At 61.7% G+C, this 115,038-nt stretch carries 106 protein-coding genes (2 of these 106 cut by a window edge); 40 read left to right on the top strand and 66 right to left on the bottom strand.

The genetic code is table 11. The annotated features are described in order from the left end of the window. Positions 1–263: the final stretch of a trimeric intracellular cation channel family protein gene (locus tag QRN42_RS16550; protein ID WP_284980225.1), read on the top strand. The gene continues 409 nt to the left of window position 1, outside the view; 263 of the gene's 672 nt are visible here — the last part of the coding sequence; the start codon falls outside the window, past its left edge; it ends in the stop codon at positions 261–263. Between the two features lie 13 nt (positions 264–276). Continuing rightward, entirely contained in the window at positions 277–699 is a 423-nt protein-coding gene (locus tag QRN42_RS16545; RefSeq protein WP_284975455.1) for a hypothetical protein, read from the top strand. A 179-nt stretch (positions 700–878) separates the two neighbouring features. Here the strand turns inward: QRN42_RS16545 and QRN42_RS16540 are convergent, their stop codons facing one another. The 4 genes from QRN42_RS16540 to QRN42_RS16525 all read right to left on the bottom strand — a co-directional run bounded on the left by QRN42_RS16540 (position 879) and on the right by QRN42_RS16525 (position 5,503). Next, on the bottom strand, positions 879–1,748 hold the full coding sequence (locus tag QRN42_RS16540; RefSeq protein WP_284980224.1) for a type IV toxin-antitoxin system AbiEi family antitoxin domain-containing protein: 870 nt from the start codon (positions 1,746–1,748) through the stop codon (positions 879–881). Between the two features lie 508 nt (positions 1,749–2,256). Then, complete coding sequence (locus tag QRN42_RS16535) at positions 2,257–3,360, bottom strand: polyprenyl synthetase family protein (RefSeq protein WP_284975457.1); 1,104 nt, start codon at positions 3,358–3,360, stop codon at positions 2,257–2,259. 9 nt (positions 3,361–3,369) lie between these two features. Further along, complete coding sequence (locus tag QRN42_RS16530; RefSeq protein WP_284980223.1) at positions 3,370–4,713, bottom strand: geranylgeranyl reductase family protein; 1,344 nt, start codon at positions 4,711–4,713, stop codon at positions 3,370–3,372. 28 nt (positions 4,714–4,741) lie between these two features. Then, positions 4,742–5,503 carry a demethylmenaquinone methyltransferase gene (locus QRN42_RS16525; protein ID WP_284975459.1) on the bottom strand — a complete coding sequence of 254 codons (762 nt, stop codon included), beginning with the start codon at positions 5,501–5,503 and terminating at the stop codon, positions 4,742–4,744. A 91-nt stretch (positions 5,504–5,594) separates the two neighbouring features. On the opposite strand from QRN42_RS16525, the gene QRN42_RS16520 reads away from it, so the two are divergent. The 4 genes from QRN42_RS16520 to QRN42_RS16505 all read left to right on the top strand — a co-directional run bounded on the left by QRN42_RS16520 (position 5,595) and on the right by QRN42_RS16505 (position 9,859). Beyond that, positions 5,595–6,932 carry an isochorismate synthase gene (locus QRN42_RS16520; RefSeq protein WP_284980222.1) on the top strand — a complete coding sequence of 446 codons (1,338 nt, stop codon included), beginning with the start codon at positions 5,595–5,597 and terminating at the stop codon, positions 6,930–6,932. A 196-nt stretch (positions 6,933–7,128) separates the two neighbouring features. Beyond that, positions 7,129–8,082 (top strand): ABC transporter substrate-binding protein, encoded by a 954-nt coding sequence (locus tag QRN42_RS16515; protein WP_284980221.1) that lies wholly within the window; start codon positions 7,129–7,131, stop codon positions 8,080–8,082. Positions 8,083–8,117: 35 nt separating this feature from the next. Continuing rightward, on the top strand, positions 8,118–9,086 hold the full coding sequence (locus tag QRN42_RS16510) for an amino acid ABC transporter permease (protein WP_284980220.1): 969 nt from the start codon (positions 8,118–8,120) through the stop codon (positions 9,084–9,086). Next, positions 9,083–9,859, top strand: a complete 777-nt coding sequence (locus tag QRN42_RS16505; RefSeq protein WP_284975463.1) for an amino acid ABC transporter ATP-binding protein — start codon at positions 9,083–9,085, stop codon at positions 9,857–9,859. The genes QRN42_RS16510 and QRN42_RS16505 overlap by 4 nt, the downstream gene beginning before the upstream one ends. Before the next feature lie 13 nt (positions 9,860–9,872). Here the strand turns inward: QRN42_RS16505 and menD are convergent, their stop codons facing one another. From menD to QRN42_RS16490, 3 genes are read right to left on the bottom strand one after another with little or no spacing between them, the layout of a single operon-like run. Continuing rightward, positions 9,873–11,582, bottom strand: a complete 1,710-nt coding sequence (gene menD / locus QRN42_RS16500) for a 2-succinyl-5-enolpyruvyl-6-hydroxy-3-cyclohexene-1-carboxylic-acid synthase (protein ID WP_284980219.1) — start codon at positions 11,580–11,582, stop codon at positions 9,873–9,875. A gap of 21 nt (positions 11,583–11,603) precedes the next feature. Continuing rightward, positions 11,604–12,626, bottom strand: a complete 1,023-nt coding sequence (locus QRN42_RS16495; protein WP_284980218.1) for an o-succinylbenzoate synthase — start codon at positions 12,624–12,626, stop codon at positions 11,604–11,606. 56 nt (positions 12,627–12,682) lie between these two features. Beyond that, complete coding sequence (locus tag QRN42_RS16490; RefSeq protein WP_284980217.1) at positions 12,683–13,288, bottom strand: hypothetical protein; 606 nt, start codon at positions 13,286–13,288, stop codon at positions 12,683–12,685. A gap of 103 nt (positions 13,289–13,391) precedes the next feature. Between QRN42_RS16490 and QRN42_RS16485 the strand changes: the two genes are divergently transcribed. Together QRN42_RS16485 and QRN42_RS16480 are read left to right on the top strand one after the other, a co-directional pair. Next, entirely contained in the window at positions 13,392–14,123 is a 732-nt protein-coding gene (locus tag QRN42_RS16485) for a DUF2510 domain-containing protein (protein WP_284980216.1), read from the top strand. 50 nt (positions 14,124–14,173) lie between these two features. Then, the gene (locus QRN42_RS16480) at positions 14,174–15,085 is read left to right on the top strand and encodes a phosphatase PAP2 family protein (protein WP_284980215.1); all 912 of its coding nucleotides are present in this window, start codon (positions 14,174–14,176) and stop codon (positions 15,083–15,085) included. Positions 15,086–15,133: 48 nt separating this feature from the next. On the opposite strand, the gene QRN42_RS16475 is transcribed toward QRN42_RS16480, so the two are convergent. The 3 genes from QRN42_RS16475 to QRN42_RS16465 form a co-directional block, all read right to left on the bottom strand. Next, the gene (locus QRN42_RS16475) at positions 15,134–17,929 is read right to left on the bottom strand and encodes a S8 family serine peptidase (RefSeq protein ID WP_284980214.1); all 2,796 of its coding nucleotides are present in this window, start codon (positions 17,927–17,929) and stop codon (positions 15,134–15,136) included. Positions 17,930–18,073: 144 nt separating this feature from the next. Then, positions 18,074–19,291: an MFS transporter gene (locus QRN42_RS16470; RefSeq protein WP_284980213.1), complete on the bottom strand. Its 1,218-nt coding sequence runs from the start codon at positions 19,289–19,291 to the stop codon at positions 18,074–18,076. A gap of 97 nt (positions 19,292–19,388) precedes the next feature. Continuing rightward, positions 19,389–20,048 carry a hypothetical protein gene (locus QRN42_RS16465; protein ID WP_284980212.1) on the bottom strand — a complete coding sequence of 220 codons (660 nt, stop codon included), beginning with the start codon at positions 20,046–20,048 and terminating at the stop codon, positions 19,389–19,391. Between QRN42_RS16465 and QRN42_RS16460 the strand changes: the two genes are divergently transcribed. Next, positions 20,029–21,075, top strand: coding sequence for a hypothetical protein (locus QRN42_RS16460; RefSeq protein ID WP_284980211.1), 1,047 nt, complete (start codon positions 20,029–20,031; stop codon positions 21,073–21,075). The two genes, QRN42_RS16465 and QRN42_RS16460, sit on opposite strands and share 20 nt — an antisense overlap. Positions 21,076–21,156: 81 nt before the next feature. Here QRN42_RS16460 and QRN42_RS16455 read toward each other — a convergent pair whose 3' ends face one another. The 3 genes from QRN42_RS16455 to QRN42_RS16445 all read right to left on the bottom strand — a co-directional run bounded on the left by QRN42_RS16455 (position 21,157) and on the right by QRN42_RS16445 (position 24,832). After that, positions 21,157–22,239, bottom strand: coding sequence for a hypothetical protein (locus tag QRN42_RS16455; RefSeq protein ID WP_284980210.1), 1,083 nt, complete (start codon positions 22,237–22,239; stop codon positions 21,157–21,159). A 111-nt stretch (positions 22,240–22,350) separates the two neighbouring features. Beyond that, the gene (locus tag QRN42_RS16450; RefSeq protein WP_284975474.1) at positions 22,351–23,226 is read right to left on the bottom strand and encodes an MBL fold metallo-hydrolase; all 876 of its coding nucleotides are present in this window, start codon (positions 23,224–23,226) and stop codon (positions 22,351–22,353) included. Between the two features lie 112 nt (positions 23,227–23,338). Beyond that, on the bottom strand, positions 23,339–24,832 hold the full coding sequence (locus QRN42_RS16445) for a polysaccharide pyruvyl transferase family protein (RefSeq protein ID WP_284980209.1): 1,494 nt from the start codon (positions 24,830–24,832) through the stop codon (positions 23,339–23,341). 141 nt (positions 24,833–24,973) lie between these two features. On the opposite strand from QRN42_RS16445, the gene QRN42_RS16440 reads away from it, so the two are divergent. The 3 genes from QRN42_RS16440 to QRN42_RS16430 all read left to right on the top strand — a co-directional run bounded on the left by QRN42_RS16440 (position 24,974) and on the right by QRN42_RS16430 (position 27,172). Further along, positions 24,974–25,567, top strand: coding sequence for a copper resistance CopC family protein (locus tag QRN42_RS16440; protein ID WP_284980208.1), 594 nt, complete (start codon positions 24,974–24,976; stop codon positions 25,565–25,567). A gap of 85 nt (positions 25,568–25,652) precedes the next feature. Further along, positions 25,653–26,270, top strand: a complete 618-nt coding sequence (locus QRN42_RS16435) for a hypothetical protein (protein WP_284980207.1) — start codon at positions 25,653–25,655, stop codon at positions 26,268–26,270. A 110-nt stretch (positions 26,271–26,380) separates the two neighbouring features. After that, entirely contained in the window at positions 26,381–27,172 is a 792-nt protein-coding gene (locus QRN42_RS16430) for a YcnI family copper-binding membrane protein (RefSeq protein ID WP_284980206.1), read from the top strand. Positions 27,173–27,261: 89 nt separating this feature from the next. Here the strand turns inward: QRN42_RS16430 and QRN42_RS16425 are convergent, their stop codons facing one another. From QRN42_RS16425 to pdhA, 3 genes are read right to left on the bottom strand one after another with little or no spacing between them, the layout of a single operon-like run. Then, complete coding sequence (locus QRN42_RS16425) at positions 27,262–28,716, bottom strand: dihydrolipoamide acetyltransferase family protein (RefSeq protein WP_284980205.1); 1,455 nt, start codon at positions 28,714–28,716, stop codon at positions 27,262–27,264. 2 nt (positions 28,717–28,718) lie between these two features. Next, positions 28,719–29,819: an alpha-ketoacid dehydrogenase subunit beta gene (locus QRN42_RS16420; protein WP_284980204.1), complete on the bottom strand. Its 1,101-nt coding sequence runs from the start codon at positions 29,817–29,819 to the stop codon at positions 28,719–28,721. Continuing rightward, on the bottom strand, positions 29,816–31,042 hold the full coding sequence (gene pdhA, locus QRN42_RS16415; RefSeq protein WP_284980203.1) for a pyruvate dehydrogenase (acetyl-transferring) E1 component subunit alpha: 1,227 nt from the start codon (positions 31,040–31,042) through the stop codon (positions 29,816–29,818). Before pdhA ends, QRN42_RS16420 begins: the two co-directional genes overlap by 4 nt. Before the next feature lie 172 nt (positions 31,043–31,214). On the opposite strand from pdhA, the gene QRN42_RS16410 reads away from it, so the two are divergent. From QRN42_RS16410 to QRN42_RS16395, 4 genes are all read left to right on the top strand, one after another. After that, positions 31,215–31,679: an Lrp/AsnC family transcriptional regulator gene (locus QRN42_RS16410; protein ID WP_284975482.1), complete on the top strand. Its 465-nt coding sequence runs from the start codon at positions 31,215–31,217 to the stop codon at positions 31,677–31,679. 61 nt (positions 31,680–31,740) lie between these two features. Beyond that, entirely contained in the window at positions 31,741–32,313 is a 573-nt protein-coding gene (locus QRN42_RS16405) for a YdcF family protein (RefSeq protein WP_284980202.1), read from the top strand. A gap of 429 nt (positions 32,314–32,742) precedes the next feature. Then, positions 32,743–33,903: a non-hydrolyzing UDP-N-acetylglucosamine 2-epimerase gene (gene wecB, locus QRN42_RS16400; protein ID WP_284980201.1), complete on the top strand. Its 1,161-nt coding sequence runs from the start codon at positions 32,743–32,745 to the stop codon at positions 33,901–33,903. 155 nt (positions 33,904–34,058) lie between these two features. Then, positions 34,059–35,711 (top strand): hypothetical protein, encoded by a 1,653-nt coding sequence (locus QRN42_RS16395; RefSeq protein ID WP_284980200.1) that lies wholly within the window; start codon positions 34,059–34,061, stop codon positions 35,709–35,711. 58 nt (positions 35,712–35,769) lie between these two features. On the opposite strand, the gene QRN42_RS16390 is transcribed toward QRN42_RS16395, so the two are convergent. The 11 genes from QRN42_RS16390 to QRN42_RS16340 all read right to left on the bottom strand — a co-directional run bounded on the left by QRN42_RS16390 (position 35,770) and on the right by QRN42_RS16340 (position 50,239). Then, positions 35,770–38,322, bottom strand: a complete 2,553-nt coding sequence (locus QRN42_RS16390; protein ID WP_284980199.1) for a CgeB family protein — start codon at positions 38,320–38,322, stop codon at positions 35,770–35,772. Between the two features lie 9 nt (positions 38,323–38,331). Further along, positions 38,332–39,987 carry a CgeB family protein gene (locus QRN42_RS16385; protein WP_284980198.1) on the bottom strand — a complete coding sequence of 552 codons (1,656 nt, stop codon included), beginning with the start codon at positions 39,985–39,987 and terminating at the stop codon, positions 38,332–38,334. 5 nt (positions 39,988–39,992) lie between these two features. Continuing rightward, on the bottom strand, positions 39,993–40,883 hold the full coding sequence (locus tag QRN42_RS16380; protein WP_284980197.1) for a hypothetical protein: 891 nt from the start codon (positions 40,881–40,883) through the stop codon (positions 39,993–39,995). 220 nt (positions 40,884–41,103) lie between these two features. Then, positions 41,104–41,802: a hypothetical protein gene (locus QRN42_RS16375; protein WP_284980196.1), complete on the bottom strand. Its 699-nt coding sequence runs from the start codon at positions 41,800–41,802 to the stop codon at positions 41,104–41,106. Between the two features lie 262 nt (positions 41,803–42,064). After that, a complete protein-coding gene (wecC, locus tag QRN42_RS16370) occupies positions 42,065–43,345 on the bottom strand; it encodes a UDP-N-acetyl-D-mannosamine dehydrogenase (RefSeq protein ID WP_284980195.1) in 1,281 nt (426 codons plus the stop codon). 32 nt (positions 43,346–43,377) lie between these two features. Then, positions 43,378–44,862 (bottom strand): glycosyltransferase family protein, encoded by a 1,485-nt coding sequence (locus QRN42_RS16365; protein WP_284980194.1) that lies wholly within the window; start codon positions 44,860–44,862, stop codon positions 43,378–43,380. Between the two features lie 410 nt (positions 44,863–45,272). Next, positions 45,273–46,163, bottom strand: a complete 891-nt coding sequence (locus tag QRN42_RS16360) for an ABC transporter ATP-binding protein (protein ID WP_284980193.1) — start codon at positions 46,161–46,163, stop codon at positions 45,273–45,275. Further along, positions 46,150–47,037, bottom strand: coding sequence for an ABC transporter permease (locus QRN42_RS16355; RefSeq protein WP_284980192.1), 888 nt, complete (start codon positions 47,035–47,037; stop codon positions 46,150–46,152). Before QRN42_RS16355 ends, QRN42_RS16360 begins: the two co-directional genes overlap by 14 nt. A gap of 13 nt (positions 47,038–47,050) precedes the next feature. Next, the gene (locus tag QRN42_RS16350) at positions 47,051–48,772 is read right to left on the bottom strand and encodes a glycosyltransferase family 4 protein (protein WP_284980307.1); all 1,722 of its coding nucleotides are present in this window, start codon (positions 48,770–48,772) and stop codon (positions 47,051–47,053) included. Positions 48,773–48,789: 17 nt separating this feature from the next. Next, positions 48,790–49,950 (bottom strand): glycosyltransferase family 4 protein, encoded by a 1,161-nt coding sequence (locus tag QRN42_RS16345; RefSeq protein WP_284980191.1) that lies wholly within the window; start codon positions 49,948–49,950, stop codon positions 48,790–48,792. A gap of 118 nt (positions 49,951–50,068) precedes the next feature. Then, the gene (locus QRN42_RS16340) at positions 50,069–50,239 is read right to left on the bottom strand and encodes a hypothetical protein (protein WP_284980190.1); all 171 of its coding nucleotides are present in this window, start codon (positions 50,237–50,239) and stop codon (positions 50,069–50,071) included. Between the two features lie 679 nt (positions 50,240–50,918). Between QRN42_RS16340 and QRN42_RS16335 the strand changes: the two genes are divergently transcribed. From QRN42_RS16335 to QRN42_RS16320, 4 genes are all read left to right on the top strand, one after another. Further along, the gene (locus QRN42_RS16335; protein ID WP_284980189.1) at positions 50,919–52,610 is read left to right on the top strand and encodes a hypothetical protein; all 1,692 of its coding nucleotides are present in this window, start codon (positions 50,919–50,921) and stop codon (positions 52,608–52,610) included. Between the two features lie 89 nt (positions 52,611–52,699). Continuing rightward, positions 52,700–53,776 carry an LCP family protein gene (locus QRN42_RS16330; RefSeq protein ID WP_284980188.1) on the top strand — a complete coding sequence of 359 codons (1,077 nt, stop codon included), beginning with the start codon at positions 52,700–52,702 and terminating at the stop codon, positions 53,774–53,776. Positions 53,777–53,813: 37 nt separating this feature from the next. Next, the gene (locus QRN42_RS16325) at positions 53,814–54,515 is read left to right on the top strand and encodes a DUF6270 domain-containing protein (protein WP_284980187.1); all 702 of its coding nucleotides are present in this window, start codon (positions 53,814–53,816) and stop codon (positions 54,513–54,515) included. 113 nt (positions 54,516–54,628) lie between these two features. Beyond that, on the top strand, positions 54,629–56,149 hold the full coding sequence (locus QRN42_RS16320; RefSeq protein ID WP_284980186.1) for an S-layer homology domain-containing protein: 1,521 nt from the start codon (positions 54,629–54,631) through the stop codon (positions 56,147–56,149). 76 nt (positions 56,150–56,225) lie between these two features. Here the strand turns inward: QRN42_RS16320 and QRN42_RS16315 are convergent, their stop codons facing one another. From QRN42_RS16315 to QRN42_RS16265, 11 genes are all read right to left on the bottom strand, one after another. Then, positions 56,226–57,005 carry an enoyl-CoA hydratase/isomerase family protein gene (locus QRN42_RS16315; protein WP_284980185.1) on the bottom strand — a complete coding sequence of 260 codons (780 nt, stop codon included), beginning with the start codon at positions 57,003–57,005 and terminating at the stop codon, positions 56,226–56,228. 8 nt (positions 57,006–57,013) lie between these two features. Next, entirely contained in the window at positions 57,014–58,219 is a 1,206-nt protein-coding gene (gene paaE / locus QRN42_RS16310) for a 1,2-phenylacetyl-CoA epoxidase subunit PaaE (protein WP_284980184.1), read from the bottom strand. A 10-nt stretch (positions 58,220–58,229) separates the two neighbouring features. Then, positions 58,230–58,790: a 1,2-phenylacetyl-CoA epoxidase subunit PaaD gene (gene paaD, locus QRN42_RS16305; protein WP_284980183.1), complete on the bottom strand. Its 561-nt coding sequence runs from the start codon at positions 58,788–58,790 to the stop codon at positions 58,230–58,232. Then, the gene (gene paaC / locus QRN42_RS16300; protein WP_284980182.1) at positions 58,787–59,704 is read right to left on the bottom strand and encodes a 1,2-phenylacetyl-CoA epoxidase subunit PaaC; all 918 of its coding nucleotides are present in this window, start codon (positions 59,702–59,704) and stop codon (positions 58,787–58,789) included. The genes paaD and paaC overlap by 4 nt, the downstream gene beginning before the upstream one ends. Next, positions 59,701–60,078: a 1,2-phenylacetyl-CoA epoxidase subunit PaaB gene (gene paaB / locus QRN42_RS16295; protein WP_284975500.1), complete on the bottom strand. Its 378-nt coding sequence runs from the start codon at positions 60,076–60,078 to the stop codon at positions 59,701–59,703. Before paaB ends, paaC begins: the two co-directional genes overlap by 4 nt. Continuing rightward, the gene (gene paaA / locus QRN42_RS16290; RefSeq protein WP_284975501.1) at positions 60,078–61,073 is read right to left on the bottom strand and encodes a 1,2-phenylacetyl-CoA epoxidase subunit PaaA; all 996 of its coding nucleotides are present in this window, start codon (positions 61,071–61,073) and stop codon (positions 60,078–60,080) included. Before paaA ends, paaB begins: the two co-directional genes overlap by 1 nt. Positions 61,074–61,150: 77 nt before the next feature. After that, positions 61,151–61,945: a PIG-L deacetylase family protein gene (locus QRN42_RS16285; protein WP_284980181.1), complete on the bottom strand. Its 795-nt coding sequence runs from the start codon at positions 61,943–61,945 to the stop codon at positions 61,151–61,153. Beyond that, the gene (locus QRN42_RS16280) at positions 61,946–63,091 is read right to left on the bottom strand and encodes a glycosyltransferase family 4 protein (protein WP_284980180.1); all 1,146 of its coding nucleotides are present in this window, start codon (positions 63,089–63,091) and stop codon (positions 61,946–61,948) included. Positions 63,092–63,093: 2 nt separating this feature from the next. Beyond that, a complete protein-coding gene (locus QRN42_RS16275; protein ID WP_284980179.1) occupies positions 63,094–66,120 on the bottom strand; it encodes a polysaccharide biosynthesis protein in 3,027 nt (1,008 codons plus the stop codon). A 34-nt stretch (positions 66,121–66,154) separates the two neighbouring features. After that, positions 66,155–67,597: a glycosyltransferase family 4 protein gene (locus QRN42_RS16270; protein ID WP_284980178.1), complete on the bottom strand. Its 1,443-nt coding sequence runs from the start codon at positions 67,595–67,597 to the stop codon at positions 66,155–66,157. Continuing rightward, on the bottom strand, positions 67,594–68,391 hold the full coding sequence (locus tag QRN42_RS16265) for a glycosyltransferase (protein ID WP_284980177.1): 798 nt from the start codon (positions 68,389–68,391) through the stop codon (positions 67,594–67,596). The genes QRN42_RS16270 and QRN42_RS16265 overlap by 4 nt, the downstream gene beginning before the upstream one ends. Positions 68,392–68,587: 196 nt before the next feature. Here QRN42_RS16265 and QRN42_RS16260 point away from each other — a divergent pair, with 196 nt between their 5' ends. Next, positions 68,588–70,807, top strand: coding sequence for a S9 family peptidase (locus QRN42_RS16260; RefSeq protein WP_284980176.1), 2,220 nt, complete (start codon positions 68,588–68,590; stop codon positions 70,805–70,807). Between the two features lie 18 nt (positions 70,808–70,825). Here the strand turns inward: QRN42_RS16260 and QRN42_RS16255 are convergent, their stop codons facing one another. Next, on the bottom strand, positions 70,826–71,635 hold the full coding sequence (locus QRN42_RS16255) for a class I SAM-dependent methyltransferase (protein ID WP_284980175.1): 810 nt from the start codon (positions 71,633–71,635) through the stop codon (positions 70,826–70,828). A 19-nt stretch (positions 71,636–71,654) separates the two neighbouring features. Further along, positions 71,655–72,035 carry a DUF7793 family protein gene (locus QRN42_RS16250; protein WP_284980174.1) on the bottom strand — a complete coding sequence of 127 codons (381 nt, stop codon included), beginning with the start codon at positions 72,033–72,035 and terminating at the stop codon, positions 71,655–71,657. Positions 72,036–72,254: 219 nt separating this feature from the next. Here QRN42_RS16250 and QRN42_RS16245 point away from each other — a divergent pair, with 219 nt between their 5' ends. Continuing rightward, positions 72,255–73,850 (top strand): ATP-binding protein, encoded by a 1,596-nt coding sequence (locus tag QRN42_RS16245; RefSeq protein WP_284980173.1) that lies wholly within the window; start codon positions 72,255–72,257, stop codon positions 73,848–73,850. A 118-nt stretch (positions 73,851–73,968) separates the two neighbouring features. On the opposite strand, the gene QRN42_RS16240 is transcribed toward QRN42_RS16245, so the two are convergent. Beyond that, on the bottom strand, positions 73,969–74,145 hold the full coding sequence (locus QRN42_RS16240; RefSeq protein ID WP_284980172.1) for a hypothetical protein: 177 nt from the start codon (positions 74,143–74,145) through the stop codon (positions 73,969–73,971). 107 nt (positions 74,146–74,252) lie between these two features. Between QRN42_RS16240 and QRN42_RS16235 the strand changes: the two genes are divergently transcribed. Together QRN42_RS16235 and QRN42_RS16230 are read left to right on the top strand one after the other, a co-directional pair. After that, a complete protein-coding gene (locus tag QRN42_RS16235) occupies positions 74,253–75,305 on the top strand; it encodes a hypothetical protein (RefSeq protein ID WP_284980171.1) in 1,053 nt (350 codons plus the stop codon). 2 nt (positions 75,306–75,307) lie between these two features. Beyond that, a complete protein-coding gene (locus tag QRN42_RS16230; protein ID WP_284980170.1) occupies positions 75,308–76,864 on the top strand; it encodes a putative bifunctional diguanylate cyclase/phosphodiesterase in 1,557 nt (518 codons plus the stop codon). Here the strand turns inward: QRN42_RS16230 and QRN42_RS16225 are convergent. Beyond that, on the bottom strand, positions 76,844–77,419 hold the full coding sequence (locus QRN42_RS16225; protein ID WP_284980169.1) for a GNAT family N-acetyltransferase: 576 nt from the start codon (positions 77,417–77,419) through the stop codon (positions 76,844–76,846). The two genes, QRN42_RS16230 and QRN42_RS16225, sit on opposite strands and share 21 nt — an antisense overlap. A 108-nt stretch (positions 77,420–77,527) precedes the next feature. Here QRN42_RS16225 and QRN42_RS16220 point away from each other — a divergent pair, with 108 nt between their 5' ends. From QRN42_RS16220 to QRN42_RS16205, 4 genes are all read left to right on the top strand, one after another. Next, a complete protein-coding gene (locus tag QRN42_RS16220; RefSeq protein WP_284980168.1) occupies positions 77,528–77,986 on the top strand; it encodes a hotdog fold thioesterase in 459 nt (152 codons plus the stop codon). An 8-nt stretch (positions 77,987–77,994) separates the two neighbouring features. Next, a complete protein-coding gene (paaK, locus tag QRN42_RS16215) occupies positions 77,995–79,356 on the top strand; it encodes a phenylacetate--CoA ligase PaaK (protein ID WP_284980167.1) in 1,362 nt (453 codons plus the stop codon). A 38-nt stretch (positions 79,357–79,394) separates the two neighbouring features. Continuing rightward, a complete protein-coding gene (locus QRN42_RS16210; RefSeq protein WP_284980166.1) occupies positions 79,395–79,997 on the top strand; it encodes a TetR/AcrR family transcriptional regulator in 603 nt (200 codons plus the stop codon). 76 nt (positions 79,998–80,073) lie between these two features. Further along, positions 80,074–81,063, top strand: coding sequence for an alpha/beta hydrolase family protein (locus QRN42_RS16205; RefSeq protein WP_284980165.1), 990 nt, complete (start codon positions 80,074–80,076; stop codon positions 81,061–81,063). Positions 81,064–81,189: 126 nt separating this feature from the next. Here the strand turns inward: QRN42_RS16205 and paaZ are convergent, their stop codons facing one another. The 11 genes from paaZ to QRN42_RS16150 form a co-directional block, all read right to left on the bottom strand. After that, positions 81,190–83,289 (bottom strand): phenylacetic acid degradation bifunctional protein PaaZ, encoded by a 2,100-nt coding sequence (paaZ, locus tag QRN42_RS16200; protein ID WP_284980164.1) that lies wholly within the window; start codon positions 83,287–83,289, stop codon positions 81,190–81,192. Positions 83,290–83,479: 190 nt separating this feature from the next. Then, complete coding sequence (locus QRN42_RS16195) at positions 83,480–84,472, bottom strand: glycosyltransferase family 2 protein (RefSeq protein WP_284980163.1); 993 nt, start codon at positions 84,470–84,472, stop codon at positions 83,480–83,482. Between the two features lie 27 nt (positions 84,473–84,499). Continuing rightward, positions 84,500–85,231: a tyrosine-protein phosphatase gene (locus tag QRN42_RS16190; protein WP_284980306.1), complete on the bottom strand. Its 732-nt coding sequence runs from the start codon at positions 85,229–85,231 to the stop codon at positions 84,500–84,502. A gap of 74 nt (positions 85,232–85,305) precedes the next feature. Next, positions 85,306–85,917 (bottom strand): GNAT family N-acetyltransferase, encoded by a 612-nt coding sequence (locus QRN42_RS16185; protein ID WP_284980162.1) that lies wholly within the window; start codon positions 85,915–85,917, stop codon positions 85,306–85,308. 25 nt (positions 85,918–85,942) lie between these two features. Further along, a complete protein-coding gene (locus tag QRN42_RS16180) occupies positions 85,943–86,806 on the bottom strand; it encodes a 3-hydroxyacyl-CoA dehydrogenase family protein (protein ID WP_284980161.1) in 864 nt (287 codons plus the stop codon). Further along, the gene (locus tag QRN42_RS16175; protein WP_284980160.1) at positions 86,803–87,639 is read right to left on the bottom strand and encodes an enoyl-CoA hydratase/isomerase family protein; all 837 of its coding nucleotides are present in this window, start codon (positions 87,637–87,639) and stop codon (positions 86,803–86,805) included. The genes QRN42_RS16180 and QRN42_RS16175 overlap by 4 nt, the downstream gene beginning before the upstream one ends. Continuing rightward, the gene (locus tag QRN42_RS16170) at positions 87,639–88,865 is read right to left on the bottom strand and encodes a thiolase family protein (protein WP_284980159.1); all 1,227 of its coding nucleotides are present in this window, start codon (positions 88,863–88,865) and stop codon (positions 87,639–87,641) included. The genes QRN42_RS16175 and QRN42_RS16170 overlap by 1 nt, the downstream gene beginning before the upstream one ends. Before the next feature lie 132 nt (positions 88,866–88,997). After that, on the bottom strand, positions 88,998–91,472 hold the full coding sequence (locus QRN42_RS16165) for a hypothetical protein (protein WP_284980158.1): 2,475 nt from the start codon (positions 91,470–91,472) through the stop codon (positions 88,998–89,000). Positions 91,473–91,479: 7 nt separating this feature from the next. Beyond that, entirely contained in the window at positions 91,480–92,238 is a 759-nt protein-coding gene (locus tag QRN42_RS16160; protein WP_284980157.1) for a peptidoglycan-binding protein, read from the bottom strand. A 180-nt stretch (positions 92,239–92,418) separates the two neighbouring features. Next, complete coding sequence (locus QRN42_RS16155; protein WP_284980156.1) at positions 92,419–93,075, bottom strand: pentapeptide repeat-containing protein; 657 nt, start codon at positions 93,073–93,075, stop codon at positions 92,419–92,421. 109 nt (positions 93,076–93,184) lie between these two features. Beyond that, positions 93,185–94,648 (bottom strand): amino acid permease, encoded by a 1,464-nt coding sequence (locus QRN42_RS16150; protein WP_284980155.1) that lies wholly within the window; start codon positions 94,646–94,648, stop codon positions 93,185–93,187. Between the two features lie 239 nt (positions 94,649–94,887). Between QRN42_RS16150 and QRN42_RS16145 the strand changes: the two genes are divergently transcribed. The 5 genes from QRN42_RS16145 to QRN42_RS16125 all read left to right on the top strand — a co-directional run bounded on the left by QRN42_RS16145 (position 94,888) and on the right by QRN42_RS16125 (position 99,193). Next, positions 94,888–95,631, top strand: coding sequence for a CPBP family intramembrane glutamic endopeptidase (locus tag QRN42_RS16145; protein ID WP_284980154.1), 744 nt, complete (start codon positions 94,888–94,890; stop codon positions 95,629–95,631). Positions 95,632–95,679: 48 nt separating this feature from the next. Further along, on the top strand, positions 95,680–96,117 hold the full coding sequence (locus QRN42_RS16140; RefSeq protein ID WP_284980153.1) for a VOC family protein: 438 nt from the start codon (positions 95,680–95,682) through the stop codon (positions 96,115–96,117). A gap of 21 nt (positions 96,118–96,138) precedes the next feature. Then, on the top strand, positions 96,139–97,104 hold the full coding sequence (locus QRN42_RS16135) for a 1,4-dihydroxy-2-naphthoyl-CoA synthase (protein ID WP_284980152.1): 966 nt from the start codon (positions 96,139–96,141) through the stop codon (positions 97,102–97,104). 8 nt (positions 97,105–97,112) lie between these two features. Further along, positions 97,113–98,249 carry an AMP-binding protein gene (locus QRN42_RS16130; RefSeq protein WP_284980151.1) on the top strand — a complete coding sequence of 379 codons (1,137 nt, stop codon included), beginning with the start codon at positions 97,113–97,115 and terminating at the stop codon, positions 98,247–98,249. A 62-nt stretch (positions 98,250–98,311) separates the two neighbouring features. After that, positions 98,312–99,193: a 1,4-dihydroxy-2-naphthoate polyprenyltransferase gene (locus QRN42_RS16125; protein WP_284980150.1), complete on the top strand. Its 882-nt coding sequence runs from the start codon at positions 98,312–98,314 to the stop codon at positions 99,191–99,193. Between the two features lie 25 nt (positions 99,194–99,218). Here the strand turns inward: QRN42_RS16125 and QRN42_RS16120 are convergent, their stop codons facing one another. After that, positions 99,219–99,527: a DUF4229 domain-containing protein gene (locus tag QRN42_RS16120; protein ID WP_284980149.1), complete on the bottom strand. Its 309-nt coding sequence runs from the start codon at positions 99,525–99,527 to the stop codon at positions 99,219–99,221. An 88-nt stretch (positions 99,528–99,615) separates the two neighbouring features. Here QRN42_RS16120 and QRN42_RS16115 point away from each other — a divergent pair, with 88 nt between their 5' ends. After that, positions 99,616–99,984, top strand: coding sequence for a PLD nuclease N-terminal domain-containing protein (locus QRN42_RS16115; RefSeq protein ID WP_284980148.1), 369 nt, complete (start codon positions 99,616–99,618; stop codon positions 99,982–99,984). Between the two features lie 29 nt (positions 99,985–100,013). Here QRN42_RS16115 and ccsB read toward each other — a convergent pair whose 3' ends face one another. Genes ccsB through QRN42_RS16090 form a run of 5 tightly spaced genes read right to left on the bottom strand, consistent with a single transcriptional unit; the run spans position 100,014 to position 104,847 of the window. Next, positions 100,014–101,075: a c-type cytochrome biogenesis protein CcsB gene (ccsB, locus tag QRN42_RS16110; protein ID WP_284980147.1), complete on the bottom strand. Its 1,062-nt coding sequence runs from the start codon at positions 101,073–101,075 to the stop codon at positions 100,014–100,016. Continuing rightward, the gene (gene resB, locus QRN42_RS16105; RefSeq protein WP_284980146.1) at positions 101,075–102,814 is read right to left on the bottom strand and encodes a cytochrome c biogenesis protein ResB; all 1,740 of its coding nucleotides are present in this window, start codon (positions 102,812–102,814) and stop codon (positions 101,075–101,077) included. Before resB ends, ccsB begins: the two co-directional genes overlap by 1 nt. Then, the gene (locus QRN42_RS16100; protein WP_284980145.1) at positions 102,814–103,569 is read right to left on the bottom strand and encodes a cytochrome c biogenesis CcdA family protein; all 756 of its coding nucleotides are present in this window, start codon (positions 103,567–103,569) and stop codon (positions 102,814–102,816) included. The genes resB and QRN42_RS16100 overlap by 1 nt, the downstream gene beginning before the upstream one ends. 4 nt (positions 103,570–103,573) lie before the next feature. After that, on the bottom strand, positions 103,574–104,179 hold the full coding sequence (locus QRN42_RS16095) for a TlpA family protein disulfide reductase (RefSeq protein ID WP_284980144.1): 606 nt from the start codon (positions 104,177–104,179) through the stop codon (positions 103,574–103,576). A gap of 2 nt (positions 104,180–104,181) precedes the next feature. Then, positions 104,182–104,847, bottom strand: a complete 666-nt coding sequence (locus QRN42_RS16090) for a histidine phosphatase family protein (protein ID WP_284980143.1) — start codon at positions 104,845–104,847, stop codon at positions 104,182–104,184. 213 nt (positions 104,848–105,060) lie between these two features. On the opposite strand from QRN42_RS16090, the gene QRN42_RS16085 reads away from it, so the two are divergent. From QRN42_RS16085 to QRN42_RS16075, 3 genes are all read left to right on the top strand, one after another. After that, positions 105,061–105,612: a YceI family protein gene (locus tag QRN42_RS16085; protein ID WP_284980305.1), complete on the top strand. Its 552-nt coding sequence runs from the start codon at positions 105,061–105,063 to the stop codon at positions 105,610–105,612. Between the two features lie 166 nt (positions 105,613–105,778). Further along, the gene (locus tag QRN42_RS16080; RefSeq protein ID WP_284980142.1) at positions 105,779–106,519 is read left to right on the top strand and encodes a hypothetical protein; all 741 of its coding nucleotides are present in this window, start codon (positions 105,779–105,781) and stop codon (positions 106,517–106,519) included. Between the two features lie 250 nt (positions 106,520–106,769). Beyond that, positions 106,770–107,552 (top strand): hypothetical protein, encoded by a 783-nt coding sequence (locus tag QRN42_RS16075; RefSeq protein ID WP_284980141.1) that lies wholly within the window; start codon positions 106,770–106,772, stop codon positions 107,550–107,552. Positions 107,553–107,612: 60 nt separating this feature from the next. Here the strand turns inward: QRN42_RS16075 and QRN42_RS16070 are convergent, their stop codons facing one another. Further along, positions 107,613–108,320 (bottom strand): redox-sensing transcriptional repressor Rex, encoded by a 708-nt coding sequence (locus tag QRN42_RS16070; protein WP_502869521.1) that lies wholly within the window; start codon positions 108,318–108,320, stop codon positions 107,613–107,615. A 75-nt stretch (positions 108,321–108,395) separates the two neighbouring features. After that, positions 108,396–108,650, bottom strand: coding sequence for a glutaredoxin family protein (locus QRN42_RS16065; protein WP_284980139.1), 255 nt, complete (start codon positions 108,648–108,650; stop codon positions 108,396–108,398). Between the two features lie 106 nt (positions 108,651–108,756). On the opposite strand from QRN42_RS16065, the gene QRN42_RS16060 reads away from it, so the two are divergent. After that, entirely contained in the window at positions 108,757–109,575 is an 819-nt protein-coding gene (locus tag QRN42_RS16060) for an HAD family hydrolase (protein WP_284980138.1), read from the top strand. An 80-nt stretch (positions 109,576–109,655) separates the two neighbouring features. Here the strand turns inward: QRN42_RS16060 and QRN42_RS16055 are convergent, their stop codons facing one another. The 4 genes from QRN42_RS16055 to QRN42_RS16040 form a co-directional block, all read right to left on the bottom strand. After that, the gene (locus QRN42_RS16055) at positions 109,656–109,754 is read right to left on the bottom strand and encodes a 30S ribosomal protein bS22 (protein WP_003792170.1); all 99 of its coding nucleotides are present in this window, start codon (positions 109,752–109,754) and stop codon (positions 109,656–109,658) included. Positions 109,755–109,927: 173 nt separating this feature from the next. After that, positions 109,928–110,140, bottom strand: coding sequence for a helix-turn-helix domain-containing protein (locus QRN42_RS16050; RefSeq protein ID WP_017199160.1), 213 nt, complete (start codon positions 110,138–110,140; stop codon positions 109,928–109,930). A 253-nt stretch (positions 110,141–110,393) separates the two neighbouring features. After that, positions 110,394–111,542: a 3-deoxy-7-phosphoheptulonate synthase gene (locus QRN42_RS16045; RefSeq protein WP_284980137.1), complete on the bottom strand. Its 1,149-nt coding sequence runs from the start codon at positions 111,540–111,542 to the stop codon at positions 110,394–110,396. Positions 111,543–111,759: 217 nt separating this feature from the next. After that, positions 111,760–112,779, bottom strand: coding sequence for an acetylxylan esterase (locus QRN42_RS16040; protein ID WP_284980136.1), 1,020 nt, complete (start codon positions 112,777–112,779; stop codon positions 111,760–111,762). A gap of 204 nt (positions 112,780–112,983) precedes the next feature. Between QRN42_RS16040 and QRN42_RS16035 the strand changes: the two genes are divergently transcribed. Next, positions 112,984–114,024 carry a LacI family DNA-binding transcriptional regulator gene (locus tag QRN42_RS16035; protein WP_284980135.1) on the top strand — a complete coding sequence of 347 codons (1,041 nt, stop codon included), beginning with the start codon at positions 112,984–112,986 and terminating at the stop codon, positions 114,022–114,024. On the opposite strand, the gene QRN42_RS16030 is transcribed toward QRN42_RS16035, so the two are convergent. Beyond that, positions 114,009–114,707: a FadR/GntR family transcriptional regulator gene (locus QRN42_RS16030; protein WP_284980134.1), complete on the bottom strand. Its 699-nt coding sequence runs from the start codon at positions 114,705–114,707 to the stop codon at positions 114,009–114,011. The two genes, QRN42_RS16035 and QRN42_RS16030, sit on opposite strands and share 16 nt — an antisense overlap. Positions 114,708–114,784: 77 nt before the next feature. Between QRN42_RS16030 and QRN42_RS16025 the strand changes: the two genes are divergently transcribed. Further along, a protein-coding gene (locus QRN42_RS16025) for an alpha-hydroxy acid oxidase (RefSeq protein WP_284980133.1) crosses the window boundary here: on the top strand, positions 114,785–115,038 show its 5' portion. It continues 1,078 nt past the right edge of the window; the window shows 254 of its 1,332 coding nt (coding positions 1–254); the start codon lies at positions 114,785–114,787; its stop codon lies off the right edge, out of view.

Below are 115,038 nucleotides of genomic sequence, written 5' to 3'. Positions count from 1 at the left end.
TGCGCGACATCACGGCCAACGAGATTCCTACCTTGTTCAACAACCGGGATATCTACGCGTTGCCTGCCTTTGTGGGGGCCGGCCTGACCACGTTGTTGTGGCATCTGGGCTTCTTCAGCGGAGTGACCGCTTGCGCCGTGGCCGCCGTCGTCTTCGCTTTCCGCGTCACGGCCTGGCGACGCAGTTGGTATGTGCCGTTGGCTGTCCGCGGATGGCACCGCACCGGCAGCGGTCCCAGCGCAATTTCGGGTGCCCGGGATTAGCTAGGATAAGAGCATGACTGACATGTTCCTCGAGAAGTTCCGCGCGCTGGTCCCAAAGTATCTCGAGGATGAATGGCAGGAAGAGGACGGCCTGACGCCGGACGAACTCGATGACGCCCTCGCCGAACACTCCTTCACCATCCCCCTGGTTTTGCGCGAGTTTTACCAGGCATTGGGTGGCTGCGAGGATCTCATGGAGGCTTACCACTACTTCTGGGACCCCGAAGAGCTCGAGGTGGACGACGAAGGCTTCCTGATGTTCCTCGAGGACGAGGACGAGCAATTCACCTGGGGCTTCCGCACCGCCGATCTCAGCATCCCGGACCCCATCGTTTGGCGCCGTAACAACGCCCGTGGCCAGTGGAAGAGCGAAGAAGGAACGTTCTCGGAATTCGTGTTCGACATGTTCGAGTGGGCGTTCAACGACGAAGACTAAGTTTCACTTTTCAGCAGCCCCTGCGCGCCCTTTACCGGGTTGCCGGGGGCTGTTTTGCTGGGGGACTCGTACGGCCACCACCCACTTTCATTTCGACCCGGCCCCGACACGCGGTTCAGGGTGCGTGTCGCCAGCAGTTTATGGCCAAAGTTGGTGGTGGCGGTACGGAAGCAAGGGATTTACGACGGCGGAACCCACCCGGGCGCGTATCTCGCCGGCGCGTAGCGTCCACCCTCCCTGTTGCGAAGAACTGCGAGGACCTCGGCAACCATCCGCTCAGGATGATGAACGACGTCGGCGTAGTAGTACCGGAGGGTCAGCAGGCCGCCGCGTAGGCCCGCGTTATTCCTGTACTGGTCCTTCTTGACCTGTTTCCCCTCAAGGTGCGTGCCGCCGTCGAGTTCAACCACCAGGCATTCGTTGACCAAGCAGTCCACCTCCCCCACCCCGGCCAATGGCACGTGCATGCGCACTCGCAAGCCCGCCCTTGCAAAGTGGGCGTGGGCCAGCACTTCCAAGAGGGAGTCGGCCCGGGGCAGGACCAAGTCCAGGGTTTTTCGGATCCTGCCATTCCTGTTGCCGGGCAGCTTCGACTTCAGGAATTCCGTCGACAGGAGTGCCCGGCTGATTGCGCTCTGCACCATCACGAGCGATTCCAGCTCCGGAAGGCACCTGAGGGCGTGCAGCAAGACATCGGCCACCCCGGCGACGGGCATGTATGGGTGGCGCGGGTGTAGGCATGCTCCATGATGGATCACGTGCCGCCGCTTCTTGCCGGTGCTGCAGCTGAGGTGCAGATCTTCGTCCCCGTGCAAGGTCCACAGTCCGTAAAAGCGTGCCGCGGAAAGGCATGTGATCAAGCCGTCCGCCCTAAAAGCAGCAACGACGTCGGGCGCTGCGCCTTCAACTACGTAGACGCCGCGATGCAGCCTAAGAATTGAACCTGCCTCCAACGCGGCTGCCACGGTCCGACGAGTGAATCCCGCTTTTCGCAGCGAGTCCATGGTGGCAGCGCCGTGCCGAGTACGCAGGAATTGTGTGATGTCCATATGCCAAGGCTTGGGTCCTGAGCAGCCAGACGGGGACGAGAATAGTCGTATGTGGACAACCGCCGTGTACTTCCACCACCAACTTTGAAGGCCAACCTGGCTGCGACACACCCTTGGCGCGGCGTGTCCTTGGCACTCGAAATTCAAAGTTGGTGGAGGGGGATTTGCGTCTTCAGTAAACCCCCTGCGGCAGCGAAAGAATTGTTGACCCAGTGAGTTGCATATGTGACAGGACTGTCATAAGCTTTTCACGGATCCACTAAATGCCTCCGGTGGTTCTGATGCGAACGGAGATTGTGGTCCCGGTTCGGTGCAGCGTATGACTCGTAACGTTGCAGCGACCCGGGGCCATTCCGTTTAAGCGCCATCAAAAGAAGCGCCACGAAAAGATAGGTCCAGCTCAAAGGACCCAGGATCCTTGCACACAGAAAAACAGGCGCCCGGCCCATGGATGGGTCCGAACGCCTGCCGCGTCAAAGTTTGCGGGAAATCCGCGTGAAAAATGGGACTAGCTGCTGCGGTCCACCACTGCGTGCGCAAAGTTGGTCAACGACGCTTTGACAACGCCCTCCGGCAACGGCGCCAAAGCGGCGACGGCCTCGGCGGACCACTGGCGGGCGATCTTCCAGGACTCCTGGGTGACTGGGTGCTCGCGTAAACCGGCCACAGCTTCGGCCAGGGCCTCATCGGAGGAGAGGTCGCCATCGATCAGTCCCAAGAGCGCAGTTGCCGAGGCATCTCCAGCGGCGGCGTCGCGACGCAGCAGCAGCACGGGCAAGGTTGGCACTCCCTCGCGAAGGTCGGTGCCCGGGGATTTACCGGACTTGACCTTCACACCGGTGACGTCGATGACGTCGTCGGCGAGTTGGAAGGCCACGCCTACCTTTTCCCCGTACTCCACCAGCAGGTCTTCGAAGTCAGGATCGGCCCCGGCGAAGATCGCACCCAGCTGTCCCGAGGCAGCGACCAGCGAACCAGTCTTGTCTGCGATGACGGACAGGTAGTGGTCCACGGGATCTTCGTCTTCACGCGGGCCAACGGTTTCATGCAGTTGGCCCAGGCAGAGCCGCTCGAAGGTCCGGGCCTGAATGCCGAGCGCGCGGGATCCGAGCTCGGACACCAGAATGGAGGCGCGGGCAAAGATGAGGTCGCCGGTGAGGATGGCCACCGAGTTGCCCCACACTTCATGGGCTGTGGGAGCGCCGCGACGGAACGGCGCGGAGTCCATCACGTCGTCGTGGTACAGCGTGGCCAGATGGGTCAGTTCAACCACGACGGCGGCCTGGACTACCTCGGGACGCGAGGCATCGCCGAGGTGTGCGCAGAGCAAGGTCAGCAGTGGACGGATGCGTTTGCCGCCGGCTTCCACCAGGTGACGCGACGTTGCATCAGCCAGGGGGTCGGAGTTGGAGATGGCTTCGCGGAGCTTCTTTTCCACCCGTGCAAGGTTGGTGGTGATAGCCGGACCGAGCTCGGCATCCCCGGCGATGGCGGCAAAACCCGCGGGTAGCTGGAGGCCCGTGGCAATCGCAGTGGTGTTGAGGGAAGGCTCATTGGACTCGGGCAGGCCGTGCCCGGCATGCGTCCAGCTGTGTTCGGCAGAATTCGTCACGGCTTAACCCTAACTAGTTGTTGCGGAAACCGCGGTGTCGGAGCCGGCTGCCTGAAAAGAGCGGGCTGAAGAGGTATTGGAGGTGGGCGGCACCAGTAGCTCAAGAACCCTGATGACCCGGTCTTCGAAGCCCTTTGCGGAAGGGTCCGTGAGGTTGGCGAGCATGCGCACCACAAAGCGCATCAACACAGGAATGGGCATGCCTGTGCGCAGCGCAAGCTTCATCACCGCGGGCTTACCAATGAGTGAGGCGAAGAGCCGGCCCAACGTGAAGTGCGATCCCCACTGGTCCCGCACATAGTCCGCGTACCGCGCAAGGTGCGCATCGGCGTCGTGCGTGGTCCAGCCGGCCGACACCGAGCGGGAGGAAGCGTCAATGATGAACTCTGCCGCGAACCGGGCCGATTCCATCGCGTAGGAGATGCCCTCGCCATTGAACGGTGACACCATGCCGCCGGCATCGCCCAGCAGCAGCAGCCCGGGCGAGTAATGCGGCGTGCGGTTGAAGCCCATGGGCAGCGCAGCGCCGCGGATCTCCCCCACTTGGTTCGCGGGCGTGAAGCCCCATTCAGGGGGCATTCCGGCGGTCCATTCGCGGAGGACCTGTTTGTAGTCGAGCTTGCCGAATTCCTTGGAGGAGTTCAGGATGCCGAGTCCCACATTGGACGTGCCATCGCCCACCCCGAACACCCAGCCGTAACCGGGCAGCGGTTTCCCGGACTTTCCAGGAAGCTCAAGCCACCCTTCCATCCAGTCGTCGTCATGCCGGGGCGAGGTGAAGTAGGTGCGGACGGCCACGCCCAGCGGGCGGTCGTCGCGTTTTTGCATCCCGAGCGACACTGCGGTCCGGGTTGAGTTTCCGTCTGCGGCGAGTACGACGTCGGCATGGAAGTCCCGCGTTTGCCCCGTCTTACGTCCGGACTCATCGAGGATTGCGGCACGGGCACCGATCACCCTGCCGTCTTCATCCTGCAAGGCCGTGGTCACGCTGTGGTGTTCAAGCACGACGGCGCCCGCGGCCTGGGCGTGGCGGGCCAGTGACTCGTCGAAACCGAGACGGGTGCGGATCAGGCCATACGTGGGAAAGTCGGCGACTTCCGGCCACGGCAGTTCGATGGTGCGGCCGCCGGCAATCAGGCGCAGGCCCTTGTTCCGGCGCCACCCCTGCTCCGCAGCGTGGGGCAGCCCGAGCTTTTGGATCTCGCGGACCGCGCGCGGCGTGAGTCCGTCTCCGCAGACCTTTTCACGGGGAAAAGCGGTCTTCTCCAGCACGGTGACATCTATGCCGGCCGTCGCGAGGTAATACGCAGCGGTGGACCCGGCTGGCCCGGCGCCAACAATCAGTACTTTCACGTCGTCCTAAATCAGCAGGCGAAAAAAGTCATCCGGCCTGGTGGCGCGGCTTGATGTGGCGGCGCAACTTGGCCACCGGAACGCTTTCACGATGCTCGGCAGGCTTCTGCGCCCGGTGCACGGCAACGATTCCGCCACTGAGGTTGCGGTACGTAATGTCCGTCCAGCCGGCATCACTGAGCCATTGGGCGAGGTTGTCCTGGTCCGGCCAAGCGCGGATGGATTCGGCAAGGTACACGTAGGCGTCCGGGTTGGAGGACACTTTGGTTGCGATGGCCGGCAGCGCACGCATCAGGTATTCGGTGTACAGGTTGCGCCAGAGCGGAACCACGGGATGGGAGAACTCGGCGATGACCAGCCGGCCGCCGGGCTTGGTGACGCGCAGCATCTCTTCCAAGGCCTTGCGGGGCTCCACGACATTGCGCAAACCGAAGGAGATGGTGGAGGCATCGAAACTGTTGTCAGCGAACGGCAGGTTCGTCGCGTCCCCGGCGATGAAGTCGATGTCCGGCCGACGGCGTTTACCCACCTTAAGCATTCCGAGGGAAAAGTCACACGCCACTACGTCTACGCCGGCGTCCGCATAGGGTTCGCTGGACGTGCCCGTTCCGGCAGCAAGGTCCAGGACCTTTTGGCCCACCTTGACATCCATGGCGTCCACAACGATGCGGCGCCAACGCCGTGTCTGCCCCATGGACAGGACATCATTGACGACATCGTATTTTGGGGCGACATCATCAAACATCGTCGCAACTTCGTCCGGACGCTTTTCCAAGGATGCTCGGTTCACCCTGCAATTGTCTCAGACATTCAGCGGACTTTGCTGCGCTGTAGAAGAAGGGTCAAGTTCTTCCTGAACCCGGGAGTAGTGTAGTTCCATCATGACGAGCACGCTCCGCACTTTGACAGTCCCCCTCGATGTTGATTCATCCTCCGGGGGGCTGCCGTCGTTTCTGGTCCGGGACGACGTCCTGTGCTGGTCCAGGCGGGAGAACGGACTGGTGGGATTCGGTGAGCTGGCGCGGTTCACAGCCTCCGGTCCTGACCGTTTCCTTGAGGCCGATATCTGGTGGCGCCACCTCGTGATCGAGGCCGACGTCACCGATGCCGTGGAACTGCCCGGCACCGGCCCGGTGGCCTTCGGCTCCTTTGCCTTCTCCAAGACGTCAGCGTTCGAATCGGGCCTTGTCCTTCCTGAAATCGTGGTCGGGATCCGGGACGGGAAGTCGTGGCTCACGCAGCTAACCCTCGACGACGTCGAACTCACCGAAGCGGGAGCCCTCGCCGCTTTGGCTGGCTGGCTTCGCACGCACCAGGACGACGACGACGACGCGTCACCATTCGTGGACCTGTCACCTGTAACTGCGGACGGAACCGCCACCTTGGCGAGCGGTTCGCTCAGCGAAGCGGACTGGAAGCAGGCGGTCGCCGACGGTGTGGCGCAGATTCGCACCGGCAAGCTGGAAAAGCTGGTGCTGGCGCGCGACGTCGTGGCAACCCTGCCTCACGGTGTCAAAGCCGCCAAGGTCCTGCAGCAATTAGCCAGCCGATACCGCGAATGCTGGACGTACGGTGTGGACGGCCTCGTGGGTGCTACTCCGGAAATGCTCATCCAGGTGGAGGGCCGGACCGCACAAGCACGCGTCCTGGCCGGAACGTTGGATCGGCGCGACGCTGAAGGCATCGACGGCTCACCCATGGAATACGCGGAACGCGTCTTGGCAGGGTCGGAGAAACAACGCCACGAGCATGAGATTGCGATCCAATCACTGACCACACAGCTTGCCCCTTTCTCTGAGGCGATGAACGCGCACAGCGAACCGTTCATTCTGGAACTGCCCAACGTGTGGCATCTGGCCTCAGACGTCAAGGCCGAACTGGCCGACGTCGAAGGGCATGTCCCCACGTGCCTGGCACTGATTAACGCCCTTCATCCCACAGCCGCAGTGTGTGGAACACCCACGCTGGTGGCAGGTGAACTGATCCGCGAACTGGAACACATGGACCGCGGCCCGTACGCGGGGCCGGTAGGTTGGCTCGATGCCGCGGGCAACGGCGAATGGGGAATTGCCCTGCGCGGTGCCATCATCGAAAGCCCCACCAGCGTCCGGCTGTATGCGGGATGCGGAATCGTTGAAGGCTCAGTTCCCGAGGCCGAACTCGCCGAGACGTGGGCCAAATTCCGTCCGATGCTCGAATCGCTGGGCATCAACAGCTGAATTACGCCCCACCGGAGCCTGCCTCCGGCCTGCGGAACTGTCTGGAATGCGAGACAATAGCCTCGTCGTGGGTCTTGATTTTTCACTAAGCTAGTTATCCAATAGTAAAACTTAGTTTTCTGTGACGCACATCTCACGTTCGGCGTTACACTATGAACCGATTAGTTTCGCATCCGCTGCAACAAAAGGTAAGAAAATGCAGAAATCCCGTTCGCTTCCGGTCACTTCGACGCTCAAGGCTGCTGCAGTCATTGCAATCGGTGCTCTGGCACTGACCGGCTGCACCAATGCCTCGCAAGCTGGCCCTTCGAGTGCCGCTTCGGCTTCCGGGGGCGCCAACGCAAGCTTCGACCCCACCACCATTACCAAGGACGATGCTTTGGCAGCCATGGTCCCTGCGGCCTTGAAGTCCAAGGGAACCCTGACCGTTGGTTCGGATACCTCTTACGCTCCGGCGGAGTTCCTCGGTGCCGATGGACAGACTCCGGTGGGTTACGACGTCGACATCGCCAAGGCGATCGGTGCCACCTTGGGCCTCAAGGTTCAGGTGCAGACCGCAGAGTTCACCGGCATCCTTCCGGCCCTTGGCCCTAAGTACGATCTCGGCATTTCTTCCTTCACGATCAACCCTGAGCGCCTCGGGGCCGTCAACATGGTGAGTTACTTCAACGCCGGCACCGCCTGGGCTGTGCAGAAGGGCAACCCGAAGAAGTTCTCCCTCGATGACGTCTGCGGCAAGTCCATCGGCGTCCAGACCGGCACCGTCCAGGAAGACCCTGACCTGTCGGGCCGCAACAAGAAGTGCGCAGCTGACGGCAAGCCTGCCATCAACATCGTCACCCTCAAGAACCAGACCGACGTCACCACGCGCCTGGTGAACGGCAGCATCGACGCCATGGCAGCGGACTCCCCCATCATCGGCTACGCCTTGGCCCAGACCAACGGCCAGCTCGAAAAGCTCGGGGATGTCTACGACGCCGCTCCCCAGGGTATTGCCGTGGCAAAGTCCGACACCGCCCTCGCCGCCCTCATCCAGAAGACGCTGACCAAGCTCATGGCTGACGGTTCCTACAAGAAGATCCTCACCGGCTGGGGCAACGCCGAAGGCGCCATCACCACCTCCGAGGTAAACCCGGCGGTCAAGTCTTGAGTATTCCCGCCACCGATCACAAATCAGGTGCACACATGGACCACCATGGAGGCAACAAAGCCCCGGTACTGAACGATTCAGTCCCGGTCAGGCACCCGGGGCGGTGGATCAGCGCACTGGTCATCCTTGGCCTGCTGGCCTTGATGATCCAGAGCGTGGTCACCAACACCAACTTCCGTTGGGATGTTGTGGGCACGTACATCCTGGACACCAAGGTGGTACAGGGCGTCGGCTGGACGCTCCTGCTCACCGTGGCCTCCATGGTCATCGCAATCGTCCTCGCCATCCTGCTGGCCGTCATGCGCCAGTCCGACAACCCGGTCCTGCGGTACACCGCATGGCTCTGGGTCTGGTTCTTCCGCGGAACCCCTGTGTACACGCAGTTGGTGTTCTGGGGCCTGGTGGCCGTTCTCTACCCGAAGATCAGTGCCGGGGTGCCGTTCGGTCCCGAACTGTTCAGCGTTGACACCAACACCGTCATCACCGCCCTCGTGGCTGCGATCCTGGGCTTGGGCCTGAACGAATCGGCGTACCTGGCGGAGATTTTCCGTGCCGGCCTGAAATCCGTGGACAAGGGACAGACCGAAGCCGCCGAAGCCCTGGGCATGAGCAATGCCAAGATCATGTGGCGGATCATCCTGCCCCAGGCCATGCGCATCATCGTCCCCCCGACGGGCAACGAGACCATCGGCATGCTCAAGACCACCTCCCTGGTTCTGGCCGTGCCGTTCACCCTGGACCTGACGTTCGCCACCAACGCATTGGCCAACCGGATCTACCTTCCGGTGCCGCTGCTGATCGTGGCCGCTATCTGGTATCTGGTCATCACCAGCCTGCTCATGGTGGGTCAGCACTACATCGAGGCCTACTACGGCAAGGGTGTAGACAACCTGGCCCCTGCAGTCATCAACCCTGCAGCAGCAAAGGCTTCAGCCGCGATGGCACCCAGCGCCGCAGCAGAACCGTCTTTGATGATGGACGACCCCGAGGATGAGGCAGAATGAGCACCACCACCGACAAACCCCTGGTGCGCATCGAAGGGCTTCACAAGTACTTCGGCCCGCACCACGTGCTCCGCGGCATTGACCTGACCGTCAACCAAGGCGAAGTATCGGTAGTCATCGGGCCGTCCGGTTCCGGCAAATCCACCATGCTCCGCTGCGTGAACCTCTTGGAGAGCATCAGCGCCGGACGCATCTCCGTGGGCGATCAACTGATCGGCTACCGCGAAGTCAACGGCCGCCTCCACGACCTGAAAGTCAAGGAGATCGCTGCGCAGCGCCGGGAGATCGGCATGGTGTTCCAGCGTTTCAACCTGTTCCCGCACAAGACAGCGCTGTACAACGTCATGGAAGCTCCCGTGCAGGTCAAGGGAAAGAACAAGGGCGCAGCCAAAAAGCAGGCCCTTGAACTCCTGGACCGGGTGGGCCTGGCTGACCGCGCCAACCACTACCCCGGCCAGCTTTCAGGTGGCCAGCAGCAACGTGTGGCGATCGCCCGGGCCCTGGCCATGGAACCGGAACTGATGCTCTTCGACGAGCCCACCTCCGCACTGGACCCCGAGCTGGTGGGCGACGTCCTGAACGTGATGAAAGACCTGGCAAAGTCCGGAATGACCATGATCGTGGTAACCCACGAGATCGGCTTCGCCCGCGAAGTGGGCGACCGGCTCACCTTTATGGACGGCGGGGTGGTCGTCGAATCCGGTGACCCCCGGGAGATCATCGCCAACCCCCAGCACGCGCGGACCAAGGAATTCCTGAGCCGCGTTCTGTAGCCCGCTGCCGCGGCTATGCCCCGAGCAACACTTGGGAGACGGCCGCGGCAACAGCATCCTTGATGCGCGAATGAAGGGTGCGCAGGCCTGAACGGTCTGTGCTCACTTCCACAATGGTGCGGCCTTTCAAAGGCCCGGTAAGCACGACGGCGAGTTCCGCCGTCGTGCTTACTTTTTTGTATCCGATGCCGTACGCGGCAGCCAGCGCGGCGATGTCCACTGTGTGGGGCGTGCCGAAGAGGCGTTCGACGGCGGTGCCGTAGGCGCCTGAATCCTGGACGGCGCCGTGTTCGAGGAGCCCGAAGATGGCACCCCCGGAGTCATTGAGGACCACGATGCGCAGATCCGGCACCGGTTCGCCTGAGCCGAGGAGGAGGCCGCCGACGTCGTGCAGGAAGGTCACATCGCCGAGCAACACCGTGGTTTCCCGTCCACTTCCGAGCGCAATCCCGGTCGCTGTGGAGACAGTGCCGTCGATCCCCGCCAACCCGCGGTTGGCGTAGACAGTGGCCGCCGGTTCCCTTGGTGGCCGGCCGGCAAGGTCGACGTCGCGGATGCCGTTCGATGAACCAAGCACAAGGTGTCCGCGCGCATGCTCCCACACAGCGGCTCCCACGCCAGGACCGTTCGCGTCCTCCTCTGAAGCGAGGACGCCGTCCATGGCATGCTGCGCGGCTGCCCCGGCGAGGAGCCAGGCATCCAACCATTCCGCAGCGCCCCGGCCCGCAAAGTCAGCCAGTTCGTGGAGGGTCTCGATGGGGGCCTCGCGCCGCCGGCCGGCCTCGTACCACGCCACGGGAACGGGCTGGTAAATCGCTGATTCCACGGATTCGCGGGCCAACAGCGTTGTTACAGGCCGGGAGAGCGTTGCCCGGCCAAAGAGGACAACGCGCTCAATCGGGGTTGGTGACCCGGGCCCGAAGTGTTCGAGCAAGAGCCTGTAGGGGCCCACTGCGTTCGGGCCGAAGCGTGCGTTGGAGGACGGTTCGGCGAGCAGCGGCAGTCCGTGGGCCCGGGCAAAGGCCTCGGCTATCGGGCCCGCATCGTGCCCGGCCAGGACCACGGTCCGTCGCTCTGCGAGTTCGCTGGACGCCGCCGGCAGATCCAACGCTTGCGGGCCGGCGTCGTAATGGAAAACACCGTGGCCGGTAGTGGTGGGCAAAGCATCACCGTTCCCTGGGACCAGTGGGTCACGGAACGCCAGGTTTATTTGGACCGGTCCGGGCGGTGTGCCTTCGAGGGCGCCCGTGGCGGCGTAGAGGGCAGTGGCAACAGCTCGCGAAGGATCCTCGCCGGCCCGAACGTCGACGGCGAAACGCACGTGCTCGCCAAAAAGGTCCAGTTGCGCGGTGGTTTGGTTGGCTCCGGTGCCATGGAGTTCCTGGGGCCGGTCGGCGGAGACCACAATCACCGGAACGGCGGCGTGGTTGGCCTCCATGACGGATGGAAGGAGGTTGCCCACAGCCGTTCCTGAGGTTGTCACGACGCCGACGGGGGCTTCGGTGGACAGGGCAAGTCCCAGGGCCGTGAATCCGGCGTCGCGCTCGTCGATGCGCACATGGAGGCGAACCCGCCCGGCCGCCTCGGCCTCAGCGAGGGCGTACGCCATGGGTGCCGAGCGTGAGCCCGGCGCCACCACCACATGGCGCACACCGCCGTCGAGCAGCGCATTTACGGCGATTCGTGCGGCGGCGATAGAGGTGAGGGAGTCCTGGGAAGTCACCGTTCCAGTCTATGGGCGAGTCTATGCACGCCCGTGCGTGCCCGTAGCTGCCAACACGGCGTGCACTCGGCGGAGCCGCTCCACCCACCAGTCGCGGCGTTCCCCCGTGGCCGCGTACTGCTCCAGCAGTCCGGGATCGGCGACGGCGTCGCGTAGCCGGATCTCGCCGTCGTCGGCCACCAGAGGATGGGCCGTCACGTCGGAGGCGAACAGTGAGACCGTGCCCAGCCCGCAGGCGTACGGCAACGAAGGCAACGCCGCGGCCAAAGCCATTCCGGCACGGATGCCGATCGAGGTATCCAACGCCGAACTCACGACGGCGGGCAGCCCGGCTTGGGACACGATGTCCAGTGCCCGCCGCACTCCGCCGAGCGGTGCCACCTTGACCACGATGAGGTCGGCGGCCCCCGCGCGGGCAACGCGAAGGGGATCGTCCTCTTTACGGACGCTCTCGTCTGCAGCTATCAGTACAGGAGTGCCTTGGGCTGCGAGACGTTGCCGCACTTCGGCCAGCCCTTCGATAGTGGGTACGGGCTGTTCTGCATATTCAAGCCCGACGTCGGCCAGGGCACCCAGCGCTGCCACGGCCTCCTCCACGTCCCATCCGCCGTTGGCATCGACGCGGATCGCAGCGTCCGGTAGGGCCTGCCGGACGGCGGTGACGCGGGCGACGTCGTCCTCCAGGGATTGCCCCCGTTCAGCGACTTTGACCTTGACGGCATCTACGCGTCCAAAGCGGGCCAGCACCTCGGGGACACCCTCGGCGGGGACGGCTGGAACAGTTGCGTTGACAGGGACGCTCTCGCGGAGCGCCGGCGGGAAGCCGAGCCACCCCGCTTCCAAGGCCGCCGCCAACCACCGCGAGGATTCGTCGTCGTCGTATTCGGGGAAAGGGCAGAATTCGCCCCAGCCCAGCGGACCTTGCACGAGCAGTGTTTCCCGTTCCGTGATGCCGCGGAACTTGACCCGCATGGGCAGCGATACAACGTGGGCGGAGTCGAGGAGTTCCTCGATCGAGGGCATGGCTGGAAGTGGCTCTGGCATAGAGCCACTCTAAACAATGACTATTGGGACCAGTACGACTATTCGGACCAGTACGTCTATTCGGACCAGTACGTCCGGATGTTCGCCAACGCGGCACTCAGTTCTTCCGCGGACAGCGTGAGGGAGCTTTCAGGCACCCCGAGCGCTTCCCATTGGGCCATGATCTGCGTGTCGGCCTCCACGGGCAACGGCCACAACCAGTACCGTGCCGATGCTTGGACCATCTCATCGTTGGCGGCGCCACCACCGCCGCCCAACACGGCAAGAACCGGCCCGGCCACGCCTTCATGCCGGGGAGCGAACGGGACGTCCTGCGTGGCAATCGCTTTGCCCCCATCGGCGTAGGAGATGCCCACCATCAGGCCGCTATCCCCTACTGTTCGCGACCCTGGATGGTTAAAGCCCTGGTCCATAACCTCACGCCATTGGGTGTCCGACTCTTCACGCCGCCGGACCGTCCATGTGAGGTCCAGCAGGCAGCCCGTGGAATACACCTCCACGAGTTTCACTGCCAGGGCCATCCGCTCACTGCTGTGGAGGAAGTCTCCAACGTGCACTACGCCCGGCAATTCGTTCGACGGCGGACCGGCCCAAGCTGGCCTGACCGGCTGGGGTTTGCGCGACCCTTGGGGCGATTCAGGCATGTCGTCGAAGAACGTCATAACCTATCCTTACACCGTCCCGCCGACGATGTAGAGGGGCACTTACAAAAGAGATGACACCGAACACGATATCCTCGAATTCACGACTCACTTTGGGGGACGCATGACGCAGCCTATGCCCGGTTCGACGACGCCAGCCGGTTGGTACCCGGACCCTGCTGATCCGCGCCAAGTCCGGTGGTGGGATGGGCAGGCATGGACTGCCCACTTCCGGCCTGCCGCACCGCAGCAGGGCCAATTCCAGCAGGGGCAATTCCCACAGGGCCAGTACCCGCAGGGCCAGTACCCGCAGGGCCAATTCCAGCAGGGGCCATACCAGCAGGGCCCCTACCAGCCGGCGCGCTACGTCCAGCCGCGAAACCAGCTCAGTGACAAGACCCCGGTATACAACCCCTTCATCTGGGTCATCACCTTCCTGCCATTGATCTCCATCTTGATACTGTCCACGTGGCAGCCACAATTCAGGTACATCACCACCCGCCAAGGCGTGCACACTATTGACCCTCTGTCGATGTACACCCCGGGCTACTTCCTGACCCTGATCTTTAGCTTCCTGGCTTGGGGGCTGATGGTCTTCTTGGCCTACCTGGACCACCAGCGGTTGCTGAAAATCGGCGTCGTACGTCCATTCCACTGGGCTTGGGCTTTCCTGAACGGGGCGGTCTACGTGGTGGGACGCTCAGTGATCGTGCACAAAGTGGCGCCCAAGCGCGGGTTGCTGCCGGTGTGGGCGCTCATCGCCGTCTACGTGGTGGACATGGTGGCTGTGTCCATCTGGGTGTCCACGATGTTGCACTCGATGATGGCAGCGATGGGCTACTCGGTCGCAGCCTAGGGCGCCCGACGTCGTCCGGCGTCCCCCGTCTGTGTGGCAGTCTTAAGAGAATGAGTTACCAGCAATTCCGCGTGAGCGGCAGGTCGAGCAAACGGCCGCATCGGGAACGCGAGGCGGGCGCGGGTTCGGGCGTGCTGTTTACCTTGGCCACCGCGGCAAGCTTCCTCGGCATCGCCGCAACGTACTATTTCTTTGTCCGCACCACCGCCGGTCAATTCATCGACGAATCCGCATTGGTCGAAGCCACCGAATTGAGTGGCTCTGCGGGAAGGGCCTCCACGGAGTTCCTGGACCTCTTGCCCATGCTGTCGCTGGCGATCGCCGCCGTCGTGGTTCTTTTCGTGACCGTGGCCCGACGCCGTTGGAGGGCGGCGGGAATCGCGGTGCTTGCCTGCGTCGCCGCAAACCTCGCCACGCAGCTGCTGAAATTCGTCATCCCGGACAGGCCCGATCGGGGCGTCCAGACCCTTGAGCTGAACTCACTTCCCTCGGGGCACACCACTTTGGCGGCATCCGCGGCTGCGGCGGTTTTTCTGATGGTGTCGCCCCGATGGAGGCCCTTGGTTGGTTTCCTCGGAAGCACGTTCGCCGTGGCCACGGGTGTCTCTACCCTGATCAACCAATGGCATCGCCCGGCCGACGTCGTCGCTGCCTTCTTGGTGGTGGGCGCCGTCATGCTCCCCGCAGGGTGGCTCATTCTCCGCTCGGGCAGCAGTTGGAACGTGTGGGACGGATATGGCGAACACTGGGCAGCCTCGCGGCTCTGGGTGTGGCTTAGTGTCACATCGCTGCTTGCCGGCGTGGTGGTGGCAGCGTATTCGCTGTTCCAGATCCTTCCTGGGCTCAGCCAAGACAGTACCGTGGACTATTTCTGGGCCGGGACGGCCTTCATCGTAGTGGCAGGCTACGCAGCCGCCCTGGGTGGCACGTGGTTGTTTGGCAGGGCAGCACGCCGCATATGACTGACCCTGCGGCGTGCTGGCCCTGCCGGCTCGTCCCGACCGTGAGCCTTACGGCATCCGGTAAAGGAATGCAGCCATGGCATCGCGATTGATCGGGGAAAGCGCGCGGTAGCTCTTGGTAGTCGGCGTCTCCTGCCAGCCGGTGGAAATCTTCTGGTCCGCCAGCCATGTCATTTCCTTGTAGAACAGCTGGCCCGGACTCACATCAAAGAACGGCGAGGTTGCCGGTGGAACGAAGTCCGGTTTGTTGGCCAGACGGTACAGGAAGGCAGCCATGGCATCGCGGCTGATCGAAGTCAGTGGCCGGTATGTGTGGGACCCATTAGATTCGATCCAACCGGATGAGATTCCTGTCTGGGCAAGCCACGACATTTCTTTGTAGAACGGCTGGGTGGTAGCGACGTCCGTGAACGGCGAGACGGCCGGCGGTGTGTAATCGGGAGAGCCTGCCATGCGGTACAGGAAGGCTGCCATGGCATCACGGGTGATCGAGGCCGAGGGGCGATAGGTCACGGACTTGTCCGCTTCAACCCAACCCGTGGAGATCTTCCGGTCGGCCAGCCACGCCATCTCCGTGTAGAACGGTTGGGTGGTGGTCACATCCGTGAACGGCGACTGTGCCGGTGCCGTGAAAGCCGGTCCCTTGGTGCTGAAGTACACAGTCCACGCAGCTTGGGCCCCGGCCAACAGCGCGAAGCCGCTATGTACCTTGGCCACCACCTTCACCTGGCCGCGCGCCGGGTAGGTTCCTGCCGGCATCGTTGTTCCGTCCACCTGATAGTCGAAGTTCGCCGAGGCAGGGATGGTGTACTTGTCGTCGGCCATGTACGGGGCGTCGGTGAAGGTCACCGGCTCTGGAGCCACGGCCTTGTCGGCAGTCAGGACTTCTGCCGTGGCGTCGCTAGTGACCGACGTCGGCTGGTAACCGTCCTTGGTCGCGGTCACTGTTGCTGTGACCGTCGCGCCCGTGTCGGCTTCAGTCAGGGTGTACTGAGCACCGGTAGCACCGTCGATGGGAACGCCACCTCGGGACCATTGGTATGCCAGGGATACGGGAGCCGGACCCCACGTGCCAGCGTCCACCGAGAGCGTATTGCCCACATAGGCCGAACCGCTGATCACCGGAGTGGCTTGGGTCAGGGTTCCTGCCTGCACAGGAGACGTTGCCGCCGACGTAGCCGAGACCGCGGGGAAATGGCTCTTGGTAGCTGTCACCGTCACGGAGATGGCAGCGTTTACATCGGCGGGGGCCAGCGTATAGGCGGGGCTGACGGCGTCGGGAATTGCTACACCGTCCCGCTGCCACTGGAAGGCAACCGTTGCCCTGTCGATTCCCACCCAGCCTGCCGCGGTGGTGGACAGCGTGTTACCAACGGTAGGTTGCCCGTCGATGACCGGGACCTGCGATTGGAGAGGGGTAGCGTCCTGGGCCGTATTGCGCAGCGCCAGTCCTGCATTCACTAGGTTCACGCCGCCCGCGGTGGAGGCGGTGACCAGCATGGTCGCTCTGACTTCATCCGGTGTGTAGGCGGGGAACTTGGAAAGCATCAAAGCCGCGACGCCGGCCACATGGGGTGCGGCCATGGAAGTTCCGGCCTTCAGGTAATAGGCTTCGGCTCCGGCAGTGTCCGTGCCGTCATTTAGCGTGGAGACGATGCCATCAACGACATTGTTGGTCATGTCTCCGCCGGGAGCGTAGATATCAACTTTCGGGCCGAAGTTTGAGTAGTAGGCCTTGACGTTTGTCCGGGTGCTGGCACCCACTGCCATGACGCCCTGGCAATTCGCCGGGCTGATCTGGGAGGCGTCGATGTTGTCGTTTCCTGCCGCTGCCACTACCACTGCGCCTTGGCTTCGAGCGAAGTTCACGGCGTTCTGGTACGTGGAGGAGCAGGTTGCCTGGCCTCCGAGGCTGAGGTTGATCACACGAGCTGGATTGGCGTTGGCGGGAGCTCCGCTCACCGAACCGCCCGCGGCCCACCTGATGCCATCGGCGATGTCGGACGTGTAGCCACCACAGGTGCCGATAACCCTAACGGGTACGATCTTCGCCTGGGGCGCCACGCCGGCAATGCCCTTTCCGTTCCCGGCAACTGCCGCGATGATGCCTGCAACGTGGGTGCCATGCCATGAGGAATTCCGGGCAGCTTCACCGGACGCGCAGAGGCCGGCCGACGTCGCGTCGCCCTCGTCCCGCGGGTTGGTGTCGCGGCCATCGCCGTCACGTGCCACCGCGGGGTCGCTGATCATGTCATAGCCGGGGAGAACGTTGGCGTCCAGGTCACTGTGCGGAAGAATCCCGGTATCGACCACGGCCACTACGCTGCCCTGACCTTGGCTGACATCCCACGCGCCAAGGACGTTGATTCCGCCTGTCCCCGCACCGAGGTTCCACTGATACTTGAAAAGCGAGTCGTTCGGTGCAAGCGCCAGGGGCCTCATGATGGCGTCCGGTTCTGCGTATTGCACGCTGGGATCGGCTGCCAGGGCCGCCACCAACTTCTTGGCTTCCGGGCCGCCGAGCTTGCGGTCAGTGCGCACCACTTGCTCGCCCGAGCCCGTGGTGCGTACCTTCTTTACCGGCACGCCCACCGCATTTGCGGCCTGGTTGAAGGACTTCTGCGGATCGACGGACTGAATGCCGGCCCGGTCCTTGAACTTCACTATGAACTGGTCCGTAGGAATGGTGGTTGAATCAGTCCCCGGCGTCACCGGCCCCGCGCTCGGCGTGGGAGCCGGCGTTTCGGTTGCCGCCGCCGGGAGGGCGGGAAGTGCCGTCCCCAACAGGGCGGCCACACTGACAAGAATGAGACGTGAGCGTACTGCTCTCCGGTGGTCTCGCATATATTTTTTCGCCCTTTTGCTCTAGCGCCCCCAAAGAGCACCGAAAATTGGCCGCGAACGCAGCTTGGTTGAGTTTATCCAGAGAGGTGACTTTCCTGTGAATCTCCGGTGAGTTTCGTCACCGGTGAGTCGCAGGGGTTCTCCTCAGTAGTTCCGGCGGTGCTTGAGGCGGGGAATTGCGACGGCGAACACGGCCGCCGCGGCAAACCCCAGGACGCCCGTGGCCCAGATCCCTGCGGAGAGCGAGACTGCAGCCGTCAGCCCGGAAAGCAACACCGGCCCACCCGTGGACCCGGAGTCGGAGATGAAGCGCCAAATACCCAGAAAATGACTGCGCCCGTTATCCGGCGAGAAATCGGCACCCAGGGTCATAATCAGTCCGGAACTGATGCCATTGCCGAACCCGATCAACAGCGCAGCGAGCAGCAGGGACACAAATCCCCCGGTAAAGGGGATCAGTATCAGGGCTGTTCCCATGATCAGCGTGGAAGGAACGGCAACCCACTGCCGGCCCTTGCGGTCCATTAGCTTGCCTGCCGGGTAGAAGACCAGCATGTCGATCGCCCCGGAAAGGCCATAGAGCAACGACGCGTGCGTAGCGTCGAGCCCCAGGTTGTCAGCCCACAACGGGATCACCACTTGCCGCGAAGCACGCAGCGCACTGAGCAGAAGGATGCCGAAACCCACCGTCAGGAATACTCCTGCATGGGAAACCGCCACGCTCTTCAACGTCGACGCCGGAGGCCGGGGGCCGCCGTCGGACGCGTCAGGGATCACTAGGTCCGGGATGGTGAGCGACAATATTGCCGCCGCCATCATTCCCACGAATCCCACCCAATAAGCCCCGCTGATCCCCGCGAACTGCATCACTCCGGCGCCGATAAACGGTCCAATGAAGATACCGATCCTGGTGACGCCGCCCAGCGTGGACAGGGCCCTCGCCCGGAACATGACCGGAACTGCCTCAGTCAGGAACTTCTGCCGGGCCAGGTTGAAGACACTGGCGGACATCCCCACCAACGTCATGGCGACGGCCAGTAACCAGATCCCGTTGCCCATGTGCGGCGCGAACGCAGCCGCACCGAGTGCGATCGCACCTGCAGCACCGGCTCCGACAATTGCCCACCGTTCACCGAACTTCATGGTGATGATGGACGCCGGAATGTTGAAGATCCAGGAACCGAGACCTATCAGTGTCACGATCAGAGCGGAGACAGCAACCGAAGCTCCGAGGTCCCGAGCCGAAAGTGCGATGATCGGAAGCACCGCCCCCTCGCCTATACAGAACAAAAGCGCGGGCCCGAACGCCGGGAGCGCGATGCTGCGGAGGCTGAAGTTTTGGTTCGCTTGGGTGGTGGTCATCGCCTTCATCCTATGACCGCGGCGTCACCGGCCCGTAGTTGCCGCGGTTCCGTTTCCGGGACCGCGGCAACTTCAGTGTGGAACGGTTACCCAGGAATCAGGCGTTGGCGGCTGGCTTCCTCTGGCCGCCGGCCGCGAAGGCCAGGCCCAGGAGCAACAAGCCAACGGCCCAAGCGATCACTGCGGCATTCAGACCGGTGCTGGCCAAGGCGCGGGAGCTTCCGACGACGGCGGCCGCGGGCGCTGCCAGAACGGCACCTTGGGCGGCGCCGGTGATAGCGGCAGCAGCCTCCACTCGAATTCCGGCGTCAGCCGCGCCGGTGCTCAAACCCGCTGTAATAACGCCTTTGGTGAGCCCACCCATGGCCGGGGTGCTGATGACGTTATCGGTCGGAGCGCCGCCGTTGCCAGCGCCACCGTTGTTCGAGCCGCCGCTGTTGGTGCCGCCGCTGTTGGTGCCGCCGCTGTTGGTGCCACCATTGTCAGCGCCTCCATTGTTGGTGCCACCAGCAGGAGGGGTGGCAACCGGGGGCGTGGCTACTGGAGGGATGACTGCCGGAGGGGTCACTCCACCGGCGGAGGCGCCACCGATACCAAGGGTTGCGGAGCCGACGCTCACGGGAACAGTAACCGGGATGACCAGCTGGGTGCCGGAGACGACTCCGTTATCGCCGGATGTTGTGCCTCCGTTCGAACCAGCCGGAGTTGCTGCGCCGGGAGTCCCAGCGGAACCCGCTATGAGTACCGAATCCCCCAAGACGCTTGCCGACGTCGAACCCACGCCCACAGGAACCGTCACCGGAGCAACTACCTGCGTCCCCGAACCGATACCGCCGGAGCCACTAGTTGTGGCCCCGGAGCTTGAGCCTGTTGCCGGAGCAGTGGACGAGGCTGGACCCGCCGCAGTGGAGCCCCCCAACACACCCACTGACGACGAGCCCAGGTTTACGGGCGCCGCAATCGGCGCAACTACTTGCGTTCCTGAACCGATGCCGTTCGAGCCGCTAGTCGTTGAGCCAGCCGGAGCCGAGCTTGAGCCTGCTGCCGGAGCAGTGGACGAGGCCGGCGCTGAACTAGCCGACGAATCCCCCAAGACACCCGCCGACGTCGAACCGACGGTCACGGGAACGGTCACGGGAGCGACCACTTGCGTACCCGAACCGGCACCGCCCGAGCCACTGGTCGTGGAGCCCGCCGGAGCCGAAGCCGCCGGAGCGGTGGACGAGGCCGGAGCTGAACTAGCCGACGAATCCCCCAGGACACCCGCCGACGTCGAACCGACCGTGACGGGAACGGTCACCGGAGCGACCACTTGCGTGCCCGAAGCGGCGCCGCCCGAGCCACTGGTCGTGACGCCCGCCGGAGCCGAAGCTGCCGGAGCGGTGGATGACGATGCCGGGCCCGTCGCAGTGGAACCCCCCAACAAACCCACTGACGACGAGCCCAGGTTTACGGGCGCAGTAATCGGAGCGACTACTTGCGTACCTGAGCCAATGCCCTTGGAACCGCTGGTAACGGCTGCCGGCGCGGCTCCCGACGTTCCCGATGGGGCGGCGGTGCCGGAAGTCGCTTTCGAGGTGCCGAGGACTCCCAGCGAAGTGCTGTTGACGTTGACTGGAGCGGTAACTGGCGCCACCACTTGGGTGCCGGAAAGGGTTCCGTTGTTACCACTGGTGGTGTCGGCGGCATTGGCCGCCGTCGCGCTGAGGACGATGACGCCCCCAGCAAAGCAGGTGCCGATCAGGCACGTGCGGATGGTCGTATTCATGGTGGTCTTCTCCTGAAGTTTTAGGTTCCAGGGACGTCCGGTTCCGGAGCGCCCAATGTGCCTTATGCCGCGCAACAATCAGCGGCTGGCTGGGAACCTAGTCAGGAGAGGAGCCAGGGTCAGAGAAGACCGGGGCTGGTGATTCTTGGTAGCTGGCCGCGTTTGGGCCGGTAAGTAGGTCTACAGGAATAATCAGTGCGCCGTGAAGGAAGGCAGCTGCGGGGCCCGGAGGGCCGTTCTGGGAACTGCTGAAGCTCGCGCCAGTGGCACCAACGGGTACCGTGCCGGGGCCGACCGGAAAGTTTGAAGGGTCTGCCGGGGCCGGCTGTGCCCACTCCGCATCGAGAACGGTGGTGATACCGGCGGCCGCAAAATTGCTCCCGGCCTGGGATGTCGCAACCTTGCCGAACCCAGAAGTCCGAGCCGTCGCGCCACGTCCCGCTGCCGCTTCGGTAACCGCGATGGCGGCAGAACTTTCGACGCCGTCACCGGTCGCCTTAACCGCGTCGGGCAGCGCCGGGAGCAGCGACCCTGGGTCCGTCGTCGTCGGAGGAGTAGCAGTCATTGGCGGAACAGTAACCGGGAGGATCGCAGCGGGCGGCGTCAGTGAACCAACCGGCGGAAGAACGGCGCCGATCGCACCGACAACGGGATCAACAACCGGGTTCACACCATCAGTCACCGGGGTCAGCTGGACGGGTTCCACTGCCTGGTTGACCGGGGGAACCACAACCTGCACCGTGTGGTCTATTGCACCGGCGGCAGGAACCACCACGGTATTGACCACGCCGCCAACCGTACCGGCGGGAACGACGCTGCCTACCGCCGGGGCCGAACCCGCCAGGTGGTCCACGCTGTTGCTCACTTGGTGGACGATGGGTGCTACTGCCGGCACGGGAACGTGAACCGCTCCATTTGGCGCCGCTTCCTTTGCCACCAGGGCCTTGACGGGCGCTGGCAACGGAACATTGGGCACAGGGATACTGATGGCAGGACCGGAGGAGACAGTGGACGAAATGGTTGAGGTCAGTCCATCCGTGGGCGAGTGCTTGCCTGACGTTCCTGAGTCAGCGCTTGCGGCTGTGGCTGAGAGGACCATCCAGAGGGCCGTCCCAGCGCCCGCGACCATGACAGAGCGGAGAATGCTGGTAGCACGCGGGAATGTGCGTGAACCCGTCATCTCGACACCCCCAGGTAGTCGCGAAACCGATGGTCGCCTTCATCCTAAAACCCCTGGCAGCAATTAGTCCATGGTTAGGAGGAACCAATCACGAAAATTGTAAGGAACCTGTCATGAGGGGTAGGAGCCGGTGGAGCTAGGGCCGAAATCCGGTGTGGCCAAGGAAACCCGTCCGTGTTGGGCGTTGGTTTCTTGGAGCCTCTTGATGAACCAGCGCGACTGTTCAGGACCGTAGGGCAGCACCGGAATGGCCTTGGTGGCATCGGAGGGCATGTCACGTATGGACTGGGTGGCCTGCCGCACGGCTGTACCCATGGTGTCCGCCATGGTCTTAACAAAACTGTCGCTGGCTGGTTTGCCGTGTCCCGGGACCAGGAATTCGTAGCGGTGCCGGAGCGCGGAGATGTGCCTCAGGGCATCGGCCCACTCCTCGGGATAGGAATCCTCGAAGGACGGATACGCGCCGTGCTCCACCACATCGCCCACATATAGCGTCGAGGCGGTGCCCACCATCAGGTCTCCGTCGGTGTGCGCGCGGCCCAAGTAGAAAAGGGTCGCCGTGATTCCACCGAGGTCCACGAGAACCGGCTGGTCACGAACAAGGGCGTTAGGGACCACAATCCCGACGGCGTCGCCCTCCCCCGCGGCCATCTCGGGTTCGTTGGTGGCTACGAAGCGGCGCTGATTGTCGCCGTCGCGTTCGATTGCCGCTGCACAGTTGGCGTGGGCCCAAAACTCCGTGACGCCGTCGTCCGCGAAAACCGCGTTCCCAAAGAAGTGGTCATAGTGGGCGTGGGTGTTCACCACCACCAGCGGCAGCTGCGTCTTCTCACGGACAGCGGCGAGGATCTCCCGGCCCTGACGTGGGCCGCAACCGGTGTCTATCACCATGGCAAGCTCAGAGCCCACCACAAGCCCGGTGTTAAGTAACGATCCCTCGGTTTCCAAGACGTAGTTGTCCGGTCCAAGTTCAAGCCAAGCTGACAATGAGTTCTCCGTATCAGTGCAATCCGGCGATGTTCAGGCCTCTACTCTACCCACGGAACCCTGCTGGCTGGTGGAAGACCGGCTGTGCGTTGGCTAGGGATTGGTGCCCGGCTCAGTGCCTCAGCAACCTCAGCCACCGCGCCAGCCGGACTACCCGGCTGGACTCCAGGGCCCCGAGTTGTAGCCGGAGTTGAGCGGCTTCAGCCTCAACGGCAGCCAAGGTAGCGGTGGTGTCCTCGAGTGCATGGGTCAGCCGGAACAATTCCACGGACTGGTGGCCAATATGCGATTCGTTGTTCGCTGTCAGCTTGGCTGCCACAGGGTGCTCTCCGGAATCCAGTTCCGGAAAAGCCGGCGCCAAAGTGGCCAGGACCGGAGCTTCTTCGGACGCACCCCTGAGGGCACGGACGACGCCGTCCCACCAGTTGCCCTGGAAGCGGCCTTGCGCCGGGCCCAGCTCTAGAAGGTATGCGCGGATCTGGTCCCTTCGGCTCCAGAATTCATCCACGAATTCGTCAAATTCTGGGGTCACCATATGACGCAGGGACCTCAACGTGTGGCCGAGGCCCCAGTTGGCCAGCGCACCGCCCAGCCGGACTTCTCCGTAGTAATCCACAGCGAGTCCGAGGCATGGCACACCCGCCGAGAGGGCAAAGACAATCGGGTGGTACCTGCTCGCAACCACCAATTCGGCCTGTGCGGTCAGGGCGGCGGCCTCTTCCGCCGTGAACTGCCCGCACACGGTGACCCTGTCCCACGTCATGCGACGCCGGATATCCTCGTGAGTTTCGATGTCCAGATCCGCCTTGCCGGGATGCGACATGTGCGGAATCATCACGACGTCGAGATCGCCGGCCTTTGCGATTCTGTCCAGCAGCTCTGCCACACGCTGGTTGAAGTCATCCTTGTCCATGGCGCCGGTTCCGCCTGCGAAGCTGGCCACGACGAATGGCCGCTCCGGACTGGGCGAATACGTAGGCGACGCTGAGGACGGCTCGGGGCGGCTGGTCGGATCGCTGATGAGGAAGCTGGCATCGTCCAGGGTGAGGCCTGCCGGGACTCCGGCGTCGAGCATCATCTGCAGGGACGTGCGCTCGCGCACGCTGGACAAGGCCGCGGAGCGGAACAGCTCCAGCGCTGTGTCGTAGTCCGGTCCAGTCAGCACGGGGCCAACAGTTTGCCCGGAGATGACCAACGGCTTACCCAATGCCTTGGCGATTGCTCCCACCGCAGCACGCTCATAGAGCAACCAACCGTACGGCGAGTTCATGTTGCCGCCGCCGGCGATCACCACGCCGTCCGAGGATGCAATCGTCTGGATGAGAGGGTGGACCTGGTCATCGGAGGGCAGCGCATTGGAGTCCCCCGCGAGGACGGACTGAATTTCCTTGAGATACGTTTCGCGACGGTTGGGGGGCCACGGGAATTCCAGCGTCTTCACGGCGGCAGTGCCGTACAGCCGGGTACTTTCCTCGGGATTTCGGGACAGCAGGGTTATATCCCTGATTCCCCTGGACTGGAGCTCAGCCACCACGGCGTGGGTCATCGCCTCGTCGCCAACGTGGTAAACGGGCTGGCCAATATCTCCAAGAACTACGATTCGCACGATTCCCCGGTGGTAGAAGGCAAAAGCAGTACCAAGCTTAATGGGTGTATCGCGTTCCAGTTGACCACGTGCCGCTCTCCTGGACGCCCACCGTTCTACACTGGGTAGAAAGATTGAAGTGGTTGATGCGGAGGAAACGTTATGGGTCGTTGGTCCGCTAAGAGGCCGTTGAGGGGTCTGGCGCTGGTGATGGCACTGTTTGGTGCGTCGGTGGCGCTGGCCGTGGGCTCTGCTGCTCCGGCATTGGCACACGACGTGCTTGAGGCTACAGATCCGGCAGACGGGTCTGTGCTGACCCAGGTCCCTTCGGCGGTGCACCTGACATTCGACCACACCCCGCTCGCCCTCGGTTCCGAAATCCTCGTCAAGGATCAGTCCGGGACCAACCAGTCCGATGGTCCCGTGAGCATCGTGGACAACAACGTCACGCAGAACATCAAGTCCGGCGCACCGGCAGGCAAGTTCACCGTGGTCTGGCGGGTCGTATCCTCGGACTCGCACCCCATCGAGGGGACGTTCACGTTCACCGCGGGAACCGCGAACGCTTCATCGGCAGCCTCGACGGCAGCAGCCTCGACGGCAGCGACTTCGGCGTCCACGGCGGCATCCACGACGGCGGCGCAGTCACCGCAGTTCCCTTGGGGCCTCGCCGTGGGAGCTGTGGTGGTGCTCGCCGGCCTCATCGCGGTGGGCGCATACGTACGGCGGCGGCTCCGCACTGAGGCCAATGATTAAGTCGCTCGGTGGAAACGCCTCCACCGGATTGTAAGATCTTTCAGATGCCTGTTGGCTTTTCGATGATTCCCTGAAAGGAGCGCCGGTGACTGCACGCGCTTCTTTCCGAATGCTCCGTACCGGGGTCATTGGCTCAGTCGTCTTGGGTTTGGCGGCCGGTGGTCACCTGGCCGGCGGCGGGGTCCTTCCCGAGCCTGTCATCCTGACTGCGTTGTGCGCCCTGACAATGGTCCCGGTGGCCGTCCTTACCCAGTTCCGGCTGTCCTGGCCCGCGCTGATCGGGCTCCTGGGCGCCGGGCAGTTGTGGCTTCACTGGTCCTTCAACGCTTTTTCTGCTTCGCTTGGCCCTGCGGATTCGACGACGCCGGTACTCACCGCGCACGCGGGCCACTCTGCAACCTCGACCATTGCTGCCCTGCACACCATCATGCCGACCCACAGCTCGGACGACGGCGGCCTCCTCATGGTGGCTGCCCACGTTCTGGCCACGCTCGGGACAGCACTGGTGCTGGCCCGAGGCGAAGAATCCTTGTGGGCCGTGGCCGCATGGCTCCGCCCACTCATCCGGCTTCCACGCCCGGTACCCCTCAGGACACCCCAAGTCGCGCATCCGTTCCTTGCACCGCCGGTTCCGCTCCGCAGCCGGCTCGGCCTTCGCTTGCCCTCCCGGCGGGGACCGCCGTCAGTGCTGCACGCCGCCTGAGCGGCTTCTCACTGTGGAGAAAGTCCGCCGCGGCAACGCGCTGCAACAGCGCAATGATTCAACAGCACACTTCATTACCCTTTACTCCTTGTGAAAGGCACATCCCTGCCATGAAAAACTCCATCCGACGCACCATCAAGACCACCTCGGCAGCCGTCATGGCTGCCGGCCTGTTGGCCTTCGGCGTCTCCGCCGCGTCAGCCCACGTCAAAGTGGATCCTGACGATCCCGCAGCTGGCGGGTACACGCACCTGACCTTCAACGTCCCGAACGAATCCGCCAAGGCCAAAACCAGCAAGATCCAGGTATCGCTCCCCACCGATACACCGTTCAACTCGGTGTCGGTTAAGCCCATCGACGGCTGGAAGGCCAGCCTCGTCACCACCACCCTGCCCAAGCCGGTCACAGTATCCGGAACTACCCTGACCAAGGCTGTCACTTCGGTGGTCTGGACTGCTGACAAGGCGCACGAGATTGGCGTGAACGAGTACCAGTCTTTCTCCCTTTCCGTTGGCGTCCTGCCGGCCGAAGGCACCACCATCACGCTTCCGGCAACCCAGACCTACACTGACGGCACCGTAGTTAAGTGGGACCAGAAGGCCGTTGACGGCCAGCCTGAGCCTGAGCACCCCGCGCCGTCGTTCGTCACCACCGCAAAGGACGGCGCGACGTCGGCATCCACCACGGCCGCTTCGGCGTCCACGTCGGAGAACGGCGGCCGTACCGCAGGCTGGGTTGGATTTGGCGCCGGCCTGCTCGGTCTTATCGCTGGCGTGATCGCGCTCATCCGTACCCGTCCGGCCAGCAAGCGAACCCGTAAGAACGCGGGCACCGCTGCTGACACCGTAGATGCAAGCAACCAGACGGTGAGCTCAGAGAGCCCGGAGCACGCCGCCAAGTAACGGTAGCAAGACGCGTTAAACATCTGTGACCAGCTGGAAGGCTGGTCACAGATGTTTAACTCTCTTTTTTAGTGTCAGGGCTCTGGCACTTACATATCCGCGAGCGCCCCGCCCGGGTTTTCGATAGCGTCCGCAACATATCGCAGGAAGCCCGCGGCCGTTTCGCCGTCGCAAACCCGGTGATCGAAGGCGAGGGTCAGTTCGGTGACCTTGCGGACGGCAAGTTGGCCGTTGACCACCCAAGGTTTGTCGATGATGCGGCCCACTCCGAGCATGGCGACTTCGGGGTAGTTGATGATCGCGGCTGAGCCGTCTACGCCGAACACTCCATAGTTGTTCAGCGTGAAGGTGCCGGAGCCCAGTTCGGTGGGCGTCGCTTTGCCTTCACGTGCGACGGCGGTCAGGCGGCGGATCTCGGCGTCCAGTTCACGCGCACTGAGGGTGTGGGCGTTACGGACGGAGGGGACGACGAGCCCGCGATCTGTTTGGGCTGCGAAGCCGAGGTTGATCCCGTCGAAGCCAACAATTTCCTGGGAACCGTCCGCAGTGGTCTCAAAACGCGTATTGAGCGCCGGGTACTTTTTTAACCCAGCCGTGACAAATCGAGCAATGAAAGCCAGCAGGCCGGGAGTGTCCTGCCGCGCGCGCTTCTTGAGTTCGGCGCGCATCTCGAGCAGCGCGGTCGCATCGACGTCCACCCACACTGTTGCCTCAGGGATTTCGGAGCGGCTGCGGGTCATGTTGGCCGCAACGGCTTTCCGGACACCCCGAACAGCCGTTCGGGAAGAAACGGCCAACCCTGTGCGTCCGTCCAGCGAACCCTCGGCAGCTGCTTGAGCCGCAGCGGCAGGTACGTTCGGAGCAGCCGCTGGAGTCTCCGGCGTGGAGATCGCAGCTTCCACGTCGCGGCGCATGATCAGCCCGCTGGCACCGGAACCATTGATGGCATCCAGCGACACACCGTGGTCCCGAGCCATCTTCCGCACCAGCGGTGAGATCACGGCACTGAGCTTTCCCGGGACTCGTGTCCGGGACACCAGCGGTTCAGCTGGCTCAGTCACGGCAGGTTCGGGCGCGCGGTCGACGACGGCGATGCTCCCCTTCCGCGGGCGGGTCCGGCCGCCGGTTGCTCCCCCAGGGGTGCCATAGCCGATGAGCACGTTGCCGGAGCCCGCCTTCTCCTCGGTCCGGTAGGTCTCCGCTGCAGCGTCGGCGGCGGGTGTTACCTCGACTCCCGTGGACACAGCGGACGGTCCGTCGGAATAAGCCGCAGGAGTGGCCGGAGCCTGGGCGGCACCTACCCGGGCAATCGAGATCAGCGGCTTGCCGACGTCGAGCGTTTCGCCGGCCGCTCCGTGGAGCTCGGCCACCGTGCCGGCATAAGGTGAGGGCACCTCAACCATGGACTTGGCGGTCTCGACTTCGGCGATGGGCTGGTCCACACGGACCTCATCGCCCACAGCGACGAGCCAGTTGACCAACTCCGCCTCCGTGAGGCCTTCTCCGAGGTCCGGCAGCCGGAATACCTGCAGATCTGAACTCATGGCTAGTCCTCCCACTGGAGATCGTCGACGGCGTCGAGGATACGGTCGACGCTTGGCAGGTAGTAGTGCTCCAGCTTGGGAGAAGGGAACGGAACATCGAAGCCAGTTACCCGGAGGAGGGGGGCGGCGAGGTAGTGGAACGCCCGCTCCTGGACCCGGGCCACGATCTCCGATGACACGGACGCGAACCCGTGCGCCTCGGCGATCACGACGGCGCGGCCGGTCTTACGCACGGACGCGCAGACGGTCTCGTCGTCGAAGGGGACGAGGGTGCGGACGTCGATAACTTCCAGCGAGCGCCCTTCTTCGGCGGCGGCCGCGGCGGCGGCGAGCGCTGTAGGGACGGAGGGACCATAGGCGATCAGCGTCGCATCAGTCCCGGGACGTGCGACGGCGGCGCGGCCTTCGGTGGAGGTCCCGGCGTCGTGCTCTGCGCGCAGGGCACCCAAGTCCACCTGGTCCTTGGACCAGTACAGCTTCTTGGGTTCCATGAACATGACCGGATCATCGGAGTCGATGGCTTCGCGGAGCATCCGGTAACCGTCGGCCACGGTGGCCGGCGTGTAGACCTTCAGGCCGGCAGTGTGTGCGTAGTAGGACTCGGAGGAGTCGCAGTGGTGCTCCACTCCCCCGATGCCGCCCGCGTAGGGGACGCGGATGACCATGGGCATTTTCAAGGCGCCCTTGGTGCGGTTATGCATCTTGGCCACATGGCTGACGATCTGTTCGAAGGCCGGGTAGGCGAAAGCATCGAACTGCATCTCTATGACGGGGCGCATGCCGTTGATGGCCATGCCCACTGCCATGCCCACGATGCCGGATTCCGCCAACGGGGTGTCAAAACAGCGCTGTTCCCCGAACTCGGCCATCAACCCGTCGGTGATGCGGAAGACTCCGCCGAGCAGGCCGACGTCTTCACCGAAAACGAGGACGGACGGGTCTGCCCGCATCGCGTCGGCCATGGCGGTGTTGAGCGCCTTGGCCATGGTGAGGCTCTGCGGTCCCGTTGCCTCGGCAGTTGCTGCCGCGGATGCTGCCGCGCTGGCCGTGGCCGCGCTGACGTTTGCCGTGGTGGTGCTGGTGGCGGTGGTGGTGACGGTCATTTTGCGCTCTCCGTTCCGGAGTTATCGGTGTTACCGGCGCTTTCAGCGCGGGCGAGTTCGCCGGCGAGCATGTCGGACTGTTCTTTCAGCTGCGGGGTGGGCTTGGAGAAGACGTATTTGAAGAGGTCCAGCGGCTGCACCGGGACGTCCTCGCCCAGGCCTTCACGGAGCTGCGTGGCAACTGATTCTGCGTGCTCGGCGATCCGGTCCGATGCGGCGTCATCCAGCAGGCCTTTGTCCGTGAGGTACGCCTTCATGCGTGTCAGCGGATCCTTGGCCTGCCATTCGGCAACTTCACTGTCCGGGCGGTATCGGGTGGCGTCGTCGGCGTTGGTGTGGGCCTGCATGCGGTAGGTGTGGGCTTCGATCAACAGTGGGCCGGAGCCTTCCCGCGCCAGTTTCACGGCCCGGTCCATCACGGCCATCAGGGCCACCAGGTCGTTGCCGTCCACGCGCTCCCCGGCCATGCCGTAACCCACAGCCTTGTGGGCCAGCGACGGCGCCACGGATTGGTGGCTCAGCGGGACTGAGATGGCGTACTTGTTGTTCTGCACGAAGAAGATGACAGGGAGGCGGAAGACGGCGGCAAAGTTGAGGGCCTCGTGGAAGTCACCTTCGCTGGTGGCGCCGTCGCCACACATGGCCATCACCACGGTGTCTTCGCCGCGTAGCTTCGCAGCATGCGCAACCCCGACGGCGTGGAGCAGCTGGGTGGTCAACGGCGTGCACTGGATGCCGACGTTGTACTTCTTGGGGTCGTAACCACTGTGCCAATCCCCACGGAAGATGGTCATGGCCTCCACCGGGTCCACGCCGCGGGTCATGACTGCGACGGCGTCGCGGTAGGTGGGGAACAGCCAGTCACCCTCCTGGAGGCACATGGCAGCGGCGACCTGGCAGGCTTCCTGCCCATGGCTGGAAGGGTAGACGGCCATCCGGCCCTGCCGGACCAGCGCCGAGTTCTGGTCGTTGACGCGACGCCCGACGACGAGCCTCTCGTAGGCGGCCATCAGTTCAGAGTCGCCGGGTGTGGGGTACTCGTGGCCAGGTTCGGTGCCCTGCTCATCTTTGGAACGGAGGGTGCCATCCGGGTTCACCATCTGAATCTGGTGCCGGGCGGGAAGCATGTAATCCTCAACGCTGATGCCGAACTTTGCCCGAACGTCACCAGCTTGGTCCCCTGCTACCGTCTCCGGCGCAGAGTGATCTGCGTGGATCGTCATTGGTCCATCCTTCTCTAGCCACTATGTGCCTCCAGTATGTTCCTCGAGGATGTTTCGTATCCAGCTTTCGGCAGAATCATGGAAAGGCTTGGAATATTTGGCTATTCTGAAAGACGAATTGTGTTTGTGAGCTGGGTAACGCGCCTGAGCTGTAGACGAATTGGAGGCAGCCGTGAGTGAGGCCGAAGCAGAGCAAGGCGCCGTACCACTGGACACGGTGGATCGGGACATCATCCGGGAGCTGACGGCGGACGGACGCATGTCCATCACCCAGGTTGCTGAAAACGTCCACATCAGCCGGGCCCACGCCTATACGCGCATTGCCCGGCTCACGGGCGAAGGGGTCCTGACCAAGTTCACCGCCCTGGTGGATCCCATCAAAGCAGGGCTGCGGTCCTCGGCCTACGTGACGTTGAAAGTTCAGCAGCACTCTTGGCGGGAACTCAAAGAACAGCTCAGGGCCATCCCGGAGATCCACCACATCGCGCTGGTAGGTGGCGACTTCGACGTCATTCTCCTGGTCCGCGCCACGGACAATATTCACCTTCGACGTGTGATATTCGACCAATTGCAGTCCATGGACGGGGTTCTGGATACCCAGACTTTCCTTGTTTTTGAGGATGTTGACACCCGGTAGCGGCAAGCGGGCAGTCACAAGCTGGAGGTGAACCCACATTGAGGAACCTTAGACTGGCCCCATGCCCATCAAGACCGCCTCCTCCGCGCGTGGGCTCAGCATCGCAGCAGTATGCATCTTCCTGGTGCCTGTGCTCTGGCTGATCGCGTCAATCCAGTTCTTCTACAACCCTCCCCAGGCCCCTCCGCACCACACCGACGCGATCGTGGTGCTCGGCGGCCTCAGCAGGGAGCGCCTGCCGGCCGCCCAGCAGCTCCAAAGCCAACTTGCCATCCCCGTCCTGGTTGTCTCCACCACAGGCCTTTCAGGAAACGCTGAAAGCGACGAACTCTGTAACGATGAGCAAGGCCAGCCCGGCTTGATTTGTTTCCGTCCGCAGCCGCTCAATACCAGGGGCGAAGCCGATGCCTTGGCTGCGCTGATCAAGGAACATGGCTGGAAATCGATCACCGCTGTCACCTCTGACTATCACGTCATCCGCGCCGGGACCCTGATCCGGCAGTGCACCGCCGTCGAGGTCCAAATGGTTGGTTCTGAACCCGATCTCTCCCCGGCCGCGTGGCTGGACAGGTTCGTAGTGGAAACCGGCGGGTTGTTGGACACGTGGGTGCGGCCGGAGTGCTCTACTCAGTAAGGTAGAGGGATAGGCCGTCGAAGGCATCTCGCCTTTCGACCTGAATTGGGAGGGGCAAACCGTGGATCCGACGCCCCTACAACTGCGTCCGGCCGGCCGGCATTTTCGGCGCCGCCGGTTTGGCTCTCGAACTATGTCAGCCCAGGTTTCAAGGCGCCCGTCACTGCGGCCCGAGCGTATGAATCGTCCGTCTCCCGTCGCGCAAAGTCGCACTCCACAATCGTTCGGCTCCCACGAGTTCAAACGCCAAGTGGCGCTCATAGTAGTTGTCGCCGTAGCCCTGGCTGTCCCCGTTTTGCTCTTTGCCCTAATAGTCGCTGGCTAGCACCCCTGGGCAGTCTCATCGCGCCAATTCCGGCCTAGCGCATTGCTCCGATATGATGGGGTGGTCTCTTTCTGTCGCAGGATCGCTCATTTTGGGGGAAAAACGTGCCCAGCATTATGCCTATTTTCGGTACCCGGCCGGAGGCCATTAAGATGGCTCCCATAGTCCATGCCCTGCACGAATCCGACGAGTTCGATTGCATCGTGACAGTTACCGGGCAGCATAGGGAAATGCTGGACCAAGTAAACGAACTCTTCGGCATTACCCCGGACCACGACTTGGACATCCTCCAGCCAGGGCAGTCTCTCACGGACATCATGACCCGAACGATGACTGGACTGGACAAGCTCTTTGCGGTGAACAAGCCCGACGCTGTCATCGTGCAAGGGGACACGACCACCTCTACGGCCGGAGCCATCGCGGCGTTTTACCATGGCATTCCAGTCGTTCACGTTGAGGCAGGTCTCCGGAGCGGTAATCTTCTTTCGCCTTTCCCAGAAGAGGCAAACCGTAAAATCACAAGCCAGATCACCACCCTTCACCTGGCGCCCACAACTACGAGCCGCGCGAATCTCCTTGCTGAAGGCATCCCCGCAAAAGACATAGTAGTCACCGGGAACTCTGTTATCGATGCGCTATTCACAACCGTCGACAAGAAGATTCCCTTCACGGACCCGCAGCTTGAGGAATTAGCCGCCAGCGGCCGTAAAATTCTTCTCGTCACCACGCACCGTCGCGAAAATCAAGGCGATGCCATGCGCGGCGTTGGTCGCGCCTTGGCCCGCATCGCTGACGCCGAACCCGATCTCGTAATCGTACTGCCTGCTCACAAAAACCCAGTTGTCAGAGAGGCAGTCTTGCCTGCTATCGACGGTAAGCCGAATGTCATCGTGACGGAACCCTTGGCGTACGGGGAGTTCACACGAATGCTGTCCCTTGCACACATTGTTCTCACTGATTCGGGCGGCGTCCAAGAAGAGGCGCCCAGCTTGGGCAAGCCGGTTCTCGTCATGCGTGATAACACCGAACGACCTGAAGCGGTCGTGGCCGGCACGGTCACACTCATTGGCACTGACGAAGAGCGAATCGTTTCTCAGGTGGACAGCCTTCTCAACGATGCCGACCACTTCAACGCCATGGCGAACGCAGTCAACCCCTATGGAGATGGCCGGGCTTCTGAGCGCACGGTTGCCGCCATTGCCGAACTTCTGGGAGTAGGGCAAAGGATCGACGAATTTGGTGTGACCGTCTCGGTCCAGCGCTGACAGCTAATGCCATAGTCCTGTCATGCTGAAGTCGGCCCGTCAACCGCGTTTGTTGCCTCTTGAAAGTTAGTGTCAAGTTATTGAGTTTGGCGCCTTAGGGCGCCATTCTTTGTCCATAGGTCCATGGTCTCACCCTACGAGCCCAAGGATCCGCCGTGGCAAAGTTCAGCTCTAAGACGTCCAGCTACCCCACCGTCAGTGCACGGCATCTGACCGCCACCCTTTTGGCAGCATTTGCCTTAGTCATGGGAACACTCTCCTCACCCGCCGCAAATGCTGCGATCGCCCCTGTTTACCCCATTAGTGGCTACTTCATTTTCGGAAGTACGAGCGACGCAGCGAACCTTCAAAAACTGTCCGATATCAAGGCGGTTGGCGGCGATACCGTCATCACATTCGGCTCGCGCATTAAACCGGCGACCTTGAATGATATCCCTATTGACTGCAAGGTCGGCGGGGTAAATTGTGCACAGGCAGCAACAGTCGGCCTAAAAGTCAACCGTTATTTTACGTATTCAGACAACTCACTTTGGGGGACCCCTTCACAAGTCTGCCCCCGCGATATTTCTCTCACCGGAGCCGGCACGCCGTTCACAGTGTTTGTCCTCCCCAACCAGGGCAGCAGTTGCACGTCGGCTAATGGAGTTTACGACGTCGTTGTGGTAACCGGCGCAAGTGCTGCGGGGACATCAGGCCTCAACGTGTCCTTGGCCAAAACAGCTACCTCTTTGGGTATGAAGTACTACGCAGGCATGCCAATGCCTGTGGCCCGCACTGATTACGGGTATCTTCCGGACGTCACCTACCTTCCAGCCTTTACTCAGTTCACGGACCGCTTCTTGCGATATCAGGCCAAGGCCACCAACTTGCCTGGGCTCGCTGGCTTCTACTTGTCGTACGAAATGCCCGTGACCGATGGCGCCACATTTGACCCCATCCTGAATCTCTACCGGATCATGAACCAAGCGATTGCGAAGATTCACCCTACTCGCGGAGCGCTGGTGAGCCCCTATTTGGACGGCAGGAAGACTGTGGGGCTCACAACCACTCAAGTTCGCAACGGGGCTGAAAAGATAGCACTCACTGCAGGGAACAATAGCCTGGCAATAGCAATTCAAGACGGAATGGGAACCGGAAAATCTGGCGCATTCTTCGGTAATGAAGCCAACAATCCCGTCGATCCGTATTCGGCAGCTATCGTGGGAAGCGGCTCATGGGGAAGTAAGTACCAGGCACCAGTCCGCGACTACTTCGAGGCTGCAGCTGACGGAGTAGATGGCACAGGTGTACAGCTATGGGCCAATATCGAGGGCATGGCCCCAGCAACAAGCCAGAATCCGTGTGATAACAATTCGCGCGGCCAGACCACTAAAGCCAGAATCGACCGGCAGTTGCAGCAAGTCGGTAACTCCCCGATGAAGGTCATTTCGTACATGTGGGACGGATTCTACACGTGCCAAGGAACGTGGGGGCCGCTATCCCAACGTCTGAAATCTGGCAATACAACACCGATTATCACCGACTCCATATTCTATGGAGAGGGCGGTGTACTCGTCACGGGACAGAACTTGAGTGGTGGCACGGTCACCGTGAAGTGGACTGATTCAAACGGCCGGAACTACGAAAAGACAGTCACGGCCACAAGTTACAACCCGAACTACGGTACCGACGTGGGACAAAATCCGCGGCTGGAGTCGGTCACAGCAAATATCGGTGATACGTCGCTTGGTATTGGGAAGTATTACATGATTAACGTGACAAACGGCTGGGGGGCGACGAACGACGCATTCTACTCGGATCGCGGCTGAAAAACGGCGCCTCCTGCAAATGCAGAAGGCGCTGTTTTGGGCCGGAAATCTTGTCTATTTATTGCGCTGTGGACCCATAGCCAGAACCCCAGGCTGAGTTCGATACGGCCACTAGGGCATTGACATTTTCAAGCGAGTCCGCCCAACCCAAGTCCATGATTTCCGCAGTAGGAAACGCCATGGGCCGAATTTTCAAAGACTTTGAAGCAGCAACGATAGCGATGGTAACCTCGGGAGCACTCTGACTTCTTGGAACATGGATTCGCACATTACGAGTGACCGGCGACTGCCTGAGTACCTCCATGTATGCGGCTGATCCGCCCACGTTGACCACCAGTTTGTACATGCCGGCTGACTCCAAGCTAACGCCGTGGTTAATTGTCACTACCAAGTCCGTTCCTTTACCTGGAATCTGGTCATGGGTGATTGTGATGGAACGTCGGTGATGACCTAGAACGCAGCCGCCACCGTCTTCGGCGCTGCCCACCAAAGAGACGGACGATTGATCCTGTGTTACTTGTGACGCTTTCTCGGGGAACACCCTATCTACAAGGCTCTCAAAGCGTCGTTCTGCGTTCAATGGTCCAGAAACCATCTCGCGGGCCGCAGCCAGAATTCTAGAAGTGTTCGCTTTAGAAGAGGAAAGCCTGGCAAGCTTCATTGCGAGCTCACCTCTTTCCCGAACAGAGATGGAAGCAACACCAGCAGGGCAGATATTCATGGTCCCCACACCACGGGGTACGACCACCAAGGCTCCTGAAGCCAATGCAAACGGCAGCGCTTCTGAGGGAAGAGGGCCCGGTACGCTCGCATCGAACGGGGCAAGGACGACGGTGGACTTAAGAGCTTCGGCCAGTGATTGGAGATCACCGAATTCCTCAGGTGATTCTTCGAAAAAGAGTTCAAGTGAAGGCCAGTCGGCAACGTCACGGAAAGCAGCAGCCTGCTTGGAGAAATGTAGCCTGCGTTTGCCTGCCACCACCACTCGCTGTCGTCGCTCTCTCACTCGATCCGTCGCTATGCGGAATGAACGATCTGCGAGATGGGGCAGATGTTCTACGGTTTCGAAGCCGTCCCCTACCAACCCGTCCGCGACGGTTTCGTTCAATAGCCCGAGGTAGTCGACTCTGGAGGCGAGACGTTTGACCTTCTCCCCACCGTTGGCATACTCCGCGCCGATAACTGCCACTCGCACGCCTCTGTCGGCCAGGTGGTCACGTCCTGCTTGGGTGATACCGCAGTCGAGTCCCGAAATAATCAAGAGGTTTGGCAGCTCATCGACCGACTGAACAAACTTGGAGGCATTGATTACGAACTTAAACTCGCCATTGGGGTCCGGGACTAAGACGTTCTTGTACTGGGCAAGATCCAAAGCTTCCACGGTGTGCCCCAGTGTGCGCAGCGCACGCATGGCGACAGAAGACGTCGATGTCACTCGTCTGAATCCAACGCCAAGTACCGCGATAGAACGAGCTTTGACAGTGGGGCTTACCTCGACGCGTTCGCGGGGAATTATTTTGTCCCCCGGTCGAACCGGCTCATGGTCCTCGCGGCCAGCCTGCAGTGCGTCGAATTGGGTGAACCACAGACTCCGCTCGGTGGCGTTCAAGGTTGTCCATGAATCGTCAGAAAGGACCGATTCAAGCGCCATTACACGAGAGGCGGCCGAATAGTTACGAAGGAAACGGTCGTGCGTGGAGCGGCTTAGGCTCTCGAGCGATCCGGAGGCGAGCAAGGACTGAACAGTAGCATCAACTTGAGTAATCGAGTCAACACAAACAATCTCCGGGAACGAAGCCAGGTCATGCGCATCGGGTACAACCGACACGATGGGGATACCCATCGCGGCATACTGGATAACGCGGCTTGGATACTGGAAGAAGCCCAGCTTATCGAGACCCTCAAACCACGTTTCCAGGCCTTGATGGTCTCGGAAGTACTGTGGGATGTTTATCGCCAGGCCAGTTCTGGCTCCAGCCTCAACCACTTCCTGATCGCTATCCAGAAATCCGCCACCGATGTGGTAGTAATCTCGCCCAACATTGCCGTGAATGCGGATACTCGATGTGAGGGAACCCAGATCGAAGTACCTCGTACGGCGCACCTCATCGTGGACATTACCGAGAAAAATCGCGTCAGACTCTCGCGGCTGTGAGCCAAACACGTAAGGAAAAGCAGTTTGGTCCGTCCAGAAGGGGAAGTTTACGCCTGTAGGGCGTCCAAACATGGACTCGTAGAACTCCAGGACCCTAGCCGTGCCGCAGTGAAGAACCACATCGTAGCTCTCAACGACAGGCCCGTATGAGAGGTCCCACAAAACTGGGTCGTCGGAAAGCCAAGCGACTAGCCGCGCTCCGGTCCGTTTTGCTCTCTCAAGCAACGGCATAGGCAGGCTCGCGGGTCTGAATACGAAGATAACGTCAGGACGAAAGTCGATAACCTTGTCCAGGGTCGTATTCAAAACATGCAACTGGCCCGGCCCCGTAGCAAATTTGTACCCGTGGCCGACCTTTCCTGTGTTCAGTACGCTGTGGCCAGCGGCAACCAGAGCCCGCTCAAGGGAGCTGGCAACATGGGTTTCGACTATGCCATCAAACAAAGCTATTCTCATGATGATCCCCTAAACCGTCCACGACGGGTCTGAACTGGAAGAAACCTTGCGAACGTTGAATCGGTCAGCGACCGACATCAAATCACAAGACTCGAACATCGACCCGGGGGCAGCCACTTCATGCTTCAAGAGAGCCTTCCAGTGAGCGGAGGACGATGGAGCAATCCAGGCGCCCGCGAGTATACTCAAACGTTCTGTATCTTCAGGCCAAGTATTTCCCAGGTAGGCCGTGTCTGGTTTATGGGAACTTGCTGTGATCGCTTTACCCGTAACGCGGAGCTTACTGTCATGAAGCGTGTACAGTCTGAGATCCCCGACGTAATTCGGAGCATAATCAAACGCCTCGGAAAAGACGACGACGAATTGGGACGCGGGTCGATACCCATCGATATCGCCGGATGACCGCAATACCGTAATGGTGTCAGCAAGTCCCCGTCGCTTCAACAGGGCACGAATCTCGGAAGCCTCAGGTCCGGCTGGAGCGACGACCACCAAGTCTTCTAGTTCGACCGCTTGCTCTCTTGCTTGACTGATGAGTCGATCCAAAGCAGGCAATGAGGACGCCACCAGCAAAGCCGTGACGCTATCCTCAGGCACATTCCATTGAAGGCCCGCGATGGAGTAAATCTGCTGCATCCTATGGGCGTAGGTATGCTGCTTGAGTGTACGGCGCCAAGCCCTATGAGTCGCGCGTTCACGGAATAGATCGTCCCGCACAAGGCGTCCGATCACTTCTTTAGCCTCCGGTTGTGTACTTACCGTAAACACCTCATCAGACGCGTAAGCACCCGAGATGGCCTCGGACTCAACACTGACGACTGCTGTTTTACTGCTACTCAGTTCAAATATGCGTCGGGCACACATGCTCTTAGACTGAGGCACCGAATTTACGTTTAGAAAAACTTTATGGTGGCCATAGGCGCGAATCATTGCTTCATAAGGCAGGGAGCCTACCACAAATTCAGCGTAGGGCTCAGGAAATGCGTAATTTGGATCGCCGCCAAGAGCGCGGGAGTAGATCGACAGACCCAGTTCCGCCGACGGAGGGAACAGGAGACTCATCTGGTCGCGCCGCTCAGGGAACTTATGGGCAAAGTACTGGCCTGCGAACGCGACATTACCAACTCTTGATTGAGGATCGCGCAGTGGTCGGTGAATTCGTGGCTGCGCCGCAAACGGAAGAGTCGCGACATTCTCATGGCCGGCTGCACCAGAATAAGCAGGAATAAGCGATTCTTCAGATGTGAGAATCACATCAAATTCCTTGGCCGCGGGCAAAAACTCATCGAAATGGGGCGGGTCTTCTTTGTTCCAGAAAACCGTAGGTATTCCCCTTGACCGACAAGCCTGGATCAGTGAGTAGAACGCTGGCCTTGGACCATTGGGGCCAGTGATATGGTAAGCCCAGTCACCATCATTACCATTCCATGCGGACTCAATCAGCATAACCTCGGGACGAAGTCTATCCAACGCCTCAGTAAAGTCGCGTGTAGAAATCGGCCACAGACGGGCTTCCGGTGAGAAGCACTGTGTTGAGAACTCATCCAGGATCACACCCACTGACGGAAGTTCTCTCGGGGACTTTGGCAGACCATAGGAGATCTCTTGGCCAAATGAACCACTTACCAGGTTATAGAGGCCTAGGTGGACGTCAGTAGAATCCATAACGCTCACGCTCCAATCAGTTCTGCATAGTTGTACGACTTCGAAATGTACTTCACATAGAAGCTTGAATGGACCTCTAGAAATGACTGCACAGCAGGTCGGACATCTATTCCAGCGGAATCAACAATAACCACTGGAGTTTTCGGACGAAGCCAGCGAAAGTAAAGCGCGGGGATACAATCCGTTAGTACCGTGCCGGAAGTCAAGCCGCCATAATCAATGAGCACCATGTCCGTCGAGTGCGCCGATATACCGGAAAGGGACGCAGCTGCGGCGGGGCTCGAAGGCAAGATTCTGCAACTCACAGAATCGTCTGAAGATGCCGCGCCGGCCACGAGCCCGAACGCCTCAACTTCGCTTTCCGTCTCGACGAGGCCAACAATTTGACATGGTCTCGGTTGGAGGTGCGCCAAGCAATTGGCTACCCACGCCGTTGAGGTTCCAGATCCTATGTGGACCGCCGTCGTCGGCATGTGTCTGCTGAGGGACTCGAACAGCCCTGAGGCTGCGGCGATGGAGACGTTTCGCCCAACCGAATGCCGCGTCATTCCGACCCAGTCCCGGATCTGCTCGAGAGGCAATGGGGATTCAGTGACTGTGGCCGGCTTTGGTTGGCTCGATGCAGCTACGACCTCTGCAAGACTGGCCGCAGTAAGGCCGACTCGTTTTTCTATTAGGTCGCTTGACCTAGCGATGTTAGATATACCGCTTGTCCGCTCGGCCGTCTTCTGAACGACATTTCGCACGCCAACCAGAGAACGTCGAACTGTATAGGTTCCCTCGAAGAGCACCGGCACGGCGATTGCGAGACCGAGTATAACTAGGAGCATACCTAATTTCTCCGCTTCAAGGAAGAAAGTCAGGCCCCCCGCGAAAATCAGGGCACCGATCGCCAAACCGAGAATCCCTCTGGGCGTTCGGACAAATCTTGTCAGCGGTGAGTCTTTTCTAGATTTCAACATTTGGGCAATGCTCCGTGAAAGTCGGTTGTTGCATCGAACGGTTCGGTATTCGGTTGTGCACGTTTGTCGGTCTTGGCATTCGCTGAGCCGCAAATTTCCAACCGCTAAAGGCTAGTATTCAGTCTGCGGCTAGCGTATGTAGGTGTTCTTCCTGCTAGGCCTGCACCCGTCGTCCCTGGCGGACAGCCGAATCTGAGCCCGTCGCATCAGACCGGGCGAACCCGAGCCCCTGCAGACCGGCCTGCCAGTCATCATCTGCCGCCACCTTCAATACATCTGTGATCAACCCCTTGGGAGGAGCAGCATGGCCATCTCCCCAATCGTCACCCAACAATTCAAATACTTCGTTGCTGTAGTGAAGATTCTTCACAAAAGGGTCATGGTGAGCATCAATATGAAATCGGTCGGTACTGTTTTGCATATAAGCAACAGTATTTTCGAGTGGTTTACTGTAGATCTTCACGAGATCGGTGGTCACACTATGCGGCAACCGATCCATCGGATCAATACCGCTGACCCCGAAGCAAACCTCTGCAAAGTTTGATACGGGCTCAGGTTCATACCGCGCAATATTCGTCTGGGGATTGGCGACAATCGCCATGGAGCCAGGGAACTGCGACGAATAGTAAAGCGAGGCGAAGCCGCCGCCAGAGGTACCGAAGAAGACAAGTTTCTCGCTACCGAAACTCGATGCAATCTTTGCAATAACGTCTTGAAGGATCTGTTGAAGTCGCTGCTGCGAGTTGCCCGCGTACCAACCGAGGTTCATCGTCGGGCTGAGGATCAGGCTGGGATCAGAGATGAAGACTCTGTTAACGTCTACATCTCGGGAGACGCCCAAGCCGGCAATCATGGGCAACCTATACTCCGATTGGACAGCACCGTGCAGAAAAACGGCCGTCGTCCGATGCCCCCGATTCTGGACAAGAACGTCGATGGGCAGGCCACCGTGGTCAATTACGTGATAACCGCCCGTAATGTTCCTGGCAGCAAGGAACGCCCCAATAGAGGGGTAACCGGTGATCGCGTGAACCTTCGGATCAATATTTCTAGGTCGGGTCATTCTGCTCTCATGTCTTCGCTCGGTACGCAAGCATCTCTCAAAGGGTGCCGCGCTAAACGGCAATTGTTGCTGGGTGAGCTCCAAGTGACAGCGCCCCACGGGTGTCTATGACTGTCTTTCCTACGAGGAGTTCGGGCGAAATCGACTTGACAGCGTCGTGATCCACCAATACAACCACTACAGCAGAACGACGAATCGATTCCTCAATGGAAACCAGCTCAATGTTCTTGCGTCCGGCAAGCTGTTTGGGCAATTCCTCCACGTGGGGCTCAGCTACATTTATGCGGCGATCTTCCAAGGCAGCGGACAGGTGAGCGGCGATCTCAATGGCTGGTGACTCGCGTAGGTCGTCGATGTTAGCTTTGAAGGCAAGTCCCAAGACACAGACCTCCGCTCCGGCTGGGAGGTCCGCCAATGCGGACACTACTTGGGTGAAGACCCATTTCGGCTTTGAATCATTGACCTCTCGGGCTGTCCGAATCAGTCGCGACTCGTCGGGCGCTGCTGCGACGATGAACCAAGGGTCGACAGCGATGCAATGGCCTCCGACACCGGGCCCTGGCTGAAGGATATTCACACGCGGGTGATGGTTCGCTAAGCGGATAAGCTCCCATACATCAATACCCAACTTGTCGCTGATGATCGAAAGCTCGTTTGCAAAAGCAATGTTGACATCTCGATAAGAATTCTCCACGAGCTTAGCCATTTCAGCGGTCACGGCGTCCGTCGTGAGAATCTCGCCTTGGCAAAACAGTGCATAAAGATGCTTGGCCTTTTCTGCGGCCTCAGGAGTTAGTCCTCCAACAATTCTGTCATTCGTCACGAGCTCGATCATGACTCTACCGGGCAGAACTCGCTCAGGGCAGTGCGCGACGAGGATCCCTGGCTTGGAGTCCTCGTCACCGAAGCTTAGGTCTGGGCGCAAGTTGAGGATGTAGTCGGCCATATGTTGAGTGGCTCCCGGAGGGGAAGTAGATTCAAGGATCAGGAGCTCGCCACCCTGCAGTTGTGGTGCGATGCCTCTGGCAGCGGCTTCGATATAGCTCAGATCTGCGGAACGATCGTCCTTGAACGGCGTGGGCACGGCCACAATGTAAGCGTCAGCGCGAGGCGTCGCAGTGCTGGCGCTCAGGTGGCCCTGACTCACCGCACCTGCCACGTGAACTCCAAGGTCCGGTTCGACAAAGGGGACTTGGCCTGCGTTCACTGCATCCACGGTGCGCTGGTTTACATCAACACCGATGACCTCCACTCCGTTTGTCGCCAAGATGGCTGCCGTTGGCAGACCGATATACCCCAAGCCGATGACTGCTACGCGATTAATGGTATTCAACTCAATGCTCCCCACATTTTTTGTTCTTTTTTCTAGATTGTGACGTGCTCTTCAGGGTTGCCCCAGAAGCGAACTTCTCCGGAGGCGAGTAATTCATCATCCGAGGCATCCCATGTGTGACCCGAACCGCTTCTGAATTGGTAATAGTTATAACGGTCGGAAGAATAGATTTTTCCGCCCGCCGTAGCCACCGCCTGGAGGAACTGGGTGTCCTCTCCACGGCTTTGATCTCCGAATCGATGCTGCTCGAAAGTTTCCCGTTTTGCCATGATCGTTGGACCCATCACCATGTGGCTGAAACGGTGCTCCATGTGCCCAAACCGGTACAAAGCCGCGTTACGGCTCGATATGTACATGAAGTGGGCGAGCTTTCCCACGACGTCGGCGCCAGAGTAATTCAGCGCATTCAATTGATCCCGCAAGTAACTCGGACCGTAGTAGTCGTCGTCGTCCATCTTGGTCAGCACCGGGTGGCTGGAAGACGAGACGCACATATTGAGGCACGACCCTAGACTGGTGCTCTTCGGCTCCTCAAGGAGGATCAAATCCTTAACCCCGTACTTCGTCTTCAGCCGGTCAATTGCATAGCTATCAGGACTGAACCCATGAGTCAGCAGGACGAGTTCTACCTTCACGTCGCGTTGCGATCCAATGGTTTTGAACACATGTTCAAGCTGATGCGGTCTCATGGTTGACACGAGAGCACTCACGGGAGGAAGGTTTACGGGCTGTTGCTTGTCAGGCATGATCGCGCGAACTACCTCCTCGGCTCGGTGGGAGTATGTATGTTCGGCCCATATCCGACGCTGGGCCACGTGGACGGAGCGGTCGTTTAGTTCCGCGCTTCGCAACAGAGACTGGATCACGTTTGCAGCCTCCTCGGAGGTTGACACACTTTGCATTTCCCCTTGAGGGAAGAACCGCGCGAGCGCCGGACTGTCCGTGGTTACAACTGGCGTGCCCGACGCCGTGATCTCAAATATGCGTCGCGCACACATGCTAGGAGACGTGATGACGGAATTGACGTTTAGAAAGACCTTGTACGCCTTATACGCTGTGAGCATCTGCTCATAAGTGAGCGAACCCACGACTTGAGAGCTATAGGGTGGCGGGAATTGATATTCAGGGTCGCCACCAAGTTGACGAGAGAATATTTCCAACCCACTACCAGAGCCTTTTGACCCCGCGATAGCGCCATCCAGAAGGAGCCGCAGTTGTTCACGACGCTCCGGATACTTATGCGCAAAATACATTCCTGCGAAGGCTACATCACGGGCATGCCTTCCCTTGGGCGGCCGGATCGGATTGTGGATGGCCGGTTGGGCCGCAAACGGGAGCACACGAATTCGATTATGTCCGAGGGCGCGATGGTAGTCCGATATCTTATTTTCATCCGTGGTAAAGACCACATCAAACTCTTTTGCGGCCAACAGAAAGTCATCAAAGTGGGGTGGATCCTCTTTATTCCAAAAAACCGTAGGTATGTCATTCTGGCGGCACCAACTCAAGAGAGCCAAGAACTCAGGCTTAGGACCGCTGGAACCCGTTAGTTGATACTTCCAGGACCCCCCGTTACCGCTCCACGCGGATTCTACGAAGAGGAAGTCGACAGCACGCTCTCCAAGCACCTGACGCCATGTGTCTCTTTTGAGTGGAACGAGGTCCCATTCGTAAGCAAACGCTGAGATGGAAAAATCATCTAAAATTACACCAACTCTAAGGTCACTACGTCGAGCATCTCGGCGTGGATACTCGAACGGCTCGAAGCTAAGTAAGGGCCCTTCTGGACGCGACGCAAAGCGTGCAGTCGCACTTCGCGCCCTATCAGCATGCTGCGATTTACGCCGCCGCAGCCAAATCCGCGTTTGGGCCGCGCCCCCCTTGCGGAAATGCCAAAATGCTGTCCTCACGTCCCGCAAAGTCCACCTCAACGTCGGCTCCGGTGCATTTTGCTCCGTGCCAGTATCTGAGTCGTTTGGAGGGCCGCCCGAGCTTCGTCCCTGACCCGTGCGGCAGACAAGTTGTTGCCCTTCGCTAAATGACCGGTAAAATCTTGATAAGCACGGACAGTGTCCGACGGATCCCCATCCATTATGAGGTGGCCTTTATCCAGCCAAATCACCCGGCTACACATATTCGTAATGGTTTCAAGCGAGTGACTTACCAAGAAGACGCAGCCAGCCTGTCCTCGCAACTGATCCATTCGCCGTTTACTCCGGTTACCGAACTGCGCGTCGCCGGTGTTCAGCGCCTCGTCTACCAACAGGATTTCGGGGTCGATACTGGCTGCGATGGCGAAGCGTAACCGCGACGCCATACCAGATGAGTAGGATTTCATGGGTAAGTAAATGGAGTCCTCAAGCCCGCAAAGTTCGACGATACTCGGGAACTTATCGTCAACTTCGCGCCGACTCATTCCCATGGCCAAGCATCCGAGGACTACATTCTGGTGACCTGACAGATCTGGCATGAGAGCAGCATTCACGCCAAGCATGATGGGCGTGCTTGACGCAAATACAGCGCCCGACGTAGGGCGCACCTGGCCACTGATTAACTTCATGAGCGTGCTCTTCCCAGAGCCATTGCGCCCAATGATGCCGACGGACTCACCGCGTTCCGCCACCAAGGAGAGTTCGTAGAGGGCCCTGACGACGACGGTGTTCGGTCTCCGGCCGAATCGCTTCAACAGACTCGTATCGCGGCGCTCTTGAGCAGCTGCATCAGAATCTGTGGTGACTACCCTGTACTCCATGGCGGCCCCATCGACCACGACACACGGATGCCCTTCGACTTCAAGAACCTGCTCAGCCGCGACCATATGATTCCTCCCCCTGCCAAAAGAAAAGTAATCCGGCCAAGAGGGCGCCTAGCGCCCAAACAGCCAAAGTTGCCCAGGACTGCCATGTGGGCGGTTGCGCGTAAAGCAAACAATTACGCAGAATATCTATAACGTTGAATAGAGGATTCATCTTCACGATGGCCAAGATAGTCGGATGAGTTATGAATCGATCATATGAGTAGAAGATTGCCGAACCATACATCCAGGCTCTCATGAAGAATGGAATCAAGTGGGTGGTGTCGTGAATGCGTGAAATGATGCGGGCTAGAATCAAACCGACGCCCAAGTTAAAGACAGACTGAAGTAGAAGGGCAGGAATGATCATCAACCAGAGCCACGTGATCTTTTCGACCGGAGGGATCAGCACAATAATAAGGAGCATTCCGAGTATCAGTGGCACGTTCGCCATGATCTCCCTGATGTTCATGCCTATAGGCAGAGTTGCCCGCGGAAAGTTAAATGCTTCCACCATTGACTTATTACTATGAATTGACCGCGCACCACTAGTGATAGCTCCGGAGGTACCTTGAAAGACAAAAATGCCTATAACAAGATATCCGACATAGTTCTTAATGCCACCACTGGTCTGGAGAAGAATTCCAAATATTGCATAATAGGTTAACCCATTGAAGATCGGGTTTAGGAGCAACCACGCGCTACCAAGGCGATCGCGGCGAGTGCCGCTCTGGACCCGGGCGCGGGCGTCGTAATAGATGAATTCCCGGAAGTCCCATAGCTGCACCAAGTAATCCAGGAACCGCGGACGAGCACCGACTCGAGTCAAACGGCGCATGTCTACAGCCAACGGCTGAACAACCGCCGGTTCGGGCAAAAAAGCCTTTTTGGCCGACATCAGCTGACCCTTCTCATATTTTGGACCCCAAGTTTTCGTAAGCCCGGCCTAGTGCAGCGGCATTCGCCGGCCACGTCCTCTCGGCCAGGACCATCTCCCTGCCGGCGTTTCCAAGGCGTCGGCGTAATGCTTCATCTTCGAGCAAGTCCATCAACGCCTCAGCCAATAGTGTCGGGGTCTCGGCTTTGACCACCCTGCCGTTGACTTCGTCGCTAACTATCTCACGCAGGGCCTCAAGGTCGCTTACTACAATCGGCCGGCCGGAAGCCATCGCCTCGACGGGTTTGAGTGGTGTCACGGCTCTCGTGACTGCCAGATCCTTGCGAGGAACGACAAAAACGTCGAGCGACGCGTGGTATAGCCGAGCCTTTTCCGGTGGTACCCGACCAGCAAAGACAGTTCGATCCGCGAGTCCCAACCTCTGGACTTGGTCGTGCAGCATCGGTGCGGCAACGCCGTCTCCCACGACAACAAGCTTCAACCCCGGCAGGCGTGGCGCCAAGTAACCAAAGGCCGTGACAAGATCGTCCAGTCCTTCGTATCCCACGAGGCTACTGACCGTGCCTATGTATAGTCCATCCGGATCCAGCCCAAGAAGGAGCCGGGCCTGCCGGGACTCCATTGGCTCTTCCAAATACGCCCCTCCGACGGCATTCGGGCTGATTAGGATCTTGTCCTCGGGAACGCCCATGGCCGCGATGTTCCTTTTCATGGCTTCCCCGAGCGTCACCACCAGATCAGCTGAGCGCATGACATCGCCTTCACAATCCATGAAGAGCTTGTAACGTTCGCTACTGCGTGCGGTCTCGCCGCGGCTGGATGCCCATGTGTCAGCCAGTTGGCCCCTGACTTCATAAACCCAAGGAATGTTGAGGGCATCGGCTACCTCCCGGGCGACCAAACCATTCACAAAGTGTGTCGTCGTGTGAAGCACCGCAGGTCTGAAATCACTGGCAATCTGGAGAAGTTCGCTCGCTTGCTGCTGCAATCGATCGTCCATGGTCCGCGCCATCCGAGGGGGAAGGATGCGCACGTAGCGGACTCCGTCCACGGTGTCCTGCTTTTTGGCATCCAAGGCCCCTACTTGGACCGGATACCCGAGTCTGGTCACGGCCAAAGGTTCCCATCCTGCCTCTCGCTGGGCAGTGAGAATGGAATGGGCTCGCCGGGCGTAACCGCTCGCCGTATGCGGGACGGAGTTTGTAAGTAAATGCAGTACCCGCTGAGGCTTAAGGATCATTTCCACCTGCGGCAGTGACGGACGCCAGCCCTGGAATACGAGCAACTCAGCGTGGAGCCTGTTCCGCAGTTTGGCTGCACTGCCGGAGCCGCCGTCGAGAACAGCGACGGCGCGGCTCATCTCGCCCGCGTACCACTGGCGCCTCGCAGTAGTGGCGGCATGCCGCGCAACGTTTGAGTTTGCAGCAAGCTCCAGGAAAGTATCCGCCCATTCCGGCAGGCCTGCAGCAATAGCTACTTCGGCGCTGTTCCGCGCCCGCTCACCCTTGGTTTTGTTTTCAAAGGACCTCTCGAAGCGTCGAATAAGGCCTTTGTGGTCACCCGCTGAGTGGGCGGCCAAGAGGAAAACCGGGTGGCCGCTCGTGGGCTGCAGCCCAGAAATAAAGCCAGCAATCGGACGCACGATACGCGATGGCATTTTGCGCAATAGGAGGAGCACAAGCACGAACGGAGACTCGGTCAGGTGCTCAGAGACAGTCTCCGCAGCCAAACGCACATTTTTAACGAGCTGAATCACGAGACACGACCTTCTGGGGCCAGCGCATCCCGGTGGATCAACACCGAGATCGCCTCCATGTAGCGGACTGCCAAGTTGGGATAGTCAGCATTATCCCGTACCCATTCCCTTCCGCTGGTGCTCGCGGCCAATCGGGACCGGTTTGCGGCCAAATCCCGCCACAGCTGCGCGACGGCTTCAGGGTTGGCAGCCACCACATCTCCCCCACCGGCATCCAGGATGATGCGTTGGGCTTCGCCCTTGACGATTGCAGTGACATGCCGGCCGATAGCAAGGACCTCGTACGTTTTGGACGGGACAGTCGTTTCGAACGACTTCCAATCGTCGCGCAGAGAAACTATGCAGGTGTCCGCCTCCCGGTATTTCTCCATCACCGCAGGACCTTGCAGCGGGGGAAGGAAAGTCACCGGTGCGTTGAGTTCCCGGGCAAGTTTGACCAACTGGGGGCGGCTTGACCCCTGGCCCACCAGCGTGAGGTGGAAACCGTCGCCCAGCAGTGCGCTGGCGCGGATTAAGACATCCAGGCGCTGGCTCTTGCCGTGGTTTCCCAGATACAACGCATGGAAAACCTCCCTGTGCAGCGGCGGGGGTTGCAAACATGGAATCGACTTCAGATCAAGGCCATTGCTGATAGTCACGACGTTTTTGACGCCGCGTTCCCGCAAAGTCGTTGCGAAGCCCTCAGTAACGGTGACGACAAGGTCAGCACGGCGTTGCACGAATTCAACGACTCGTTCCACAACGCTTTTAACGCTGCCCTGCACTATCCGGGCGTCCCGCGCCAGGTCGGGCCAAGCGTCCCTCATTTCAACAATTAAGGGCACTCTCCGGATCCTCGACAGAGCAAAGCCTGCGGCGAGGGTGGGAAGGCTTGGGGCTGTTGCCAGTATTGCGTCCGGTTTCCGTCCACGAAGGCCAACCGGGACAGACATGACGGCCGAAAAGAACTGATCAACGAAACGCGCCAAGGAGGACGTACCCCGGTGTCGCAGGTACGGCACGCGCCGAATGGTTTCTCCGTACGGGCCGCGCTGGCTCGAAAAAGCCATTCCCGCCTCTTTACGGGGGAGGCTTCTTCGCCCGTTCGGATAGTGCGCAACAGGCGCCACTACATCGACTACACAGCCTGCGCGGCGGAACTCCCTTGTGAGCGTCATCCACCTCCGTTGGGGTGGGCTGTGCTCAGGCCAGTAAGAATGCGTGAGAAGCATGACGCGCATGGGTGATGCAGGATTCGTGGCGGAGTTGTCCGTAGGGATTGAGTTGCCCATGGGACTACTTGCCGTTAAGGCGGGGCCCACGTACACCCTTGGTGCGCAGGGCTCGGAAGTAGGCAACGCCTAACAAAACCAACACCAGAACGGTGATGACCTGTACCAGCGGGTTGTTCTCAGCGACTGGAGCCAACGCAGCCTTCAGCGGGCCCGTAATCGTGGCACTGGCCACGGGTGGCGCGGCCTTCTTCGTGGCCTGAGGGGTGGGTGTTGGGGTGGGCTCCGCTGACGCTGTGGCCGAATCTTCCCCAGGTTGAGCAGGTTCCACATACGCAGCGCTGTCGTCTTGGGTGGGGACAACGTCCTGAATCGTCGGCAGCGCCGAAGGTACAGGGGGACCAACAACTGGGGCTGGTGCATCAGGCCCGGGCGCGGCCGGTTCCGGACTTGGAGCAATAACCGGTGGTTGAACGGGATCGGGTACAGGTGTGGGGGCCGGGTCAACAGGAACCGGTGCGGGTTCCGTGGGAACAACGACAGGAGCTTCGGAGGGCACAGGCTGCACGGGGAGTGGATCGATAGGTAGTGGATCGATTGTCCCGGGGTCAGGCGACGCACTTTCGCCAGGCTGCTCGGATGTAGCAGGCGGGTTGGTATCTGTTGCCATGGCCGGTTGAACCCCGGCGAAGCCTAGGAAGGATAGCAGTAGGACAGCACCTACCGCTCGAGCGCGTGTGATCGCGATTCTCATCAATTTGTTCCCCCATAGTAAATCCTTGCGCGCCCCGCATCCGGATCCAGCGCCCGCCTGAACAGGAAAGGCCTCGGGACGTCCATCCGCAGAGGGCAACCCGAGTTAGTTTATCGTATGGAATAGAGTCAATTCTGCCGCCCCCGACATCAAGGAATAAATGACGCCCCCCAAGTTTTTCGGGCAAGTCGGGACCCGTCTGCGTGACGGCTCCCGAAAGAAGCGATGGTTGATAACCCTTTTTGCGGCCCTCATGGTCGCGGCAGCAGTGGGGATGGGTCCGGGGCCGGTGACGAAGACGCTCACAGGCGCAGCCAAAGTCCAGGACCTGCCGCGCTATCCGATCAGCGGATATTTTATTTCTCCACCTGTTGATAGCTCAGATGGCAGAACTAAGTTGGCAGACATCAAAGCAGCGGGTGGAGACACCGTGATTACGTTTGGAACTCTGCTAACGCCGGCTTCCGCAAACTCACTGCCGGCGGACTGTAGTGTCAGCGGCGAGAATTGCTCGGTCCCGGCTACCAAAGGCATCGTTGTCAATCGGTATTTCACTTATCTGGACGGCGACAGCTGGGGCCGGTCTGCCCTGAAGTGTCCCAGGGATCAGATCATCTTCAACAACGGCAGGTCCTTCGCCGTCTTTGTCTTGCCCACGACGGGCGACGGCTGCGACTCCTCGGACGGCAGGTACGACGTTGTGGTAGCCGGAGGCGGCCAAGCTCCGGGCACGGATACCACCGGCGGGTTGGCCGCTGCAGCAACGAGGTCAGGAATGCACTACTACGCCGGCCTCCCTGCTCCAGTAAAGCGGACCGACGTCGACTATCTCCCTGACCTCAGCTACATGGGAACTCTGTCCCTGTTCACTGAACGGTTCCTCCAATATCAAGCCGCGGTCAACAACGTTGCAGGACTCGCAGGTTTCTACCACCACATTGAAATGCCGTTGAGCGACAGCCCGGTGTTCGATCCCATCTTGGAACTCTACAAAAGCCAAAACCAGTTGGTGCACAAATACCTACCTACGCGGTCCGCCGTCATCAGTCCTTACCTGGACACAAGGGTTGGCGCAGCTGATATCAGTCCTGACACGGCCCGGAGGGGTATCGAAAAAATAGCCGGGACATCCAGTGGGGTTGTTGTGAACATAGCGATTCAAGATGGGATGGGCACAGGTAAAGGCGGAGCATACCTGCCCAGTGAAGCCAGCGCCCCGGTGGACTCGTACGCAGCAGCCGTGGTTGGAGATGGTTCATGGAAAAGCAAGTACGTGGCCCCGACCGGGGACTATTTCAGGGCTGCTGCATCAGGCATTGAAGGTACTGGCGCGGTCCTCTGGGCCAATCTTGAAGGCATGACGCCCACGGCAACGGGGAACACGTGCGGCGCAGGACCCCGTGGGCAGACCACCTTGCCACGTATGGACATGCAGCTCCAGCAGATGGGCGCGGCAAAGAAAGTCATTTCTTTCATGTGGGACCCCTACTTCACGTGCAAGGGAACCGGCACCCCGTTGAAGAATCAGCTCATCTCCGGGTACGCCAAACCTGTGATTACGGGAAGCACCTTCTCTGGCGCCACGGGACAAATCCACGTGACAGGTTTCAACCTAGAAGGAGGCTTGGCCCAAGTGACATGGGCCGACGCGAACGGGAGCACCCACACGAAAGTTTCCGAATTCACCGACGCCAATACGGCATACGGCCAAAAGCAAGGCTTGAATCCGAAGCTGGAAGCGTTGACGCTTAGTGTTGGCACGGCGGCCATACCCAGCGGAACCCGGTATTCAATAAGCCTTACCAATCGCTGGGGTGCCGCCCAGGAAATTCCGTACGCCGGCATTTCCTGAGCGGGAAGGACTCTCGCGGGACGCCTCATTCGTGATCTTGATCGGTACCCCTTGTTAGAATCGTCATTGCTGCCTACACCAAGGAACTCATGACGCTCCCGACCGATACCGAAAACGCGCCCGTAGGACCCCGTCCCCGGCGTGAAAAGAAGGCCAGTAAGACCACCCGAAACGTTCTCTTGGGTTTCGCGGCGGCTGTTCTCGTCGCAGCTTTGATCGGGGGCGGATACCTCTTCAATCTGGCTCAGACCTTTAACTCCGGCACCACCAAAATCGAGGCAGCTTTTCCGGACGAGTCAACCCGGCCCCAGAAAGCCGAGCCTGTCAATGGCACTGCAGCCGTAAACATTCTGGTCATGGGCAGTGACACCCGTGGCTCCAGCGGGCTTGATGTATCCACCCAAGCACCAACGGACCAGCGGGCGGACACCCTGATGCTGGTGCACATTCCGGCAGACCGTAAGAACGTCTACGCCGTTTCGCTCATGCGGGACCTCTGGATCGACATTCCCGGCCATGGCCAAGCAAAAATCAACGCAGCGCTAGCCTTGGGCGGAGTTCCCCTCATGGTTCAAACCGTGGAATCCCTGCTCCAGCAGCGCATCGACCATGTAGCCATGATGGACTTTGAGGGTTTCAAGGGCCTCACAGATGCGCTTGGCGGCGTCGAAGTAGACGTGAAGATTCCGTTCGCTCCGGCGTCGGGCCCAATGAAGGGTCACTACTACGCAGCAGGCAAGCAGACGCTGAACGGCGACGAAGCCTTAGCTTTCGTTCGTGAACGCAAGTCGTTCAGCGACGGGGACTACCAACGCGTCCGCAATCAGCAGGCCTTCATGAAGGCCATCATCAGCAAAACAATTGCCCGCAACACCCTGACCAACCCCGTAACCGTCAGCAGCATGGTCAGCGCTGTCTCACCATTCATCAGCGTGGACAAAGGCTTTGACGCTGCTGCGCTGGGCGGCCTGGCCTTGGGCCTGAAGGACCTAAAAGCCAGCGACACGGTCATGTTCACACTGCCGACCCTTGGTACCGGCACCTCCCAGGACGGGCAGTCGATTGTTGTCGCAGACACAACGGCCATCTCCGACATCAGCTCGGCACTTTCGAAAGATCAATTGGGGACGTACGTCGCGGCACATGCGCTGCAAAAGGGGAATTAATAAATCGGAATCATCAGGCTCCTGTTAGTCTGGGCCGGTGACCTCTGTTTTTATTTACGGGAGCTGCGTATCCCGAGACCCGTTCGAAAAGCCCAGCGAACTCACACTTGAGGGCTATGTCGCCAGATCATCCATCGGGAGCGCATTTAGGAAGCCGCCTGAGCTTGGTGCGGCGCTACCGGATGTTGACGTGCTGACCAGCGGTTTCCAAAAGCGTATGCTCCACTCCGATATCAGGAAGACCCTTGCCGCCTCCCTGTCTGGCGGTAATTTCGACGTGCTCGTGGTCGACTTCATCGACGAGCGTATGAACACCATCGAGCTTGGTGGAACGACAATCACAGAATCAAATGAGCTCAAAGCTACCGGTTTTGAATTCGATCCAGCCCTCAGTCACGAACCCTGGAGCGCTGTTGGGACGGCTAGGCGGCTTGAGGGTATTCGAGAGCTCCTTAACCTCGTGGACCCCTCCAAAATCGTCGTTAACCGCGTCTATTGGGCGACCGTCGACACCGACGGCGTTCCTTTCCCGCGGTCACGGTGGTTCGATCGGAATAACCGGCTGCTCTACGACCTCTACAAGGAAATCGAAAAGGCGCCAGGCGTCAGGTTCATCGATTACCCCGGTGGAGCGCCGTTGGCTGCCGTGGGACACAGGTGGGGTCGGCAACCGTTCCATTACAGCGCGGCCACAAATGACCACTTTCTCGAAGAACTGACAAGACTAGTCGCAGCGTAGGCAAAAGAAGCTCGCGTCACCAGAATGAAAGGTTCCTTCTAAAACTCCCTCGGGGCTGTACGATCCCATGATATGCGCTGCTCAGAGCGCACTAATCGAATATGGGGACCCAGATGCCGAAGGCTCTTTCGTGGTTGGCGATTTTATCGCTGACCGCATCGGCGGCTGTCTTTTTGCCGCAATCCGCGAGCGCCTCGAATGAGGCCAGCGTTTCAACACTCTTTTCCACACTCACCATCGCACCCGAAACAAATGCCGGTTACACCCGGGACCAGTTCCAGTTATGGATCGACGCGGACCGTAACGGCTGCGACACCCGATCAGAGGTGCTCCAGCGGGAGTCGCTGGCCCCCGTCACCTTCGGCTCCGGCTGCACCGTGGCAACCGGTCAATGGAACTCTTGGTATGACGGAGCAACGTGGACAAATGCGTCCGACGTCGACATCGACCACCTGGTGCCACTGGCCGAAGCATGGGGTTCCGGCGCGAGCGCCTGGACGCCAGATCAGCGGCGGGACTATGCCAACGACCTAGGCCTGGACGTGGCATTGGAAGCTGTTACGGACAATGTCAACCAGGCAAAAGGCGACCGAGACCCAGCGGAGTGGATGCCCCCGCTGGCAGGCACATCCTGCCGGTACGTGACGGACTGGGTACTCGTGAAGTACCGGTGGCATCTCACCGTGGATTCCGCGGAATCCGCGGCGCTTTCCTCAGCCCTGCAAGGCAGTTGCGGGAACACCTTGGTGGCGGTCCCGACGGTCGCCATCGATGCGCCTGTGGCGCAACCTATTTCCTTCACTGACGTGAACGGATCCACGCAATTCAATGCGGAGATTTCCTGGCTCGCATCGCAAGGAATCTCCACCGGATGGTTGGAGTCAAACGGGACCCGAACCTATCGTCCGCTCAGTGCCGTCAACCGCGATGCCATGGCAGCGTTCTTGTACCGCTTGGCGGGCAAGCCCGTGTTCACGCCCCCGGCCACATCGCCATTTGCTGACGTCACGCCGTCGAGCCAGTTCTATAAGGAAATCACCTGGCTTGCCGCTAGGGGGATCTCAACCGGTTGGGCAGAATCGAACGGCACGACGACGTTCCGCCCGCTCACCCCGGTGAATCGTGATGCGATGGCTGCTTTCCTCTATCGATACGGAGGCAATCCGACGTTCTCGGCCCCGGGAACATCGCCGTTCCAGGATGTTCCGGTCAGCAGCCAGTTCTACAAGCAAATCACCTGGCTCGCAGCACATGGTATTTCCACAGGCTGGGACATTGGCTACGGGTGCCGGGCCTACAACCCGCTGCAGCCGGTGGCCCGGGATGCCATGGCCGCCTTCATGTACCGGTCCGTGAACGGGGGCACCGGCGGTATTACGGGCAACAACTGCTCGCCGCCTCCCCCGCCGGTGGTCACGCCGCCGCCGGCGCCGCAGCCGCCCGTCACTCCCCCGCCACCACCCACGCCGCAGCCGCCAGCTAACCCGGGTGACAGTGTGAACTGCACCAGCTTCAACAATTGGTCCGCAGCCCAGGCATGGTTCAACAAGTACTACCCCTGGTACGGGGACGTTGCGCATTTGGATTCGGACAAGGACCTCATCGCCTGCGAAAGCCTGCCGGGCCACCCCTAGCGAACGGACGACGCCGGGCCCTGCCTCGTGCGGCAGGGCCCGGCGGACGTGTGGACCAGAGGATGCGCGGACCCAACTACCCCTTGAAAACCGGCGCGCGCTTCTCTTGGAACGCCCGGAAACCCTCGGCATAATCGTCGGTTTTGCACAGACGCGCCTGCTCGGTGTTCTCCTCGGCCATTGAAGCCCACAGGCCAAGGCGCTGATCCCGGAGGTGGGCCACCAGCTCCTTGGACGCGACAAAGGCACCCGTTGCGCCGGAAGCAACGCGAGCAACAATCGCCCTCGTCTCATCGAGCAACACGTCGGCCGGCATCGCGCGGCTGAACATCCCCTGAGCCACGGCTTCGGCGCCCGAGATGAGATCGGCCGTGTAGATCAAGTCCAGGGTGCGGTGCATGCCCAGCCGCTCCGTGAAGTACCAATGCCCGCCGGAGTCCAGGGTGGCGCCCAGCTTGGCAAAGGGAGAGCCGAACTTGGCATTTTCCGCCACATAGACAACGTCCGTGGCCAGCAACAGCCCAAGACCAACGCCGAGGCACGCACCATGTGCGGCAGCGAAGGTGGGCGCCGGGAACGCAGCCATCTTTTTCAGCAACGGCTCCACGAGCCCGCCCAAGTAGGCCTGGGCATCATCAGTTTCCGGAGTGACTGCAGCTATGTCGCGGCCGGCGCAGAAAGCCCGGCCTTCCCCTCGGAGCAACAGGGCCCGCACCTCGCCGCGGGAGGCGGCGGCAGCGGCGTCGTCGTACGCTTTATCCAGTTCCCTCAGCGCGTCTTCGTCCAGCGAGTTCAGCTTTTCGGGGATGTTGAGGACTATTTCGGCAATGCCGCTGGCAATGGAGAGCTCGATCATGGGACTCCTTAGACGTCGAAGTTGACGGTCACTTCTTCGCTGGTGGGGTGGGACTGGCAGGTCAGGACGTAACCCTTATCCAGCTCGTCCTGTTCAAGCGCATAGTTCTCGTCCATGGTCACCGTACCGGTGACCAGTTTGGCCCGGCAGGTCCCGCAGACGCCGCCGGCGCACGCGAATGGGACGTCCGGACGAACGCGCAGGGCAGCGTTGAGAATGGACTCGCGGGCATGGGTTGGGCTGGCGACGTCGCCGGTGAGCCCGTCCAAGGTGAAGGTGATCTTGTAGGTATCCTGCGACTCGTCGGCAAGAACGGGCCTGCCGGCGTTGCCCTCGGGGCGGTCCGGCCGGCCGGTGGTGAACAGTTCAAAGCGGATGTGCTCCGGCTCCACGCCACGTGCGGCCAGCGTGTCGCGGCACAACTGGACCAACTCGAACGGCCCGCACAGGAACCATTCGTCCACGTCCTCGGCGTGGATGGCACTGCTCAAAAGCGCCTGCAACTTCTCCGAATCGATGCGCCCCGTCATCAAGGGAGCGATGCGCTGTTCACGAGACAGCACATGGTGCAACGCCAAGCGCGTAGGGTACTTGTCCTTCAAGTCCGCGAGCTCCTCAAGGAACATCACGTCCATGGCGGCTTTGTTCGCGTACACCAAGTCAAAAGTGGTCTCGGGATTCGCTGCCAGGAGGGTCCGCGCGATCGCGATCACCGGAGTGATGCCGGACCCTGCGGCGATCGCCACAAAGTTCCCGGGCTCCCCCGCCAGTTCCTCGGGGTGGTTCATGGAATTCATGACGTTGTGCTGAACGGCGGAACCGTCCTTGCCGTGCCGTGAGATGAACGCACCCTGCGGGCTCATCACGTCCAACACGTCTCCGGCCTTGAGCTCAGCGTTGGCCCACGTGGAGAACAGCCCACCCAAGTCCTTCTTGATGGCCACACGAATCTCGCTGCTGCCGTCCGCAAAGCTGCGCGGCTCCGCGCAGATGGAGTAGCTGCGGCGGACCTCGTGAGGTTCGCCGCTCTCGTCAGGCAACGTGGTGCGCAACGCTACGTACTGGCCTGGAAGGTAGTCATACTGGCCAGCCAACTCGGCAGGAACACCGAACGTGACCTCAATGGCATCGTCCGTGAGGCGTCGGACGTCCGTGACGGTCAGGTTGTGGAAAGACGCACGACGGCGGCTGGCCGTCTGTGTTTCGGTGGTCATGGCTGCTTCCTTAGAGGACTTTGAAGTAGTCGAACGGTTCCTTGCAGTCCTGGCAGACAAACAGCGCCTTGCAGGACGTGGAACCAAAACGGGTGAGTTCCTTGGTGTTCAGCGAGTTGCACTGCGGGCATTTGACCGCGAGGCTCAGCCGGACGGGCCCGGAATGTCCGCCAGCGGCAGCCCGGCCCGAGGGCGGCGCGATCCCGTACTCCTGCAGCTTCGCCTTGCCGGACTCGGTCATCCAATCCGTGGTCCACGCCGGCGCGAGCACCAGGTTGATATCCACGCTTGCGTAGCCTTGCTGCTCGAAGGCCTTCCGGAGATCGTCACCAATGGCGTCCATCGCGGGACAGCCGGAATAGGTGGGCGTGATGGTGACCTCGACGGCGGTAGTTGCGGGGCCGCCGTCGTGCGAGTCAGCCTCCCCTACCGCAGGCGTGACGCGGATGCCCCGCAGGATGCCCAGGTCCTCGATGGTCAGGACCGGGATCTCCGGATCGCAGACAGTGGACGCGATGTCCCATGCCTGCTGCTCCACCGTGCTGAGCGCCCGTGCTGCCACGCTGGTCACCAGCTTGCGCCTGGGTGCTCGCGCGCCAGGACCTGCATCTCAGCAAGGACAAAACCAAGGTGCTCAGAGTGCCTACCGCGGCGGCCACCACCGGGTGCCTGCGGAACGGCGGGGATATCAAGTTCGGCTTCGGCCATGATTTCGCCCGTCAGCCGGTCGAATGCCGAGCGGAGGCTCGACGGTTGAACCACGACGCCGGCCTCGGCCAGGCGGGTGGTCAGCTCATCGTCTTCGAACAGTTCGTCCACGTACGGCCACAAGAGCTTGAAACCCTGGATGATGCGCTTCCTGGATTCGTCAGTGCCGCCCGCTAGGCGCAGCACCCACTGGGCACTGTGATCGCGGTGGTAATCCACTTCCTTCACGGCCTTCGCGGAGATGGCGGCAATGGTGGGATCCGTGGACGCGGTCAACGCGGTGTAGAGCTCGTACTGATAGAAACTCACAATGAACTGGCGCGCGATGGTCACTGCGAAATCACCGTTGGGCTGTTCAAACAGGTGCGCTGAACGGAACTCGTGTTCGCGGCGGAAGTACGCCAGATCGTCCTCGGACTTGCCCCAAGCAGCACCGGCATAGGTCAGGAACGAACGGGCGTGGCCCAGCTGATCCAAGGCGATGTTGCCGAGCGCGATGTCTTCCTCGAGCTCAGGAGCACGGGAAATCCAGTGGCCCAAGCGCTGGGCGAGGATCAGGCCGTCGTCGCCCACGCGCAGGGCGAACTCGGCGACGTCCTCGCTGGGCTTGATCTCTCCCCTGGTGATCTCAAGGGCAATGTCTTCCGGACGCAGTGCATTACCTGGCGTGATGCGGGTGGCGCTTGCAGAACCATCTCCGGACGCACCAGCGCCGTGGACTCCTACGGAAATGTCGCCGTGGCCCTCGATAGCGAAGTCGGTTTCTTTGTTGCTCACAGGTGCTTCACGCCTTCGCTCTTGGTGTAGTAGGTGGCGTGGCGGTAATCCTTGCCCTGAGGGGACTCGAAAAATGCTCCCTTGGAATCCGGGTCGCTGGAGGAGATGGCCTCTGCCGGAACCACCCAGATGGAGACGCCCTCATTGCGCCGTGTGTACAGATCCCGGGCATTTCGCAAGGCCATAGCTGCATCCGGAGCGTGCAAGGAACCAGCGTGCACATGCGAGAGACCCCGGCTGGAGCGCACGAAGACTTCCCAGAGGGACCATGGCGCTTCACGATGCTGGTCCGCAGTAGTAGCGACCTTAGGTGCTTCGCGGTTAATCTCACTGGCGGCGCTGGCCGGTGCTTCGGGGTTGCCGTGGGGAGCCATTATGCTACGTTCACTTTCTCTGCTTGCTTGCGGGCGTAAGCCACTGCGGCTTCGCGAACCCAAGCACCGTTTTCGTGTGCCTCACGGCGGCGCTCGATGCGCTGCGAGTTGCAGGGGCCGCGGCCCGCCAGGACTTCCTTGAACTCGTTCCAGTCCAGGGGCCCGTGCTCCCACTTCTTGGTCTCTTCGTTGAAGCGGATGTCCTTGTCCGGGAGGGTCAAGCCAAGGACGCGGACCTGCTCCACCATCATCCCGACGAACCGGCTGCGGAGTTCATCGTTGCTGAAACGCTTGATGTTCCATGCCATGGACTGCTTGGAGTTGGGCGAATCGTCATCCGGCGGACCAAACATCATCAACGACGGCGCGTACCAGCGGTTCACTGCGTCTTGGGCCATCTGCTTCTGTGCAGGCGTGCCGTTGGAGAGCTCGAGCAGGATCTCGAAACCCTGGCGCTGGTGGAAGGACTCTTCCTTGCAGATGCGCACCATTGCGCGGCCGTAAGGACCGTAGGAGGCGCGGCACAGGGGCACTTGGTTGCAGATGGCGGCACCATCCACAAGCCAACCGATGGCTCCCATGTCCGCCCAGGAAATCGTGGGGTAGTTAAAGATGGACGAGTACCGGGCCTTGCCGGCGATCAAATCTTCCATCATCTGGTCCCTGCTCTGGCCCAGCGTTTCTGCTGCGGAGTACAGGTACAAGCCGTGACCAGCCTCGTCCTGGACTTTGGCCATCAAGATGGACTTCCGCTTCAGGCTCGGTGCCCTGGTAATCCAGTTGGCTTCCGGCTGCATCCCGATGATTTCCGAGTGGGCATGCTGGGAGATCTGCCGTAGCAGGGTCTTGCGGTATGCCGCCGGCATCCAGTCACGCGGTTCGATGCGCGAGTCCTCCGAGATGATGCGATCAAAGTACGCCTTACCCGCTTCCTCCCGCTCCTGCTCCTCCGGGGACAGCTCAGCGGGCACTGACTGCAGATTCTGCGATGCCATGGTTGCTCCTAATAAATTACCGACCGTTCGTTCAGAATATGCGGAGCGGACGATTTCAGTCAAGCTTTTAGGAGCGTCTACACGGACGGCACGTAATAGGTTTCGGGGTGCAAGGGAATCTTGCCGTCGGGGAACAACGCGTCGGCCTGGGTAGCGTATTGCCGGATCCGGCCAGGTTTGGCGTGGAGGCCCTCGGCCCAGGTCCACGGCACAAGTCCCATGCGGTCGATGTGCGTTTGGTCCGGTCCCGCCACCATGTCGTACGGGAAATCCGAGTACATCACCAAGCGATCCCGGTGATCCGCGCCCAGCCCGCGGGTGATGAGGTGGTCCACGTGGTTACCCACCCCGGCCGGACAGAACAGCAGCTCAGCCTGCGTTTGACTGATGAGCGCAGACACAACGTTCCTCAACTCGCGGATGAGTTCGCTGTCGCCTCTGGCAATCCGGCCCATGGCGATATCAAACCGATAGCTGGGGTAGCGGTGGGTGAGCTCAGGGAGGAGCCTGTCCCAGGCGCTGCTCCCCAGCCGGGGTGGCTTGCGCCGGCGTCGGAACAGCGCATCCACCTCGCCGAGATGGATGGATTGGATGCCCATGTCCGCCAGGACTGCCCGGTCCTCCGCCTTCCGGGCTTCGAATAGCTCTCCGGCGTCTGACATGGTGCATTGCCGCAAAAAGGACCGCGCCGCGCGAGTGTGTGGTGCAGGCGTTGCTTCGCTGAACACCGTGGCAACGATAATCTCGCGTCCCCGGGCTTGTGCTTCCATCAGCGCGCCGCAGGACAACACGGCGTCGTCGAGGTGGGGCGAGAGGAACAACCAAGGCGCGTCGCCCGCCAGCGAGTGTTCGATTGTTGATTGACGTGGCATTTACGCCCCTTCCCGGCTGCTGGGGTGCACTGCTTCTGACCCGGCTGGCGCCAAAGCCATCAGCGAGTCCCGGTATGACTTAGCCTGCATGTCGGCGAGCGCGTCCCAGTTGTACCCGGCGGCGAATTCCCGTCCGATCAACGCCGCGGTCCGCAGCCCGGAGTCCATGTAACGCCGCGCCATCTCGTCGGCGAAGGCGTTGACGTCAAAGGCGTCCACCAGCCAACCCGCACCCCGTGGAACCACATCCCTGAGGCAGGGGATGTCGAACGCGATCACCGGGGTCCCCGTGGCCAAGGCGTCGATGGCCACCAACCCAAAGGTTTCATGCCTGGAAGGCACCACCACCAGCCGTGCATCACTGAGCGCTTGGAACTTCCTGTCCCCCGACAGCCAGCCAAGCATTTTGATCCGGCCTTCAAGACCGGACTTGCGGATGGCTTCGCGCAGCTTGGCTTCGTCATGCCCGGTCCCCGCGATCAGCAGGGTGGCGTCTATGCGCTCGCTGCACTGCGCCCACGCTTCCAAGAGCAGATCCAGCCCTTTGTGGCCGAACTCCAGACGGCCGAGGAAGAGGATGTCACGCCCGAGCTTGGGTTCCGGTTTCCACGCGGAGGGGTCGACTCCGTTTCCGATGACATCCACGTGGACGTTCGGGTTATATGCCCACAAGTTGTCAGCAATTCCCTGCGAAACGGAGATGAGCCGGCGATGTTTGCGAACGCCCCACCGTTCAAGCCAGTGCAGGGGCAACTTATATTGCCGTGCTTTGTCACGGGCGTGGAGCCATTGAACGATTCCGATGGTGGGGCGCCAAGTCCAGAGCGGTGCGGCCATGGTGGCAAAGGGCGCGAAAAAGTCCTCCACAACAAGGTCTGCCGCCGAACGGCGTTTGCGTACTTCCCAGGGCAGGCGCACTACGTATCCGAGCAGCCTGGTCAACCTGCTTTTTCCGGTGCCGATGCCGATGGGGATATAGCGTACCCTGTCCTGGACGCGCGCCTCCCAACCGGGATAACGGGTGGTCAGTACCGTGACGTCAAACCCCTTCGCTGCGAGGCGGCTGTTGATTTCGTGGGTCCTGACTGACCCGCCGCCGGCTCCGGGCATACGGGGATCCTCAAATCCCAAGTGCAAAACTCGCATTATCATTTTTCCGTCCCGTAGTCCTTGGAGGGCACCCCGATGTTGGCCGCTGCCGCGGCTTCAAGATCGGCGGGATCCACGTACCAAACGGTGGTTTCACCGTTAGTAGGGCCGGGGGTGGTGATCATCGGGGTGCCATGGGTTTTCAACCAAACGAGCATGGTGGGGTTGGCATATCCGTAGCCCTGGCTGGTGGGCTTGGACTGGGTGAGGATGTAGCTGACGCCGTTTTGTTTCATCAGGGGCGCAGAAGGCCAAATCCCGAACCGCGGATCCGCCCTGTAGGCGAACTGCGCTGTGCTGTTGGTGACGCTGATCCGGGCGTCGGGTGGAAGTTCGGCTTGTATCCAGCCGTTGGCCCTGACGAAACCGTCATCCACGGCCAGTTCGGTACGGAGCCCCAACACCACGGTGACAACCACGTAGCAAACGCTGAGGACTGCCAGCGGTCGGCGTGCTTTGGGGCGTCTTTCCCGCAGCTCCACCACAACCAGGACCGAACAGATAGCCCCGGCCACCATGACGCCGTACCCGTATTGTTCCTCGAACGTGCCGAACACTGCACTGTAGGCGCCCGCCGCGCCAAGGCCCAAGCCGGCCAACCCGATCAGACGCCGACCGGCGTAATGGCTGAAGCACAGGAGGAGCCCCACCAAGGGGCACAAGCCCAACAGCGCATAACTTGTACCGAAGCTGCCGCCTTGCTCAATGAGCCGCGAGACCAGGCTCGGGGACCCCTCCGCCGTAAATCCCGAGGTCTTCACCGCCCCGGACATGCGCAATACGCCGTTGCTCTTGGCCCACACCCAACTGGGGAAGTATCCATTGGCAGTCACAACCAGCAGGTACACCGCATAGGGGACCAACCCGAAGGCGACCACGGCCAGCCCTTGACGCCACGGGATCGTCTTCTTCCACACAGTGGCAACGAGGACGGGGGCAACGCTGCAAATAAAGAAGAAGTCTTTACACAGCACGGAAATCCCCAGCAGCAGACCGGCGGCAGCAATCCTCAGGAAAGATCGCCTGCTCTTCTGTGCGCGTCTATCCACGAGCAAGAGCAGGCCGATCAGAGCCGGCAGCATCGCCGAAGTTTCCAGGAACGCATGGCTGTTGTTCCTGAGGACGAACGGCTCGAACGCGAGAAGCGCAGCTGTGAGCCATGCCGCCGTCGTGCTTGCCAGCTTCCGCACCAAGAGGAAACCCAGCCCCACGGTCACGGCACCCAACGCGGCGTTGAGCCAGCGCAGGTGCAAAGTGACGTCGATGATGGGTCCGGAAATGTTGAAGAGTTTGATGGCGGCGGCTTCGAGCAGGAAGTAGCCGGGTGGGTGAAGGAAAAACGGCCCATCCGGCAGCGTGGGGAAGTGGCCGGTGCTGACGGATTCACCGAGTTGGACGTACAACAGCTCATCCACCCACAGTTCAAAACCCTGCTGAAGGCCCAAGGCCCGGACACCGAACGCCCCGGCAACCACGGCAATGAAGGCAACCGCTGCGTTGGTAAACACCCAACTGCCCAAGAACGCCACTCGCGCTGTTCGCCGCTCGCCATGCTTGGACGTGCGGCGGCGCCGGGCCCGCCGTCGCCGTCGAATTCTGAGGTCGTTCCAGTACGGCAGCATGCCGCGCTGGTGGGCCAGGACTGCCGCCCCGCTGACACCGGACACCAGAAGCCACACCATCGGCTGCAGATGCCCGGCCATAGCGAGGACTACCAGCAAGGCCACGGCAAGGAGCGCAGACCGGCCGACTCCGGCGCCCGGCCCGGCAGCCATCAGGATGGGCCGCGCCAACACCACCAGCACGACGGCGGCCGCTACAGACCCGACGGCACAACCGATGCTCAAGCCGAAGACGCCGTCCACCTGCCATCCGCCCCACAGACCGCCGACAACCAGCAACGACGCGCACACGAGGCCAACCTGGCAACGACGGTAGGCCCGCATGGCCAACAGCACTGTGGAAAGTCCCATCAACACCGCGTAACCCAAGCCGGCTGCGGCAAGCCACGGCAGGAGTTCCAACGAGCCGTGATATTTCTGCGGAACAATCAGGCCGGCCAGCGACGCAGGCGCGGTGGCGATGATGGCAAAGGCCACCACGGCGAGTTGCCCGAAAGAAGCGAAGGCATCCCTCAGGACGCCGCCGGCGTCCACCCCTGGGGTGCGCAGCAACGGGAAGGCCACCAGCGCGGTCCCTGCCGCCACATAAACGGGACCCTTGGCGATCGTCGAGAGGGCCTGGAAACCTGCGGCGGCCACCGATCCGTCGTCCAGAAAGCCCACCAAGACCACATCAATGCCCACCAATACCGACACCACGCACAGAACCGATGCGATGTCGCTGGTTTCAGCCCACCGCCATTTTTGGCGCACCACATGCGGGCGCCAACGGAGGTCGCGATAGAACGAACGCGGCACCAACAGTCCTCCGGCGGCACCCACGGCGAAGCCCAGGACGGCCCCACCGGCACCCCAAGCCAGGGCAACGACCAACAGGCTGAACATCAGCCTGACCACCACTTCGCCGACGGTCCGCAAGGCGTACCACTTAAAACGCAGTTCGCCTTGAAGCCATCCCTCTTGGGCCGTCACAGCGAAAATGGCGAAAGAACCCAGTGCCACCGCGCCGGCCATGGACGGTTTGCCCAGCGCCAGCGTCAGACCGCCCGACACGAGGGCAGCCGCAGCGCCAGCCAGGCACGAAACAAAAACCGAGAAAGCAATCCCGTCACGCCTGCCTTCAGAGCCCGCGGGATAAGCAGCCACAACGTGTGAAAGCGGTAGGGGGACCAAAGCCGCAGCCACGATACCCACGATCCCGACCATCATCGCGGCCGAGGCGAACAACGTGTAGTCGGCGGTGCCCAGCGTGTTGGCCATCAAAAGGGTGCAGGCATAACTAACGAGGCCAACCACTCCCGCGGAGACAGCGAGGACACCGCTGTTGCCGGCTACGTCCACCCTGCTGTCCGGCGTGTTGTCCCTGCCCTGCGCTGTTGCACGCCCACGCACAGCAGTGGTCATGACGTGATCTTTTACCTCCACCAACAAATTGGCGCTACTTACCGTCGACGGCGTCGACAGGAGAGAACGCGCTTCCAGGCCCGGCGAGGAGCGTGTTCGGGCCAGCGGGACGGAGCTGCACCCCTTCGCCGCCGATCCTTGTCACGGCAGCGAAGGCTTCGAATTCGTCGCGCCCCCTCATCAACACCGATACGTAGCTCCCCCCAATCACCGCAATCTCGTCCGTTGGGCGCAGGATGGTATCCAGATCCGCTTCGGCGGGCAGATCGAACTGCGCCAAGGTTGAGAGATCCGAGTGGCTGGCGCGTGGATCTCCGCCCTCGCGCAACAATTTTTCTTCCTCGAGGAGCGCCCCCGTGAGCAGCCTTGCGCTCCTGTCCCATGTGAAGCATCCGGCCCATTCGCGGCACTCGGCGGCCATCACGCTGGCCGTTCGCGGTGCAGCCAACGCCCACACGGCATCGATCATTGCGTTTGCGAATTCCCGGGGCGGGTCCACAAGCCATCCGGTCCTGCCTTCAACAACTGAGTCCCGGATGCCGGGCACTCGCAAGGCCAAGCAAGGCACACCCCACGCGGCCGCCTCAATCACCGAGCATCCCCATCCCTCCGAAGCCGAGGTGGACGCGGTCAACCATGCCCTGCCCAACAACGCATCCCGCACCGCGTCGGGTTGATAACCGTGGAACGTCACGGCGTCGTCGAGGCCCAGGTCCATGGCCAGCTGTTGCAGACGGGACCGCTCGGGACCGTCACCAACAAGGTCCAAACGCAGTTTCGGCACGGTCCGCACGGCGACGGCGAACTGCCCCAACAACAGGTCCAGCCGCTTATGCGGCACTAAACGGCTCACGACGGCGATGGTCGGCTCAGCCGCCCGTTCTGCCACCAAAGGAGGAATGTCGATGCTGCCGTTAGGCACCACGTGGATGGGTCCGGAAAATCCGAGCTTCCGCAATTCCAAGCGGGTTGACGGCGAAACGGCGACGATGGAGCGTTGGCCGTACACCGTCTTGGCGCCGGCGCTCTCCAGGAAACGTCCCACCGCAGCCATGGGTGGGGAGAATTTTGTCCGGAACTGTTCTTGGTGGACGTGATGGACCACTTGGACGATGGGCGTAGTGCGCGGCAGGAACAAGGGGGAGAAAAACGGGATCCCGTTTTGGCAGTCAACAACGGCATCGTAATTCGCTCCGCTGCGGAGCATCTTGAGCGCTGCCTGGCCGTAAATCGACAAGGGGCCTCCCCCGCGCAGTATCCGGATCCCGTCGATGACGTCCTCCGCAGCCTGGCCCGAGTCACGCCCGGTAAACCACGTAACTTGAACTCCGTTTTGCACCCATCTACGTGAGATCTGGTGCATGTACTGTTCGGCGCCACCAGCCTGGGAATGTTGGATGTCGCGCCAGTTGAGGACCAGCACATGTTTGCCGGCAAGCTGTGCCGGGGAGTTCATGTCCGTTGTGGCATAGGTCATGCTGATGCTTTCTGAAGTTGAATCACTGAGGCGAAACTGGCCACGCCATCCTGGAAGGGGCGGAAGGTTGACTTAGCTCCGTCAGTCCAGGCAACCGGGAGCTCCACGATGCGTGCCTCATTGTTCTGGAGGCGCAAAAGGAGCTCCACGTCAAAGGCGAAGCCGGTGCTGCGGCACTGCACCATTGCCGCGGTCAAGGCGTCCCGTTCAAAGAATTTGAAGCCACATTGGGTGTCTTGGATGCCCTTGACCTTTGCTTTGGTCAGCACGCGGAACGCCGTTCCCCCCACCCTGCGCCCGAGATGCTGTGGACGCACCACGGTAGAGCCCTCCGCATGGCGGGACGCAATCACCGCTGCCGCCCCGTCCTCGAGGAGGGACATCGTCTCGGTGAGGGTTTCCAAAGGAGTAGCGAGGTCTGCGTCAAAGAAGCCGGTAAACCTGGACGTTCCGCTCAGTAGGCCACGCCGGACAGCAGCTCCCTTTCCCTGCAGGGAGCAGCCCACCAAGGAGATAGGCACCATGGCACCCGCGTCACGGGAGATACGCCGCACCACCGCCGCCGTCTCGTCCACGCTGCCGTTGTCCACCACCACAATGCGTGAGGACCATGATTGGCTGGCGAGGAAGTCCACCGTTTGTACCAACGTATTCGGAATCCTCGTTGCCTCGTTGTACGCAGGAATCACAACTTCCAAATCCACCGGCGAGCGCCGCAACGTCTCCGGATGCTGCCGGGCTTGCAGGCGCACCCGTTTTCCAACGTGGACACTGGGTGATTGAAGCGGGACCATCTGAACCTCCAACTCTTCGGAACGGAAAGGGCACAAACCGTGCTCGCCTATACTGAGTGGCACCCCAGCGCAAGTCATGACGCGAGAGTGCTGGTTCCCTGCTAAGTCGTGGACAGCTATCGCTAGCGGTGGCCCCCGTCCGGCGCTCTGAGCGAAATTCCGGCTCGGTGTCAGGGGCCCTCTATAGAGTGGCCACATGAGCCAGACTTCCTCCGCACCTGCCGCTGATACGGAACCGTCCATCCAGCCTCCCGTCGCCAAGCGTGTTCCCACGCGCCGCGAACACCATGGAGATGTGTTCGTGGACAACTACGAGTGGCTGCGGGACAAGGAATCGGAGGAGGTCATCGCGCACCTCCGGGCTGAGAACGCTTACCAGGAAGCGCAGACGGCTCATCAGGAGCCGCTCCGTGAAGCCATGTTCCAGGAAATCAAGGGACGCACGCAGGAGACTGACCTGTCCGTGCCCAGCCGCAAGGATGGGTGGTGGTACTACAGCAGGTCCGTGGAAGGCATGGAGTACAGCATCCAGTGCCGCGTGCAAGCGCAAAACACCGGTGACCGCGTGGCTGACTGGACTCCCCCCACTGTGGAGGCGGGCTTGGAGCTTCCGGGTGAACAGATCATCCTGGACGGCAACCTCGAGGCTGAAGGCAAGCCCTTCTTCAGTGTCGGCGGCGCCGCCGTGACCGTGGACGGCAATCTCTACGCCTACGCAGTGGATAACGCAGGGGACGAGCGCTTCACGCTGCGCATCAAGGATCTGCGCACGGGCGAGCTCCTCCCCGACGTTATCGAGAACATTTTTTACGGCGTGGCCTTCTCCCCTGACGGCACCCGCATCTTCTACACCCTCGCCGACGATTCGTGGCGACCCTACCAAGTGAAGTCCCACGTTTTGGGCACGCCCGTTTCCGAGGACAAGGTTCTTTATCAAGAGGACGACGTCGCCATGTGGCTCGGTTTCGACCTCGCCTCGGATCGCCGTCACCTGGTGCTCAGCATCGGCTGCTCCGAGTTCAGCGAGACCCGCCTGTTGCGCTTCGACGATCCCGATGCCGGACTGACCACCGTTATCTCTCGTGATGAACGCATCCTTTACGACGCCGAACCCTTCCTGCTGGAGGGCCGCGAAACGCTGCTCCTGACCCACAATAAGGACGCCATCAACTCGATGGTCAGCCTCGTTGATCCAGCCGAGCTCACCAAGCCGCTCGCCGAGCAGCACTGGCGTACCGTCGTCGAGCACTCCGATGACGTCCGCGTCAACGGCGCGGGCCTCACCTCAACCCATCTGGTGCTGTCCGTCCGCAAGGACACCATTGAGCGCGTCCAGGTGCTGCCGCTTGCAGGGCTCGGAACCGAAGGGCAACAGGCACCGGTGGAGCCTTCGTTCGACGAAGAGCTGTACACGGCAGGGGTTTCCGGGTCTGACTACGACGCCCCGGTAATCCGCATGGGCTACACGTCCTACTTCACGCCGTCGCGCGTCTATGACTTCGTCCTGCCTACCCCCGACCAGCCCCACGGCCAGTTGCTGCTCCGCAAGGAAAGCCCCGTTTTGGGCGGCTACTCGCCTGCGGACTATGTGGCCACCCGCGAATGGGCCACGGCCGACGACGGCACCCGCGTGCCGCTATCCGTGCTCCGGCACGCATCGGTACAGCAGGACGGCGCTTCTGCCGGCCTGGTGTATGGCTACGGCTCCTACGAAGTGAGCATGGACCCGGGTTTCGGGGTGGCCCGGTTGTCACTCTTGGACCGCGGGATCGTCATGGTGATCGCACACATCCGCGGCGGTGGCGAGTTGGGCCGCCATTGGTATGACCAAGGCAAGAAGCTCAGCAAGAAGAACACTTTCTCCGACTTCATCGCCGCCACCGACTGGCTCGCGGGTTCAGGGTGGGTGGACCCTGCCCGCATAGCTGCAATGGGCGGCTCAGCCGGCGGCCTTCTAATGGGCGCCATCGCCAACATGGCGCCCGAAAAATACGCGGCGGTGGTGGCCCAAGTGCCCTTTGTGGATGCGCTGACCACCATCCTGGACCCGGACCTTCCGCTCTCCGCCTTGGAATGGGAGGAATGGGGTAACCCGATCACCGACCCCGAGGTGTACGCCTACATGAAGTCCTACACTCCGTACGAGAATGTGCGGGCCGTGGACTATCCCAAGATTGCCGCCGTCACCTCGTTCAACGACACCAGGGTGCTGTACGTAGAGCCGGCCAAATGGGTCCAGGAGCTACGTTCGGTGACCACCGGGGCGGAGCCGGTGGTCATGAAGATTGAGATGGACGGCGGCCACGGAGGGGCGTCCGGCAGGTACGTCCAGTGGCGGGAACGGGCATGGGACTACGCGTTCGTAGCGGATGCCTTGGGCGCCACCGCACTGTTGCCCGGCGCCGGGCTGAAGTAGGACCTGCTGAAGTAGGACTCAGGCCTGCTGGGCCCGCAGGACGGCGTAATACCCGGGGATCACGTCCGAGGAGTGGGGGTTGGTGAGGGGGCGGGTCTCGATATGGGCCTCGCCCTCCGCCAAGAGATCCCAGTTGGCCGCCGGGAAGGCTTTGGTTCGCTGCGGTGCACCGAAATGTCCGGGCATCGGCAACCCGCGGATGGCCCACTCCAGCGGCTCTGGAATGGAATTCCGGGTGGCGCCCAGGTGGCTGACGTAGTCCACGGGAGTGCCCCGGAAGTTGGTTTCGGCCAGGAAGACGCTGCCCCGGGATCCGATGACGGGACGCAGGTTCTCGGCCAACGCAGCGCGCCCCTCGCGGTCCAGGACGTGCAGCACTCCCCGGATAAAGACGTTGGCTTCGCCCTTCCAGCCGGCGGCTTCGAGCGCCGTCGCTACGGTGCCCGCCGCGTCAGGTGCCGTCATGTCGCAGACCGCGAACGACGTCGTCGTCATTCCCGCGGACTCCTGACGGGCCCGTTCCACAGCGTTGGCGGAATAGTCGAGTCCCAGCGCGTGCGGGAAATGCCGGGCCAGGAGGCGGGTGAAGCTGCCATTGCCACACCCAACGTCCACCACGGGAAGCGCCGGGTCCAGTTGGGCCAGGATGGGGAGGTAGCCGTTGAGTTCATGGTCGCTGCCGGAGTCCCATAGGACATCCCCGCCGGCTCCGGTGGACCGTACGTCGCCCCAGTACTTATCCCAGGCAGTGGAGGCGTCTTTAGGCGCGGAAGAAGAGAGCCTGATGAGGCGAGGTACCAGCAGGTACTTCCGGAGAGCGGAGAACATGATCTAAATATAAGCGTCCTTACACGCCCAACAGCCACTCCAGGGCTTCTGTCTCGGACGTAAAGAACTTGGTGGGGCACGGCGCTTTCATGATGCCGAGGAAGAAATTGGCGATAACCCTGTCCACGGGTGAGGCGCCAAGCAGTGCGATCCGCGATGCCTGGCAGGGTTTGGCGAACACCGAACGGGCACCCCTGGTGACGTCGTCGGTGGTGGCCATATCCACGATCATCGGATGCCGGTTGGCGCCACAGAGTTCGTTAACCCGATCCATGGCCCTTTGGGCGTCCGCTTCCTTGATCCTGGCACCCCGGGGCCAGGTCAGGCGTAAATAGCCGGGGTCTTGGAGCTTGAGCTCAAACGCGACCTCTTGCTGGTTTGGTGTTGCTTCCGGCTTCACTATTCTCCTCGATTGCAGTCTGCCTCAAGGCTGACTAATCCGCAGGCCAAAGTAAAGACGCAGGTAAACACTCATGCGGCTTGTTCAGCGCCGGACCTCCGTACCGGCCTGCCGCTGATAGGGTGTTGGCAAATCCGCAATTCGGGTGGGCAATATCGTCTTGGAGGTGGTTCTGTGGGCCCGACTGGCTCCAATGCGCAGCACGCTCCTCTTGCTGTCGTGGCAGATTCAGACCAGGACCGCCTGGGAGCAAGCACAACTGCGCTGGCGTCAGCGGGTTTCGAGGTACTTGCGGCGTGTGACCCGGCCTCGCTTGCGGCCTTGATCAACGCGCGGACGCCCTCGGTGATCGTCGTCGAAAACGCACTGGCCGACAGCCTCCACAATCCTGGCGCGCCCATCCTCCTGCTCGTTGGGCCGGAAGACTCCGTGGATCCGAAGACCGTGGAGGCATGGCGCCAGGCGGACTATATCTTCAGCCCGGTGCGCAATGACGAACTGGTCCAGCGGGTCAAAGCCCTGGTGGGCCGTGCAGCCGAACGTGTCCGGAACCGCAGCAAGGTCGAGGCCCTGCGCGAAAACCTCCGTAACGTTTCGGCGGCGATCCGGGAAACCAATGATCCACAAATCATCGCCAACCATGTTGTCCGCGGATTCGGCAGGGCCTTGGATGTGGACCACGTATGGTTCGCGACGTTCCGCGATGAACGGGTCCCCCTGATCCGCGCCCAATGTAACCGGCCCGGCCTTCCCCAGCTCCCAGCGAAGCTTGGCCCCAGTGAAGAGACCATCATCGAGGTATCCAATCGGTTGTGGGCCGAGGCGGAAGTCCTGGCCGTGACCGATCACCGGGAGGAACCCGATTCCCGGATCACCATGGCCCTGCACGAATGGGCTGAGGAGATCCACCCGATTTCCACAGTGTTGCTCCCCGTAGGCGAGGGCAGCTCCGCCCTGGGTGTCATCTTGCTCGCCACCGTGCAGGAGAGGCACCCGTGGACCAGTGCCGAAATCGCCCTCATGCAGCACGTGGCGGCGAACGTAGCCCATGGACTGATCCAAGGCCACCTCATTGGCGCCCAACAGCGCGTGCTTCACCAGTTGAGGCAATTGGACAAAGCCAAAACAGACTTCCTCGCCACCGTAAACCACGAACTCCGCACTCCGCTGACCTCCATCACGGCTTACTTGGACATGATTCGTGACGGCGCCGGCGGACCGGTTCCGGACGGCATCAGCAGCATGCTCGACGTCGTAACCCGCAACTCGGACAGGCTCCGCACGCTCATCGAGGACATGCTTACGGTGTCCATGCAGGACGCCAGCAACCTGGACCTTAAACCTGTGGACATCGCCAAACTGCTCCAAGTAGTGGTGGCAACTTTGCGCCCCCTGGCTGAATCCCGCCACATCTCGGTGTCCTTCTCGGAGGCGTCGGAGGACGTGGAGATCACAGCTGACGAAGCCAAGCTTGAACAGGTCTTCACCAACATCGTTGCCAACGCCATCAAGTTCACGCCCGTGGGCGGCCAGGTGGGGATCACCAGTTCAGTGACCGCCTCCAACGGTGGACGAACCTCTGCGGTGGTACGCATCGCCGACACTGGACTTGGTATCCCGGAGCACGACCTGCCGCACATTTTCACCCGCTTCTACCGGGCCTCCAACGCTACGTCGGCAGCCGTGCCCGGGAGTGGACTGGGGTTGGCGATCGCGCATGACATCATCAGCCGCCACATGGGCAAAATGGTGTTCGACTCCACGCTGGGTACCGGGACCACAGTATCCGTGGAGCTTCCCGTTGGTGGTCCCTAGGCACGCTTTCGCAACACAGCGCGCTGAGAAGAACGATTAAAACAACGATGCCCCGGGTAGTCACCCGGGGCATCGTGCTGTTTCATCAGCCTGTCAGGACAGGCCGTCCTATCCCCAATTAGTTCGGCCACCACCCAATCGTCGTGGTATTCGTCTTGGTGGTGGTCACGCTGTTAGGCCACCATCCGATTGCCGTGGTGTTGGTTTCCTGGGTTGGCGCGGCATTGGCCGGAGCAACGAATCCTGCTACCGCCAAAATGCCTGCCATGAGCAGGGTTACTGCAAATTTCTTCATCCGCTGTGCCCTTTCAAACTGATGCGAACTTCAGTATGTGATATGTAAAAACGTCACCCCGCAAACTATACGAGCTTTTGTCCATCTTTGACATGGATAATGAGCACATGCAGAGTCCGCAGTTAGCCCCCCACCTTGTCGCCGGGCTCACTGCGCGCGCCAAATGGAAAGAGCGGGACTTTGAGGACGCGTATCGCTTGGCCGGTGAAGCCGCACATCTTGCCCAGGCCGCCGGTGATCACCTTTTGTGGTGGAATATGCTCTACCTCCAAGCTGAGTGCCTGAGGGACCAGGGAAACATTGAGCAATACCTGAAGCTGGCTACGGATCTGAACAACCTCCAATTGACCGCCACCTCCCCGGAGCTCGGCGCGAAGGCCGGCACCCTCTTGGCCGTTGCTTTACAGGGCTCTGGCCGGCTTCCGGAAGCCGCGGAAGTGGCGTCCGCGGCTGCGCAACTGGCTGCCCAGGATCCCGAACTGCGTTATGTTCAAGTGCTAGCCCAGCGTGCTTTGATTGCGGCTTTGGCCGAAAGCAGACGCTTGGAGGACGCCTGGCGGGAGTGCCTCGTCCTGGAAACGCTCCTGACGGATGAAGTTGACGAGGATACAGCCGGAAAGGGCTACTGGGTCATCGGGAACGTAGCCTTCCTCACCGATCACGTCTCAGAGGGCGTTCGATATCACGATCAGGCTGCCGAATGGCTTTCGCCCTCCAAAGATGTCGATTTATGGGCCCGCTTCAATCGGGCATCGGCCGAAATGCGATTACAGGCAAAGCTCAACGACGCAGCAACGCTTCGATGCATTGAGCGTGCGGAACTGGCCACGGATATCGTGGGGGGATCCGAGCGGGACCATTTGGAAATGGCGCTGGTTAGGGCACACTGGAATTTCCTCATTCAAGACATCCCTGAGGCGTTGGCAATTCTTGAACCGCTGTGTGCCCGATCCTCCATCTTGGCCACCCAAACGGCGGCCGAAGCGCATTTCCTCTTGGCGCGGGCGTTGGTGGAAGCAGGAAGGCGCGACGACGCTGTGGCAACCTTCGAGGAAACGGCGCGGCTGTTCGACGAGGCCGCACTACCGGAGCGGAGCGCCGCAGTTCGTGAACACCTGCTGCATATCGATGACCGGCCGAACAGGTCCTATGGGGAGTGACCATGTCTGAGGAAACCGCGTACTCCGCGGACGATCCCCGCCTGGGCCTCCTCTTGGAGGGCATCGTCAGGTTGGCTGCGGGAGACCTGGAAACGAGGATCGAGGTCTCAGCTGCGCGCGATGAGATCGACGCTGTAATCATGGGAACCAACCTGTTGGCCGAAGACCTACAGATCATCTACGAGGAGCTCGAACAGCGGGTGGAAGCCCGCACCCAGCAGCTCAATGATGCCCGCTTGGCAATGCAACACATGGCCATGACCGATCCCTTGACCGGGTTGAGCAACCGATCTGCATTCTCTGCGGCGCTGGCGGAGGCCCAAGCGGCCAGCCTCGAAACGAGCACCAAGCCGGCGATTCTTCTCCTGGACATGGACGGGTTCAAGGCCATCAACGACTCTTTGGGCCACACCATCGGGGACAAAGTACTGGAGACCGTCGCCCGCCGGATCTCGGGGGCAGTCCGGGAACAAGACATGGTGGCCCGTATGGGCGGCGACGAGTTTGCTGTTCTTTTGCCGGACGTATCCCCTGCCATGGCGGCTTCAGTCGGAAACCGGATCTTGGCGGCTTTGGACGGCCTGATAGAGATCGAGGGACACCACCTTCGGTGTGGGGCCAGCATGGGCCTGCGCATGGCTGATCCAGGCGTCAGCGCCGATGACTTGATGATGGAAGTCGATATTGCCATGTACGAATCCAAAGCGGACGGGAGGGGCAAACTCAAGGCATTCGAGCCGTCCATGTTGCACGTACGGCAGATGCGCAACCAGCTGGTGGCCGAGCTCAAAGAGGCCATTGCAGGCTCCCAATTGGTGCTGTACTACCAGCCGATCATCCGCTTGGACACCCGGGAGATAGAGGGCGTCGAGGCGTTGGTCCGCTGGAACCACCCCACGCGTGGGATCGTCATGCCAGACGAGTTCATCCCTATCGCCGAAGAAACCGGGATGATCTCGCAATTGGGCGGCTGGGTGCTGCGTGCCGCCGTCGAGCAGTTGAAGCTATGGCGCAGCGACCCATTGACGTCAAGCCATAACTTCTCTATGCGTATCAATGTTTCGGCTCCCGACCTGCAAAGGCTTGAGTTCGTGGAAGAGGTGCGGGAAGCCCTGTCGGCGTCCGGGCTGGACCCGGCCGCCCTTGTCCTTGAGCTGACCGAAAGCGCCGTTATCCAAGGGAACGCCTTGGACCGCTACACGCTGAGCAGCCTGCAGCGGCTCGGCGTGGGGCTGGAGATCGATGACTTCGGCACAGGTTACTCGTCCATCAGCTACCTCCGGCAGCTGCCCGTGGACGCCGTGAAGGTGGACAGGACCCTGCTTGCCGCCCTGGGGAGTGATCCCTCGCAACCAGCCCTTCTTGCCGCAGTGCTGCAACTGATCCGGGCGTGCGGACTGAATGCCGTGTGGGAGGGTATCGAAACAGAAGAACAAGCCGATTACCTCCTGAGCATCGGCTGCACCAGCGGCCAGGGGTATTACTTCAGCAGACCGCTGCCCGAAGCTGAGATGACTGAACAACTGAAACTCCACAAGTCATGGCCGATTGAGTCCTGAGTCCTGCCTGCCCCGCCATTCGGCGTCGAGGATCGCGTAGATACTCTCGGTTGCCCATTGGCCTTTGTAGTGCCAGTTATCCACCAGGGCGGCCTCCAACCGCATGCCCAGCCGTTGGCAAATTCCCGCTGAGCCTGTGTTGAGGGCATCGAGTTTCGCGTCGACGCGGTGGAAGGCGAGCTGGCCGAAGGCCAAATCCAGGACAGCTTCGGCGGCCTCGGTAGCGATCCCTTGGCCGCGGGCATCCGGATGCAGAATCCAGCCGATCTCACCTTGGCCTGTCCCCTCAAGCCACTTCAGGACAATCTCGCCCTGCAACCCGGGCCGGTCCTTCCGCTCAATCGCCAGGCAAACCCAGTCCCCCTCCCCTGTGAACTGGAAGTTTGCGTACCGCCCGAGGACTTCCATGGACCGGGTCCTGCTGAGCTCGTTGCGGAAGAGGAAGCGGGCAGTCTCCGGAAGCGACTGGTAGCCGTGGAACCGGTCCAGGTCTTCGGCTTCAAAGCGCCGCAGGACCAGCCGCTCCGTGGTGATGGGAAGTTCGATATCGGGCATGTCATAGAGGCTACTAGGCCGTCCCGGAACTTGGTCCAGTCTTGACAGTTCAAGCGATCTGGGATTACCTAATGAACATTCGGTAAATAAAGCTGGAGGCAATGACGCATGGTGGAAACAACCCTTTCCGGTGCATCGCACCACATCCTGGCCAACGACCCCGCGTCGGAATGGATGGGGATCGAGGTCCTCAAGATCGACGACGGCCACGCCACCATCCGCATGACGCTCCGCCAAGAGATGCTCAACGGTTTCGGCATGGCACACGGCGGAATGATCTTCGCTTTCGGTGACACGGCCTTCGCCTTGGCCTGCAACCCGGCGAACCCCACCCCCGATGAATCCTCCACCATCACAGTGGCGTCCGGCGTCGACATTAACTTCATCAAGCCGGCGTTCCGAGGCCAAGCGATCACCGCCGTCGCCAATCGCCGCGCCAGTGCCGGCCGAAGCGGGCTTTACGACATCCAGATTTACGCCGCCTCGCCCGGCACCACTCCAGACGGTACCCCCGGGGAACTCATCGCCGAGTTTCGTGGACGCAGCCGCACCATCTCCAAGAAGTAGGAACCCAGATGACCCAGAACACCGTGGCCGCACCTTCCGGCTCCACCTCCAAAGACAGTGCACCCGTCCTGGACCGCGAAGAAACCATCTCCCGCGACGAACTCGAGGCCCTCCAGCTGAGCCGGCTGCAGCACACAGTGGCCTACGCCTACGATCGCGTCCCGCTGTACAAGCGCAAATTCGACGACGCCGGTGTGCACCCCACCGACTTGAAGGAACTCAGCGACCTCGGCAAGTTCCCGTACACCACCAAGGAAGACCTCCGCCTGGAGTACCCCTTCGGCATGTTCGCCGTACCGCAGGACCAGGTTGCACGCATCCACGCCAGTTCCGGAACCACCGGCCGTCCCACAGTGGTTGGTTACACCAAGAACGACCTCGCTACCTGGGCAACCCTGGTGGCACGGTCCTTCCGTGCCTCGGGCGTCCGCCCCGGAATGAAGGTCCACAATGCCTACGGCTACGGGCTGTTCACCGGCGGCCTCGGCGCCCACGCCGGCGCTGAAGCACTCGGCTGCACCGTCATCCCGATCTCCGGCGGCCAAACCGAGCGCCAGATCCAACTCATCCAGGACTTCAAGCCGGACGCGATCCTGGCCACTCCGACCTACCTGCTGACCATCGCGGACGCCATGGCCCACCAAGGCATCGACCCCACGTCCACCTCGCTGAAATACGCAGTCCTCGGCGCCGAGCCGTGGACCGAGGAGATGCGGCACGAACTCGAAGTCACCATGAACATCAAGGCCTCGGACATTTACGGCCTTTCTGAGGTGATGGGCCCGGGCGTTGCCGGCGAAGCTGTTGAAACGCAGGACGGCTGCCACATTTGGGAGGACCACTTCCGCCCCGAAATCATCGACCCCTTCGACCCCTCGCGGGGCGAAAGCTCAGTCTTGGGCGACGGCGAACCCGGCGAACTCGTCTTCACGTCGTTGACGAAGGAAGCGCTGCCGATCATCCGCTACCGCACCAAGGACCTGACCCGCCTGCTCCCCGGCACTGCCCGTCCGGCACACCGCCGCATGGGCCGCATCACCGGCCGCAGCGATGACATGATCATCCTCCGCGGCGTGAACCTGTTCCCATCCCAGATCGAAGAAATCGCGCTCCGCATCCCGGAACTGAGCCCCCACTTCCAACTCGAGCTCACCCGCCCCGAGGGCAAGCGGATGGATTCACTCACGGTACGCATTGAACGCCGCGAGTCCGTGTCCGCTGAATCAAGCACGACGGCGGCACGCACCTTGCGTGAGCAAATCAAGATCCATGTAGGGTCCTCTTGCGTGGTGGAAGTAGTGGATCCCGGTTCCCTCGAGCGTTCCAACGGCAAGCTGCGCCGCATCTACGACCTGCGCCCCAAGGGCTGAGCGGCTTCCGCTCGCTGAGATCATGAGAAAATGCCAGCATGCCTACTGAGACCACCACCAAGCGCGGCCGGCCCGGTTATGACCAGCAGTCGGTGCTCCGCATCGCCGTCGACGTCTTCAACCGCCACGGGTACGACGCGACGTCCATGGGCATCTTGGCTGAGAACCTCGGGATCTCCAAGTCGGCCATTTATCACCACGTTCCGTCCAAGGGCGATCTCCTCAAGCTCGCCTTGGACCACGCGTTGGGCGGCCTGGAAGCCATCCTGGAGGAGCCGGCTGCCACGTCGGGTCCTGCAGACGCCCGGCTCGAGTTCGTGCTTCGGCAAACAATCGCGGTGCTTGTGGACCGGCTGCCGTTCGTGACGTTGCTGCTTCGCCTGCGCGGCAACACGGAGATTGAGCGCGACGCCTTGGAACGCCGCCGCGCGTTCGACCACAAGGTCGCTGAGTTGATCTCGGCCGCGCGCGAGGACGGCTCGCTGCGCCAGGATATCGATCCCCGCACCGTGACCCGCCTGCTGTTTGGCACTATCAACTCGATCGTTGAGTGGTACAAGCCCGGCGGTTCCCTGTCCCCGGAGAAACTGGCGGACGACCTCATCACCATGGCCTTCGACGGGCTCCACACCGCCGTCTGATTCTCTCTTCGCCTGGCTGTAGACAAACTATTTCCAGCCGGAAGCGAAGATGGCACTAGTTGTAACATGTTCAAGTATGGGAGCATCCTTCACGGCCGCCGAGGCTACGTGGAACTTGGACGGGATCGCGATGCGCGGGACGCTACTGCGGCCCGCCGGCAGTGGCCCCTTTCCCGCGGTGGTTCTCGTCGCCGGCAGTGGTCCCACGGACCGGGACTGGCGCTCCCCCCTGCTGCCAGGGGCGAACGGTAGCGGTCGCCTGCTGGCTGAAGCATTCGCCGAAGCTGGCATCGCCTCGTTGCGCTATGACAAACGCGTTTCTGGACCTCACGGTCTGGAGAACGCCGCCGCGCTGATCGGGCGACTCAGCATGCAATCTCATTTGGACGAACTGGTTGCCGCCGTGCAGGTACTCGCTGCGGAAGAGTTCGTTGACTCGTCTCGTATCGCCGGCCTAGGCAGTAGTGAAGGTGCGCTGCACATCCTCCACTACGTGACCAGTCCCCAGGCAATCCCCTTTGCCGGCATCGTGCTCGCTGCTCCGCCCGGACGCTCCGGAAGGGAAGTGTTGCTGTCGCAGCTGGCCCTCATGGCCGCCCAGGTCCCTAATGGGGACGAGCTTTTTGCTCTCGTGCGCGCCGCCGCAACTCGATATGAGGCCGGACAGCCGATGGATCTAGACCCTCGCCTGCCGGAAAACGTCCGGATGGTGCTGTCCAGCTTCGAGGCACCGGCAAATCTCCCACTCGCTCGCGAGCTATGGATGGAGAACGCCGCGGATTCTTTGTCGGCCGTTAAGGTGCCCACACTGGCCCTCATCGGCGGCCGGGACCTTCAGATAGATCAACACGCCGACGGCGACCCGTTGCGGGCGGCAGCAACGGGCATGGCGAACGTAACGTTTGCGTTCCCACAGAACGCAAACCATGTCTTCAAGGAAGATCACCGGTCCCCGGCTGAAGTGGCCTCCACGCCCGGCAACGGCTACAACGATGAGAACACCCATCTCGATCCCGAGTCCCTACAGATCACTCTTCGATGGCTCAGCGATCTTTTCCTGAGATAGCAGACCACCACGTCCCACCGTCGTGAGATCCCTCCAAAGTCGCCACAAACACGAAACGCTTCCCCACCATGTGGAGAAGCGTTTCGTCGTTACGGGGATCAGTTCCTGGGATCAGTTCAGCGGAGGCTACTTCTCCACGAGGGTCAGGACGTCGTACGTCGCCACGATTTCGTCGTTCTGGTTAGTCAGGACGGCATCCCAGGCCACTTCGCCGTACTCATCCGTTTCGCGGGGGGTGATCTTCTTGGCCGTCAGCGTCACGCGGATGGAGTCGCCGGCCGCAACAGGGGTGATGAACCGCAGGTTCTCCAGGCCGTAATTGGCCAGCACGGGGCCCGGCGCCGGCTCAACGAACAGCCCGGCCGCCCAGCTCAGCAGGAGGTAGCCGTGGGCCACAATCCCAGGGAAGAACGGGTTGGCCTCGGCGGCTTCCTGGTTGGTGTGCGCGTAGAACGTGTCCCCCGTGGAATTCGCGAAGGCTGTGATGTCCTCAAGCTTGACCTCGCGCAGCTCTGAACGGACTGCGTCACCGATGCGGAGCGTGGAAAGGTGCTTCCGGAACGGGTGCTCCCCTTCTGTCTCCACAGTGAAGTTGCGGTCGGCCCCGGTGTGCCAGACGCCGGTGACGGCCGTCAACATGTTGGGGGAACCCTGGATGGCGGTTCGTTGCATGTGGTGCAGGACCGAGCGGATTCCGCCCAGCTCCTCTCCGCCACCTGCCCGGCCGGGGCCACCGTGGACCAGGTGCGGAACGGGAGAACCGTGCCCCGTTGAGGACCGGGCGTCCTCGCGGTTGAGCATGTGGACACGGCCGTGGTGAGCCGCGATTCCCAGCACCAACTCCCGGGCTACGGCAGGATCGTTTGTGCATACCGAGGCCACGAGTGACCCTGATCCGCGGGCTGCTAGGCGGATGGCATCAGCAAGGTCCGAGTACCCGATCACGGAGGAAACCGGCCCGAAAGCCTCGAGTGAGTGCACTTCTTCGGCCTCGGCATCCGACCAGCTCAGGAGTACCGGCGACATGAACGCGCCATCTTCCACGACGCCCACCGCGCCTCCGACCGAGGTGACCGACGGCGAATCGAGGGACCCGTACGCGAGCTCGCCACCGGCGTCGAGCATTGACTGCACGGCAGCGCGGACGTCGGCCAGCTGGTCCAGGGATGCCAGGGCACCCATGGTGACGCCCTCGGCCCGCGGGTCGCCGAGGACAACGCGCTCGTTGATGCGGGCGCCGACGGCGGCGGCGACGTCAGCGGTCAACGCCTGCGGGACGATGACGCGGCGGATGGCTGTGCACTTTTGGCCGGCCTTGACGGTCATCTCAGTGACCACGGCCTTGATGAAAGCGTCGAACTCCGGGGTACCGGGAACAGCATCGGGTCCGAGGATGGCAGCGTTGAGCGAATCGGTTTCCGAGGTGAACCGGACACCCCCCTGGACTACGTTCGGGTGCGACTTGAGCGACTTGGCTGTTGAGGCAGAACCCGTGAAGGAAACGAGGTCGCGGTAGTCCAGCTCATCCAGCAACGTCCGGGCGGAGCCGGAAATCAGCTGGAGGGAACCGGCGGGGAGGATCCCGGATTCGATGATCGCCTTAACGGCCGCGGCCGCGACATATCCCGTGGGCGTGGCCGGCTTCACGATCGTGGGGACGCCGGCCAGGAACGACGGCGCGAACTTCTCGAGCATGCCCCAGACGGGGAAGTTGAAAGCGTTAATCTGCACAGCGACGCCGGGAATGCGGGTGTAAATGTGCTCAGCTACGAACGAGCCATCCTTGGACAGCGTCTCCATGGGGCCGTCCACCACAACCTGCGAGTTCGGCAGCTCGCGGCGGCCCTTGGAGCCGAACGTGAACAAAACGCCGATACCGCCGTCGATGTCGATCATGTTGTCGATCTTGGTGGCACCCGACTGGGAGGAGGACGCGTACAGTTCCTCGCGGCGCCCGTTCAGGTACATGGCCAGCTCTTTGAGCTTGAGCGCCCGTTGATGGAACGTCAACTTCCCAAGTTCAGTTTGGCCGGTGGTGCGTCCGTAATGCACGACGGCGGCAAGGTCCAGTCCGTCGGTGCTGACGTTTGCCAGGACTTTGCCGGTGCTCGCATCGCGAACCGGGACGGTCTTGGCGCCGGGTTCGGGGGTCCACCAAGCGTCCTGGACGTAACTGGGTACGGTTGCAACGGCTGTGGTTTCCGGGGCGACTGCGGTAGTGGTCATCGTCGACGGGTCCTTCCAAGGCACATGAAAGCGGCACGGTCATTGCTGACGAGCGCCAACATTACTGACCGGCCGTTCGGTAATATAGACAGCCTACATGAATGCCGGGAGGAGTACAGCAGGAATTTTTCGCAGCGGCGGGAGGTGGAAGCGCAACTGGCTAGTGCTCGAGCTGCTAGTGCTCGACCTGCTAGTCCCGGGGCTGCTGGTTCCGCTTCCCCAGCTTCCTTGCCAGCAGCATGGGCTTCCTCAGGAATTCGCCCACGCTGGTTCGTGTCAGCACGGTCTGGTTCAGCGCCTCCAGCCGATCCAGCAGGTGGTCAAGCTTCGCAGTGGCTTCGTCGAGACGCCGCTGCTGGGCCATGATGAGTTCCTCCTGGGTGGCCAGCACCCGGGTCAGGTAAAGCGTGGCGCCTAGGCCGTTCCGGGCCACTCCTTCACGGAGGTACTCATCGCGCACCACGGCGTCGTAGCGGGCGTGATCGGCCGCCTTGGAGAAGAGGCTGTTGCCGTCGTGTCCCCCTGCTTCCGGCCGCTGCGACCAGAAGGCGAGCGGTTCGCCGTCGAGGAATCCAACATGGGCGTGGCTGAGGACGCGAAGATGGAACTCCCAGTCCCCCACCACGGGAAGGTCTTCGTTGTAATATCCCACGGCGTCATGCAGGCTGCGCCGGTACAGGAACGAGATGGGGACGGCCCGGTTGATCTTGAGCATGTCGGAAAGCGTGATCTGCCGCATGTCAGCCCAGAAGATCTCGCGGCGGACCTCTTCGATCGCCTCACCCACAAGTTCTTCGATGACGATTTCCGTCCGAACCATGACCCCGACATCGGAGGCATGCCCATCCAGGTAAGCGACGGTGCGCTCGAGGAAAGTGGGAGCCCAGAAATCGTCGTCATCGTGGATCACGATGAACTCGCCCGTTCCCGCCTTGAGGCCAGCATTCGATGCCGCTTCCATGCCCACCGACTCGGTGTGATGCAAGGTGGTGATCCGCTCACGTTCGGCGTCGGACCGGGCGGACATGACGCGTTCGACGTCGCCGGGGTCGCCGCCGTCGTTAACCACCACGACTTCGAAATCCTGAAAAGTCTGCCCAAAGATGTCTTCCAGCGCGCGTGCGAGGAAGACGGGCCGATTCTTTGTTCGGGTCACGATGGTGATGCGGGCGCCTGCGGTCATGGCTGGTCCTCCAATGGGGAACTGTGATCAGTTCTGCATATTAGCAGTGCGGGTAGTGAGCTTACCTCTGATCGCTTGCACTTCCGCGGCTGAGACCCCGTTGGCTTCGAGGAACCCTGTGGCATCGAACGAGCCCAAAAATGCCCGCAGGCTGGCCCGCCGCTGCGTCAATAACGCGCCCAGGTCGGCATCCGACAGATAGGGATCATGGGCGTGCGGGGCACCGTGCGTGCGGTGGCGTTCATTGATTCCCCGTGCCGCGAACTCGTAGCCATGGACCATTTCCTCGTCGCTGAAGCCCGCCAAGCGCTGCAGGATCAGGGCTATCACGCCGCTTCGATCCCGCCCGGCAGAACAATGGACAACCACCTTGCCCGGCGAGGCGGCAATGGCCTTGAACACCGCCGCAACTTTGCCTCCGAACAGGTTGAGGTAATCGGCGTACTGCTCCGGATCCTTCAGGTAGGGGCCGAACAACTCGCTGAAGCGGCTATGGTCCGGATCTTCCGTGGGGCAATGGACGACGTCGATGCGGGCCTTCACATCGGCGGGGACCTGGGGATCGGTATCGCGCGAGCGCCTCTCGCGGGAGGTGCGGAGATCGATGACTGTCCGGACGCCGTCGTCGTACATTTGCGACCAACCGGCCTCGGTCACCCACTCGCTGCGCCCCATTCTGTACACATCACCGGCAATCCGCCACGCGTTGACGGCACCGTCCCAGTGGACGCTTTCAGGCGAAGGGCTTGTCCCTTCCATGGGAGTCATACCAGCAGCTAAGCACATGCGGGCGGCTTCGCCGAGGGGTTAGCTCTCGCGACTATGACGCGCACTTACCGCCGAGATCCCGCCCCTCGGCGAGAGCTGAGCCGCAACTCCAAGCCGTTGCGCACCGCGGGCCACTCGTGTTCAAGGATCGAGAAAACCACCGTGTCGCGCAGTGCACCATCGGCGCTCCGGGAGTGGTTGCGCAATACGCCATCCTGCTTGGCCCCGAGCCGGGCGATAGCCTCGCGCGACTGATGGTTCAACCAGTGGGTGCGGAATTCCACGGCCGGGCAGCCGAGCACTTCAAAAGCGTGCTGCAGGAGCAACAGCTTCGAGTCCGGATTGGTTCCTGTGCCGTGAGCCGATGCCGCGTTCCACGTGGAGCCAATTTCCACGCGGGGTGTGACGGCGTCGATGTTCATGTAGGTGGTCATGCCGATGAGCTTGCCCGTTGAGTTGGAGCGGGTGGCGAACGGCAGCATGGAACCTTCTGCCTGCAGTCCCAGCCTGCGATCGATCTCGGCGGCCATCCCCTCCGGCGTCGGCACTGAGGTGTACCACAGCTTCCAGAGTTCGCCGTCGCGGGCGGCCTCCACGAGGTCATCATGATGCTCCTGGCTCAAAGGCTCCAGCGTCACGAATTTTCCGGTCAAGGTGATGGGTTCGAAGGAAGTCACCCGGCAAGCCTAACCGGCACGGGCATCAATCCGTCCAGTCGAAAAACCCCTTGCCGGTCTTGCGCCCCAGCTCCCCGCGTGCCACCTTGTCCCGAAGGATCTGTGGCGGCGCGAAACGGTCGCCCAAAGTGGACTGCAGGTACTCGGCGATGCCCAGGCGCACGTCCAGCCCTACTATGTCGGTGGTCTTGAGGGGTCCGGTGGGGTGTTTGTATCCGAGCACCATCGCAGCGTCGATGTCTTCGGCGGACGCGACGCCCTCTTCCACCATCCGCATCGCTTCAAGCGCGATAGCCACGCCCAGCCTCGATGAGGCGAAGCCCGGTGCGTCATTGACGACGACGGCGGTCTTGCCAAGTGCCTCGGTCCAGCTTTTCGCCGCTTCAGCGAGTTCGGGAGACGTCTCCCTGGCAAGCACCACTTCGATGAGGGTGGACGCGGGGACGGGGTTGAAGAAGTGCAGACCAACAAAATTGGCCGGACGTTGCAGTTCGTTCGCAAGCCCTGTCACAGAGAGGGAGGATGTGTTCGAGGCCAAGAAAGCATCGGCGGCAAGGTGCGTCTCAACGGCTTTGAGGGCCGTGACCTTCAGTTCATAATCCTCCGGCACTGCCTCCACCACGAGCCCGCAATGGACAAACGAGGCGTAATCGGTGGACGTGCTGAACCGGGCCATCGCCTCTTCGGGTGCCTCGTTCAAGGTGCCGCGGGCAGCGGACTTGGCGACGGCGTCGGCCACCCTTGCCTGCGCTCCGGCGGCGGCCTCGTGATCGCGCTCGACCACCATCACCGTGGCACCTTTGGTGAGGAACGCGTGGGCGATCCCGGCACCCATCCGCCCACCGCCGAGGACTCCGACGACGTGCGGGATACTGTGAGTGGCTGTCATTTCTCGGTCCTGTCCTGGGTGGGCATGTCCTGGGCGGGCACGTCTTGGGCGGGCATGTCCGGCATCTTTGCCGATTTCTTATCGTTTCGTTTGTCGAGGAACGCCTGCATGCGGTCGAACTTCGCCTGCGACTCAAAGAGGATGCCTTGGGCCAGGGTATCGATCAGTGGGTGGGATTCGGCCGGGGCATGGAAAACGGACTTGGTGATCCGGACTGCCAATGGATCCTGCCGGCCAATCCGGTCTGCCAGCCTGTGCGCTGCATCCATCAGCTCTGCCGCCTCGTGGATTTCGGTGACCAGGTGGATGGCGAGTGCTTCATCAGCCCGCAACACAGCACCGGCCAGGAGGATCTCCTTGGCCTTCGGCTCCCCCACCAATTCCTTGAGCCGCCAACTGGCGCCGGCCGCGGCGAGGATGCCCAGGCCGGTTTCAGGGTTACCGATGCGCACGTTCGGGGTGCCGATCCGGAAATCTGCGGCATAGGCAAGCTCGGCGCCCCCACCGAGGCAGTAACCATCCAAGGCGGCGATGACAGGCATGGGCAGCTTGGCGATACGGACGAAGATCGTGGAGTTGATGCCCTGCAAGGCGTCGTTCCGGCGTCGTTCCCGCAGCTGTCCGATGTCGGCTCCCGAGGCGAAGACGCCGTCGGTACCCGCGATAATAAGTACCTTCGGGTTGCGTTCGAGTTCGGCGCACACCATATGCAACTCATCCACCATGGTTTGGTCTATCGCGTTGCGCACTTCGGGGCGGTTCAGGAGGACCGTCAGCCGGTCCTCCCTGTCGTCAAGGACAAGGGTGGTGAAGTCCTCCGGATCCAGTGCCATTACACGCCTTCCAGCAACATCGCGGTACCTTGTCCCACGCCGATACACATGGTGGCCAGTCCCAGTTTCGGTCCCGTTGCGGAGCCGAGTTCGCGCTCCATCCGGCCCAGCAGCGTAATGGCAATGCGTGATCCGCTGGAACCGAGGGGATGGCCCAAACTGATGGCGCCGCCGTCGTTATTCACAATGTCCGGGTCCAGGCCCAAGCGACGCATACTCGCCAGCGACTGCGTGGCGAAAGCTTCGTTGAGCTCCACTGCGCCAAGCTGATCCACGGTGAGACCGGCGCGGGCAAGGACTTTCTGCGTTGCCGGGACTGGCCCGATGCCCATGATTTCCGGCTCACATCCTGCCGAGGCGCCGTCGATGATGCGGGCGCGGGGTGTCAGGCCGAATTTTTTGATCGCAGCTTCGGACGCGACGATGATGGCGGAGGCGCCGTCGTTCAGGGTCGAAGAGTTGCCGGCCGTGACCACGGAGCCGCCGGGGACTACGGGACGCAGCCCGGCCAGAACCTCCATGGTGGTGCCCTCTCGGGGTCCTTCATCGGTGTCCACCATGGTTTCGGACTTGCGGGTCTTGACCGTGACGGGAACTATTTCGTCCTTGAAACGCCCTCCCGCGATGGCCGCAAGGGCGAGCTCATGAGATCTGACGGCAAACGCGTCGGCGTCTTCGCGGGAAATGTTGTCCACCCGAGCCACTTCCTCGGCAGTCTCCGGCATGGAATACGTCATCTTGCCGTCGCGCGAGAGCTCGCCTTTGGCGAAGAGCGGGTTGGCGAAGCGCCAGCCGATGGAAGTATCGAAGATCTGTCCGGGCTTGGCGAACGCCGTGGTTGGCTTCTCCTGGACCCACGGTGCCCGGCTCATCGACTCGACCCCGCCGGCCACCACGATGTCCGCAGCACCGGACTTGATCATGTGGCTGGCCATGATGATGGCGCTCAGCCCGGAGGCACAGAGGCGGTTCACGGTGATTCCGGGGATGTGGAGGGGAAGTCCGGCCAGGATGGTTGCCATCCGGGCGACGTTCCGGTTCTCCTCACCTGCGCCGTTTGCGTTGCCGAGGATCACCTCGTCGATGGCGTCAGGGTCGACGCCGGCACGCGCCACGGCTTCCCGTATCACCAAAGCTGCAAGATCGTCGGGGCGGACAGCGGACAGCGCCCCACCGTATCGACCTACAGGCGTGCGTGCGCCGCCAACCAGAAAAGCCTCGACCATGGGAACATCCTTCGCAGAAGAAAGGGTCGGCACGGAATAATATACCGACCGTTCGTTCTATAAAGATTACACGGCTAGGCGGAGTGGTCAACAGATGAAGCCGTACGGGCTTCCACGCGAGCCGCGGTCACTCTACGGGCTCGCGGGAGAAGTAGCTGCCGGTGCGGGTGCTGCCGGCGCCGGTGCTGCGGTGGCGGGTGGGGGGCTCGCCGCAGGTGCAGGAGCTACGGGCTCGGGGGTCACCGCTTGCTGGGTCGGCCCGGTCGGCTGGATTGGCCCCTGACCGGGCGCCTGACCGGGTGCCTGGTCTGCCGGAGGCGCGGGACTGGGAACGCTGGAGGGGTTGGATGCAGGCGTCGGCTGCTGAACGGGCGCTGACGGATCGGTGGGTGCAACCTCAGGGGCTTGGGTAGCCCCCGGCGAGGTATTTGCCGGTGTTGTGGGTCCGGTGGTTCCAGCCGGGGAGGCGCCGGGCTCCGCACGGATGATAGCGATGATCTGTTCCTTGAACCCTTGCAGTTTGCCCTGGATCTCCGAAAGCGGGACATTTTGCAGGTTCCGCCCGTACTCAGCGATTTGCTGCCATAACGCAGTGAGCTTGGACATCCCCTCCGAGCTCAACGGACCGTCAAGGGTAAGTACGAGCTGGCTGGCCAAGGCGTACGTCAGGCAGCGGACGCAATTGTAGTTAGCCGCCGTCGAGAGGTTTTGAGGGACGATCACGTTCGCCTGCCCAACGATCAGCACAACCTGGAATCCGACGGCGACCGCGGCACAGTCTTTGCAGCTGGCGAAAGCGTAGGCACCGTTGGTGTTGAGCACGTCATGGCCATCGTCCGCCCAGACCAATGCGAATGCGACGTCGTAGACCACTGAGCCGTCCGTGGTGTTGACGGCGAGGGCCTGATTGTCCCCATCCGCCGGTGGAGCCGGTTTGTCGAAGGGAAACACCCAGGAAGGCGCCACTGTGCCGGGCGTGCCGCCACTTTGGGCAGACTGGCCTGTCTTGGCTGAAGCTTCCCTCGGCACCAACACCATGCTCAGCTGGGGATTGTCACGGGTGGGTTTGCGGGCACCGGCTGGCCAGAGCACAACCGTCTGGCCGGTTTGGCCTTCGTGCATACCTTGGACGGCAGCGGCAGGGAGCATCGCGGTTGCGGCATCAAGGAGGGTGCCGCGCTCGTAAGACTGGATCGGGCGGTAGGTATCGGCGCCTGGCCACCAAGCCCACGCCAAGCCGGCCACGACAGCAAGGATTGCCATCATTGCCACACCCCGCTGCAATGACTTGCCCTTGGTCCTTCGCCAAAGTCCGGTGAGGAACTGGCGTCCGGAGCGGAGCAGGATGTAAAAGATGCCCAGAATCGGCAGGGCGATGCACAGGATCGCGACGATTCGCACAGCGACGTCGGCAAAGTCCCCCGTGGAGGCGCTGTGGGAGAGCATGGCCTGCTGTTTCCAACCGTTGTCCCAGGCAGTGGCCAGCACGCGAGGAAGGGTAAGCAGCATGGTGGCCATGCTGAATACCAACAGGGGAACGGTCACCAAGACCCAGATGGTCACGACGGCGCGCGCCCAAGGCTTGAGGAGTTGGGCCTCTGGATCGGTTTTTCGCCATGGGAGGAGTCCCAGCAGGGTGGGTTTGATCCGCTGGAAGAGGTCCGGAACGCCGGTGGCGTCGGCAAGGATGTGGTAGCCGTCGAAGCGGACCATGGGCATCAACTGCCGAACCATCTGCAGGATCTGGGTGACCACTACCAGCAACAGGGCGTCGTAGCCGGTGACCCACCAGATGCCCATGATGGCAACAGCCACGATGGCATTGAAGTAGAGCCCACCCAGGTCGGTCCGGATTCGGCCACCTCGGCCCAACCGGTAGGAATCCGTGACGTCGGTGTAGAACGCGGGCCACATCAAGTACAGGCCTGTCCCCATCGCCCCGGGAGTGGCGCCGCCACGCCGGGCCGCAGCGGCATGGCCGAATTCGTGGAAGCCGGCCGAGACCACCGTGACCACCAAAATGAGAAGGACCAGGCCCGGGTTGGCGAACGCTTCGTGGGTAGCCGAGGCGAGGCCCTTGACCATCAGGAGCCACCAACATGAGGCCAGGAAGGCGATCGTGATAACCGCCACGATTACCGGATTGAAAAGCCTCGCAAACGGGGCAGTAAGCTTCCGTGTTCGCTCCGGATCCGTGACGGAGTAGCGGAACCGCATGCCAAGAAGCGGGTTCGATTTCCTCACTTCGGGCTGGGAGCCGTCCGCGAGCTGCAGCAGGCCCATCGGCAGGAGCTGGGACGTTATCAGCATCCGGACATTGTCCGGGCTCACCAATTTTCCGAAGCCGTTGCTGGCATGCTCTGCGATGGAGTCGACGTCCCGGCGGCCGTCAATTGCCTCAAGGATCAGGTACAGCAGCCGCGTGAGCTGGATCGTCTGGCCGTCGGCACGTCGGACCAGGGATGGGGCTTCTTTGTAGCCCGAGCCCTTCGTTTCGCCGATGAGCTGAACGCCGTCGGCCCGGACAGGGATGGTCAGGCTCCCATGTGGCGCAGGCGCTATCGGAGGGCCGTCCTGCCCGGACGGCCCTCCGTTCACAAGACTCATCCGGCTGCTACTGCTTCATGGTGGACTGCTGATCCGCCGACGACGTCGCATTGCCGTGGATGTCCTGGTTGATAATGGCATCCTGATGGGAAACGGCGACTGCTTGGCTGTCGATAGACCCGATGTTCGCACCAACCGCCGCATCAATCGGGGCTGCGACATTGGCGTTAGCGGCCACGGCTCCGTTGATCGGCGCCGCAATGCCGGCATTGGCATCCAAGTTCACATCGACGTTGAGCAGGTTGCCATTCAGTGCGCCAGCGGCGCCAGCGGCAGCTGTTCCAGCATCCGCTACTGTCCCGGCAGGCACTGCGCCGGCACCGGGCACGACTCCAGCGCCGGGCAGCGCCTCGGTACCAGTGGTTGCTGCAGGTACAGCGGTCCCGTCGCTGGTCGGCACCGGCGACTCTGGAGCCGGGGAGGCCGTAGGGGCGGTGCCCGAACCCTGGTCGATTCCGCTGTCCTGCACTGAATGCGCGGTGGCATCCCCGGTAATGCCCTGATCGATAAGAGCACCCTGCTGTGCCAAGGCCTGTGATTCTGACCCGAACGACAGGACGTTGGCGGACGCACCGGCATCAATGGGTGCTGCGACGTTCGCGTTGGCGGCAACGCCAAGATCGATGGGAGCGGCCGCGCTGATCCCCAGGTTCAGGTCCGCGTTCAAGTCCAGTACGGACGCCACTTCCTTATCCGGGAGGGCCGTTGCCCCTTGGGACATGAGTTCTTCCTCCGAAAGTTCAGGCATTTCCCGCTCAACGCTCATAAGAATCTCCCTATCCGGCACCCTGATGCCTGGTCACAGCCCTCGTCATCCAGCCCTCAACGGACGGATACAGCTCGAGGTACCTAAGTAGCTGAGTACCTCAGTACCAACAGATAGTAAGCATAATGATCATTATTTCGGAAGCGGTGAGCGAGCGTGCCGTCACATCCCAGCCCCAGGTCAGAGCACTCGTATCCCCAGGTGCCCGGCCAGCAACGGTGCCATGAGGCTCAGCTGGTAATCATCGATCACAACGCCCGCCAGCCCCGCCAAGCCATTCACGGCGCGGAATTCCGTGGTCCGAAGGTCCACGTCCTTGAACTTGGCGCCGGTGACATCAAGGGTACCGATGGTGCAGTTCTTCAGCGCAATCCGTGTCCCGGTGCAGCCACCCAGATCCAGTTCGCTGATGATGCAATCGGAAATCCGGACGTCGATGAGTTTGGAACCACGGAGATTCACGTAGTCCAGCTTGCCGCCGTCGATTCGGACCGAGCGCCAGTTGCCCTCGTAAAGTTCGGCCGAACCCCACCTCGGGTTGCTGATCTCAACGTCCTGCCAGGACGTGCGCGCAGCGGCGAAAACGGGGGCATACGGCTCGGAAAGGACACACTCACGGAAGGTGGCACCGCGCAACTGGGCCTCATTGAAGGAGACGCCGTTGAACTCGCACTCGATGAAATCGGCCCCGCTCAACTCCTCCCCGTCCGCGGAGGCTCGGGTGAAGCGAACACCGTCATACCGTTCACCACGCTGGAAGTCCGGGGCGTCGTCGTCGTGCAATTCTTCCAAGCGCACCGGGGAGATCTTGGGCGCAGCGACCTTTGTGTAATCCATGCATCGACCCTATCCTCGGGCACCGACACCCCCAACTCACGCATGTGGGGCCCGCTCTACACGCCAAACACCTGGTTTAGTGCGTAGAGCGGGCCCCACAACGGAAAAGTTAGCTGAACAGCTCGCTCTTAGGCTCGTTGTTCTTGACCTTCTGCCAGCCCAGCCACAACACGAGGGCAAAGAAGGGGATGGTGGCCAGCGTCCAGAGACCCAACAGGAAGACCTCGCCGGAAGCCTTGTCCGTCATGGTGTCGAAACCGATGAGCACCGTGATGGCGAGCAGCGCCACGAGGCCCACCCAGCTTGTCCACGGCGAACCGGGCATCGGAAGGGTGGAGACATTGCCGCGCTTCTTCCGGAGCGCGATCTGGCTCGCAAAGATGGAGCCCCACGTGAAGATGACCCCAATGGAAGCGGTGTTCAATGCAAGGTCGAACGCGTGCGAGCCGCCGAGCCAGATGTTTAGCAGGATGCCCACGAGGTAAACGGCACCGATCGCGAGGATGGCCGCGTACGGAACGTGCCGTGTGGACATCTTGGTGAGCCACTTGGGAGCGTGGCCGTTATTGGCCATGGTCCGGAAGATGCGCCCGATCGAGTAAAGCCCGGAGTTGCAGGAGGACAGCGCGGCGGTGATGACGATCATGTTCATCACGTCGCCCATCCAGCCGAGGCCCATCTGGCCGAACACGGTAACAAACGGCGATGTTCCAGCGTGGTACTGGTCAGAGGGCAGCAGCATCGCCAGGAGCATCACCGAACCGACGTAGAAGATCACGATACGAACGACGACGGCGCGGATCGCCTTGGGCACTTCGCGCTCCGGGTTCTCCATTTCGCCTGCGGTGATGCCCACCAGTTCGATGGCGTTGTAAGCGAAGATCACGGCGTTGAGGACCAGGATCATGACCAGTCCGCCCTTGGGGAACATGCCGCCGTCGCCCTGGAAGAGGTTGCCCACCGAGGCGTGTCCGGCGCCGACATGGGCGTTGGTGACAACCATGAACGTACCCACCACAAGGAAGATCAGGATGGCGGCAACCTTGAGGCAGGACGCCCAGAATTCGAACTCGCCGAACGCCTTGACGCTGAACAGGTTCACTGCCACCAGCAGCACCAGCGCGGCAATGGCAGAGAGTTCAACGGGCACGTTCGGGAAGAAGAACTGGAAGTACAGTCCGATCGCGATGAGTTCGGCGATGCCGGTCATGGCCCAGTTGATGAAGTACATCCAACCCGAAAGGTAGGCACCCTTCTTGCCGAACATTTCGCCCGCGTAGCTCACGAAGGAGCCTGAGGTCTGGCGGTACATGATGAGCTCACCCAGGGCGCGCATCAGGAGGTACGCGATGACGCCCGCGATGGCGTAGGAAAAGATCAGGGCCGGGCCGGTAGAGGCCAAGCGGCCACCGGCACCCATGAAGAGTCCGACGCCGATTGCGCCACCCATGGCGATCATGGTGACGTGGCGGCGGCCCAGGGTCTTCTGATATCCCTCGGCACTGAGGGTGGAACCGGCGGCCGGGGATGCGACCGGGGCGTTCTTGAGATCTGTGGGAGTACTTTGCGGCACAGCTGTTCCTTGCGGGTCGGGGTGTTGCTGTTAAGGGCGGCCAACGTGACGGAAAACACGCGGCTTTGGCTCACATAATTCGAGGTTTTCCACTTTGGAAACCCCGTTGAAGGCCGAAAGCAGCGGAACACCGAACGTTCGCGCAACGCGTCTATCTTACGGGACGGCTAGGGATGGTCCGTGACGCAGGCAACAGATGGGCCATGCGTGGGGCTGCCAAGCAAAGCTACGCTGGTCCTATGGGCACCATTTCGACCAACGCGCGGCCAACCAAGGCGCATCTGTACAAATTCAATGCCTTCGATGCCGTTGCCGTGGCCGCCTACGTGGGCTTCACGGTCTATTTCACGCTGGCAGGCGAGTCGCTGAGACCGCTGATGCTGCACGTGTTCCCGGACCCGGCCACAGCGGCATATGCGGTCAATGCGGTGTTCTATGCCGTCGTCGGGCTCTTCGCCATCATCTCTGCTTGGCGCGTGGTGGGCCGCGACTTCAGGATCCTGGGCACGCGGCCGTGGTTCACGCTGGGGATGGTGCCATTAGCCATCGTTGTGATGCTCATTCTCACGGCTTTCCTGATGGCAGCATTCGGCTCGGCACAAAGCTCGGAAAACCAGTTGGGGATCCAGGGCCTGCTGCAGCACGTGCCTGCGTGGCTGATGGTTCCGCTGCTGGTGGTGCTGGGGCCGTTCGTGGAGGAGTACCTTTTCCGGCACCTTGTGATCGGTAAGCTGTCGCGACACGTCAATATCTGGATCTGCTGCGCGCTCTCCGTGTTCCTCTTTGCCTCGATCCATGTTGTGGGCAGGGAGGGGTTGGTACTTTCAGCCCTGGCTCCGTACCTGGGCATGGGCATCATCCTGGTGGCGGTCTACGTGTGGACAGGAAAGAATCTGATGTTCTCGTACTTTGTCCACGCCACAAAAAACCTCTTGGCGGTAATCCTGATCTACGCCGTCCCCGCGCAACTCCTCCCCCACTGAGCCCGGAGGCCTACCCAGCCGCCCACCCGCACGCTTAGCCTCATAAGCATGGCACTGAACATCCAAGTAGTAGTCGATTGCAAGGACCCCCACGCCCTCGCCGATTGGTGGGCGGAGACCCTTCAATGGCAGGTAGAGCCGCAGTCCGAGTCCACCATCCGGTCCATGATCGAGCAAGGCTTCGCAACTGAAGATCAGGCCACCACCCACAAGGGAAAACTCGTGTGGGCCGATGGCTGCGCGATCGTGCCCGCTGGGGAGCTGGGCCAGAAGGAGGGCCGGCGGATCCTGTTCCAAGTGGATGCCGCCGAAAAGTCCGTCAAGAACCGGGTGCACTGGGACGTCCGGCTCGATGGCCGGGACAAGGACGCGGTCCGCAAACAGCTTGAGGACCGGGGCGCCACCTACCTCTGGACGGCCAGGCAGGGGCCGCATGAGTGGCACACCATGGCGGACCCTGAAGGCAACGAGTTCTGCATCAGCTGAGGCCATTACTAGACTCGGACTGTGAACAACGATCTGCCTGCCAAGGTTTCTGACATCTTTGACCCCGTCCGCTGGCGCACAGTGTCCGGCTTTGACGACTTCAAGGACATGACCTACCACCGGCAGGTGGAACGTGATGCGGCGGGAGCGATCGTCAAGGACCTGCCGACGGTCCGGATCGCGTTCAACCGGCCGGAAGTTCGGAACGCCTTCCGTCCCGGCACGGTGGACGAGCTTTACCGCGCCATGGACCACGCCCGCATGACGCCCGACGTCGCGACGGTCCTGCTCACGGGCAACGGCCCGTCCGGGAAGGACGGCGGCCACTCGTTCTGTTCCGGAGGGGATCAGCGCATCCGTGGCCGGGATGGATACCGCTACCAGGTAGAGGGCGCCGCCGGTGATTCCGCAGAATTTATCGACCCTGCCCGCGCCGGCCGGCTCCACATCCTGGAAGTCCAGCGCCTCATGCGCACCATGCCCAAGGTAGTCATCGCCGTGGTGAACGGCTGGGCGGCTGGTGGCGGCCATTCCCTGCACGTGGTCAGCGACCTCACCATTGCGTCGCGCCAGCACGGCAAGTTCAAGCAGACCGACGCCACCGTGGGAAGTTTCGACGCCGGATACGGCTCGGCGCTGCTGGCCCGGCAAATCGGGCAGAAGGCAGCGCGGGAGATCTTCTTCCTTGCACGCGAGTACTCCGCCGAGGACATGGTCCGCATGGGCGCAGTCAACGAGGCTGTAGACCACGAGCGCCTCGAAGAGGTGGCGCTCGAGTACGCGGCCGACATTGCCCGACAGTCCCCGCAGGCCATCCGCATGCTCAAATTCGCGTTCAACCTGGCCGATGACGGACTGGCCGGGCAGCAGGTATTCGCCGGCGAAGCCACCCGGCTGGCATATATGACGGACGAAGCCGTGGAAGGCAAGGAAGCATTCCTCCAGAAGCGCGACCCCGACTGGTCCAGCTTCCCCTACTACTTCTAGGACGCCTCGTGGACATCGAGCCCGTACTCAAAGCACTCGCAGCAGCCTTGGAGGGCGAGGGCCCCGCCGTCGAAATAACTGTTAGCGCAAACGGCCAGCCCACGGCAGTCCCGGTGGAAACGGGAGTCGAGGATGCCGCCGTCGTGGTCCGCACCTCCGGATCCACAGGGACTCCGAAGGCAACCATCCTGACTGTGGACGCCCTTGCGGCGTCATCCGTGGCCACCGCCATGGCGCTCCGCGGCGAAGGGCAGTGGCTACTGGCCTTGCCCCTGCAGTTCGTGGCCGGTATCCAGGTGCTGGTCAGGTCGCTCTACGCCGGAACCCGCCCGTGGGTAATGGACCAGTCGAACGGCTTCACTCCTGAGGCTTTCACGGCCGCGGCAGAGGAACTCACCGACAAGATCCGTTTCACGTCCTTGGTTCCGACGCAATTGCAACGTCTCCTCGATTCTCCCGCTCCAGCAACCCTCGCCGTCCTGCGACGCTTCAACGCAATCCTCCTGGGCGGCGCACCTGCCACCCCGGCGCTCCGTGCCGCTGCCCGGGACGCAGGCCTGACGGTGGTGACCACCTACGGCTCGGCCGAAACCTGCGGCGGTTGCGTCTACGACGGCACGCCGCTGGACGGCGTCGAGGTGCGCATTGGGGCCGGTGAGTTGGCGGGCCGTGTCCTGCTCGGCGGAGACACCGTGGCTGCGGGCTACCTCGATGCCGAGGCCTCAGCCCAAGCGTTCTTCGAAGAAGACGGTATCCGCTGGTACGTGACCGGCGACCTCGGCGAATTGTCCGACGACGGCAAGCTCACGGTCTTGGGCCGCGCGGACGACGTCATCATCACGGGCGGCGTCAAAGGCTCCGCCGCGTACATCCAAAGCAAGCTGGAAACGCTCGACGGCGTCAAAGCGGCTTTCGTTGCCGGCGTCCCCTCCCGGCAGTGGGGGCAAGCCGTTGCAGCCTACTTGGCCCTGGACGACCCCAGCGAAGAAGGACTGCAGCGTGTCATGTCACAGCGGGAGCACTTGCTGGGCGTCCTGGCGCCCAAGACCGCGTGCGTGGACAGGGAATTGCTGATGCTGCCCAATGGGAAACCCGACCGGCTAACCATGATTGAACGGCTTTCCGCCCTCCATCGGGGACAATAGACACGTTCTTCCCTCACGAACTCCACCCGACGATCAATCGCGAAATACACGAGGTACTGCACGTGGCGACAGCTGCACAATGGATTCAAGGGGCCCGGCTCCGCACACTGCCCGCGGCTATCGCGCCCGTCCTGATCGGTTCGGCGGCAGCGTATGAGCTCCATGCGTTCCGGCTACTGAACGCGATCCTGGCGGCACTTGTTGCGCTCCTGCTCCAGGTGGGCGTGAACTACGCCAACGATTATTCGGACGGAATCCGTGGCACGGACGAAGACCGCGTTGGGCCCCTGCGCTTGGTTGGCTCCGGTGCAGCAAAGCCCGAGCACGTGAAGTGGGCGGCATTTGGCTTGTTCGGGGCGGCGATGATCTGCGGACTGATCTTGGTGATCATTACCCAATCGTGGTGGCTGATCCTGGTGGGCATCGGCTGCGTCCTGGCCGCATGGGGTTACACCGGCGGCAAGAACCCCTACGGCTACATGGGGCTGGGGGACGTTTTCGTCTTCGTGTTCTTTGGGCTCGTGGCCACCCTTGGCACCACGTACACGCAGGCCGGACAGATCAGCGTCGCCGCCGTGGTGGGCGCGATCGGTACCGGGCTGATCGCTTGCGCGCTGTTGATGGCCAATAACGTCAGGGATATTCCCACGGACGCCGCGGCCGGAAAACGGACGCTCGCCGTGCGCTTGGGAGACCGGCACGCCCGCGAAAGCTATGTGCTGATGCTCGCCGTCGCGATCTTGCTGGTGATCGTCCTGGCACCCACCAAGCCATGGATGCTGATTGTGCTGCTGCTGATCCCGGCCTGCCTGTTGCCGGCGTGGCTCATGATCAACGGGAAGAAGCGCAAGAGCCTCATCCCGGTGCTGAAACAGACCGGCCTGATCAACCTCGGTTACAGCGTTCTCTTCTCAATCGGCTTGATCTTGAGCCGCGGCTTCTAAGGCCTGCGGCCTCGCTGGTAATGCCTTAGGCGTTGCCCGGCCGTTTGTCGTTGTTCACTGCGATTTCGGGGTTCTGCTCCACCAGGTTGTCTTCAACCGCCGCATCTTCGACTTCACCGGCAGTCCGGAGGGGCTTTGCCCGGCCGGAAAGCCGCTCGCGCATTGCGGAGGTGGCCGCATCCCGCTGCTTTTGGAAGAAAAGGTAGCTGAGGGCGAAGGCCACCAGTCCGGCAAACACCGCCGCTGCCACCAAGCCCACCTGCAGGAAAGCGAACAGCACGAACAACGGCACAAACAGCGCCAAACGGATGAGGGAATACTTCAGGAAAGCCACCCTGCAAGTTTACCCGTTCAACTGGGAGCAGCCTGATGGCGTCAAAATCCGCCCCCAGTGATGGGCCTTGGAAGACTAGACTTGGTGCATGGTCCGGGTAGTTGGCGTCGTCGTCGTTCTTGTTTTCTTTGTCTACGCCTTGGTGGACGCGATTCGGACGGACAAACGGGCCACACGCGGTCTTCCCAAGCTCGCCTGGATCGTGGTCATGATCGTGCTCCCCTTGCTTGGCGCGGTTCTGTGGTTCATCTTTGGCCGGCCGTACGGCAAGCCCGAAGCCCAAGTCACCCGCCACTACCCCGCAGCGCCCGATGACGACCCCGAGTTCTTGCGGAACCTCGAGATCCGCCGCCGCAACCAAGCCGAAGAGCAGCGCCTGCGGCAACTCAAAGCCAAACGGGACGCGGAGAAGCGTGCGCGCGGCCAGGAACCGCAAGACACCGACGGGTTGAATTAAGCGCCCGTAGTTCTAGAGCGCGGTAAGCCCTACAGCCCCGAGTACGAGTGCAAACCGTTGAGGACCGTGTTTACCAGCGTGAAGTTGACGATGACACAGGCGTAGCCGATGATCGACAACCATGCGGCCCGGGTTCCCGTCCAGCCACGGGTTGCACGGGCGTGAAGGTAACCGGCATACACAACCCAGATAACGAACGTCCATACTTCCTTGGGGTCCCAGCCCCAGAAGCGGCCCCACGCCTTTTCTGCCCAGATGGCACCGAACATCAACGTGAACGTCCAGCCCACAAAAGCAACGGCGTTGATCCGGTAGGACAGGTTCTCCAAGCTCAGCGCGTTCGGTACCAAGCGCATGAAGCCAAGCTTGTCCGGTCGCCCCGCGGCAAGGCTCTTCTGACGGTGCGACTGCACCAACTGAAGCGCTGACATCGCGAACGTCAAGGTGAATAAGGCCGAGGACAGCACCGCGATGGAAACGTGGATGATCAGCCAATAACTCTGCAAAGCCGGAACAAGGTGTCCAACAGGAGTCCAGAAAGCAATTGACGCCGCCACCAGCATGATGATGGCCAGACCCACCACGAACGTTCCGAGGAACCGGAGGTCACGCCGGATGAGGACCACCAGGAACACGGCGATGGCCACGAAGGCTCCGGTGGTGAGGAACTCGTACATGTTTCCCCACGGCACGCGGCCGGCGCCAAACGCACGCGTCAGTACACCCGCTGCGTGGATGAGGGCCCCCAACACGGTCAGCGCGACTGCCACACGGGCGGGGACGCGGCGCGCGGCGGTGTACCTCATGTCCCCCGCCGCTGTGCCACCCTCAACGGTGACGCCCGACGTCGGACGCTCGGCACGTCCGGCCGGCCCACCGGCGTCGGGTCCTGCCAAGGCGGCGCGGCCGGCGGCCACGGGCACCCTCTCGGCCTCGGCGGTTGCCGCTGCCTTGAGGTCGATCGCGCGCAATGCCTTGCTGCTCTTGGCCAGGTCCCAGGCGAACGCGATGAAAGCCACGGTGTACGTGCTGGCGGCCAACAGCATGAAGAGCTCGCTGTACTGGCCCAGGGTTTCGTTGATGACAGGCATTACTGGTCCTTCGTGGTTGAGGAAGAGACGGCGTTCGGGGCGTCCGGGTTAACCGGGCTCGTGGTGTCGGGCTCACCGGCAACATTCCATTCCCGGGCAAAAAGTTCACGCAAGGCTGCGGCTTCGCCCGCGAGGCGATGGTCCTCACCGCGTGCGAGCAGTCCGTACTCCACCATAGTGCGGCCATCTTCATGCGTTCCGGTGCGCACCCACACCCGCCGACGATTGACGTACAGGGATGTCACCAGGCCTGCAACGGCGAGCAACCCGAAGATCAGCGCATACAGCTGGCCGGGGTTGTTGTGGACGTCCAGGCCCACGTACTTCCTGACGCCGTCGAAAGTGATACTGCCCTTGCCGTCAGGCAAAGTAACGGTGTGGCCGGGAGTAAGGGTGATGGCCTTGTTCGGGAGGTTACGGCCGTTGAGCGGCTTGAGGTTTCCGACGTTCAGCTCGAACACGTTTTGGGGTACGCCTTTGTCCAGGCCCAGATCGCCGTAGAACGAGTTCAGGTTCAGCTGCGGGTTGAGGAGTTCCGGATCCCCGCTGAAGGAAACCCCGTCCTGAGTGGCGAAGGCCGTTGGCAGGAAGAAACCAACAAAGCCGAGTTGGTCGGGCTTGGCGTCGGGCACCTTGATGACCACCGAGGAATAGTAGTTGGCCCCTTGCACCTTGGCCACTACCGGACCCTGCAGGGCGATGTTGCCCTGCCCGTCGCGGACAGTGACCATGGGGGCGTAACCGTTGCCTGTGAGGTAGATGTTGGTTCCGCCCAAGGAGAGGGGATCGTTGACCTTCAGGACCTGCTTCTGGGCGGGCGCATCGGGTGATTCCTTCGTGGTCACCTCAGCCGTGTAATCGATGGGCTGGCCAAACTTACCGGGCGTCTCGTGATCGAAGGTGGCTTGGAAGCTGTTCAGCTGAACGGAGTACGGCTGCAGCCAGCCGCTTTGGAAGTTGGAACCGGGGGTGAACTGGTCGTAGCCCACCAAGGTGTTGACGAAGGTGTCACCTTCCACCAGGATCCGCTGGCCGCTGTATCCAAAGAGCCCACCCACAGCCACCGAGACAAGCACCCCGATCAGGGCGGTGTGGAAAACCAGGTTTCCCACTTCCTTGATGAGGCCACGCTCGGCACCTACGGAAGGCAGCGCGCCGTCGGCGTCCCTGATGTCCACGCGGTAACCGCGCTTCTTGAGCAGCCCGGCGGCATCGGTGATGGCTTTCGACGCCGGAATCCCGGCGTCGGCGGGCAGCACCAGGGTGCCATACTCCGGCAGGCGCGAAAGGCGCTTGGGGGTCCGCGGCGGCTTGGACCTCAGCGCCTTGTAGTGAGCGATCGCCCGGGGAGTGACACAGCCGATCAAGGAAATGAAGAGCAGGATGTAGATTGCCGAGAACCACGCTGAAGAGTAGACGTCGAACAGCTGCACGGCATCCATGATCGGGCCAATGGTGGGGCGGTCCTTGATGTATTGGGTAACGATTGCAGCGTTAGCAGCCCGCTGGGGAAACAGGGAACCGGGGACCGCGCCCACCGCCAGCATCAGCAGCAGGAACAACGCCGTGCGCATGCTGGTCAACTGGGTCCAGGACCACCGGAGCATGCCTTTGATACCGAGCGCGGGCAGGGCGGCCTCAGACTTGGCTCGATCTACCGCGGAACTGCCGGTCTCTTCGGCCGCTTCCGGCGTGTTACCGGCGGTGGAATTCTTCTTGGCTTTCACAGACTCGCTCATCAGATCGGCAACTTCACATCAGTTTGGAACCAGTACTGCAACTGGGTCACCCAGCTCCCCCATACTCCTGTGGCCATCAGGACGCCAAGCAAAATCAAGATGCCTCCGCCGATCCGCTGGATGGCCAGCCGGCGTTTGCGGAAGAAGGACATGACGCCCATTCCCCGGCGCACGGCCAAGGCAATCACCAGGAACGGGATCCCGAGGCCGAGGCTGTATGCGAAGGCGAGCAGGGCGCCTTTGGCGGCGGACGAACCACCGGACAGGCTCAGTAACTGTACCGCGGAGTACGTCGGTCCGATGCAGGGCGCCCATCCCAGGCCGAAGGTCAACCCCAGGAGTGGAGCGCCCCACAGGCCTGCCGGGGGCTTCGCGTGGATCTTGGCGTCCCGCTGCAACCAGCCGAAACCGCCCATGAACACAACGCCCATGACGATCACCAGCACACCCAGCAGCTGTGTGATCCACGCGTTCTGCCTTCCGGTCAGCAACGTTCCGAGCTGCCCGAAGGCACCGCCGAGGAGAACGAAGATCACGGAGAAGCCCAAAACAAACAGGCCGATTCCCGCCAACATGCGGCCTCGCCGCTGCTTCTGAAGGTCGACGCCGGTCAGGCCGGTGACGTAGCCCAAGTAGCCCGGAACCAGGGGAAGCACGCAGGGTGAAAGGAACGAGACAAGTCCTGCCAGCAACGCCACGGGCACGGCCAGCAACAGCGAGCCGTTCAGGATCGTTTCAGCGAAAGGACTGTTCATGGGCCTACTCAGCCACTGCTGAGGTGATGAGTGCCTTAAGCGTGCCCTTTTCGATTCCGCCGAGGACGCGCGATGCCACCCTGCCATCCTTGTCCAGGACGAGCGTGGTGGGCACTGCACCCGGAGGGACGATTCCGGACACCGAGAGCAGCACGGCACCGTCTTTGTCATCGAAACTCGGGTAGGTGAGGCTGAAAGTCTTATCGAAGGCGTCCGCCGTTGCCTTCTCGTCCCTCAGGTTGACACCGAAGAACTGGACGCCTTGGCCCTTGAATTCCTGGTGGAGGGCTTCAAGCTGTGGCGCTTCCACACGGCAGGGAGCACACGCTGCGAACCAGAAGTTCAGTACGGTGACTTTGCCTTTGAGCACCCCGGGTTCGACGGCGGTACCGTCGAAGAGGGTGCCCTTGAGGGCAACCGGGGCCGTGCGATCGGCCTTGGCGAACTCGGTCACTGATCCGTCGCCGGCGACGTAGTTCTTGTTGTCGCCTTTTTTGGCTTGTTCAGCCAAGGAGTCCGGCTGCGCGCAGGCCGAAAGTCCCACTGCCAAGCCGGTGAGTAGGACTCCCCCGGCGGCCAGGACACCGCGGCGCGAAAACGTGTTGTCCATGGCTATGCTCCCGGGGTGCTGGCTGCACCGGGAAGAAGAACGGCTGCAGGTTGGCTGTAGTCAACGCGGATGATCTTGCCGGCGTCGTCGAACACGAGGGACGTCAAGGACGCGAGCGTGCACTCCCGCTTGCGGGGGTCGTGGGCCAAACTGCGCCCCTCCGCGGTCAACCTCGTAGCCCAGATAGGCAACTGGTGGCTAACCAGGATTGCTTCGGCGCCATCTCCAGCCAAGTGGATGGCCGCAGTCCGGGCGTCCTGCACTGCCGCAAGGACGCGGGCTGCTTGCTGTTTGTATGGTTCGCCCCAGGAAGGCTGAAGCGGGTTCCAGAAATACCACCAGTGCTTGGGTTTGAGGAACTCGGCTTTGGTGGGGTGCAGTCCCTGAAAGTGGTTTTCAGCTTCAATGATGCGCGGTTCTGTATGAATCTCCAGGCCCAGTGCCTCGGACGTGGGCATCGCCGTCTCTTGGGCGCGCGTCAGCGGAGACGCAGCCAAATACGAGATCTTGGCGCCTGCGGTGGCGCGCGCAACGAAGTGCTCGGCCAGCATCCGTGCCATGTCCCGGCCGCGTTCGGAGAGATGGAATTCCGGCAGCCGGCCATAGAGGACGCCATCGGGGTTGTGGACCTCGCCATGGCGAAGCAGATGGACAGTTGCTTGGGGCATGTTTACCAGTTTCTCAAAGAAGCGGGGCGATCCGAAATCTTCTACATCTAGTAGAACTCAGAAATTTCCCGAAATGTTCCGTGGAGTTGGAATAAAAGATGCATATGCATGTTTATACTGGGTACGAAGCTCGGTTGATCTTTCAAGTAAACAGGAAACATCGCAAGCGTCGAGCAAGCAGTACCTACCACTACCCATAGGAGCAACACCATGATGACCCTTCCCGCTGACGTCACCACCGGCACCTGGACCCTTGACGCCTCGCACAGCGAAATCGGCTTCACCGTTCGCCACGCAGGTATCAGCAAGGTACGCGGCCAGTTCAAGGATGCCGAAGCAACCTTGGAACTCGGTGAGACCCTGACCGATTCCAAGGTCACCGCGACCATTCGGACCGCCAGCTTCGACTCGGGCGACGTCAACCGCGACGGACACGTCAAGGGCGAGGACTTCTTCGATGTGGAGAAGTTCCCGGAAATCACGTTCGTTTCCCGCCACGTCAAGTCCAACGGCAACAGCTTTGACCTCGTGGGCGATCTCACCATCAAGGGTGTGACCAAGGAAGTTTCCATCGAAACCGAATTCAACGGCGTCGCCGTCGATCCCTTCGGTAACACCCGCGCCGGCGTCTCCGGCGAAACCACCATCAGCCGCAAGGACTTCGGCCTCACCTGGAACGCCGTCCTCGAAGCCGGTGGCGTGCTGGTCAGCGACAAGGTAGTCATCAACCTGGAACTCGCGTTCATCGCTCCCGCAGCCGCATAAGCAGCCGCATTTTCGACGACGCCCCCGCATAGCCAACGGCTGGTGGGGGCGTCGTTTCTTATTTCCCAAGAGCACTTGCTGATTGTTCGGCAAACAGCCTGTAGTTACCTGCGAATTGGCTCAAAATTGCCTATGCAACCCTCAACCCGCGGTCTACAGTGATGCCATGAGTACCCCAGATGAAGCACCGCAGCCACAGCAGCCCGGCTCCGAGCCTCCGCAGCCAGGCAATGTTCCTCCTGCGGGTTACCAGCCTCCGCAGGGCTACCAACCGCCCCCGGGTTACCAGCCACCGCCGGGCTACGAGCCTCCGCAGCAGCCCGGAATGGGCCAGCCCGCACCGGGACAGCAGTACTCGCAGCCCGCGCCGGGACAGCCCGCACCGGGGCAGCAAGGGCAGTCAGGCGGTTTCCGCTTTGAAATGCCCACCGACCGTCCCCGCAACTTCAACGATGTCCTGCCTGCCGGGGGACTTTCGGGAATGTTCAAGACGCAGGGCCTCCCAACAGAACTCAAAGTGTCCTACTTCATTTGGGTGATTTGGGGCCTCTTGGCACTCCTGTTCGGACTGATCGGGTTCTTCGCGATCATTGCCGCGTTTGCGTTCATCCCGGGCTTAGCCGCCGTCCTCCTCGTTCTTTTGCTCCTGAGCCTGGCGGTGGCAGTTGCCCAAATTGTCCTTGCCATGAAGATGAAAGAGGGCAAAGAGTGGGCAAGGCTTGCACTGACCGTCTTGGCTGTTGTCTCGTTGCTGCTTGCGATTATCGGATCTGCCAGCGCTGGCGGTTATGGGGCGGGCAGCTTGGGCAGCAACTGGTTCGGATTCCTGGTCAGTGCGGTCGCCGTCGTCCTGATGTGGCTGCCGAACTCGCAGCTCTGGTTCAAGGCAGTGCGGGGTAACGCATAGCGGAACCCGGGCCTCGTCGGAAGCTCGCGACGGAACACCATTCCAAGGCCGCGGCCGTCCCCGGACGGCGGCGGCCTTCATCGTGGAAGTACGCCTTCATGATGATTTTGCGACGACGGCGGAAAAGGTGCGTGGGATCACGAACACCCTCTGCGCAGGGGGGTACGGTGGAATCAGAACCACGCTGGGGGCAGGGTCGTTTTGCTGATCCCGGCGGCCGAACCAGCAGTCGAACGAGCAAAGGAATGCCATGAGCAACCCGCCCCTCCCGCCCACCAACCCGGGCGACACCAACCACCCCCAGCCACCGGGCGCCCCACAGTACGGTCAGGCGTCCCCGCCCCCTGCCCCGCAGTACGGTCAGGTCTCCCCTCCGCCCGCGCCACAGTACGGCCAGGCTTCCCCGCCGCCCGCCGCGCCGCAATACGGCCAGGCCTCCCCGCCGCCCGCCGCGCCGCAATACGGCCAGGCCTCCCCGCCCCCAGCGCCGCAATACGGCCAGGTCTCCCCGCCCACGGCACCGATGTACAACCAACCGATGAGCTGGCCCAGTGAAGCAGCAGCATCCGCAACGGGCGTGCCCCAGCTGGTCAACGTCTCCTTCTGGATGCTCCTTGGTTGCGCTCTCTTGACGCTGATTTCGCTACCGCTCACCATCGTGATGCTCAATTCCAGCGCGGGCCAATCGATGGTGGAACAGGCCATCCAAGCTCAGGGCACGCAGGATCCCGCGGTTACAGTGAGCAACCTCATCAACTTGGCGATTACCTTCCTGGTCATCATTTCGATCATCATGATCGGCCTCTACACTTTGGTTGCCTTCAAGATCCGGCGCGGTAAGAACTGGGCACGCATCCTGGGCACGGTCCTCGCCGCGCTTTCACTGCTGGGGCTTGCGCAGTTGGGCTTGACCACCATCACGATCCTCTTGGGTATCGCCGCCATCGTGTTGCTGTACCTGCCGTCGTCGGCACCGTACTTCCGCAAGGCCAAGCCGTTCAGTGGCGCGTTCCAGAACCCGTACGGCAACTAGGAAGCATCCAGCAACGAACTATCCAGCAACGAACTATCGCGGGCGGAGACCCGGCTCTGGCTAAACGGCCTGGCCCGGCGTCTGCGCCCGCTGTGCGTGGTAGGCCAGAATCTGCAGCTCCGTGGCCATGTCCACCTTGCGCAGGTTGACGTGGGGCGGCACCTGGAGGAGCACCGGGGCGAAGCTGAGGATACTCCTGATTCCCGCGGCTATCACCCGGTCGCACACTTCCTGGGCAACCGTGGCCGGCAATGCAAGCACCACCATGTTTGTGTGGGTCCGTTCCAGGACACGTTCGAGCTCGGCGGAATCGCTGACACGGAGCCAGCCCACCTCGTTACCTATGACCATGGGATCGGCGTCGAAGATCGCCACGACGTCGAAACCCCGGGACTCAAAACCGCCATACCTGGCCAGGGCTTTTCCGAGGTTACCGGCACCGACGATCGCGACCTTCCAGTCGTGTGTCAGTCCGAGCGCAGCCGCAATGTGACGGCTTAAGTACTGGACCTCGTACCCCACACCGCGGGTTCCGTACGACCCTGCGTAGGAGAGGTCCTTGCGGAGGGTGGAGGAGCTGACGCCCGAGGCCTCGGCAAGTGCTTCCGAGGACACCCGTTCCACACCTTCAGCCAGCAGGGAATTGAGCGCACGCAAATAGAGGGTCATCCGGGCCACAGCCGCGGGCGGGATCTGCCTCTTGGCAGGATCGTTGCCTTCGGTTGCTGCTCCCGGGGACGGTTCCAGAGCAGTCACGGTACTCTCCATTGCATCGCTTCGTTGTTCCACTCTATGGCTCCGCGGCGAAACTGAACAAAAGCTGCTGCTCCCGGTATCGGAGGGTCAGCGTGCCATGGCCTTCTTGATGGTCCGGGCCAACCTTTGTTCGTCGATCTTCCAGAAATCGCGCTGGATGCCGTCGACCAACACCACGGGAATCTCCTCCGCGTACTGCTCCTGCAAGCCGGCGTCGTCGTCGATCCTTCGCTCCGCCCACGGGACGCCCAGCGCTGCAGTGACACGCTCGACGGCGGTACGCGCCTCGGCGCAAAGGTGGCAGTCAGCTTTGGTGAGGAGAACGACGTCGGGAATGGACATGCCTCAACGGTATCCCCACCACCCTCTTCCACGCCCATCTCATGCACACTGCTCGCGCTCCAGTGCGGCGAAGCACGGGGACCCGGCAATTGACTAGACTCAAGGCATGCCCGAGGAGAAGAACGCCGCTGTGGTCGCAGACGCGCAACTGCAGAAGCACACAGGCGAAGCGGCCTTCTTCGACGTGGACAACACCCTCATGAAGGGCGCGAGCCTTTTCCACGTGGCACGCAAGATGTACGAGCGCAAAGCCTTCACACTCAGCCAGGCAGCCGGTTTCGCGTGGAAACAATTCAAGTTCGTCATGCGCGGCGAGACCTTGCAAGATGTCCATGCCGTGCGCGATTCTGCGCTGACGCTCGCGGCCGGGATCTCGGTGGAAGACATCAAGGCCCTGGGCGAAGAAGTGTACGACGAAATGATCGAATCCCGGATCTGGCCCGGAACCAAGGCACTGGCCGAACAGCACCTCCGAGTGGGCCGGAAGGTGTGGCTTGTGACAGCCACTCCGGTTGAGGTTGCCACTGTCATCGCCACAAGGCTCGGACTCACGGGAGCACTCGGTACCGTGGGCGAAGTCAGTGATGGGATGTACACCGGTAAGCTCGTGGGCGACATCCTGCATGGTCCGGCGAAGGCCGTGGCAGTACAACTAGTGGCGGAGCGCGAAGGACTGGACCTCGATCATTGCTGGGCTTACAGCGATTCCGCCAACGACATCCCCTTGCTCACCATGGTGGGACACCCTGTGGTTATCAACCCCGATGGAAAGCTTCGCCGGCACGCCCGCGACAACAACTGGCCTGTCTACGATTACCGCGCGGGGCGCCGTGCCGCGACCCTGGGACTCAAGGCAGCTACCGTCGGTGGGGCGATCTACGGCTTATGGCGGGGCTTCTCAAGGTTCCGCGGCCCGCGGCCCTAGCCCTCGTTGTCATGACGGGTGGGCGCAAAAATGCCCGCCGCCTCGAAAGGCAACGGGCATTCACGCTTGATGAAGTATCCCTACTTCTTGTTGCGACGCTGGTGGCGTGTCTTGCGAAGCAGCTTGCGGTGCTTCTTCTTGGCCATACGCTTGCGGCGCTTCTTAATAACTGAACCCACGAAAGTTCCTTACAAGCTAGAAGGTCCTGTCTGTTGGAACGCATCCGCGGAAGCAGACAGTACAACTGACAGATTCTTACATTGACGTAAAACGTTCCTTAACAGGGTACCGCTTTCACGGGGCACTCTGTGACCACAGTCCGCGCATCAAAGCCCGGACGGAACATGCAGCGTCAGGCAGTCTCGGATTGCCCGTCCACAACAGCACCCTTGAGGTACTGTGCAACTGCTTCCTCCGGAACACGGAAGGAGCGGCCGAACCTGACGGCGGGCATTTCCCCTGAGTGAACCAATCGATACACGGTCATTTTGGAAACGCGAAGAACGTCGGCGACTTCAGCCACCGTCATGAAACGCGCATTCGAGAAGTTAGTCTCCGCGGACATTTCCCATATTCCTTTGCTCTCAGCCAGTAGGACACCCCAGTTAGACGGTGTGCCGATGCTGAGCCATCAAACAACCCTGTGATAGATACTCTAGAGGCTGCTGGGGCCAATGTGAAAGCATTTCCGACAAGTGGGACACGACTCCGGAACCAGGGCATCCCCGGAACGGGGGGTCGCTGCGGAGAAGGCCGGGCGCACGGCACTTTGCGCAGCGAACCCACGAAACGGGACGCGCGGACCGGGCTCCAGAGGCCTACTCCGCGGTAGCCTGCCGACGCTTCCGGGCCGAGGCTGCGAGCTGCTCCAACACCGATGCCGTGACGTCCCATTCCATGCAGGCGTCCGTGACACTCTGTCCGTACGTCAGCTCCTGCTCTCCGGCCAACTGCTTGGCGGTATCCAAGTTCTGCGCTCCGCCCACGAGGAAGCTCTCCAGCATGACACCGGCAATCGGTGAGGTCTCCGCTGCCTCCAGCTGGGCGCCGATTTCCAAGGCAACTTCGGCCTGCCGGTGGTGGCTCTTGCCGCTGTTGGCATGGCTGGCGTCCACGATCAGTCGCGGGTTCAGTCCCTTGGCCGCCAGCTTGGATGATGCCGCGGCCACGCCCTCCTGCGAGTAGTTTGGGCCCTTGCGTCCCCCGCGCAGGATCACATGGGTGTCAGGGTTGCCGGAGGTCGCCACCAGGGCTGCCCGGCCGCCGTCGTCGATTCCCAAGAAGGCTTGCTCAGCAGCAGATGCACCGCATGCGTCGATGGCCACTTGGAGGTCGCCGTCGGTACCGTTCTTGAAACCGATGGGCATGGAAAGGCCGGAGGCGAGCTGGCGGTGGATCTGGCTTTCGGTGGTGCGCGCGCCGATGGCGCCCCACGAAACGAGGTCCGCCATGTATTGCGGGCTGATGGGCTCGAGGAACTCGGTGGCCGTGGGCAAGCCCAATGCGGTGACCTGCTTCAGGAAGCCGCGAGCAGCACGCAAGCCGGCGGCAATGTCGTGGCTGCCGTCCAGGTGGGGATCGTTGATCAGGCCCTTCCAGCCGACGGTGGTGCGGGGCTTCTCGAAGTAGGTACGCATCACGATGAGCAGGTCGGCCTTGTGCTTCTCCGCTTGGCTGACCAACCGGCGGGCGTATTCGAGGCCCGCCTTGGGGTCATGGATGGAGCACGGGCCCACGATTACCAAGAGGCGATCGTCCACGCCGTCCATGATGGCACGGACCTGGTCGCGGCCACGGTCGACGACGGCAGCTGAGTAGGCGTCCAACGGCAGCTCGGCGATGAGGTCCTGGGGTGCCGGAAGCGGTTCGAAACGGGCCACCCGCAGATTGGAGGTGGCGGGCTGCTTTGCCTCTGTGGGCTCGGTGGAATGGAGCGATTCAGGGGATTCGGCGGCGATGCTGGTCATGTCTGGGTCCTGTCCGGTGCGGAGCGGGTCCCGTCTCAGAACCCGCCGGATATGGCGAAGGGCAGAGAATGATCTCTGCCCTGTTGGCTCTGAAGGAAAGTTGGATGCGTGTCAGTTAGACGCGGGCCCCTCCAGAGCCAACGAAAAATACGCATACCAACGGTTAGTCATAGCCACACCATAACCGCGCTTCTTCACACCGGGCAAATCGTGTCCGTCATGATGACAAAAGTTTGCGCAGGAACTGGAGTTGCTTGATCCAGTGGTGCTCCTGGCCGCCCTCGTGGTTGTTGAAGCGATACACCTCGATGTCCTTGTCCGGCGCACTGCCCTTTGCGGAAGAGCCGGTGCCGTAGCTGTTGTAGCTGGCAAAGACCGTTGAGGGCGGGCAAATATCGTCCATTTGCGCGGCGGAGAACAGCGCGGGAACGGTGGCCGCCCGGCCCAGATGCACGCCGTCGAAGTAGTTAAGAACCGCCAGCATAGGCTCGTATTTGTCGCGGTGCCTGCCGAGGAATCCGGCGATTTCCGGGTACGGACCACGCGGGGCGATGTCGATTGCTCGCGGGAAATCCTGCAGGAACGGGACGTCGGGCAGTGCGGCGATGACGCCGTCGAGCCTTCCGGCCGTCAGCCCAGCGGTCGCGACGGTGATCCCGCCACCTTGGCTCACCCCGGTCAGCACGACTTTGGAGGGGTCGACGGCGGCGTGGCTCTGTGCCGCTTCCACCGCACGGAAGGCATCCACGTAGACCCTGCGGAAGTAGTACTCCTCCTGGTGCCCCGAACCCCGGGTCATGAGCCCGGCGAAGTTGACCTCGCCCGCCGAAGGGTGCGGATCGGGCGTATCGCCTGACACACCGCCGTACCCCTGACCGCGGGTGTCCATGATGAAATGCGCGTAGCCGGCCTGGGCCCATCGGGTGTTCTGGTTGGCCAAGCCCCGCCCGCCGGAGTATCCGATGAATTCGACCACCACAGGGAGTTGCTGGCCCGGCTCGCAATTCGCGGGGACGTGAAGCCAGCCCTTAATGCGGTCGCCGCCGAAGCCGGAGAAAGTCACGTCGAAGGTGTTGATGACGGTGAGGTAGTTATCCACGGGTTCGAAAACGGCGTCGAGCGGGAATGCCCGGGCCGCTGAGATGGTGCCGTCCCAGAAAGCGTCCAAGTCGGCCGGCGGTACTGCCGCGGAAGTGTAATCACGGAGTTGCTCGAGAGGGAGGTCGAAAAGAGGCATGAGGGCATCCTACGTCCTCCGCAGGGCTTGGCAAGCGAGCCCTGCAACCGGGTGCTGGACAGTTTCGAGTGAACCAAGAAATCGTTTACCGAGGCACTATAAGCTTTCAGTCAACGCCTCGGCGTGCGCGCGGGCCCGATTCCGGGCCGCGAGGCTCATGGCAGGCTGCTCCGGCAGGGTGCGGCGATAGATGGGGAGGGCGGCATGGCACGTAACAACGCCAACAAACGCATTGGCATTGCCGATGTTGCCCTTAAGGCCGGCGTCTCGCACGCCACTGTCTCCCGCGTCATGAACGGCAATGCCGCGGTGGATCCAGGCATCGCTGAGCGGGTCCGCCTAGCAGCCGCAGAACTGAAGTATCAGCCCAATCCAGTGGGCCGGAGCCTGGCCTTGGGCAAAACGGACACCATCGGCATCGTGGTCCCGGACCTTGCCAATCCGACCTTCCAGGCCATCCTCCGCGGCCTCAGCATTGCTGCGGGGGCAGACGGATACCGGGTCCTCATCGCCGATTCCTCGGAGGTCACCAGCGAGGAGGCAATCTTGGCCGGCGAGGCCCGGCGTCGATGCGACGGCGTGGTGCTGTGCGCGCCCAGGATGGGCGACGCCCAGTTGGAGGAACTTGCGCCGAGCCTGCACCCGTTGGTGCTCATCAACCGCACGACGGCGGACAACACCCCCAGCCTGAACGTCGACTACGAACAAGGCATCCAGGACGTGGCCCAGCACCTTGTAGCGCTTGGGCATAAGCGACTGGCATTCCTCGCGGGACCGGAACACAGCGCGTCCAACAGGCAGCGCCTTGCCGGCTTGGAAGTTTTCCGGGAGCAGAACCCGGGGATCGAACTGCAGCTGCTTCCCGGAGGCTCAAACTTCGATTCAGGCCATGATTCAACCGAGCTCGTTATTGCCTGCGGCGCCACCGGAATCCTTGCTTTCAACGATCTTGTGGCCATGGGGTTGCTGAGTGGCTTGCATGAGCGTGGACTTCGCGTTCCGGATGACATCTCCGTGGCGGGCTTCGACGATATTCCGTTCGCCCGGTACACCACTCCCCCGCTCACCACGGCCGCCGTACCGATCAACGAAATCGGTAGCCTGGCGTGGCGCAGGATGCGGGAACAGATCCAGCAGCCCGGCGAGGCACCCGAGCCGGTCCGGGACGAGTTCCGGCCACGAATGGAGATCCGGAAAAGCACCGCGGCGCCTTCTACAAGCCCGCGTGATCAGTGTTCCGCGTGATCGGGGGCAACTCCAGCTTCGGCATAGAAACCCGTGATGTGCGAGGCCACGAGCTCAGCCGCCCCAGCGCCGTCGCCAGTGTTCACGGCCGCGAGGATGGCACGGTGCTCGGCCCTTAGCCGCATGGAGGTAGCCTCCCAGTTGGGCAGGTTCCTGGTGAGCTCGCCCGCGTAATTCTCAATGGCGCCTCGGAGTGAGGCCATCATGGCGCTCACGACGGCGTTTCCCGCCGCTTGTGCCAGGGCGACATGGAAGCGTGAGTCCAAGGCGAGGAACGTACCGACGTCCGGGCCTGCATCCATCTCATCCAAGAGCTCGGCGCCCTCCTCAAGCGCAGGCGTGCCGGCTTTGGCGCGTTTGGCTGCCCACGATTCGAGGAGCACGCGGGTTTCCACAATGTCCGCTACCGGCAGATGACGGGTGGCCACGTGGAGGCGCAGGGTGGAACCCAAAGCAGTTCCGGGCTCGGCAATCACTACCGTTCCCGCATCTTTCCCGGACCCGACGCCGGCCCGGACCACCCCCATGGCCTCCAGGATCCGGACGGCCTCACGGACCGAGGTCCGGGAAACCTGCAGTTGCTCAGCCATGGCCCGCTCGCCGGGTAAACGGCCACCCAAGGTGAGCTCGCCGTCGGAAATCTGCTTTTCGATCCATTGCAGGACCAGCTCGTGCGTGCGCATATCCGAATACTACTTGATGTGGTCAGACCACATGCCCTAGAGTGTGGTTAGACCACATGAACCCTAGGGAGACCCGCATGACCGACACGATTGATCCCAAGATCACCGCTGCGCCAGCCGATGCCGGGAGCGACCAAAACGTAACCCGCGCACCCCAGCCGCCAGCCGCCGTCGTGCGGCCGCCGGCACTGAAGCGACGCATACCGAGTGTCGCGGACCTGGCGCCGCTGATGCAGTTCAAGAAGCCGGAGTTCAGCAAGGCCGCCCGGCTGAAGAGGGCCAGCACCATTTGGGAACTGCGGGACATGGCCAAGCGCCGCACCCCGCAGGC

It is taken from the genome of Arthrobacter sp. fls2-241-R2A-200 (genome assembly GCF_030209745.1).
Lineage (GTDB): Bacteria > Actinomycetota > Actinomycetes > Actinomycetales > Micrococcaceae > Arthrobacter.
The sequence above is the reverse complement of the archived record's forward strand: the minus strand, read 5'-3'. Positions and strand labels throughout refer to the sequence as shown.

Excerpts from the sequence above, each read along its gene's own strand:
- QRN42_RS16405 (WP_284980202.1), top strand. The coding sequence starts at position 31,741 with ATGCCCATCAAGACCGCCTCCTCCGCGCGTGGGCTCAGCATCGCAGCA.
- QRN42_RS16035 (WP_284980135.1), top strand. The coding sequence starts at position 112,984 with ATGGCACGTAACAACGCCAACAAACGCATTGGCATTGCCGATGTTGCC.
- QRN42_RS16505 (WP_284975463.1), top strand. The coding sequence starts at position 9,083 with ATGAGCACCACCACCGACAAACCCCTGGTGCGCATCGAAGGGCTTCAC.
- QRN42_RS16495 (WP_284980218.1), bottom strand. The coding sequence starts at position 12,626 with ATGCCAGAGCCACTTCCAGCCATGCCCTCGATCGAGGAACTCCTCGAC.
- QRN42_RS16090 (WP_284980143.1), bottom strand. The coding sequence starts at position 104,847 with ATGCCCCAAGCAACTGTCCATCTGCTTCGCCATGGCGAGGTCCACAAC.
- QRN42_RS16060 (WP_284980138.1), top strand. The coding sequence starts at position 108,757 with ATGCCCGAGGAGAAGAACGCCGCTGTGGTCGCAGACGCGCAACTGCAG.
- resB (WP_284980146.1), bottom strand. The coding sequence starts at position 102,814 with ATGAGCGAGTCTGTGAAAGCCAAGAAGAATTCCACCGCCGGTAACACG.
- QRN42_RS16165 (WP_284980158.1), bottom strand. The coding sequence starts at position 91,472 with ATGAGTCTTGTGAACGGAGGGCCGTCCGGGCAGGACGGCCCTCCGATA.
- ccsB (WP_284980147.1), bottom strand. The coding sequence starts at position 101,075 with ATGCCTGTCATCAACGAAACCCTGGGCCAGTACAGCGAGCTCTTCATG.
- QRN42_RS16190 (WP_284980306.1), bottom strand. The coding sequence starts at position 85,231 with ATGGAAGGGACAAGCCCTTCGCCTGAAAGCGTCCACTGGGACGGTGCC.
- QRN42_RS16430 (WP_284980206.1), top strand. The coding sequence starts at position 26,381 with ATGAAAAACTCCATCCGACGCACCATCAAGACCACCTCGGCAGCCGTC.
- QRN42_RS16260 (WP_284980176.1), top strand. The coding sequence starts at position 68,588 with ATGAGCCAGACTTCCTCCGCACCTGCCGCTGATACGGAACCGTCCATC.
- QRN42_RS16085 (WP_284980305.1), top strand. The coding sequence starts at position 105,061 with ATGACCCTTCCCGCTGACGTCACCACCGGCACCTGGACCCTTGACGCC.
- QRN42_RS16345 (WP_284980191.1), bottom strand. The coding sequence starts at position 49,950 with ATGACGCTCACAAGGGAGTTCCGCCGCGCAGGCTGTGTAGTCGATGTA.
- QRN42_RS16540 (WP_284980224.1), bottom strand. The coding sequence starts at position 1,748 with ATGGACATCACACAATTCCTGCGTACTCGGCACGGCGCTGCCACCATG.
- QRN42_RS16425 (WP_284980205.1), bottom strand. The coding sequence starts at position 28,716 with ATGAGTTCAGATCTGCAGGTATTCCGGCTGCCGGACCTCGGAGAAGGC.
- QRN42_RS16175 (WP_284980160.1), bottom strand. The coding sequence starts at position 87,639 with ATGGCACTGGATCCGGAGGACTTCACCACCCTTGTCCTTGACGACAGG.
- QRN42_RS16205 (WP_284980165.1), top strand. The coding sequence starts at position 80,074 with ATGGGAGCATCCTTCACGGCCGCCGAGGCTACGTGGAACTTGGACGGG.
- QRN42_RS16480 (WP_284980215.1), top strand. The coding sequence starts at position 14,174 with ATGAGTTACCAGCAATTCCGCGTGAGCGGCAGGTCGAGCAAACGGCCG.
- QRN42_RS16160 (WP_284980157.1), bottom strand. The coding sequence starts at position 92,238 with ATGAGCGTTGAGCGGGAAATGCCTGAACTTTCGGAGGAAGAACTCATG.
- QRN42_RS16115 (WP_284980148.1), top strand. The coding sequence starts at position 99,616 with ATGGTCCGGGTAGTTGGCGTCGTCGTCGTTCTTGTTTTCTTTGTCTAC.
- QRN42_RS16100 (WP_284980145.1), bottom strand. The coding sequence starts at position 103,569 with ATGAACAGTCCTTTCGCTGAAACGATCCTGAACGGCTCGCTGTTGCTG.
- QRN42_RS16220 (WP_284980168.1), top strand. The coding sequence starts at position 77,528 with ATGGTGGAAACAACCCTTTCCGGTGCATCGCACCACATCCTGGCCAAC.
- paaZ (WP_284980164.1), bottom strand. The coding sequence starts at position 83,289 with ATGACCACTACCGCAGTCGCCCCGGAAACCACAGCCGTTGCAACCGTA.
- QRN42_RS16545 (WP_284975455.1), top strand. The coding sequence starts at position 277 with ATGACTGACATGTTCCTCGAGAAGTTCCGCGCGCTGGTCCCAAAGTAT.
- QRN42_RS16515 (WP_284980221.1), top strand. The coding sequence starts at position 7,129 with ATGCAGAAATCCCGTTCGCTTCCGGTCACTTCGACGCTCAAGGCTGCT.
- QRN42_RS16490 (WP_284980217.1), bottom strand. The coding sequence starts at position 13,288 with ATGACGTTCTTCGACGACATGCCTGAATCGCCCCAAGGGTCGCGCAAA.
- QRN42_RS16440 (WP_284980208.1), top strand. The coding sequence starts at position 24,974 with ATGGGTCGTTGGTCCGCTAAGAGGCCGTTGAGGGGTCTGGCGCTGGTG.
- QRN42_RS16460 (WP_284980211.1), top strand. The coding sequence starts at position 20,029 with ATGAGTACCGAATCCCCCAAGACGCTTGCCGACGTCGAACCCACGCCC.
- pdhA (WP_284980203.1), bottom strand. The coding sequence starts at position 31,042 with ATGACGATCCACGCAGATCACTCTGCGCCGGAGACGGTAGCAGGGGAC.
- QRN42_RS16080 (WP_284980142.1), top strand. The coding sequence starts at position 105,779 with ATGAGTACCCCAGATGAAGCACCGCAGCCACAGCAGCCCGGCTCCGAG.
- QRN42_RS16155 (WP_284980156.1), bottom strand. The coding sequence starts at position 93,075 with ATGGATTACACAAAGGTCGCTGCGCCCAAGATCTCCCCGGTGCGCTTG.
- QRN42_RS16240 (WP_284980172.1), bottom strand. The coding sequence starts at position 74,145 with ATGAAGAAATTTGCAGTAACCCTGCTCATGGCAGGCATTTTGGCGGTA.
- QRN42_RS16145 (WP_284980154.1), top strand. The coding sequence starts at position 94,888 with ATGGGCACCATTTCGACCAACGCGCGGCCAACCAAGGCGCATCTGTAC.
- QRN42_RS16050 (WP_017199160.1), bottom strand. The coding sequence starts at position 110,140 with ATGTCCGCGGAGACTAACTTCTCGAATGCGCGTTTCATGACGGTGGCT.
- QRN42_RS16065 (WP_284980139.1), bottom strand. The coding sequence starts at position 108,650 with ATGTCCATTCCCGACGTCGTTCTCCTCACCAAAGCTGACTGCCACCTT.
- paaB (WP_284975500.1), bottom strand. The coding sequence starts at position 60,078 with ATGGCTCCCCACGGCAACCCCGAAGCACCGGCCAGCGCCGCCAGTGAG.
- QRN42_RS16140 (WP_284980153.1), top strand. The coding sequence starts at position 95,680 with ATGGCACTGAACATCCAAGTAGTAGTCGATTGCAAGGACCCCCACGCC.
- QRN42_RS16235 (WP_284980171.1), top strand. The coding sequence starts at position 74,253 with ATGCAGAGTCCGCAGTTAGCCCCCCACCTTGTCGCCGGGCTCACTGCG.
- QRN42_RS16225 (WP_284980169.1), bottom strand. The coding sequence starts at position 77,419 with ATGCCCGATATCGAACTTCCCATCACCACGGAGCGGCTGGTCCTGCGG.
- QRN42_RS16420 (WP_284980204.1), bottom strand. The coding sequence starts at position 29,819 with ATGACCGTCACCACCACCGCCACCAGCACCACCACGGCAAACGTCAGC.
- QRN42_RS16510 (WP_284980220.1), top strand. The coding sequence starts at position 8,118 with ATGGACCACCATGGAGGCAACAAAGCCCCGGTACTGAACGATTCAGTC.
- QRN42_RS16315 (WP_284980185.1), bottom strand. The coding sequence starts at position 57,005 with ATGATCGAGCTCTCCATTGCCAGCGGCATTGCCGAAATAGTCCTCAAC.
- QRN42_RS16070 (WP_502869521.1), bottom strand. The coding sequence starts at position 108,320 with ATGGAGAGTACCGTGACTGCTCTGGAACCGTCCCCGGGAGCAGCAACC.
- QRN42_RS16270 (WP_284980178.1), bottom strand. The coding sequence starts at position 67,597 with ATGACCTATGCCACAACGGACATGAACTCCCCGGCACAGCTTGCCGGC.
- QRN42_RS16355 (WP_284980192.1), bottom strand. The coding sequence starts at position 47,037 with ATGTCGGCCAAAAAGGCTTTTTTGCCCGAACCGGCGGTTGTTCAGCCG.
- QRN42_RS16040 (WP_284980136.1), bottom strand. The coding sequence starts at position 112,779 with ATGCCTCTTTTCGACCTCCCTCTCGAGCAACTCCGTGATTACACTTCC.
- QRN42_RS16485 (WP_284980216.1), top strand. The coding sequence starts at position 13,392 with ATGACGCAGCCTATGCCCGGTTCGACGACGCCAGCCGGTTGGTACCCG.
- QRN42_RS16210 (WP_284980166.1), top strand. The coding sequence starts at position 79,395 with ATGCCTACTGAGACCACCACCAAGCGCGGCCGGCCCGGTTATGACCAG.
- QRN42_RS16170 (WP_284980159.1), bottom strand. The coding sequence starts at position 88,865 with ATGGTCGAGGCTTTTCTGGTTGGCGGCGCACGCACGCCTGTAGGTCGA.
- QRN42_RS16390 (WP_284980199.1), bottom strand. The coding sequence starts at position 38,322 with ATGAGAATAGCTTTGTTTGATGGCATAGTCGAAACCCATGTTGCCAGC.
- QRN42_RS16280 (WP_284980180.1), bottom strand. The coding sequence starts at position 63,091 with ATGCGAGTTTTGCACTTGGGATTTGAGGATCCCCGTATGCCCGGAGCC.
- QRN42_RS16520 (WP_284980222.1), top strand. The coding sequence starts at position 5,595 with ATGACGAGCACGCTCCGCACTTTGACAGTCCCCCTCGATGTTGATTCA.
- QRN42_RS16255 (WP_284980175.1), bottom strand. The coding sequence starts at position 71,635 with ATGTTCTCCGCTCTCCGGAAGTACCTGCTGGTACCTCGCCTCATCAGG.
- QRN42_RS16195 (WP_284980163.1), bottom strand. The coding sequence starts at position 84,472 with ATGACCGCAGGCGCCCGCATCACCATCGTGACCCGAACAAAGAATCGG.
- QRN42_RS16335 (WP_284980189.1), top strand. The coding sequence starts at position 50,919 with ATGACGCCCCCCAAGTTTTTCGGGCAAGTCGGGACCCGTCTGCGTGAC.
- QRN42_RS16385 (WP_284980198.1), bottom strand. The coding sequence starts at position 39,987 with ATGGATTCTACTGACGTCCACCTAGGCCTCTATAACCTGGTAAGTGGT.
- QRN42_RS16275 (WP_284980179.1), bottom strand. The coding sequence starts at position 66,120 with ATGACCACTGCTGTGCGTGGGCGTGCAACAGCGCAGGGCAGGGACAAC.
- QRN42_RS16095 (WP_284980144.1), bottom strand. The coding sequence starts at position 104,179 with ATGGACAACACGTTTTCGCGCCGCGGTGTCCTGGCCGCCGGGGGAGTC.
- QRN42_RS16045 (WP_284980137.1), bottom strand. The coding sequence starts at position 111,542 with ATGACCAGCATCGCCGCCGAATCCCCTGAATCGCTCCATTCCACCGAG.
- QRN42_RS16475 (WP_284980214.1), bottom strand. The coding sequence starts at position 17,929 with ATGCGAGACCACCGGAGAGCAGTACGCTCACGTCTCATTCTTGTCAGT.
- QRN42_RS16230 (WP_284980170.1), top strand. The coding sequence starts at position 75,308 with ATGTCTGAGGAAACCGCGTACTCCGCGGACGATCCCCGCCTGGGCCTC.
- QRN42_RS16320 (WP_284980186.1), top strand. The coding sequence starts at position 54,629 with ATGCCGAAGGCTCTTTCGTGGTTGGCGATTTTATCGCTGACCGCATCG.
- QRN42_RS16180 (WP_284980161.1), bottom strand. The coding sequence starts at position 86,806 with ATGACAGCCACTCACAGTATCCCGCACGTCGTCGGAGTCCTCGGCGGT.
- QRN42_RS16360 (WP_284980193.1), bottom strand. The coding sequence starts at position 46,163 with ATGGTCGCGGCTGAGCAGGTTCTTGAAGTCGAAGGGCATCCGTGTGTC.
- QRN42_RS16075 (WP_284980141.1), top strand. The coding sequence starts at position 106,770 with ATGAGCAACCCGCCCCTCCCGCCCACCAACCCGGGCGACACCAACCAC.
- QRN42_RS16330 (WP_284980188.1), top strand. The coding sequence starts at position 52,700 with ATGACGCTCCCGACCGATACCGAAAACGCGCCCGTAGGACCCCGTCCC.
- QRN42_RS16470 (WP_284980213.1), bottom strand. The coding sequence starts at position 19,291 with ATGACCACCACCCAAGCGAACCAAAACTTCAGCCTCCGCAGCATCGCG.
- paaA (WP_284975501.1), bottom strand. The coding sequence starts at position 61,073 with ATGGCATCGCAGAATCTGCAGTCAGTGCCCGCTGAGCTGTCCCCGGAG.
- QRN42_RS16375 (WP_284980196.1), bottom strand. The coding sequence starts at position 41,802 with ATGATTGCCGGCTTGGGCGTCTCCCGAGATGTAGACGTTAACAGAGTC.
- paaK (WP_284980167.1), top strand. The coding sequence starts at position 77,995 with ATGACCCAGAACACCGTGGCCGCACCTTCCGGCTCCACCTCCAAAGAC.
- QRN42_RS16285 (WP_284980181.1), bottom strand. The coding sequence starts at position 61,945 with ATGCCACGTCAATCAACAATCGAACACTCGCTGGCGGGCGACGCGCCT.
- QRN42_RS16030 (WP_284980134.1), bottom strand. The coding sequence starts at position 114,707 with ATGCGCACGCACGAGCTGGTCCTGCAATGGATCGAAAAGCAGATTTCC.
- QRN42_RS16455 (WP_284980210.1), bottom strand. The coding sequence starts at position 22,239 with ATGACGGGTTCACGCACATTCCCGCGTGCTACCAGCATTCTCCGCTCT.
- QRN42_RS16265 (WP_284980177.1), bottom strand. The coding sequence starts at position 68,391 with ATGGTCCCGCTTCAATCACCCAGTGTCCACGTTGGAAAACGGGTGCGC.
- paaE (WP_284980184.1), bottom strand. The coding sequence starts at position 58,219 with ATGACCACCGAAACACAGACGGCCAGCCGCCGTCGTGCGTCTTTCCAC.